Here is a 115343-nt window from a genome sequence, read left to right as displayed (position 1 = left end):
GAGCCTAATAATACCGAAATTGAATCCTCGTTATGCGGTTTATGAACGGCTGACATTGCTTTCAGAAGGCTATCTTTTTTTCTCCGAAAGAGTAAGATATAAAAATGAATTTATATAAATAAAACAGGGATTAAATTGTAAAAACGAACAGGTGTGAATATTTCATAATAAAATTTGGAGTATAGAAAGTGGCCGAACATAAACCGTTGCGTTTAACTCGATTTGTTGTGCGAAAATTATTTGATGAATTTGACCATGATATAACTTTTAGCGATGAAGGTCATGTTACTGCATTAATAGGACCGAATGGTATTGGCAAGACTGTATGTCTGAAGTTGATAAATTCGCTTTTTTCTAACAATTGGTCTTTTTTTCATGCAACAACATTTCTTGATGTGAAATTTTATTTTAATGATGGAAGTGTTGTCGTAGTAGATAAACTAATAAACTCTGATTCCGATGCGACAGATGTTAGTGATGCGCTTGGAATAAGATTTATTACTTCTTTTAAGAAAGATGATGGGGAAGAGATATGGACACCGCGTTCATACGATAATGTAAGTGTTGGTAGTCGATCAATCGAGAATTTTTTACCATTTTTAACTCGCATGAGTCCGAAAACATGGATTCACGATAGATCCAGGGAAGTTTTGACTCTGCAGGATATTTTAGAAAATTATAGCGATAGAATTCCTGAAAGTGTAAAGCGTTCATTAGTCGATCGACCGACAGGACGACTTTTAAAAATATGTGAATCAATAGATTGTCATTTAATAGAAACTCAAAGGTTGTTAGTTCTATCAGAGGACGATTACAGAGGCTTGTATGCGGGATCTACTTTAACTATTTCAAAAAAGGCGGTCATACTAAAAAATATCATTGCAAGAGAATTGGCTTCTTATGCTTCGATATCTCAATCTCTTGATCGATCATTTCCAAAGCGTGTTCTTGAGCAGGGAGATATTACCCCATCTCAAGAGCTAACTGACAATTTGGCAAAATTAGATGCTTTAAGAAAAGAGTTAATGGATGTTGGTATTCTAGATCCAGAATCTGACGATGCATTGCCGCGTTTTGACAAAATTAATGAATCTATAGCGGCTGTTTTGAATGTATATGTAAGAGATACAAGGGATAAATTAAATGTATTGGATAAAATAAAAAATAGAATTAAGTTATTTAAAGAATTAATGGATAATAGACTTAATCCTAAATGTATTGTTGTTGACAAGAAGAATGGATTTGTGGTCTCAAGGTCGGGGACATCAGATATTCCACTGGAAAAACTTTCTTCTGGTGAGCAGCACCAGCTAGTTATGTTTTTCGAGCTTCTATTTGAATTAAAGAAAAACGCACTTATCCTTATCGATGAGCCTGAGTTGTCTCTTCATGTGGCTTGGCAAAAGAAATTTATTCCTGATCTCTGTAAAATAATTGAATTAAATCAGTTTGATGTGCTTCTTGCGACTCATTCGCCGCAACTTATTGGGGAATGGGAAGATGTTGTGGTCGAACTGGGTGATGTAGATTAGCTATGAACTCAATTACTAAATATATCACACCGAAAGATATTTGCGCACAGATCCGAATGGAGCGCCAAAGTCATAAGGGAGCTTTCTTTCTAATGGAGGGAGGGACAGATATAAAAAGATATCGCAAATTTATAGACCGTTCAAAAGTTGAGTTGATCCCATGTAATGGGAAAGACAATGTTATAAGCGTTTTGAGCATAATGCGGGAGTCTGGGTTTGAGGATTGTCTGGGTTTTGTAGATGCAGATTTTAATCACATAGATGAAATGCTGGATGAATGTGTAGATTTAATTTACTCAATAAATCATGATTTTGATATGGATGTTTGTCGAACGTCTGTGATCGACCGCTACTTGGAGGAAGTAGCTTCTGAGAAAAAATTGGTAATAGAAGGTGGCTGTGTTGCGCTATTGTCTTCTCTTTTAGAAGGCCTCAAACCTTTATCTGCAATGAGGTATGCAAACGAAAAGCATAAATTGGGATATTGCTTGAAGAATATTGAAATATATAAATTTTTTGATGGATCATCAATTGATGTTTCTCTGATGATAGAATGTGTATCTCAAGGTAAATTCCGAACAAAAGAATATAAGCAAAAGCTTTCTGCGTATATTGATAAGTACAAAATTATGGATTTCGATTTATGGCAGTTTACAAATGGTCACGATTTTATTGCAGGATTAGGGATTATTTTACAAGAAAGGGCAGGGGAAAGAACGGTTTCTCAAACGAAAAAAGCTGAGGTGGAGCGTCATGTAAGATTGAGCTTCGATTATAAAGATTTTCACGCTAGCGGTTTGCCCCAAAAAATTCTACGTTGGGAAGAAACTTCTGGGTATAAATTAACTTTGGTGAGTTAAATTCTCTAATGCTTGGACACGTAACTCAAGGCAAAAATGGTGAGTAATAATATCCACATCTCCTATGATTTAAAGGAGTCACATAGGAATTATGATGCTGTTATTGATAAAATTAAAAAATTAGGGAGTTGGGCCCGTATTAATCAGTCCTTCTGGTATGTAGACTCTCTATATACTGCATCTCAAGCTAGGGATCTCATATTGCCTGCATTATTGGCTGGGGATAGTTTATTTGTTGTAAATGCATCAAATGGACAGGCAGCTTGGCATGGATTGTCTGAAAATGTCTCGTCTTTTGTAAGGGAGCATTGGCAAAAATAAATTGAATATACGAAGAATTATTTTATCTCACAAGGTTCAATGTGAACTTTTGGCATTGATTTTCTTAAGTATATTTGTAGATATCATGTTTGCTGTTTTAGAAATTTGATCTGTTTGAAGATGCGCATACCGCGCCGTAGTTTGCACTTGGGCATGTCCCAGCAACCGCCCGATCATGGTCAGGTCCGCGCCAAGCTGGAGCGCGTCTGAGGCGAAGGAATGGCGTAAATCGTGGATGCGTAGCGTGTGCAGCCCGGCCCGCGCGCGCAGCCGCCGCCACGGTTTCTGGATGTCGGTCAGATACTGGCCCTTCACCTTCCCTGTGACGACATAGGGATTGCCGTCGATCCGGGGAATGTCTGCCAACACGTTCAGGGCCGCCTTGCCGATGGGCGCGACCTTGGCCCCGGTCTTGGAATCCGGCAGGCGCAGGACACCCGCATGGAAGTCCACATAGTCCCATTTCAGCGTTTGAATTTCCCCAAGGCGGCATCCGGTCAGCAGGAGCAAGCGGATGCAGGTCGCGGCTTCCGGCTCGCCATCCGCCTCGCGGAGCACTTTGCCCAGCCGGGCCAGTTCGTCCGGTGTCAGGTAACGCTCTCGCTTCACTTCCTTGTAACGCCTCACCTTCCAGCACGGATTGATCCCATCCGATCGCACACCCCAGGTGTCAGCCAGAGTGAACATGATCGACAGCACGCCCAGTATTCGGTTGGCCTGATAGGGTGTCTCTTTCAGCCCCTGGTGCAGTTCGACGATATCGGCGCGGGTCACGTCGATGACTTTGAGCATTCCGAGCTTGGGGGTAATGAACAGGTTCACGCAGCGGCCATATTCGTATTGGGTTGAGGGCTTGCAATGAGAGGCAACATGCTCGTTGAGGAACCGCCTGCCGAACTCTTTCATGGTCATGGCGGCACGCAGCCGGTCGCGCTGCGCGCCGGGATCGCTGCCGAGCCGGACGTCGGATAGATGCTTCATTGCCTCGGTGCGGGCCTGATCCGGTGTGATCGGACCATGCGGACCGATATTGACGCGGCGGATGCGCCCGCCCGCGCGGAACTGGGCGAGGTAGATTTTCCGACCCGAGGGATGAACCCTCAGACCAAAGCCCCGCAGTTCGTCATCCCAGAGGAAATACTCCTTGCCGGTCCTGACGGCGGCCTCGACGGAACGTTTCGTGATCTTGACCATATTCTTGTCCCCAGCGCCGGAATCACTGGAATCAAATAGGAATCATTTGGGAGCGAAATCAGGCGATCCCGGTCTAGGAAGAGTGTATCGTAATCTGATATAAAACATCAATAAAACAGTATCTTATCGCATTAAAATCGGTGTGATGCGGCTTTGGCGAAGCTTGAAAAATGGAACTCATAACCTGAAGGTCACAGGTTCAAATCCTGTCCCCGCAACCACTGATACCGACACTCCCGTGAGCATCGCTCCGGGAGTATTCGTGTTTCTAGCCTTTCCAATGACTTGCCGTTCGATCCAGGTCAGGATCGTGCCCAGTTCTCCATACAGCATCGCGTCGATCTCGCCCCGGTTCGGGCCGGGAGTGAGCACGACCTTCTCGATCAGCGCCCGCAATGCCTCGGCGGCTTCCAGCCGTTCCTCGGGGCGGTTGAGAGCGTCGGTCAGGCGGCCGACCTTGCGGGCGTAGACCGCTGAGGCACTCGGCAGCAGGTCAGGCACATCGTCGGGGACGTCGGACAGCAGTGTCACCAACTCGGCCTTGCGCGCTTCGAGCGTATCCATCTCCGCCTTCATGCTGGGATGGAACATCCCTTCCTTGATGGCCTCGATGATGCCCCGGATTTGTTTCTCGACCTTCACCTGTTCCACCTGCCAGACATCGGCATTGGACCGGCGCTCGCGGTTGAGCCGATTGGTCTCCTCGGCATAGGCGCTCATCGCCTCGGCCGCGATCTCCGGCGCCATCATCCGGTCCTTGAGACCGGAGAGCACCCGACGTTCCAGGTCGGGGCGAGGGATGGTGCGGCTGTTGGTGCAGGAACCGTTGGTGACATGGGATGAGCAGGCGAAACGGTCGGAACCCCGCAAGGTGTAGGGACCGCCGCACAGCCCACAAAACAGCAGACCTGAGAGCAGGGATTTCGGCCGGCGCGTGCCGTTGAGCCGGTTCCGTTTGTGATGCGCCCGCACGGCCTCGGTGACGTTGACGTATTTCTCGGCGATGACGCTCTGACGGGCTTTGGTCGCGTGCCACAATGCGTCGTCGACGATCCGCAGATCGGGCACGTCTGTGATGACCCATTCTGATTCCGGGTTCAGGCGTGAGACGCGCTTGCCGGTGGACGGGTCTTTGACCTACCGCTGGCGGTTCCAGACCAGCCGACCGATATACAATTCGTTGTTGATGATGCCGGTGCCGCGCTTCACATGGCCCCGGATGGTGGTGTCGCTCCACAGCTTGCCCTCGGGGCCGGCGACGCCCTGATCGTTCAGGGTTTTTGCGATGGCGCGCGGACCGATGCCGGCGGCGAAGTCACGGAAGATGCGACGGATGATCTCCGCCTGATGCGCGTCGACCTCGCGATCGCCCCGGATATGTTCGCCTTTGGCGTCGAACTGTCGGACGACGCGATAGCCGTAGCACAGTCCGCCGCCGGATTTGCCGTCCTCGACCCGGCCGCGCAGGCCGCGATGGGTCTTGGCCGCGAGGTCTTTCAGGAACAGGGCGTTCATCGTGCCCTTGAGGCCGACATGCAGTTCGCTGATCTCGCCTTCGGCCAGAGTGACGATCGGCACGCCGGCGAATTTCAGGTGCTTGAACAGGGTGGCGACGTCAGCCTGGTCGCGGGAGATGCGGTCGAGTGCCTCAGCAAGCACGATGTCGAACCGTCCGGCCTGGGCATCCTGCAATAAGGTCTGGATACCGGGACGCAGGATCATGCTGGCGCCGGAAATGCCCGCGTCCTTGTAGGCTCCGATGACCTTCCATTGCTCGCGCTTGGCGTGTTCGCGGCAGATGCGGAACTGGTCCTCGATCGAGGCGTCGCGCTGGTTGTCGGACGAGTAGCGGGTATACAGGGCGACGCGGGTCATGGGGATGTTCCTTATCAGGCGACCTTGTCCATCCGGCTCGGCCGGATCAGCACCTCGGCCGAGATGCCGAGGCCGTCATGCAACTGGCGGATCATGTCGATCGACAGGCCGCGCTTGCGGTTCAGCACATCGGCCACCCGGTTGCGGGGGCCGATCATCGGCTCCAGATCCTTGCGGGTGAGGCCCTGCTGTTCCATGCGGAAGCGGATCGCCTCCACCGGATCGGGCGGATCGATCGGATGGTACTTGGCTTCATAGGCATCGATCAGGGTCGCCAGTACGTCGAGCTTGTCGCCGTCCGGCGTGCCGCTCTTTGCTCCCCACAGCCGCCCGACCTCGTCGAGGGCCGCGTCATAATCCGCCTCGTTGCGGATGGGCTTCAGATCAGCCGTCATGTTCAACCTCCGTCACGTCGATCCTGTCATACGCCCTGTGTGTGCCGATCCATTTTATCCAGACGATGCTTTTCTCGAAATCGACCGCCACGACCAGGCGATAGGCATTGCCCTTGATGTTGAAGACGATCCGCTCCGCGCTGACGATACTGGCCGTCGCATAGAGCCGCTTCACATCGGCGGTGCTCGACCAGGCGGCCTTGCCGACTTCGGCGAACCAGGCGTCCAGCGCCGCCTTCACGGCCGGCTGGTCCTTCTGGCCCGTCAGGCTGTCGACGAACTCTCTCAGCGTGCGTCGGGCGATGATCCTCATTGACTGACCTTATATCACGGGACCATAATGGTCACAAGAAAAATGCACGACAGCCCGGCGAGAGGTTGTTCGCCGGGGGCAACGCTGCCGGGGAGGGGAAGCTACCGCATAGGACGGGATCGGTTTTGCCGGACCTGTTTCCGCTCCAGCGCGCGGGCACGCTCGAACTGCTCGCGGGCCATCTGGCGGCCGAGGGAAAGGATGGCCTCATTGGAGGGGCGTAACGCCTCTTCGGCCGCCTCCGCCGCCTCGGCGGGGGCGAACACCTCGATCCTGATCCTGTCGGGTTTGCGTGCCATTCTGTCCACCTTCCCGGTCATGGGGAGACAGGAACGATGAAGGACAGGACAAGGGGATTTGAGAAGACCCTACGACCGCCCATGCGGTAATCGGCGGTGATCGCGCAGAAAAGGGAGGCTTATCGGCCGTGGAAAAGGTGATCATTCTTCTGGCGATCGGATATGCCATTGGATTCTATATTCGGGGGCGCCGCGCGAAAGGGGCCCTGGCGCAGCAGGCCGCTGTTCGGCAGCAGGAAGACGAACGGCGTCGGCAATACCGACAGGAAAATGACCTGTCCAATCCGCAGAACCAGTTACGCTTCATTGGTGAATGCAGCCTGAAGGCGGTCCCTCCCGTCAATCGGGAAGCCGTGCGCGTGCTCTATGCGATCGACGAGTGGATCAAAAATATGCAGCCCGACTGGCGTTTCGCCTTCGAGGTTGCGATGGGTGGCTTCATTAAAACGCCTTATGCCCCGGATGATCCGCGTCAGAAGCGGGCCTTTAATTCTTACAGCGGCAAGCGCGTCGATTTCCTTCTGATCAATCGTCGTGGGCAGCCGGTATTGGTGGTCGAGTATAATGGTTCGGGCCACGACCTGTCCGGCGACGCGGACGCTCGTATGGAAGTAAAACGCCTGGCCTTGCAGAAGGCAGGTATCCCGCTGCTCGAAATTCCCGAGAGGATGGGCAAGCCCGACATCTTCGCCGCGCTTTCGGAGAAAGTTGGAGTGCTGGAAACAGAAAAAAGAACAGGCTAATGGCTCCGCCCTCGCGCTGGCAACGGTGCGCGTCAGCGGGCTGACGCCGCCCGATGGGGTGTCCCCGATCTTCCTGCGCTGCGCTCCGTGCAGACCGGGCGATACCCCTCCCCATCGGTCGCCCTTGCCGTTGCTACCCCGCTGCTCGCCGCGAGGCAGAGGAACAGCGGGGGCTGTTCCTCGCGGAACAAAGGGCAGGGACCATGACCGGTAACACGAATACGGCAACCGATTTCCGCAATATCATCCTCAATGGCGACAGCGTGGAGCTGATGCGGACAATGCCGCGCAATTCAGTGGATTTCATTCTGACCGATCCGCCTTACCTGGTGAACTATCAGGGCCGGGACGGACGGAAGGTTCGTAATGACGATAATGCACGCTGGCTCCGTCCGGCGGTCAACCAGATGCACCGTGTCCTGAAATGGGGCGGTCTTGTCGTCAGTTTTTACGGCTGGAACAAGATCGACCTGTTTGCCGATGCCTGGAAAGCGGCGGGGTTTCGCATGGTCGGGCATATCGTTTTCCGCAAGTCCTATGCTTCGTCTTCGGGCTTTCTGCGCTACGAGCATGAAAGCGCCTGCCTTCTGGCGAAAGGGAACGTGAAGCGGCCCGATCAGCCAGTGTCGGACGTGATCGACATGCCGTATTCGGGCAATAAACTGCACCCGACGCAAAAGCCCGTCGCGGCGCTGCTGCCTCTGGTGGGTGCGTTCTGCCCGATTGGTGGCCTGGTGCTGGACCCGTTTTGCGGTTCGGGTTCGTCGTTGGTGGCGGCGCAGCATCTTGGCCGGGACTGGTTGGGGATGGAACTGGACGCGGACCATGCGACAACGGCGACTCGGCGACTGGCCTGGCACGCGGCGAAGAAAATAGCGGCATAGGGAGTGAACGCCGCAGGACCGACAATTCGGTTCTGCGGTGCCCGCTTCCTTGGCCTGTCTGTCCACACAAATTTGCGCCGATCCGACTTCGCGGATCGGCGGCAGGGAATGGAAAATAAGGGGATTTATATACCTGCTTGACCTCGATCTGATTTGAGATTAGATTTCTCCGCATAGTGGGGGAACGGAATATGATTCCAGAGGTCGGCAGCCTTTTCGAGCTTACGGAGCTATTTCCGGACGAGCAGTCGTGCCTTGATCACCTGCGTAGCATCCGGTGGCGGGATGGTGAATTCTGCCCTCATTGTGGGGGTAATAAGATCTATCATTTCAGCGATCGCAAGACTTTCAAGTGTGGCGACTGCAAGAAGAGATTCTCCATTAAAGTCGGAACGGTCTTTGAGGACACGAAGCTCCCTTTGCGTAAGTGGTTCATGGCAATCTGGCTGATTACCAACCATCCGAAGGGAATTGCCTCCACTACGCTCGCCAAAGATGTTGATATCACTCAAAAAAGCGCGTGGTTTGTTCTCCAGAGGCTGCGCTATGCAACAGTCACAAAGTCTTTCAATGCCCCTTTGAAGGGAACGGTCGAGGCCGACACGACCTATATTGGCGGCAAGGAAAAGAACAAGCACAGCAAGGACCGCAAGGGCGGAACGCAGGGCGGCGCGGGAAAGGATGTCGTCCTCGGCATTCTTGAACGCGACGGCGAATTGCGTGCCGGGCATGTCGAAGACACCAAGGGACCGACCATGAGAGAGGCCATCCGGGAAAATGTGGAGCCCGGTTCGGCGCTCATGACCGATGAGGATCGGTCATTCAAAGGGCTCGGTAAGGACTACCGTCATCAGGCAGTCAACCACTCGGCGGGCGAGTATGTCCGGGAGCAGGCGCACACCAACGGGATTGAGAGTGTCTGGGCGCTCCTGAAGCGTCAGATCGTCGGCGTGCATCATTGGGTGTCTTCGAAGCATCTGGATCGGTATGTCCAGGAAATGTCGTGGCGTTTCAATCGCCGCGATATGAGGGCTGGTGCCCGAATGAACGATATGTTCGCCTGCGTCGAGGGAAGACTCCGCTATCGGGAACTTATCGCGTGAGCCCGAAATCTTCGTCAGGAAAAGATCTTTCCGAGTTTTCGTTCGCGGAAGCGTTGGAACGACTTGTCCGTACTGATCTGAAAGAGCTTGCCACCGTTGAATCAGCATCCATGAAAGATTCTGAAATTGACGAAATGGTTGTTGCTTTCGAAAAGGCGTTTCACAGGAGCAACGAAGGAGACGAATACTGGTTCGCACGCGACCTGCAAGGTCTTCTGGGATATGGAAGCTGGGGGGCATTCAGAAAGGCTCTTGCCCGTGCGGCAGAAGACTGTCGAAAGTCGGATCAGCCAATCGAAAATCACTTCGAAGGCATTGTGTCAGAAGTTGCGACATCGGCGGCAAAGCGCAGCGTGCCAGACATCCGGCTGTCCCGGTATGCCTGCCATCTTGTCGCAAGAAACAGCGATATCAGAAAGAAGGGTGTGGCATTTGCCCAGGGGTATTTCACCGCTCAGGTGGATGCGCCGCAGGACACCGGCGTTACGCACAATGTCCTGTCAGCGGAAGAAGACGACAGGCGCGTCCTGATCCGCAACCTGGTCAGAAAACACAACAGGCAGCTTGTGAATGCCGCCAGGGGTGCAGGCGTCACCAGTCGGGACGATCTCGCTCTTTTCGAGAGCAATGGGTATTCCGGCCTCTACGGCAATCGAACCGTCGCAGAAATCCGGCAGATACGTGGGCTACCCCAAAACACCAACCTGCTTGACCGTATGGGCAGCGCCGAACTTGCCGCGAATTTTTTCCGGGTAACGCAGACCGAAGAGAAGCTGCGGCGGGAGGATCTCAAGGGCAAACGGAAGGCTTACCAGACACATTATGAGGTTGGGCGGCAGGTGCGCGAAGCCATGCTGAAGATCAGCGGCATCCCGCCAGAGAAGCTGCCGCTTGCAAGCCCTATCCGAAGCGCGGCCAAACGGAAGGCACAGAAAACAGACGGAACGACCGATCAGCCGGAGGATGAAAGTCCACAGGAAATCGATCTGAAGGCCGATCTCTGGAAATATGCCTTGCTTGTCATGGCGACACGGGACGATGGCTTTATCACGACAACGGAGCTTATTGCTGAACTTCCGAAATATATCGCGGTTCCCGATGAGCATGGCGATATGTTGAGGGGACGCCGCGATAGTAAGTTTTCCCAACTTGTGCGCAACCTGAAGTCACATAGGAAATCGTATTCCAACTTCATCTTTCGCGGATACGCAGAAAGTATCCCTGGCGGCTTTCTGATTACAGAACGCGGTCGGGAATTCCTTCAGTCCTATTTCATAGAGGGCAATAGAGATGACTTGTCCTGATGCGAAAGGCACAACGGACCTTACCCACAGTCCGCTATTTTTGTAGAATCTGTCCATCGGAATAGCGCGAATCAACAACGTGTCTTTTTGAGAAAAGTTGTCGAAAGGAATGGTCCGGTAACGGTCCGGCAAAGCATATGAGTATGATAGAGATTGAAGAGGCCGTATCAGCCCTCGCCGAACAGCCATTCGATGCCAGTGAATTCCCTTACCTTTTCCTGCAAGCATTTGGGAACAAGGAAACAACGCTCAAGCGGCTCCGTAAGGGCGATACCAACAAGTCTGATCTCATTGCTACTGAAGGCAGTCCGTATCGCGGCGTCCTTCAGACTAACAACATCCATATCGCCGTTGCTCCGCCCGGAGAGGTGACGAAGACTCTTTCAATACTGAAAGAGAGTCCGGCGACGGCAAAAGCCAAGGCCAAATTCATTCTCGCAACGGACGGCGAGACGCTCGAAGCCGAAAATCTTGCGTCAGGAGAAGTCATTGCCTGCAATTATGCAGATTTTCCAAATCATTTCGGCTTCTTTCTTGAACTCGCGGGCATCACGACCACCAAAGCAATCCGTGATGAAACCTTCGATATTCGGGCTACCAGCCGCCTGAATCGCCTGTATGTAGAACTTCTGAAAGATAATCCTGACTGGGCTAAATCTGAACGTGACCATGACATGAACCATTTCATGGCACGGTTGATTTTCTGTTTCTTTGCTCAGGATACTGATATTTTCGGCGGCGAAAAGAGTTTTACCGTCACCGTTGAACAGATGAGTGCAAAGGATTCCTCAGATACCAATACAGTCATCTCAACGCTATTTCGCGCTATGAACACTAAAACTGCCGACCGGAAAGCCGAAGACCTGCCCCGTTGGGCTGACAAATTCCCCTATGTGAATGGCGGCCTGTTTTCCGGTAGCGCAGACGTACCCAGTTTCAGTCGGATTTCCCGATCCTATCTTCTGCATATCGGCAACCTCGACTGGACAAAGATCAATCCCGACATTTTTGGGTCGATGATACAGGCCATCGCTGACGATGACGAGCGTGGATCGCTCGGTATGCACTATACAAGTGTCCCCAATATACTGAAGGTCTTGAACCCACTCTTTCTCAACGATCTGCGTGCTCAACTCGACAAAGCTGGGGACAATACCCGCGTCCTGCTTAATCTCCGCAAGCGTATGGCGCGCATTAGAGTTTTCGATCCAGCCTGCGGTTCAGGCAATTTCCTTGTGATTGCTTATAAGCAGATGCGCGAAATTGAAGCGGAGATCAACCGCAGACGTGGCGAGAAAGATCGAAAGACCGACATTTCGCTCAAAAATTTTCGTGGGATTGAACTCCGCGAATTTCCGGCCGAAATCGCGCGCCTTGCTCTTATTATCGCCGAATATCAATGCGACGTGCTATATCGCGGCCAACAAGAGGCGCTCCAGGCTCTCCTGCCGCTCGATGGTCAGAACTGGATCACTTGCGGCAACGCGCTTCGGCTGGATTGGCTGAATCTCTGCCCACCGACCGGAACCGGCGTGAAGCTGGTAGGCGATGACCTGTTTCAGGTGCTGTTGGATCAAGCCCAGATCGACTTCGAGAATGAGGGTGGCGAGACATACATTTGCGGCAACCCTCCCTACCTTGGGAATAAGCTCCAATCAGATGAGCAGAAGGATGACCTTCGTGCCGTCTTTGAAGGTCGAGTAGAGGGATGGAAATCGCTCGATTATGTCGCCGCATGGTTGATGAAAGCCGCCGACTACGGCACACGCACTAAGGCCGTTTCTGCCTTCGTGACAACAAACTCGCTGTGTCAGGGCCAGCAGGTTCCCATTCTCTGGCCCGCCATTTTCAAGACTACGCATGAGATCGAGTTTGCCTACACCTCGTTCAAGTGGGCAAACTTGGCCAGCCATAACGCAGGTGTCATCGTAATCGTTGTTGGTATATCCAACACGGGTGCCAACCGTAAACGCCTCTATACACTTGATGCCGACGGGTCGGTTCTCGAAAGGGTTTGTTCCAACATCAACCCCTATTTGGTGGATGGGCTAAACCTAGTCGTGGAAAGCAGGCGCGTTCCACCTAGAGATTCCGCGCCCATGCTATTCGGCAATATGCCCCGTGATGGTGGTCACCTAATTGTTTCCCGTGAACAGATGATCTCAGAGGGTCAAGCCGATCCCATCTTTCGGCATCATCTAAGGCCGTTCTTCGGGTCTGAAGATTTTATACAAGGCAAAATGCGTTATTGCCTATGGATTGAGAGCGACCAATACGAGGATTCCTTGCAATCGCCATTGATCGCTCGGCGATTGGAGGCAGTGCGGCAGATGCGGCTTGAGAGCAAAGCTGGCTCGACCCGCGACTTTGCCAAACTCCCGTATCGGTTTGTACAGATTCAAGGAACCGCCGAGCAATCCACCCTCATTGTTCCGCGCGTCAGTTCGGAGCGTCGCCCCTACCTTCCCGTCGGCCTTCTGGATAGGAGCGCCGTTATCGCTGATAGCGCCTTCGCGCTCTACGATGCTCCGCTCTGGAACATGGCTGTGATCGCATCGCGCCTACACTTGGTGTGGGTCGCTGCGGTCTGCGGTAAGCTCAAGACCGATTATCGTTATTCCAACACGCTCGGATGGAACACTTTCCCATCACCAATACTGACCGAAAAGAACAAAGTCGACTTGGGTGATGCGGCCAGCCAAATCCTTATGGCAAGGGAGCATTATTACCCCGCCACGCTTGGGGATATGTATGACCCTGAATATTTCTATAGAGACTATGCCTTGTTGCGCGAAGCGCATGACTACAATGATGAGATCATAGAGCGCATCTACATCGGCAGAAGATTCAAGAACGATACTGAACGGTTAGAAAAGTTATTCGCTCTCTACGCTCAGGAGCAAAAAGGGGGATTTCTTGTGGCGAACGCTCCTGCGGGTGAGAGGAGGCGCGGATGAGCGAAGTCAGTTTTATCGCCCAGCCAGCCGGACGGACGACCTTGGACGCTATCGAGGCAATCGCTAAAAGCAGCGACTTGACCAAGCTCGACATAGCGGCGGCTTATGTCACTTCCAGCGGCACCTACGATTTACTCAAACGAATTGACGCAACGCTTGGTGCTGATTGGGCAGGTGTAGAAAAGCGGTGGATTACTTCTTTCGATTACTGCCGCACGCAGCCGATTGCACTGGAAACTCTGTTGTCGCTCCCCGCGTCGTCTGTACGCGTTTACGACGCGTCTTTCTGTCTCGCCAACAGTGGAATGCCAAAGGTGCCTTTTCATCCCAAAGCATTCCTATTCCGGGGCAAGGAGAAGGATTTTGCTCTCGCAGGTTCGGGCAACCTTTCACGGTCTGGATTATCCAAAGGCGTTGAGGTAGGTCTCACCCTTGCCGTCAATAGAAAGAACCCAGCCGAGCCAACTTCCGCCGCGTCCATCAAGGGATTGCGCTGTTGGTATAACAAGGCTTGGAACGTTGCTACCCCCTTGGACGCGGCCTTGCTCAAACGATACATCAAGCTGTTTGAGAGTATACCGAATCTTGCCCATCCAGTCGCTACGGAAGACGACCTTGCCAGTGGTGAAACTTCCACAGGCGCACTCACCAACAAGGACCTACAGAAGCTAAGAGTGTGTTCCCATTTTTGGATTGAGGCGGGGAACATCACGAAGAACCGAGGCCCGCAATCGCCCGGAAATCAGCTTATGATGAAACGCCTCTCCCGTGTGTTCTTTGGATATGACCCGATAGCTGTTCCTGAGAACACCACTATAGGAAGCGTGGACACATCCTATAATGGCGGCCCCGTCGCCCCCTACACACTATCATACAGTGACAATAAGATGGATAAACTTAATCTCCCGATCCCTGGCACCGTCGGCCCAGCAGCATACGATAAAAAGCTTTTGCTATTCCGCGAGATCGCGCCTCATTTATTCAATCTAACGATTGGCACCCAAGCTAATAAAGCAGCTTGGGTGAAGAATAGCAAAGCCATTGACGCTTACTTCAAGATGTCGAGTGGCCGCGAATGGGGGGTTTTCTAATGGGCGTGCCAGAATCTACCGTTCGACCGAAACTTACAGTTCCCAGCGTCTCGGTTTCCTATGCCCGCAACGGTAGCTCCAACAAGGCCAATGCTTTGGGCATGCGGCCCATGCAGGAGCGTGCTTACGAGAAACGGGGCGAACAATATCTTTTGATCAAATCTCCCCCAGCTTCGGGTAAGAGCCGGGCACTGATGTTCATTGCGCTGGACAAACTGGCTAATCAGGGACTGAAGCAGGTGATCATCGTCGTGCCGGAGAAATCCATCGGCGCGAGTTTTCATGACGAGCCTCTGAGCAAGTTCGGTTTCTGGGCTGACTGGCATGTCGAGCCCAAATGGAATCTCTGTGATTCACCAGGAACCGATGGCGGTAAGGTCAACGCCGTCGGTACATTCCTGGAAAGCAGCGACCAGACGCTGGTCTGCACCCACGCGACGTTCCGCTTTGCCGTAGAGAAATTCGGCATTACCGCTTTTGATCAGCGGCTGGTCGCCATCGACGAATTCCATCATGTCTCGGCAAACCCGAACAACAAACTCGGCCAGCAGCTTGCTCAACTCATTGAGCATGGAAGTGCCCATATCGTCGCCATGACCGGCTCTTATTTCCGTGGGGATGCGGCAGCAGTTCTATCTGAAGAAGATGAACGCAAATTCGAGCGTGTCACCTACACCTATTACGAGCAGCTAAACGGTTACAAATATCTGAAACAACTGGATATCGGATACTTCTTCTACGCCAATTCCTATGCCGACGACATTCTGAAAGTTCTCGATCCTGCCCAGAAGACGATCATTCATATACCGAGTGTGAACTCGCGTGAAAGCACGAAGCAGAAGGTCAAGGAAGTCGAGCACATCATCGAAGCCCTGGGCGAATGGCAGGGCCGTGATGAAAAAACCGGCTTTCATCTTGTCAAAACGCCAGAAGGGCGGGTTCTGCGGATTGCTGACCTTGTCGATGACAACAGTGACCGGGATCGGGTTTCGGCTGCATTGCGGGACCCGACCCAGAAGCATAATCGTGACTACGTTGATATCATCATTGCCCTTGGCATGGCGAAAGAAGGCTTTGACTGGATCTGGTGCGAACACGCACTGACAGTCGGCTATCGTGCCAGCCTCACTGAGGTCGTGCAGATCATCGGGCGTGCAACCCGTGATGCTCCAGGCAAGACCCGTGCGCGCTTTTCCAATCTCATAGCCGAGCCCGATGCCACCAGCGAAGTCGTCAACGAAGCGGTGAATGACACGCTGAAAGCCATTGCTGCGAGCCTTTTGATGGAACAGGTTCTGACTCCCAGGTTCGAGTTCCGACCGAAGTCACCACAGAACAACGAGGAGCCTGGTTTCGATTATGGCCCAGAAGGTTACGACCCGGAAAAAACCAATGTTGGTTTCAGTGAGGAGCAAGGCGTCTATCATATCGAGGTCAAGGGTCTGACCACTCCGAAGAGCGAGGAAGCCATCCGTATTTGCCGTGAAGATCTCAATGAGATCACGGCCACATTCGTTCAGGACAAGCCAACTATTGAGCAAGGACTGTTCAATGAAGAACTGATCCCGGAGGAGATTACCCAGGTCCGCCTTGGTAAAATCATCAAGGAGAAATATCCTAATCTTGATGCGGAAGATCAGGAGGCCGTGCGCCAGCATGCGATCGCTGCACTGAACTTCACACAACAGGGCAAACAATACGCTCTTGAAGGAGTCAGTCAGGAAGAGGCCGGGACTTCTGGCGGAACAGGATTGGCAAGTGATGACCAGCACCCCCGGAACAACGCTCTGATCAACGGGGTGCGCCAGTTTGCGCTCAGTGTGCGTGAACTCGATATTGACCTGATCGACCGTATCAATCCGTTCGGCGAGGCCTATGCCATCCTTGCAAGCGCCATGACGGAAGAAAGCCTGAAACAGGTCGCTGCTGTCATCGCGGCGAAACGCACCACGCTTACGCCGGAAGAGGCAAAGGAACTGGCCCTGCGGGCTGTCAGATTCAAGAAAGAGCGCAACAGGCTTCCCTCTGTCACCTCAACAGATCCATGGGAGCAGCGAATGGCCGAAGGCGCAGCAGCCTTTGTCCGCTTCAAAGATGAGGGCCGTTATGAGTGATATTGATCTTGACGCACTTCGCTCTGAACTTGATGACTTCGCCAAGCCGGAGAAAAAGAGTGGTCGTTCCCCACGCGAAGAGCGGATAATTGCCGGATTTGAAGAAATTCAGCGCTTTGTTGAGCAGAACGGTCATGCTCCGCAACACGGAGAAGATCGTGACATCTTCGAGCGCCTGTATGCCGTTCGTCTTGACCGATTGCGAGGTCTTGAGGAGTGTCGAGAACTTCTTGCGCCTCTCGACCATCAGGGCCTGCTTGAAGACGTAGGCAGCCACATCGCGGATCAGTCAGATATAGACGACGATGAACTGCTGGCAGAGCTAACCGACGGCAAGGAAACAGCGGACATCACCAAGCTCCGGCATGTTCGCACGACGGCAGAGAAACGTGCCGCTGAGGAAATCGCCAATCGTGAGCAGTGTAAGGACTTCGAGCGTTTCAAGCCCGTATTCGATGCGGTGCAAAGCGACCTCGATAGTGGGGTGAGGATTACTCAACCGATCCGCAAGGATGCCGGGTTCCTGAAGACTGACATCAAAGCCGGGCAGTTTTTCATCGTCGGCGGCCAGATTGCCTATGTTGCTAAAGTCGGCAGTCCGATCAAAGCTCCGAACGGCCAAAACGATGCTCGTCTTCGCGTCATCTATTCCAATGGCACTGAGAGCAGTCTTCTGCTCCGCTCCATGCAGCGCGCTCTTTATAAAGACGAGATAAGCCGCGCAGTATCGGAACCTAAAGCCGGACCTCTCTTTTCTGCTGAGAACGAAGACGGAGATCATGCCAGCGGCACGATCTATGTCCTTCGCAGCCAATCTGACGATCCGGTGATAGCGTCCAAATGTGATCTTCTGCACAAGATCGGCGTCACTGGCGGCGATGTCGCCAAGCGTGTGGCAAATGCGAAACTGGACCCGACATTCCTTATGGCTGACGTTGAAATCGTCGCCACGTACAAGCTGTTCAACATCAATCGTACCAGACTGGAAAAGCTGATCCATCGTGTATTCGGACCGGCTCGCCTGGATGTCACGATCAAAGATCGCTTCGGCAACCCCATTGTTCCGCGTGAGTGGTTTCTTGTGCCGGTGTTCATTGTTGATGAGGTCGTGGAACGGATCAAAGATGGTTCCATCACCGACTACATCTATGATCCCAAGACAGCCTCTCTCGTGAAGCACGAATAGCTTCGGAGACCTTCTCCTCGGCCTCAAAATCCACGCATTTGACCGCGCGCAGTCAACGAAAATGCCTGAGACTGACGAAAATCAGGCGAAGTGTCGTGATCCATTTTTATCATTATGAATCATGTGGTTAGATAATGATTTCAGATTTAGGTCACGCAGGTATATAAATCCCTTTTTTATTCATCACCACGCCAGCTTCCTCTATGGGATTGCCCTTTTCGATCCGATCCAGCGCAAATGGGCGCATAATCTCATCCACCTGTCCCTTTGCAATGGCTTTTGCCATAAGCAGTCCCGCCCCTGGCGCACCGGCAAAGCCGTAGGACCAACCCGCACTAAACCACAGATCCCGGACCCGTGGGTGTGGTCCCAGAAGGGGGGCAAGGTCGGATGAGATATGTAATAACCCAGCCCATTGTCGCAGGATTCGTATATCCGCAAGTTGGGGAAACAGGCGGGTATAGACATGGGCCATGGCCGCCATGGCTGGTACATCGGCACGCAGGTTTTTCTGCGGTGTTTCGTGTACTTCCGTCCCACCCACCACTTCGCCGCGTGCCGTCTGGTGAAAATAGGCCAGACTGTCGATCAGTGCCAGCGCTGGACCAATAAGTGGCCGCATCGGTTCCAGTGCCATCGCCTCGATGCGCATCATGTAACCATCAATTTCGACCCCAGCGTACCGGGCCAATTCGGGCGACTGAGGTCCGGCCGCGATAACGACCGTACCGCTGCGGATCAGATGGTCATTGACATAAACCCCGCGTACACTGCGATCATGCATGTCAAACCCCGTTATGGCGGTCCGATAGCGCACATCAATGCCTTTTTCCCTGCACGCATGGAGGTATCCCTTCATCACGCTATGATGGGGGGCCATGCCTCCACGGGGCTGGTGCAGGGCGGCCGTTACGTATTCCTGATTTATGGCGGGCAACAGCCTTGAGATTTGCCGATGGGTCAGGATTTTCGATGTGATGCCATACTGCCGGTGCAACTGGCTGGCATTTCTCAGCATCTCGGCACTCTGGCCTGTTTCCGCGATCATGGTGTACCCACGTTCGGTAAACATGACATTATGGCCGAGTTTTCGGGACAGTGTCGTCCATTCCCGCCATGACAGTTCAAACAGGCGGGTCCAGTCATGCCCCCCGAAACCGGGACGGATCAGACAGCCATTTCTGCCCGAGGTACCCCCCTGCCAGTAACCGGCGTCCAGCACGACAATATCACGAATACCCAGTAGTGCGAGGTTGATGGCACAGCTTAATCCTTGCATGCCACCGCCCACGATCACAACCGATGCAGATTTCGGAAGGGCAGAGCTCATTATAATGGTTCCACGACATCATACAGGCCCGCCGCCTGCGCAACCGTAAGAGCGCGACGGGGAGGCCTGTGACTGGGTCGAACAAGACTATTCATAGGCTGACCTGTCCGTTTCGCCAGCAGGGCAAGCATGCTTTCCCAACAAGGGAAACCTTGGCACGGCCCCATACCGCACGATGTCAGCCGTTTGAGGATTTCCGGGTCCCTGATCTTACGGTCGATCAGGTTCGTTAATTCACCCGCAGTCACATCCATACACGGACAGATACGCAACGCGGGATCCATCTTGTCGGGTACATGAATATCTTGGTCCGTTTCCTGGCAGAACCCGACACGGCTTATGTCAATATCTGCAGACATGACATCAGAAACCTGCAAGACTCCTTCGGCTTGGGCCTGAAACGCCAGACTGGGATCACTACGCCACGCGCCCGCATGTACGACTGCGTCGCACCGAATACGCCTGTTCCCGATATCAATACCCGTCACCTGTGAATGACCGTGGATGCGGATCAGTTTGCTGACATTGCCGCAATAGGCAACGCTCGAGCCCAGATACGTCAGGCGCTGTGCCACCATGGTTTCGGCACCAGTACCGACAACGGCAATCGCCTTTCCGACCGGGATGGCATGGAAATGTCCCAGTAACAGGGCTGTGTGCGCGTCCATAACACCGGGACGGTGACTGTTGCGCACCATCGGGGGCATGGATGACTTGCCGGTGGCCAGTACAAGACTTCCGGTTTCAATCGCCACGGCGCCACGGTCATATTCCACTGGCGCGGCAATCAAGAGCCTGCCACGACGATAACTGCCGCACAGTTCCATACCCGAAAGAACAATGACATCCTTATGCAACGCAGGGGATGGCCCCCCCATGGCCTGTGCGTAACGGCCTAAGGTCGTGCCACGGGAAACAAGGGCAACCGTCCGCCCGGTGCGGGCAATGTCATTTGCGGCCTTCTGCCCTGCAGGGCCACCACCTGCAACCAGCACGTCTACACTCAGTTTTCTGGCCGGACGTTCACTAACGGCCTGGGCGCGCGGTGGTGGTTGGCTAACCCCGGCCAGATACGCCAGCAGTCTTTCCCAAAGTAGATAGGCCCTGCCGTGCCGGGGAGTAAAACGACCATGTTCGAACCCGCCATAGACCCATTGGGGCGGTAGGAAACGGGCAAGAGATAGAAGGTCACACGATGCACTAGGCCAACGGTTCTGGCTTTCCACCCGCATGCCATCGCGAACGGGTTGCTGGTCAAGACGGATGTTGGGTCGCCCATCGACGCGCGCCAAGACACCGCCTACGTAACTGCCGGAATATCCCATCGGTTCATGCAGTTTGCGTGTGCTGGCGATGGACATGATGCCATGCCGGTACAGCGCGGCAGCGACGGTATCACCGGGGTTGGCATGCAATGTTGTGTTGTTCCAAGCAATTTTTACCATTAATACGATCCATGCCCTATATAAAAATTGCCAACTTATTTTGTTATTAGGTTGTAATGATATTTATCTGGAGCAAAACATCAACCCGGAATTGAGCGAAGGCTGCGTGATCAGCCGGTCCCGGTTTTGGGCATGCCATATACCCACCGATATGGTGAAAAAATGGATATCGACCAACAGAAGTAAAGGGGGACCATACTCGTGGAGTAAGTCGGTATCGCCGGGACTTTGCTGAGAAATTTTCCGCTTAAGTCGTCAGTATGGATTTGCACCCAGATACAAATATCTATTGATATTTTATTTTCAATCTCAGTGCTTAATGATAGAGGTGATGAAGCGAGAAAACAGCATGCTTTGGCTTGATATGCCGAGCTTTGCGTAAATATTCTTGCGATGTATTTTAACCGTCCCCTCGGCAATCCCAAGATTTTTCGCGGCTGATAATGAACTATGCCCACGTAATAGGAGAGCGACGACATCCTGCTCCCGCGGCGATAATCTCTCACGTTCAAAATTACGGAAAGATAGGTTCAGTGCTTCACTATTGAAGTCTGGTGTGGAGCATTCTTGCACTTTTTTGTCTATTCGGTTCTGCCAATAGCGTATCATTGCCGCATTTATGATGGGAGAAAATGGTTTGAGTGCTGAAAACTCTTTGTCAGAAAAAACCTTCGTTCCTTTGGAACGCATGAGAGAATAAACCAAGGCCGTGCCATCTGGGGCATGGGTACAGAACGCAATCTCTTCAACCAGACTCCCACTTTCCATTGAGATGCAGGGATGAACGAGAGGAGAGAGAAAATAATCGCTCTCGAAGAAGGCGTCTGGTGCCAATGTGCTGAGACGATAGAGGCCGTCAGCCAAACCCTGCCTGCACGCGACATAAACGGCATCAAGAAGATATCCCCCTGCCAGATAATCGCTCATGGCATTCGGGAGCGATATTCCTTTCAGTCCATCATAAAGAACTTCAGGTTTCCCGGAACGGGGATATGAGAATGCTACGGAAATATCAAAAAAGGATACACTGCGAAGGATCGGTTCAATTTCAGAGAAGAGAGTGATTTCGTCTATCCGGCTAATAGCCAGGGTCGCTACTTCTACAAGCGCATCGATCTGGTTAACCACCGAGATCTCCTTCCTCTCAGTTTCGGGCGACCCAGCTGGGTATCCCTTTGGGGATATATCCTAATCTCTGCCTCCTCCATATTATTACGATATAGCAACCATAGGGGTTGATGGGAACTTCCCGAGAACGGAGAGGACTATGTCAGGCAACGACCCCGTCATCCAATCCGATGACAGCAACCTTGAACAGTTTGGCTACAAACCAGAATTTCACAGGGTGCTAGGCTTTTTTGCCGATTTCTCTATAGGATATTCCTATATGAGCCCGCTCGCGGGCTTTTATGCGTTGTTTTCCTACGCTCTCACGACTGCGGGTCCGTCATTTTTCTGGACAATGCCTCTGGTCCTCCTGGGCCACACGATCAATGCTCTGATCTTTGCCGAAATATCTTCTCAGTATCCAATCGCAGGCGGCGTTTATCAGTGGGGACGACGTCTTGTCGGTGATCGGTGGGGATTCCTCACGGGCTGGATGTATTTTCTTGCATTAGTGGGGGTGGCTGCTGGTCTCGCTGCAGGTGTGGCACCCTATCTGGCTGCGCTGATCGGAATGGAAGCCACCAATACCTTCGATACCTGTGTGGCTCTAGCTATCATCGTCCTGTCTGCCTCCCTCAATCTCATAGGCACCAAAGTTCTGGGCAAAATGACCGAACTTGGCGTGTGGGCAGGTCTTATCGGACTGGCGGTTTGCGGTGTCTATATGCTGCTTTTTGCCCGCATCCAGCCTTTCCATGTTCTGTTCGAAAATTTTGGTGCAGGTGAAGGACATCGAACGGGTGCCATGCTTGCGGCCAGCCTTCTGGGAATATGGATATTCTTTGGTCATGAAGCGTGCGGTGATCTGGCCGAAGAGGTGCACGATGCTTCTCGGGAAGTGCCGCGTGCCATGCTGACCACCATGCTCGCTGGTGGTGGATCGGCTCTTCTGATCGCGCTTGGCATGATCCTGGCTGTCCCCGATATGGCGGGTGCTGTTTCAGGAGCTGTTGCCAATCCAGCGGACGCGGCTTTGCGGGCTGCAATCGGCCCGGTAGGGGCAACCGCTATGTTCGGGTGCCTTATGTTGGTAGCGTTCAGCGCCACCATTTCTGTCATAGCGTCCACAAGTCGTCTTCTGTTTTCTATGGGACGTGACCGGATGATTCCGTTTTCTGTATCGATGTCGCACGTCAATACACGAACCGGCCTGCCAACTGCAGCCGTTCTGGCGGCTACAGTGCTTCCCTGTATCGTTCTTCTGGTAGGTGGGTTTGCTCCTCATATTGCTGAAGCGGTTATCAATTTCGCCACGGCCGGGATTTACACGACATTTACGATGGTACTGATCGCCGCTGTGGTTGCCCGTCTGGCCGGTTGGAAACCATCGGGGCCCTTTCATTTGGGACGATTTGGCTGGCCGCTTACTGTGGTGGCACTCTGTTTCGAGATCGGTGCGTTGTTTAATCTTGTGTGGCCTCGGCCGTCCTCGCCAGATCAAAGTCTTATCTCGGTAATGCTTATCCCAATCGTTCTGGTCTCTGTCTTCTGTATCGGCGTCGTGTTTGCCGCACGGCGGTCCTGAGGATATCGGATCATTGATAAGGAAATAAACAATGGAACGGAAATTTGCCGGAAAAGTAGTCCTTGTCTCGGGCGGCGCTACGGGCGTGGGAGCGGCAAGCGTCGTGCGTTTTGCTGAAGAAGGGGCAAAGGTTGCAATATTTGATCGAAACGTTGCTGCTGGCGAAGAACTTGCAAAACGGCTTTCAGAGTCTGGCCATAAAGTCACTTTCTTTCATGTCGATGTCTCAAACGCCCAAATGGTCCGTGAGGGGATGCGGGCCTGTATAGAAGCTTTTGATCGAATTGATGTTCTTTTCAATCACGCCGGAACCATTCTTATTAAACCATTTCTGGACATAGAGACCGAGGAATGGGATGACTTGTTCGCAGTCAATGTAAGAAGTATGTTTCTTGTTACGAAAGCGGCGTTACCTCACATGATAGCAGGCGGAGGAGGGGCGATTGTCTGCACATCCTCAATTTCCGCGACGGCCGCGACCCCAACTGAAGTAGCATACAATGCTACCAAAGGAGCGTGTCACATGTTCGCTCGCGCCATTGCCGTGGAGTTCCGTGACCGCAACATACGCTGTAACGCTGTATGCCCAGGTTTTATTGACACTCCTCACGGCCAAAAGGAAATTGCGGCACTGAAATCCTATGGAGTGGGAGCATCCGAAGAGGAGTTGACCGCCCGTCAGGGGCGTGCGGCGACACCGCAGGAAATCGCTGATGCTGTTGTGTTTCTTGCTAGTGATGACGCCCGTTTTATTAACGGAACTCATCTGTATGTGGATAACGGATTTACCGCTTGGTAGAGATAGAAATTAAAGGCTCGATTTTAGTGAAACTCTATTCGACGACCTTCGGGAGATATGCAGGAGCGTGTTGCTCGGTCGTTCTTCCGCGATCAGGCAAGGTGGATTGAAGGGCGAAGGCGTCGAAGAAGAATGTAGTCTCAGACATGAGGTGTTGCCACATATATTGGCCATTTTACGAGACTATATCTGAGATGTTATGCCTATGACAGAGATTTCAATAAAGTATGTAGCCCTGTGTTTTGGTATAGTCACTCTGTTGTGCAGTAAAGCGAGGTATTTTTCAGCTGGTCAAGTGCGGTTATTGTTGGTTGTTTATTCCTTGTGTTATAAATATTTAATAATATCATGGCATTGGGCAAAAATAGAGGGTAATTTTTTGCGTTTGGGAGAGCCGCACAGATGCAAATGTGCGTGCTCACTTTGTCCCAAACCTGTGCTCAGTTCTGAATTGCGGGCTGTGGGTTACTGTCTACCGCGCGTTCGATACCTCCACCCGCTATATTTCGATCGTCACGTGTAGAAGGTCGTATCGCTGATCCCAAGCCTGTATCACGGACAACATCCGGGCGGCGGCTGCCGTGCTACCATTTTCATAGACGGCAAGACAGACGTTCAGTGAGGAAAGATCAAAGGAGGATCGCTGAAAGTCAGGGTCTATTATAAGAAAAAATTATCATGTCTCACGCAGGATCGTTTTCTACACGATATGAAAACAAAGCGTGGAAAGATCATGCAGATCAACCGTTACTTCCTGTTTTCCCTTCTTTGGGACGTTTGTGGCGACGTCTGTACGCTGACATTTCAAAGCGACAGCCACGCTATCCTGAAACTGTCCGGTCCAAATGTCCGAAAGACAGTGTCACAACTTGTGCTGGTTGATCTGCACCCGAGGGTATTTCGGCAACGATCATATCGCCTCCACGCTAATCCAGCATATTCCGGTCATTATGTGGCGGACAGATGACGCGTCGACTTACCTTCATTTCTTATCTTTCGGAGTCTTGCTGCAAGCCTGCTCTATGACCCCTCTGTCACCATGGACGGTTTTTCAACTTCAGAAAGGGATCTCTGTGTATGACAACGCTCTCTCCTGACGCCAAAGGCTATATTCTGACGCTGAGCTGTCCGAACCGTCCGGGCATCGTGGCCGCCCTGAGTCAAGCCCTGTTCGAGGCTGGCGCGAACATCACCGAAGCGCAGCAGTTCGACGATACGGGTAGCGGTAGCTTCTTCATGCGGATCATGTTCGACATCGTGAAAGGGGGCCGCACAGAGGCTGACCTTCGCGGGATTGTGGAAACGCTGACAAGTCAGTTCCAGATGAAATACCGTCTGAACTGCCAGTCATATCGTCCCAAGGTCATGATCCTTGTGTCAAAATTCGATCATTGCCTTGTGGACCTCCTGTACCGCTGGCGAATTGATGAGCTTCAGATCAATCCTGTAGGGATCATTGCCAATCATCCTGAAGAGACTTACAGGGATGTCGATTTCTATGATATTCCCTTTCATTATTTGCCGATCAAGAAAGACACGAAGGCGGAGCAGGAAGCCCGTATCCTCTCGCTTGTCAAAGAGAGCGAGACGGAACTCGTTGTGCTGGCGCGTTACATGCAAATACTGTCCAATGACATGGCGACTGCTTTTTCCGGACGCTGTATCAATATTCATCATTCCTTCCTGCCGGGGTTCAAGGGCGCGCGGCCCTATCATCAGGCATGGAACCGCGGTGTAAAACTGATTGGTGCGACAGCGCATTACGTGACCAGTGATCTTGATGAAGGGCCGATCATTGAACAGGATGTGGAACGTATCTCGCATGCAGACAGCCCGGAGGATCTGATCCGCAAGGGACGTGACATTGAACGCCGGGTTCTATCGCGGGCTGTGCGGTATCATATCGAGATGCGGACGATCCTAAATGGAAACAAAACCATCGTGTTCACCTCCTGATGCATACGGAGAGAGGCCTGATTATGGCGTCAGATGCTAAGTTGATTGATGGCAAAGCCTTTGCTCGCAGATTGCGTCACGACATTCGTGATCAAGCACAGGGATTGCATGCGAGACATGGCGTGCTACCCACATTGGCGGTTGTGATGGTAGGGGAAGACCCTGCCAGCGCCGTTTATGTTCGCAACAAAATCAGGGCGACGGAAGAGGCCGGAATGCGTTCGGTGTCTCATCATCTGCCGAAAAGCACGATGCAGGATGAACTTCTGAATCTGATCGCAGGCCTGAATGCCGATCAGTCGGTACACGGCATTCTGGTTCAGCTTCCGCTTCCTGAACAGATCAATCGGGATGCGGTTCTGGATGCGATAAATCCCGATAAGGATGTTGACGGCTTTCATATTGTCAATGCAGGTCGTTTGGCGGTTGGTCGACAGGATGGGTTTATTCCCTGCACACCGATGGGGTGTATGATGCTGCTACGCTCCGTCGTGCCCAACTTGGCTAGTTTACATGCGGTAGTCATTGGTTGTTCTAATATTGTGGGGCGTCCGATGGCGCGCCTGCTTCAGCAAGCGGGCTGTACTGTGACAGTTACGCACCTGAAAACACGTGATGTCGCCACGGAAACGCGGCGGGCGGACATCATTGTCGCTGCGGCTGGTCACGCGGGGTTGGTTCGGGGTGACTGGGTGAAGGACGGTGCCATTGTCATTGATGTTGGCATCAACCGCGTGGAAACTGGATCGGGATCACGGCTGGTAGGCGATGTGGCGTTCGACGAAGTGAGTTCGCGTGCGGCGGCGATCACACCAGTGCCTGGTGGTGTTGGTCCAATGACAATTGCTTGTCTTTTGCAAAATACGCTCCAGGCAGCCATGCAGTTCGCGAAATAAATGGTTCTAATTGACTGAGGTTAGCTCAATTGAAAAGCAGTATCATGTAATGGAGGGCTGGGAAGCGAATTGACTTTGAAAAATGGCATATGTTTTCAAAAATTCCTGTTTTTAAATAAAAGACGAATTTAGCTCCTTCAGCCGTTTATGGAACGGGAAAGATTGATAAGAGCTCGCTCGGATGTCACGCCAGTTTTGCGATACAGGCGAAGCCGGTGGTTTTTGACGGTTCCCTTACTGACTCCCATATGCTGGGCGATTTCCCCTGTACAACGACCCTGCAAGATTAGTTGTAGGAGTTCACGTTCACGCGGTGTCAGATTCAGAGCCTTATGAGGTAGATCATCGGATGCTGCGGGAAAGTGGATTGAATTGAAAACAAGTAATCGCCCTCCCGGTGCAAGCATGCAGTCTTCCGGAAGCACTACAAGACGCAGTACAAACCGTTGTGGTTCCGTATGACAGGTCTGGCCAGACGTGCCTAGTAGTTTGTAAATGGCATGAAGCAGGATGGGACCATGAAGTTTCTCGGCTTCGTGCCAGGCGGCATTACCGTACAGACGGTTGCCGTGCCGGTCGAGCACTAGCGAGCCCCCTGTTGAACTGCTGTTTTCATGAATATCGATGGTGCTGAAGCGATGAAGAGTCTGAGCGACATGAGCACGGTGTAGACCGTTGAAGAGCGGCTGGATTAGATGCGTGAGACGCAATTCCTCGTTTGTGAAAAGATTTTCTCCTTTCTGAAGAAAAAGCATCACACAAGCATTGTTATGAATCGGAAGAAGCAGCCCGAGTTCATCAGAAAATTCATGTTTTTTCTGAAATATTCGTGTGTATTCATCAGGCTTTACGGATGAATCGAGTGTGGAAAGAGTGACGGCGGGCGCTTGTGTCCGGCGGCGCCATAAATGCCAGAAAGGGTCAAAACACCGGAAAGTGGAATTATAATCGGTAGTCACACTGGATGCGACATCATTTGTGTGGAGGACGTTCGGCAGTACGCCGGGGGCATAGGCAATGATCCATGCGGCCTGGTTGGGAATGAGAGAAGCCAGCAGGCCGAGCATCTGTGTATGAAAGTCTGGTTGTCCGATCTGAGCCGCGACATTGCCGGTGGCAGCGAGCCAGCTTTCAGGAAGCGTTACACATTCTTCTGAATTTTTCAAAGGTGTGGCCATAACGCTTCCTCCTTTTGTCGGCCAGTATAGGACCGATCACGCTTTAGACAGGACGGATTCGCATGATGCTGCAGCCTTGATTTTTCCAGATGATTACCGACAGCGCAAGTCAAGGAAAGACGCGCTTGTGCGGTCATCGCCCGACTGGTGTCGAACCGAAATCGGAGCCAGCAAGAAGGACTGGCTTCCAGCCAAGGTTATGCTCTGGCCCTTGCTCCTATCAGTGGTGAAAACACTAGAATCGTCATTGTCACTATGCAATGAAAATCATAGAAATAGCCATGATAGTTATAATAGGCAGACTGTTTTCGATGCTTTTCGTATTCATGTAACTGAGTAAAGGGAGGATAAGAAGTAAATGTCTTTTTCAGAAGGGCTTACGAGCCGGTCAGCTTGATCGATTGTCTGATGAAACGGTCGGAAATCATGCCGATAAAGGCCACGCACAGACCAGCCACGATACCCTGTCCGACATCCGCCTTGGAAAGGGCGGCGTAAGTGACCTGTCCAAGATCGCGTGTGCCGACAAGCGCGGTGATGACCAGCATCGAAAGCGCCAGAAGGATCGTCTGATTGAGGCCCAGAAGCATGTCAGGAAGAGCATAGGGGAGGCGGATGCGTCTGAGAATCTGTCCGCGTGTGCAGCCGGTCATGATGCCGGCTTCGATAAGGGGCTCCGGCACCTGACTGATTCCGTGCGCCGTGTAACGGATGGCGGGAGCGATGGCATAGAGCACGATACCGATCATCGCCGTAAAATCGCCGACACGAAACAGCATGACGATGGGGATGAGATAGACGAAGGCCGGGAGTGTCTGGAGCGTGTCGATAAACACTTCCACGCTTTTCATCAGCCAAGGGCGCTGTGTGGCCAAGATGCCCAGCGGCACTCCGAGCAGCATGGCGATCACGACTGATACGCCGCAGAGATAGAGTGTGATCATTGCCGGCTGCCACAGACCCACGATAGCCATGAAGCCGCACATGAGGCCCACAGTCAGGGCGAGACGGATGCCTCCCGTCCATAGTCCGGCCAGCATCACGACAGCCACGACCCATGGCCAGGGCAGGGCAAGCATGAAGCGCTTTACCGGCATGAGGACATGCAACAGCATGAAGGTCTTGATCACATCGAGCGGATCGTGAAAGTGGATATTGATCCAGGAGACCAGATCATTCCAGAATGGGCCGGTCGAGAGGCGTGCGTTGTCGGGATAATGGGCGATGGCGGGCCAGATGGCGGCGGCAATCCACAGCAGTCCCGCCAATACGAGAGTTCCCGCGACCAGCCGATGGGACCGTGAAGTGCTTGGACTGTTGCGGCCTGCGTCCGACACGAGCGCCTGCGCGAAGCGGTCGAGCATGACGGCCAGAACCGTGATCGCCAGCCCGGCTTCCAGCCCACCACCAATATCGAGACGTCGAAGGGCGCCAAGCACGTCCCAGCCGAGACCACCCGCACCGATCATCGAGGCAATGATCACGACGTTGAGTGAAAGCATGATCACCTGATTGACGCCCACCATCAGTCCGGGAAGAGCTGTTGGCAGCAGGATCCGCCATGTCATCTGCCGACGGGTGCAACCTGTCATGCTGCCGAGCGAACGCAACTCGTCAGGGACGCCTTGAATGGCGACCACCGTGACACGGACCATCGGTGGGATGGCATAGATGACGGTAGCGATCATGGCGGAGACGGGACCGAAACCGAAAAGGATCAGCATCGGCAAGAGGTAGGCGAAGACGGGCATCGTCTGCGCCACGTCAAGTAACGGGGAAAGAAGACGATCAAAGGTGACGGAGCGGACGCACAGAAGCCCGAGCCCGAGCCCACCCGCAGCACTGAGCAGGGTCGCGACAAGCACGGAGGCGAGTGTGACCATGGCACTGGTCCATTGTCCGAAAACCGCGAGATAGAGAAAACCGATCGTCATGCCGACAGCAAGGCGCCATCCGCGCAGTGTCCATGAGAGGGCCGCGACAGCTATGATCAGGGCGAACCATGGCATGGGAGGAAACAGCATTACGGCTTCGGATCCCTGACCTTTCAGGACACCGGTCGCGAGTACCATGGAGGCCAGTTGCAGCGGCAGATCGAGCAGAAACGAGAGCGCTCGGGTGAAGCCGGACACGGTTAGTGGTCCAATATGAGCATCCACTGTCAGCCAGTGCATGAAAGCAGAAATCCAGTCCGCTAGCGGCAGATGCCATCCGGGAGGGTATTTCTGCACCCACCTTGGAAACATGGAGCGCGGCAGTTCGGCCAGAATGACGCTCAGAATGACAATGATCAGCCACGGCAGGTGACGCAGAGTGGCCTGTTTGCCGAAAACGATGCCGGCAGGGAGGGCAGACGCTTTCTTCATGCGCAGACAGCCTGCGCAGCAGGGCCAATGAGAATGTCGAGCAGCATGGTTCGATCAATGGCGCCAATGATTTCATTGCCTTCGATGACGGCAAGCGGCAGGGAAGAGGCATCCAGTTGACGGGCAAAGGAAATGACCCTGTCTGTCGCGTTGACCTCGCCGCCAAAGGGGCCGACAGGAGGAGGCGCTATCATGATGGATCTGGCAGTTAGAATATGGGCGCGTGGCGCATCCCGCGTAAAGGCGCGCACATAATCTGTTGCAGGGTTGACGAGCAGTTCCTCCGCTGTTCCGATCTGCTCGACCTGGCCGTCTTTCATGATGGCAATGCGGTCCGCAATCCGCACGGCCTCTTCGAAATCATGCGTGATGAAGACGATCGTTTTTTTCAGCATACCCTGAAGACGCATGACTTCATCCTGCATTTCGCGGCGGATCAGCGGATCGAGGGCGGAAAAAGGTTCATCAAGGAACCACACGTCGGGATCGCCCGCGAGAGAACGGGCGATCCCGACACGCTGCTGCTGTCCGCCGGAAAGCTGGGCGGGAAATCGGTGTTCGCGGCCTTCGAGTCCCACTAGACGGATCATCCGCTGTGCGATTTCCTCACGTTCCGCACGTGGGCGCCCCTGAATTTCCAGAGGAAAAGCGACGTTTCCGAGCACCGTAAGATGCGGCAACAAAGCGAAATGCTGGAAGACCATGCCCATCTGATGACGATGAATCTGGATCATATCAGCTTCGGGAAATGCGAAAAGATCCTTGCTTTCAAAGAGGATCTGTCCGGCTGATGGAGGAGTGAGACCGGCCAGACAACGCAAAAGCGTTGATTTCCCGGAGCCGGAAAGACCCATGATGACAAAGGTCTTGCCTCGTTCAATGTCGAGATCGACATTGAAGATCGCAGGCGTAATTCCGGCTTCCTGAAGCATCTGCACGTTGTCGGTGGTCAGGTGGCCGTCTGTCACGAATTCGGATGCACGTGCGCCATAGAGGCGACTGACTTTCCGGCAGGCCAGTACGGGGTGCTGCATCAGGTCTCTCTTCTGCGGAAAGGAAATGTCTCTGGCAGTCCCGGTGGGACTGCCAGAGGAAAGGCGTTACTTGCTGAGCCAGGCTTTCCACACGTCTTCGTGCTTGTTTACCCAGTCCTGAGCTACGTCCTCGACTTTTTCGCCATCAAGATCCACGCGGGCATCAAGTTCACCCATGGTTTTATTGTCGAACTTGTAATTCTTGATAATGGTGTAGGCGCCCGGCCATTTGTCCTTCATGCCGGACCAGACAGCTTTCCAGATAGGGCCATAGGGCTTGCCGCAGTCATATTTGGCATCCTTATTGATGCCCCAGCTCGGGTCTTCGTAACAGCCCGGTTCGTAGCGGGGAAATTCAACAAATTCCCCTTTGTATTTGATGGGAACCCAATGCGGTGTGTAGATCCACAGAATGATGGGCGCCTTGCGTTCGTAGGCGCTTTTAAGCTCGGCGAACAGCGCGGCGTCCGTGCCAGCATGTACGACTTCAAATGGCAAATCCAGCGCTTCAATGCGTTCCTCGTCATGTCCGCCCCAGGTCGAAGGACCACCGAGATAACGTCCCTTGGGGGCGGTTTCAGGAGTGCTGAAAATCTCACCACACTTTTTAAGAGCTTCCCAGTTGGGCAGGCCTGGGCATTTTTCCTTCATGTATTCCGGAAACCACCACTCTTCACGGGCCTGCATGCCAGAGGAGCCCAGATCTTCCACTTTGCCGGTTTTTACCGCAGCTTGAAGAGCTTCCTGCGCGGTCGTGGCCCAGACTTCGGGAGCGACAGTGAGGTCACCATTTTCCATGCCACTGAACTGAGCCAGGTAATCGGCTGGTATATAATCAATGTTGTAGCCAGCTTTTTTCAGGATATCGCCCATGATATGGGCGGTTATCAGTTCACCTGTCCAGTCATTGAGGGTGATCTTGATCGGATCGTGTGATTCTGGTGCAGCGATGGCAGTGTGGCCCATGAGGCAAAGACCGCCAAGCAGTGAGATGCAAAGCAGATTCTTGATCATCATTCCGCTTCCATAATGATAAGGGATGACCCTAGTAGCTGCAAAACAGAATCAGCAACAAAAATATCTTATATATAAGATATATTTATATATAGGCTTAGATAATTCTTTAGGTCGCAAAGAGTGATACAGTATTTTTTTATTATAAAGCAATGATGTAGGGAGATTTTGAGAAATATGAAACCTGAGATTTGTGTTTTGATGTAGCAATGGATTCGGCCGTATGCCTAGGTAAGATCTTTGTCTGTTATAGGAAAATCTCTTTTCAGTAGAACGAAAGATGGAATTTGTTGGTTGAATTTACATAAGAAGCAGATGCCTTCTCTGTTCAGGATGAATGGTGCCAAATGGCACTATTGCTATGGACCCAGTCACATGCTTCCTTTTGTTTCGGATCGGAAACGTATCGAGGGCGACGATCATGGCCACGTTTCTTGTAAAAGCTCCACAAAGATATTCTCATCAAATCAACGGTGGGGATAGTGCTCGGAAATTTTCGGTAGCCGCAGGCGAGCGTCTCGAAGTTTTGGGCGTTGATGGAGGGCAGGTCGCTGTCGTGTTTGCTCCGCGGGGTATGCTGGCCTGCTCTTTGGGAGAAGAAACCGCACATACCTTTTCCAGTGAGGCCCTGTCGGAGTTTTTGGAGGGAGACGAGGTTTCTTTTATCGTGTTGGGTGCGGATGCTGTGCCAGGTGAGACTGTCAGTTTCACGGTGCTGCAGGATGGAAACATCGTGGTCGATGTTCCTGCGGACGATATGTTGCCTGAAACTTCTGATGCCCCCGGTCGCGTGGATGTAGTGATTTATGCGGCTCACGGCACGTCGCGGCTGTCGGCCCCACTTGGACCTGTTCTGCGGGAGATCCGCGTGCCGGCAGCCTCGGCTGTGAGTTACCGTGTCCGCAAGGGGGACTACATCCAGATCATCGATGTCGAAGGTCGGCAATGCTCCGATTTTCTTGCGTTCGATGCGCGGGCTCTGGAAGAGGGCAGGGAGTGCGGGCTGGACGCGACCGCCACTCGGACCGTGCAGGGAAACGCCATGCCGACACCGGGACTGCATGCCAAGTTTCTCGATGAACATATGCAGCCGATGGTCGAGATCGTACAGGACACGGTAGGCCGTCACGATGCCTTTCTTCTCGCGTGTACGGCTAAATATTATGATGATAGCGGCTACCCCGGTCATGACAACTGCACTGAAAATTTCAATAATGTTTTGAAAATGGAGGGAATTTCTCCCCGCAGTGGCTGGCCCGCTATCAACTTCTTCTTCAACACGAAGGTTCTCGAATGCGGTACGATCGTGGGCGAGGAGCCTTGGTCGCGGCCCGGCGACTATGTGCTGCTCAGAGCGGAGGAGGATCTCATCTGCGCCTCTTCATCGTGCGCTGATGATGTGACGTCCGCAAATGGCTGGACGCCCACCGACATTCACATCCGCATTTACGACCGGAGCAACCGTTTTCCCAAGGGGGTGACGCATCGTATGACACCCGAATCTCCACCTGTCATGACGCGGCAAAGTGGTTTTCACGACCGCCTTGAAGCATTGGGCGCGAAGTTTGTCGAATATAAAGGTTTCTGGCTGCCATCCTATTTCGAAGGCTATGGTCCGGTTTCAGAATACTGGGCCTGCCGGACAAAAGCCTGCGTGATGGACCTGTCGGCTCTGCGTAAATTCGAAATCACAGGTCCGGATGCCGAGTTTCTGCTTCAGACAGCGGCAACACGCGATATCCGTAAGCTGGCCGTAGGGCAGGTGGTTTATACAGCGCTATGTTATCCGCACGGAGGCATGCTGGATGACGCAACCGTGTTTCGTCTGGCGCCGCAGGCGTTCCGGCTTGTCTGTGGCGATGACTATTGCGGTGAATGGCTCCGTAATCTCGCGGATGAGCGTGGGCTGCATGTCCGTATTCGTTCATCCACGGACCAGTTGCATAATCTTTCAGTGCAGGGACCGGAAAGCCGGAAGATTTTGGCTCCATTGATCTGGACCTGTCCGACACAGCCAGACATCGAGTCTCTGAAATGGTTCCGCTTTACCATCGGACGCATCGGTGGACCGGAAGGCATTCCGGTTGTGGTTTCACGAACCGGCTACACAGGAGAGCTTGGTTACGAAATCTGGTGTCATCCCCGTCAGGCTTCTGCTGTGTGGGATGCGATCTGGGAGGCTGGAAAGCCGAAAGGGATGGTGCCTCTCGGTCTGGACGCTCTCGACTGGCTGCGTATCGAAGCCGGACTGGCTTTTGCCAATTACGAGTTCTGTCCGGAGACGGATCCATTCGAGGCGGGTATTGGCTTTGCGGTGCCTGCGTCCAAGGTCGAGGATTATGTCGGTCGCGAAGCGTTGCTGCGGAGACGTGAAAATCCAAGAAATTGTTTGATTGGATTGGAAAGCAGACTGAATGACAGGCTTGAGCACGGAGATGCTGTCTATTCAGGTCGGGCCAAGGTCGGTGTCGTAACAAGCGCGTGCAACTCACCCGTTCTGGGGAAAAACATTGCGCTCGCACGTGTCGATGTATCAGTGGCGGAAATTGGAAAGGATCTGGAAATCGGAAAACTTGACGGGTTTCAAAAGAGAATACCCGTGAAGGTTACATTGTTTCCGGCATATGACTCGAAAAAAACACGGGTCAGATCCTGAAATATGGTCAGAAACAGGTTTGTAAACCTGATCGTCCAGTAAGGAGCATCTACGAACATGACAAAAAAGCGGGTAGCAGTCATTGGCGCGGGTCCGAGTGGGCTTGCTGCGTTGAGAGCGTTCAGCACGGCTCGCAAGCAAGGATTTGATGTTCCTGACATCGTCTGCTTCGAGAAGCAGTCATCAGCGGGCGGTATCTGGAACTATACCTGGCGTACGGGACTCGATGAATATGGAGAGCCTGTGCATGGGAGCATGTACCGCTTTTTGTGGTCAAATGGTCCGAAAGAAGGGCTTGAATTTTCCGATTATTCCTTTGAGGAGCATTTTGGTCGTCCAATTCCGTCCTATCCGCCTCGTGCCGTGCTTCTGGATTACATTCTCGGCCGTATGAAGCGTGATGACCTACAGGGCGATATGCGTTACAGCACGCCGGTAAGGGAAGTCCAGTGGGATGCAGATGCGGAGCACTTCATCGTAACAGTTGAAGACCTTGCGAACAGTCACGTTTATTCAGAATCTTTTGATTACGTCATTTGTGCTTCCGGTCACTTCTCCACCCCCAATGTTCCGAGCTTTCCGGGTTTTGATCTCTTTCCCGGTCGCATTCTGCATGCCCATGATTTCCGGGATGCGAATGAATTTGCTGGCAAAGACATTCTTCTAATTGGCAGTTCTTATTCTGCGGAAGATATCGCTTCCCAGTGCTACAAATACGGTGCGAAATCGATCATCTTCTCCTACCGTTCCCGCCCGTTGGGTTTTAACTGGCCGGAGAATTTTTCGGAGCATCCACTTCTTGAGAAAGTGGAAGGAAACATAGCTCATTTTAGTGATGGAGAGACCCGTAAGGTGGATGCCATCATTCTGTGCACCGGATACAAGCATCATTTCCCCTTCCTGCCTGATACTTTGAGGTTGAAAACAAATAACCGCCTGTATCCTCTAGATTTGTACAAAGGTGTCTGCTGGATCGACAATCCGAAGTTGCTTTATCTCGGGATGCAGGATCAATACTACACATTTAATATGTTTGATGCTCAGGCATGGTTCGCTCGTGACGTAATTATGGGACGTCTGGAACTGCCGACGGCGGCGGACATGACAGCGGACACGCATGTGTGGCGCAAGCGCGAAGAAGCGCTTGAAGACGCCTATCAGGAGATTGATTTCCAGACCGACTACGTCCGTGACTTGATGAAATACACTGACTATCCACCCTTTGATCTCGATAAAGTGGCAGAGATCTTCAAGGAGTGGAAGCATGATAAAGTCGATGGAATCATGACTTTCAGGGACCGCAGCTATCCGTCTGTCCTGACCGGTACAATGGCGCCTCCGCATCATACGGTATGGATGGAAGCGCTTGATGATTCTCTGGAGGCTTTTCTTGCCCCTGTGGGCGAACCCCAACGTAAGGCTAGCGTGGGTTAACACAACTCAGGGCATCAGTTACAATTGGGGCGGTGCCCTGAAGGGTCTTTGGAAAATGATTGTTTATATCAAAAGGTTTCTTTGCTAAGGAAAACTTATATATCCGATAATGCAATCAAGGTGCAGGGTTTTTCTTACATTATTTGTTGCGATTTCAATTCGAGGTGAAGGCTCGGTGAGCCGGGAGAAGCTGCAAACATGACCATAAGCTGGCGTTCAAGCACCCTTGCCGATCGTCACCGTGCCCTTGGTTCGAGTCTTGAAGATTGGAACGGCATGGCGACGGCCTGGAGTTATTCCACCGATGTGCGGGATCATCACGCCGCCGTTCGTACGAAGGCAGGCCTGATGGATGTATCTGGTCTGAAGAAAATCCATCTTGTTGGGCCGCATGCGACAGCCATCCTTGATTATGCAACCAGCAGGAATCTCCAGAAAGTTACTCCGGGACGTTCGGTTTACGCCACTGCTCTCAATGATTCGGGAAAGTTCATTGATGACTGTGTTCTCTACCGCACCGGGCCCAATAGCTGGATGGTGGTGCACGGAGCCGGGTCTTTGCACGAAATGCTGTCGCAGGCGGTTGTAGGGCGCAATGCCGCCATGCTGTTTGATGATGATCTGCATGATCTTTCCCTTCAGGGCCCGGTAGCAGTGGATTTTCTTGAGCGTCATGTCCCCGGAATCCGTCAACTCAACTATTTTCACCATATGCAGACGACGCTTTTCGGTGCCCCGGTCATGATCTCCCGTACGGGTTATACCGGAGAGCGCGGATATGAGATTTTCTGCAAGGGCGTAGATGCGCCGCTGATCTGGGATAGCATTCTGGAAGATGGAAAAAGCGATGGGATCGTTCCGGTCTGTTTTACCGCACTCGATCTGCTGCGAGTGGAAAGCTATCTCCTCTTCTATCCTTATGATAATTCGGAAATGTATCCATTTGAACAGGATATGGCTGGTGACACGTTGTGGGAGCTGGGCCTGAACTTTACCGTCAGTCCTGGCAAGACGCATTTCCGTGGTGCGCCAGCGCACTTCGCGCTCAAGGGAAAAGAGCGCTTCAAGATTTTTGGTTTGCTGCTGGATGGTGATGTGACGGCTAAGGAAGGTTCGGCAGTTTATGATGGCGAGCGCAAGGTTGGTGTTGTTACCTGCGCCATGGTTTCGAAACTAACGGGAAAATCGATGGCGCTTGCGCGGATGGATATGCCGTACGCCATACCAGGAAAACGTATTGTGGTGCATTCCGCAAATACTGAGTTACCGGGTGTGACGCACACGCTGCCGTTCGATGATCCTGAGAAAAAGAAGCGGACGGCAAAGGGATAACGTCCTGTCCCGCTATGATCTGTTGGAAAGGAAAAGGTCTTATGGGGACAAGCGAGCTTCCGTACCGGCCTCTGACCTTTGATCCCGATGGACGGCGCCACCTGTTTGTCCGTGAAAACGTGACATTGGCGTTTCCGAAAGGTGAACGGCCTGCTGTGTTTGAAGTCTGGACCGTAGAGCGTAGCAGTCTGGTAAAGGCCGAGCCAAACGCATTTGATGTGCAGATGCGTTCTGCCGCCGATCTTCTTGAAAGGCTTGCATATCGCCTAGCGCATGAAAGGGTAGGGCTTCGATTGTATGCGGCTGGGCGGCCAGCTTTTCTCGCCCAAGTGGCGAAAGTCGCGGATGATGCAGGTCTGTGCAGTGGGGAAATCCTTCTTGATGAACCCGCTGGTTCCGAACGACGGGTATTCTGCGTGTATTGCGACACGCTTCATGACGGGGTGAGTGGCGACACGCTGGTGTGTCGGGGATGTGCTACGGAACTGTCCGTCCGGGACCATTATTCCCGTGTTCTCGGTGCCTATATGGGAGCGGGTGAACCGACAGTTGTGATTGAGGCGCTGGAGGCGATAACTCATGGTTGAACGAATGGGCTTCCCGGCGTTCATTGAGCGCGCTGAAAGCCTGACACCGACATTGCGACGATTTGTGCTCCGTGCGCAGGAGTCTACATTCCCGCCTGTGTCACCGGGAAGTTATGCCGCTCTTGAGTTCGGGGATGGAGAGAAGGTCTACAAGAACGCCTATTCTATTGTAGAGCGTTCAGAAGACGGACGGGAACTGACGGTGATTGTCCGTCTCGCACCGCAGTCACGGGGAGGTTCGCGGTTCCTGCATGAAAAAGGTCAGCCCGGACTGCCCGTGTGGATTGGAAGTGTGGCGAATCTTTTTCCGATTGTAAAAACGGCACGACGTCACCTGCTTCTTTCTGCTGGTATAGGAATCACTCCTTTTCTTTCCTATCTGAGAAAACTGCGTTCCATTGGGGCGGATTACACACTGCATCATTTCTGCCGGGCGGAAGAACGTTCAGCCTTCGAGGTATTGCTGGCAGATCAGGATCAGGTACGGGTTTCCGTTCACACCGAACTGCCTTCTGAAGTGGGCCTTGCTGACTGGCTGCAGGAGGAGGCAATTGCGACGCATGTCTATTTCTGCGGGCCTGAAGGATTCATGAAATGGGTGGAGGAAACCACACACTGGTGTGGTTTTGCTCCGGAGAAAGTGCATTCTGAACATTTCTTCGTGCCGGAGGGCGGACGGGCGTTTGAAGTCATTCTTGCTCGTAGTGGCCGTAGGGTGCCGGTCAGAGCGGATGAGACGCTGCTGGAAGCCTTGGAGCAGGCGGGTGTGAATGCTCCCTGCATGTGCCGTGGTGGTGCCTGTGGTGCCTGTGCCGTGACTGTGTTCGACGGACAGATAGACCATCGTGACCACGTGCTTACAGGGGCGGAGCGCGCTTCGGGCAATGTTATTCTTACCTGTGTGTCCCGTGCGAAAACGGACACGCTCACTCTTGATCTTTAAGGAGGCCAGTCATGAGTGACGAAATGCATGTCCAGGATAGCTACCGTCCTCCCTTCCATGTCGAAAATAGTGAGGAAACAATTCTCCGATTTCCTTTTCCATTTCCTGACGATGATTACATGTATTCGATGAATGTCGAACCGCATGTGCGTGGTGGTCCAGTGGAAGCCATGAGTCACACATTCGATGTCGATGAGCATTATATTGGTGAATGTGCAGAGAAAGCTCGTATTCTTGCGGAAGATCCCAAGCGCTGCATGGTTTTGCCGCATATGCGCGATGCAGAATGGGACTTCCTCGAACTTGGCATGGAGAGTCTGTCATCAGATTATCCCGAGCATTTCACTCTGAAAAAAAAGGGCAACGACTGGCACTGGGAAAATCATCTTTTGAACATCAGCCAATCTTTTGTGTTTGGCGACGAAACCACGCTTCCGCAAGCGCCTTTCGAATATATGGCAAGGCAGATGCAGGGAGATTTTACGCTTCATGACCAGCGTGAGAATGATCTGTGGATGGACGGCGGCATGGTTACATCGCAGGCGGATTGGTCTCTGAAATTCGATATGGGTATGTCTTTTCGCCAGTGGCATGCTCCGGTTCCCAAGGCCTCTGAAATGGGAATCTTTGATCGTGCTCTTAGGTTTCTATTGATGCTTCAGTACGGGCGTCCGGTCAGGCGTCTGAACTGGACGATGACGATTAATCCCCGGCTTGATACTTCTCCGGAAAATTATATGATTTGGGGAGAAGATCGTGCATCGGTCACACCTGTAAATGTCGCGGAGAAGGTACATCTGCGCGTAGAGCTTCAGACGCTCTATCGTTTGCCACGCTCAAATGCAGTCCTTTTCGCAATTCGCTGCTACCTGCTGCCGATAAAAGACATCATGACAGTGCCAAAGTGGCGGAAACGTCTGCATCGCGTCCTGCGCGATCTTGATCCAGCTTTGGCCTCCTATAAAGGACTGGATCTTTATCGCCCCACGGTTGTCGAGTTTTTACGTCCATATGATGATGGTGCGCCGTTATCAGTTGGTATCCAGCCTGTATAAAAAACCCGCCGTCTCCGGATGAAAGCTAAGCCTTGGAACTGGCAGGAATGATTTGAGGTCCAATTAATACTTAAGTATCTGGATCAAAATCAGCTAAAAATATGCAATATTTTATTGTTTATAATAAAAATCATTTGCATGTGGGAATTTCTCTCATTCTGCATGCAACCTTTCGACATCCTGACGTTACAAATATATCCGCTCAATCAAGAGGAAACTTAATATGCCAACCGATACTGCCAACGCCTTTCTGTCGGATGTGAAAACACTGCGCGAGCGGGCGAAAAAATCCCTCGACGATGGTGCGGTGATGCCCTCTTACAAGGGTGATGTGAAGAAGACAGTCGAATTACTACAAGCTGTTGTGGCGACTGAACTTGTCTGTGTCCTGCGTTATACGATGCATTCGATTTCCGTTGAGGGCCTGACAAGCGAAAGTGTTGGAGCAGAGTTTGCGGAGCACGCCGCATCCGAGCGCAAACATATGTTGGCGGCGGCTCAGCGCATTGATCAGCTTGGCGGCGTACCGAATTTCAACCCGGAAGGGCTGGCTACACGTTCGGCCACCGAATACGGAGATGGCGGAAATCTTGTCGAAATGGTCAAGCAGGATCTGATTGCCGAACGCATCGTTATCGAACATTATCAGGAACTGATCCGTTATTTCGGTGACAACGATCCGACAACACGTATCATGTTGGAAGGCTTTCTTGCCGATGAGGAAGACCATGCGACCGATCTGCACGATCTTCTGGTGGCGCATGAAGGAAAGCCGTTTCTATCATGATGGTATAAGCCATTTTTATGACTTGAGCTTGACGGCTCCGGTCACTTCTCCTCAAATATCGTCACGCAACAAATGCCTCAATCCCAGACGTTGACACATGTCGCGTGCGAGCATCGGAGTGTCGTCCAGCGGCGTAACGTCCCAGTGTTCCAAATCGTTTTCAAAGTAACGAATACGTCCGCATTCGCGTAGTGTTTCGAGAAACAGACCGATCCTGCGGGACTTTCCCTCAAGCGTCTGTACATACACAGGTGCGGGTCCGGCGACGGCTTCCGAGACCATCGACACGCTGTCTGCCGTCACCACCAACCAGTCAGCGCAGGCAATCAGTCCGCGATAGGGGTTGTTCTCGCCCGCGCTCCAGAGAGTACCTCCTGAATGTTCCACGGCTTTACGCAATACATTTGTCTGGACTGTGCCTGTTCGACGTGAGGTAGTGACAAACAGATCGGCATCTACCTTGCGTGCAGCCCGTACGAGATGTTGCGCAAAACGGGAAGCGTCCTCTGGATCGAACCGAAAGCGTCCGTTCGCTCCCCCAATAAGAGCGGCGAGTAGCGGTCGACCGAAAGTCGAACGCAACTTTCCACTCCATTCCTGATGAGCCTGCGCGAGCTTTTGTGGAGTCAGGCCGTGCAGGGCCGTCCGGCCAAGCAGCACATTGGGCCCGCTAATCTCGTCATGATAGTTGGCGATCACGAGATCAAAGCGGTTCAAGGGCATGCGGGGGTTCTGGATTTGCACCACTCTGTGCTGCTGCCGACGGAGTGCTGCTCCGACCGCACCGCCTTTTCCCGCCACGCTGAACACAAGCTCGGACGGCTCCAGCCGTGGTGTTTCAGAAAGAGCGCGCAAAGGGGCGGTCCACAGACGTGAGGGCAGGTATCGCATCAGTCCGCTTGGCTGCACAGCATGAAACCGGGAAGGGAGCGCCAGGTACTCTGCCAGTCCGAACGCCTGCGAGCGCATCCCCGCCAGATCCTCGGCCACCACGGCCACACGCGATGGCGACATTGTCATGATGGATGGGGATCCTTTCGGTGAAGCCTGAAAGTCCTTTCTTGGCCTTTTTCCGCTTTAAAAGGAACAGGCCGTTCTCAGTGCTCCAGTATCTCGAACAGGCGCGCATGAAACACCGCCGGATCCTGTATCTGCGGCGCATGGCCAAGAGTAGGAAACTCCACCAGTCGCGCTCTGGGAATGGCGGCAACAGCTGCGCGTCCCAACTCGGGGTAGTGCCCGAGTTGCGCCCGTACGTCCGGCGGCGCTCCCTCGGCGCCAATCGCGGTGATGTCGCGATCACCGATCATCAGCACTGTCGGCACATGCAGGTTGGGAAACTCCTGCACCACAGGTTGCGTGAAAATCATGTCGTAGAGGCGCGCAGAGTTCCATGCCACGGCGTCCCCCTCAGGACTACGATACATGCCCGCCAGCATTTGCACCCATCTCTCCCATGCCGGATTCCATTTCCCGTCGTAATAGACGCGGCGCTCATAGGCGCGGATGGCGTCGGCTGTTTTGCCTCGCTCACCGGCATACCACTCATCAATCGTGCGATAAGGCACACCCTTCGCCTGCCAGTTCTCCAGCCCGACCGGATCGACCAGTACAAGCTGCTGCACGTCTCGCGGGAACATCAGTGCATATCGGACAGCCAGCATCCCGCCTGTCGAATGACCGATCAGAACAGGATGCTCGACGTCCAGTGAGAGCAGAAGGTCATGTGTGTTGGTGGCAAGCTGCGCGAAGGAAAACTGATAGTTGTCGGGTTTGGATGATGTGCAGAAGCCAATCTGATCGGGTGCGATCACGCGCCAGCCTGCCCGCACGAGCGCGCGGATGGTCGTCTCCCAAGTCGCTGCGCAGAAATTCTTGCCGTGTAGCAGCATAGCCACTCGACCATTTGGATGCGCCGGACGCACATCCATGTAGTTCATCTCCACCATCTGGCGCTGGGACGAAAAGCGATAGGTTTTCAGTGGCCATGGAGAGGCAAAGCCTTCCAGACGCGGGCCATAAACCGGCGCTTCGGTGGCAAGGGCGCGTCCACCCAGAACAAGCGCCGTGATGCACAGAAAGCGTGAAACCCACTTCATCCTTCCACGGCTCCTCCAAGTGCAATGCGGCCCTGTTGCGTGGGCAGATGCATTTTCAGCACGAGAAATGGTGCTTCGGTCGCGTCATGCCCTTCATTGAACATGGCCAGCCGCTCGATCTGCGAGCAGGGCACATACAGCGTGCGATTGCGGTCGATGAAGAGCGCATCCGGTGAAATCAGGCGCGGGTCCGTGACCAGAATTTCCTCATGACCATCGGGGGCGAGGACGGTGATACGACCATGCTCGGCATCGGAAAGATAGATATTGTCGTGCGTGTCGATGCAGGTGCCCCCGATGCTCGGGATGTCCTTCACCACGCGCACATCGCGGACGACACTGGCGTCGCTCCGGCGTGTATCCAGCAGCGCATTGACCGCAATCCGTTTCAGCGGTCCGGCGGGCACGGAAAACCAGAACCATTTTCCGGCCGCGTCCACCTCAAGCATATCGCTTTGCACCTGTGGCCGCTTCCCGGTGTCATCGCGCAGGATACGGCCGCCAAGACCACGGTGCAGATACTTCTCATCATTGCGCATCACCGCCTGTCCTGACAGCCGACGAAGCATTCCGCCTGTCATGAAATCGTAGATGATCACGCCTCCCAGACCGCTGTCGGTCACAAACAGAAAATTGCCGTGGATACGCAGATCATTGAACTGGGCGCCGGGGGGCATGATGCGCGGAGGAAAACGGAGGATGTTCCGAACAGTGCCGGTGCGCGGGTCGATCTGCACCAGCTTCTGCGCGCCCGGTTGCGGTGTCTGGCCGGGTGGGGCGCCCTGATCCACGACCCATAATGTGCCGTCACGGAAAATGTGAATGGTGTTGACCATGACAAAGGCATGGGTGCCATCGTCTCCCGGCTTCCAGTCGTTCCAGCCCTTGCCGGGAAAGGGGCGCAGCGTGCCGTCGCTGAGCACCTGCGCCACCGACATGGACGATTCCATGCCGGGAAAGCGGGGAAGGCCGAGAAACAGAACGCCCTCCGGCGTCACGGCGGCAGCGCTGCACAGGGTGGGCGCGCGCGCCGCTACGGTCAGGCAGCGCGAATCTGTGGCCATGGCCGTGCGAGCACCCATGGCGAGGCCGATGACGCCTCCCATGATCTCCCGGCGACCCAGACGAGGCGACATGACGTTTCTCCCTCTCTTGATGGCCGACAGAGCAAGCGGCGTGCGTCTTCAACGGGAAAGAGTTCGTGTGGTTCGAAAACGCGCGGGGATTTCCGGTTGACAACCTCTTGTGGCGGTCCCTCTAAGGGACGGGCGCCGTTCGCTCGGGCGAAGGGCGTCCAACAAGAAGAATGCAACCAGTCAGGGGCACATCCATGAGCGCCATCGTTGACATCATCGCCCGCGAGATTCTCGACAGTCGCGGCAATCCCACGGTCGAGGTCGAGGTCGAACTGGCTTCCGGCGCGCGAGGACGCGCAGCCGTTCCTTCCGGCGCCTCCACCGGCGCGCATGAGGCCGTCGAACTGCGCGATGGCGACAAGTCCCGCTTTGGCGGCAAGGGCGTGCTTCAGGCCTGCGAGAATGTCGAGAACGAAATCTTCCCTACTCTTGAGGGCGCGGATTCGCAGGACCAGATCGACATCGATAACGCGATGATCGATCTTGATGGCACACCCAACAAAAGCCGCATGGGCGCGAATGCCATTCTTGGTGTGTCGCTGGCTGTGGCCAAGGCGTCCGCCATCGAACTGAACCTGCCGCTGTATCGCTATATCGGTGGTCCTTTCGCGCACACCCTGCCCGTGCCGATGATGAACATCATCAACGGCGGGGAGCACGCAGACAATCCGATCGACATTCAGGAGTTCATGATCCAGCCCGTCGGCGCGCCGACCGTGGCGGACGCAGTGCGCTGGGGCTCGGAGATTTTCCAGCAGCTCAAGAAGGCGCTCTCGGAAGCCGGTCTCTCCACCAATGTGGGCGATGAGGGTGGCTTTGCCCCCAACCTTGGCTCTGCTGACGAAGCTCTGTCCTACATCACCCGCGCTGTGGAAGCAGCGGGCTATCGTCCCGGAGAGGATGTGACCTTCGCACTCGATTGCGCCGCGACCGAGTATTACAAGGACGGCAAGTATGTGCTGGCGGGCGAGGGCAAGACGCTCGATGCCGGTGGCGTCGTGGCCTATCTGGAAGACCTGACCAAGCGTTATCCCATCGTCTCGATCGAAGACGGTCTGGCCGAGGATGACTGGGAGGGCTGGTCCCTGCTCACGGCCGCTCTCGGCAAGAAGATCCAGCTCGTGGGTGACGATCTGTTCGTGACCAATCCCGAGCGTCTGGCGCGCGGGATCGAGGCGGGGATTGCCAACTCGCTGCTGGTGAAGGCCAACCAGATTGGCACGTTGACCGAGACGCTGGCGGCCATCGAGATGGCGCATCGTGCGGGCTACACCTGCGTGATGAGCCACCGTTCGGGCGAGACCGAAGACACCACCATCGCCGATCTCGCGGTTGCCACGAACTGCGGTCAGATCAAGACCGGTTCGCTGTGTCGCTCCGACCGCACGGCGAAATATAACCAGCTCATCCGTATTGAGCAGGAACTGGCGACAGCGGCGGCCTATGCCGGGCGCACCATCCTCAAAAAGTAAGATTTCCCGCTCTGTCCTCTCTCATTGGGAGGACAGCGTCTGTTGCCGCGATCCATCACGATGACGGAAAGTTCCGTTGATTGTTCGTTGTGCCTTTTTTAAGCCACATCTTGCGATACGTTTGGAGACAGGCTTCAACACCTGTTTAGTCTTGTCCCCTGGAGGTTTCGAATCGCAATGCAGCTGGGCCGCATGTTCCGACGCGCCGCAAACGCGGTTCTTCCTCCTTCTCTTTTTCTCGCTCTTACCGGGTATTTTGGGTGGCAGGTCACGCAGGGTGATCATGGCATGCGCGCCTATACCCAGCAGCTGGCACTTCTGGACGAGGCCCGGCAGTCTCAGTCCAATGCCGTGCAGGAACAGGCGGCGTGGCGCCGGCGTGTGGCGGGGCTGAGTGAAAGCTCCCTGAACGGGGATATTCTCGATGAACGGGCACGGGCGATGCTCAATCTTGCCAACCCCAACGACATTGTCGTGCCGTACGACAAGCACGACCAGCTTTACTGAAGACGTTCCGTTCGCTGGATACGAAAAAGGCGCTGTCCCATCGGGACAGCGCCTTTTTCTTGGCTTACGCGGAACCGCGCAGCTTATTTGATCTTCGCCTCACGAAAGACGACGTGCTTGCGCGCGACGGGGTCGTACTTCTTGAGTTCCATCTTGCCCGTGTGCGCACGTGCGTTCTTCTTGGTGACGTAGAAATATCCGGTGTCCGCGGAGGAGACGAGCCGGATCTGGATGACGTTGGTCTTTGCCATGAGATCCTCGGAATCGTGCCTGACCGCAGGTCCGGATTTGCACCCCTGATCGCGGCCGTGGTTCAAGTTCGGCGCAAATTGCGCATCTGGGGCCGTCTGGTCAAGCTTTCCCTTGCCGGAAAGGGCGACAGACCCCGAAATTAATGTCGAAAGGCCGCTTATGATCGAGGTTTCGGAAGCCCTCACGCGAATCCTGTCCACTATCGCGCCCCTTGGCATTGAAACGGTCTCGCTCATGGACGCGACGGGACGTATCTGCGCGGCACCTGTCCTTGCGTGCCTTTCCAATCCGCCCGTCGCTGTCTCCGCCATGGATGGCTATGCCGTGCGCACCGCCGATGCCACGACTGGTGCAACGCTGCGGGTAATCGGGGAGGCGCCGGCGGGCCATCCCTCCGGTCTGAGCGTGACAGACGGCACCTGCCTGCGGATTTTTACCGGCAGTGCGATCCCCGCCGGGGCAGACAGTGTGCTCATTCAGGAAAACACCATCCGCGCGGGCGAGCGGATCACGGTCACGGAAGGCGTGACGGCCGGACGCTTCATCCGCCCGCAGGGGCTGGATTTCGTGAAGGGACAGATCCTGGTGCCAGCGGGCAGACGGTTGAGCGCTCGTGACATAGGACTGGCGGCGGCGGGAAATTGCCCGTGGCTTACGGTGCGCCGTCGTCCGCGCGTGGCCATTCTCAGCACGGGCGATGAGATTGTGCTGCCCGGCGAGACGCCGCCGCCCGGCTCCATCGTTGGGTCCGCCGCATTCATGCTCGCCGCCCTCCTGCGGCGCGCGGGCGCTGAGCCTGTGATTCTGCCCGTGGCTCGCGACACACCCGTGTCGCTGCGCGAGGCTACGTCGGGTCTGGGCGCCATCGATCTGCTGCTCACCATCGGTGGGGCCAGTGTGGGCGACTACGATCTGGTGAAATCGGCCTTGGGCGAAGAAGGGCTGGTGACGGATTTCTGGAAGATCGCCATGCGTCCGGGCAAGCCGCTGATGTTCGGGCATCTTGGTGCCACCCCCGTCATCGGTCTGCCCGGTAATCCGGTGGCGGCCTTTGTGTGCAGCGTGGTCTTTGTGCTTCCGGCCCTGCGTGCCATGACGGGTGAAATCGTGTCCGATGATGGTACCGAACCGGCCGTTCTGGGCTGTGACGTTCCTGCCAACGATCGCCGTTTAGACCATCTGCGTGCGACGCTAGTGCGCCAGCCGGACGGCACACTGCTGGCCACGCCGTTCGCACGTCAGGACTCGTCCATGATGGCGCCGCTCGCCGCCTGTGATGCGCTGGTGCTGCGTGAACCGCATGCCGCTGCCGCCCAAAAGGGAGAGGTCTGTCGGATCATCCGTTTCGGGACTTTCGCGGATTGAGCCACTCCTCCTTTGTGTAAAAAGGATGCGGCACCCATCTCTCACATTGACCTGAAACCGGAACCAACATAGAACAAACGAACGTTTTTCCTCATCCCCAACCGAGACAGGGGGCCGGTCGATGCTCACCCGCAAACAGCATGAACTGCTGCTGTTCATCGATTCCCATCTGCGACAGACGGGTTTCTCACCTTCTTTCGATGAGATGAAGGACGCCCTCGGCCTGAAGTCGAAATCCGGCATTCACCGTCTGATTTCGGCCCTTGAGGAACGCGGCTTCATCCAGCGCCGTCACAATCGTGCTCGTGCGCTGGAAGTGCTGCGGTTGCCGGAGGTCGAGAACGAGACGGTGCCCACGCGCTCGCTCAACGTGATTCGGGGGGACTTCTCCAAGCGCCTGACCGGTGTGCGTACGGGAGAGGCTGCGGCTTCCGTTCATCTGCCGCTCTATGGCCGCATCGCGGCCGGCCTGCCCATCGAAGCGCTGCGTGATGACGGGGCGCAGGTGGAGGTGCCCGTGGCTCTGCTGGGCTCGGGCGATCACTACGCGCTGGAGGTGGCGGGTGACTCCATGATCGACGCGGGGATTCTCAATGGTGACACCGTCATCATCCGCCGAACGGACACAGCCGAGAGTGGAAAGATCGTCGTGGCCCTGATCGACGAGGCCGAGGTTACGCTCAAGCGTCTGCGCCGCCGTGGCAACACCATAGCGCTCGAGGCGGCCAATCCGGCCTATGAGACCCGTATCGTCCCGGCGGAGCGGCTCAAGATTCAGGGCCAGCTTGTGGGTCTTCTGCGCCGTTATCACTAAGAGAGCAGGCCGATGCCGATGAAAATCATCATCGACACCGATCCCGGTCAGGACGACGCCCTGACCATTCTGCTTGCCCTGGCCAGCCCCGAAATCGACCTGCTGGGCGTGACCACCGTTTCGGGCAATGTCGGGGTGGAACAGGCCACCACCAATGCTCTCAAGACAGTGGAATTGGCGGGACGACCGGATATTCCCGTTCATGCGGGAGCCGACAGACCGTTGTTGCGCGCGCCCGTCAATGCCACCCATGTGCATGGGCGCACCGGGTTCGAAGGCGCGGATCTTCCTGCTCCTGCTGTAAAACCCAGCCCTGAACATGCGGTCGATTTCCTGATTCGCACCGTGATGGCGCACGAGCCGGGGGCGATCACCGTCTGCGCCATCGGCCCCATGACCAATCTGGCGCTTGCCCTGTCCCGCGAGCCCGCTCTGCGGTCTCGTCTGGGACGGATCGTCACCATGTCGGGCGCGTTCTCGGAGGTGGGGAATATCACCCCCTGTGCCGAATTCAACATATATGTGGACCCGCAGGCCGCGGCCATCGTGCTGGAATCAGGTGTGCCGATCACCATGCTGCCGCTGGACGTGACGCACACTCTGCACACCTCCGCCGCCCGGCTTGCGCGCATTCGTGCTATTCCCAATCGCATCGGGCCGGTGGTGGCGGACTGGCTGGCGTTCGAGAAGCGGTTCGAAGCCACGAAATACGGCACCGATGGTGGACCGTTACATGATCCCAACACGGTGCTGTGGCTGTTGCGCCCCGACCTTTATCGTGGACGCGAGGTCAATGTGCGTGTGGAAACAGGCAGTGAACTGACCATGGGCATGACGGTGGTGGACTGGTGGCAGATCACCGATCTGCCGCGCAATGTGCTGTTCCTGCGTCATTGCGAGGTTGAGGCGGCTTACGAGGTCATCATCGATCGTCTCGGCCGTCTGTAAGGATTGCTCTTGTCCCGCCAAAGGCCGATGCCTTTGGAAACCAATGATTACTAAAATAGCAGGGCGAAGGGATCATTGATCACTTCCGGGTCCGGGCAGAACCCGGTCCCTTCCCAACTGCGGATGGAAAACGGAAGCGTCAGACGCTTTCCGCAACCCAGTTCTTGCGCTTGGTCGCCTTGCCGATGCCCGGATTCATGCAATTGCACGGGTCCAGTTCACGGTAATGCGCGAGCATGTTGTCGGGCGCTTGATAGAGATGGCCCACATTGTGTTCCGCCGGATAGCGCGCACCGCGCGCGTCCAGACCGGGCAGCATTTCGTGCTCCACGGCCATGGCGTTGTAGCCCTTCTTCACCACGTAGTCCTGATGCATTACATGGCACAGGAAATGCCCGTAATAGAGCTTCACGATCAGCTTGTTCTCGATTTCGGCGGGAAGTTTCTCGAACCAGTTGCGATCGTTGCGGCGCAGTGCGACGTCCAGCGCCACGATGTCTTCCGCTTCCTTGTGATGCACCGCGCGGTAGCGCACGGCCGCACCTGCGGCGGCGAAGCGGTGCAGGAAGGCGCGTGTGCCTTCATCGGGCGTGCATTCAAAAAACTCGCCGGTCGCTTTGCCGAAATACGTCTTGAGATAGTCTCGCATCGGTCCGGCCAGTTCGGCTGAGACCTTGAGCATCAGATGGTGCTCGAAGCGGTCACGGTAGTCCAGCATCCGCTTGGGAAGTTGCTGTGGCAGCACGGTGCTGATCGCCTGCATGATCCGGTCACTCAGATGATCGGGCAGGAAGCTGAACTTTTGCGCGAAGATGTCGAAGCGCGACTTCATGGCGAACATCTTCGGCAGGAACTTGGTGCCGAAATAACGGATGACCGCAAACGTGTCCTTGCCGTATTTCTCGGCAATGTTGAACGCATCGCGGTGGATGTATTCACCCGCGATGGGCAGTTCCTCGAACCCCGTCAGCACATGGCGACGCAGGTCTTCCAGTTCATCCGTGCTGTTGGAGCCGATATAGAACACGGAGGTGTTCTTGTGCGCCTCGAAGGTGTCGAGGCGTACGGCGAAAACCACCAACTTGCCCGCGCAGCCTGCCGCGTCATGCCAGCGGGCCGGGTCGGCGTTGAAGCGGGCGGGTGTGTCGGCGTCGATTTCACGCACATGGGTGATGTAGTTGTCATCATGACCGCGTCCGGCATGCCAGTCGATGTCAGCAGCCGGGAAATCGCCCGCTTCCAACCGTGTGAGAATGGTTTCGGGATCATTGCCAAGCTGGATGCCCAGATGGTTGACCAGCCGCAGCTTGCCGTCCGCGCCCACCTGCCCGAACACGGCCATTTCCGTGTAAGCGGGTCCACGTTGCACCAGCGCACCGCCCGAGTTGTTGCTCACGCCGCCCAGCACGGACGCGCCGATACAGGATGAGCCGATGACTGAATGCGGCTCGCGCCCGATAGCCGCCAGCTTTTCTTCCAGTTCATACAGCCGCGCGCCGGGCAGGCAGACGACCTGCTTGCCGTCACCGATCAGGAAGGACTTGTCGATCCGCACCGTGCTGACCAGCACGATATCGCGGTCGTAATTATTGCCGTCAGGTGTGGAGCCGCCGGTCAGGCCGGTGTTGGCCGCCTGCATGATGAGAATCTTGTCAGCATCCACGCAGGCCTGCGCGATTTTCCACAGTTCGATCAGCGAGCCGGGCTGCACCACGGCCAGCACCTTGCCTGCGCCGAAGCGGAAACCGTGCGTGAAGCGGTAAGTCGATTCCTCGCTCGTGAAGATGTGCGCGTGGCCCACCACGCTGCGCAGTTGGGAGAGAAGGGCATCATTGCCCGCCGTCTGGGTCGTCATCGGTCAAATCTTCCTCATGCGGACAGGCATCTGGGGATGCGGTGTGGACCTGCCTGTCTTGGTCCGGGCGGCATGGGACCGCTCGTGTTGCCGCACTGGCCTCTGAGGCCTGTATGTGGGCATTTTCTTGGGATTTTCCCAATATCGCCACGCGCATGGGTGGGAGTGAGCCATGCACGCGCGGCACTTACTCCTGTGAGGGGAAGGCGTCCAGCCGCTGGGCCGCGCACGCATGCGCCAGAAAATCCACCAGCGCGCGCACCGACGGCAGAAGACCACGCCGGGAAGGAAACACGGCATGAACCAGCCCCACCGGCGGCCGCCAGTCCGGCAGCACGGAGACAAGCCGCCCATGGGCGAGGTCATCATGCACCATCAGGGTGGGCAGTTGCGCCATGCCCACCCCTGCAAGAGCCGCGTCACGCAGCACCGCCAGATCGTCCGTGGTCAGGCGTGGACGATAGGGCACCCGTGCGTGTTCGCCGCCCGCATGGTGCAAATCCCACGCATGATCGTCCAGCAATGAGGTCCAGCCGATGGCGGGCAGCGCCCCCAGATCGGCGGGGGAGGCCAGGGGCGCTGACAGCAGATGGGGGCTGGCGACGAGGCACTGGGTGCTGTCATCAAGTTTGCGCATCACAAGATCGGATGGGGCGAGCGGAGGAAAGCGCACGCGGATGGCGAGGTCGAAACCCTCTGCGATCACGTCCACCCGGCGGTTGGTGGCTTCCAGCCGGATATCCACCGCCGGGTTTTCCACCATAAAGCGGCTGATGAGCGCGCCAAACTGAAAGCTCAGCAGCGTGACCGGGCAACTCATGCGGATCAGACCGCGCGGCTCATCCCGGGCTTCCGCCACGACAAGCTCGGCGCTTTCGGCTTCCACCAGCATCGCGAGGCAGCGGTCGTAATAGGCGCGACCGATGTCGGTGACGGAAAAATGGCGTGAGGAACGGTTGAGCAGGCGCACGCCCAGCCGGTCTTCCAGAAGGGCCATGCGGCGACTCAGCTTGGACTTCTGTTGGCCCAGAGCGCGTCCGGCGGCTGCGAAACCGCCGTGATCCACCACGGCGACAAACAGCGCCATGTCGTTGAGGTCAATCATCGTTGCGAAAATAGGACGCTGCGTCGGGAATGACAAACTTCTGGCATGATCGTTGCGTTCCTATGTTGTTTGTCAGGCGGTCTCAGCAAAGAGGTGGGCCACATCGGAGGACAGGATCATGAGCACGACCAAAACGGTTCTCGGCCGCTACGGCAATGATCGCGGCCATTGGGTGGGGGACGGTTTCCCCGTCCGTTCGCTTTTCTCCTATGGTAGCCTCGGTGAGCACATCAGCCCGTTCCTGCTTCTGGACTACGCGGGACCGCATCACTTCGAGCCGACCACGGCGCGGCGCGGCGTGGGCCAGCATCCCCATCGCGGTTTCGAGACGGTGACCATCGTCTATGACGGCCAGGTGAAGCACCGGGACTCGGCGGGACATGGCGGCGTCATCGGGCCGGGCGATGTGCAGTGGATGACGGCGGGTGGCGGTATCCTGCATGAGGAATACCACTCCCCGGCGTTCGCCAAGACGGGTGGTCCGTTCCGCATGGTGCAGCTGTGGGTCAATCTGCCCGCGAAGGACAAGATGACCCCCGGCGGCTATCAGGCCATCACGTCCGACACCATTCCTGTGGTGGATCTTCCGGACGGGGCGGGCACGGCGCGGGTGATTGCGGGTGAGTTCATGGGCCACAAGGGGCCTGCGCGCACCTTCTCGCCCGTCAATGTCTGGGACATACGCCTCAAGCGCGGAGCAGACGTGATACTGGATCTGCCGGAAGGTCACACCTCCATGGTGGTGGATCTCAGTGGCCGGATCACCGTGGCGGGCAGTGAGAGCGCCCACGACGCGGAGGTGCTGCTGCTCAGCCGTGAGGGCGAGAGCGTCTCGCTCCATGCGCAGGACGACGCCACGCTGCTGATCCTCACCGGACAGCCGTTGAACGAACCGATCGCGGGATACGGCCCCTTTGTGATGAACACGGAGGCCGAAATCCAGCAGGCCATCGCGGATGTCCGCAATGGCACCTTCGCGAAGGCGACGACCTGAGACGCGGGCCTCTCTCCCATCGTGGAGAGAGGCCCGTTTTCTTTTCACTTCAGGAGACCCGTTCCATGACTCAATCCTACAATCGTCTGAATAGGGAAGACGCCGCCGTCCTTCTGGTCGATCACCAGACTGGTCTGCTCTCGCTCGTGCGTGATATCGAGCCCGATCGTTTTCGCAACAATGTGCTCGCGACCGCGGGACTCGCCCGTTACTTTGGGCTGCCCACCATTCTGACGATCAGTTTCGAGGATGGACCCAACGGCCCGCTCGTGTCGGAACTCAAGGAGATGTTTCCCGATGCGCCCTATATCGCCCGTCCGGGGCAGATCAACGCATGGGATAACGAAGATTTCGTCAGGGCGGTGAAGGCGACGGGCAAGAAGCAGTTGATCATCGCTGGGGTAGTGACGGAAGTGTGCGTGGCGTTTCCGACCCTGTCCGCACTGGCCGAAGGATTTGACGTGTTCGTGGTGACGGACGCGTCAGGCACTTTCAACGATATCACCCGTAACGCCGCATGGAGCCGGATGCAGGCGGCTGGGGCGCAGCTCATGAGCTGGTTTGCCGTGGCGGGCGAACTGCACCGGGACTGGCGTAACGATATCGAGGGGCTGGGCAAGCTGTTTGCAGCTCATATCCCGGACTACAGCAACCTGATGACCTCTTTTGCTGCGCAGGCAGCGTCTCGCTGAACAGGAGAGATTTGTTCCCATGACGAAAGTGCTCGTTCTCTATTATTCGACCTATGGTCACATCGAGACCATGGCGCAGGCCGTGGTCGAAGGCGCGCGCAGCGCGGGCGCGGATGTGGACATCCGTCGCGTACCGGAATTGGTGCCCGAAGACGTGGCGCGTGCCAGTCATTTCAAGCTGGATCAGACCGCCCCCATCGCCGACCCAGCGGAGCTTCCGAATTACGACGCCATCATTGTCGGAGCGCCGACGCGTTTCGGGCGCATGCCCTCGCAGATGGCGCAGTTCTGGGATCGCACTGGTGGCCTGTGGGCTAAGGGCGCGCTGGAAGGCAAGGTCGGCGCGGCCTTTACCTCCACTGCCAGTCAGCACGGTGGACAGGAGACGACGCTGTTTTCCATCCTGACCAACCTGCTGCACCATGGCCTCATCATCTGCGGCCTACCTTACAGCTTCAGTGAGCAGGCACGTGTCGATGAAGTCACGGGCGGCTCGCCCTATGGCGCGACCACCATTGCGAACGGGGACGGCTCCCGCCAGCCAAGCCAGACCGAGCTGGACGGTGCGAAATATCTCGGTGCCCATGTGGCGAAGATTGCTGCCAAGCTGGCCTGAACGAGCGGGGCGGGGCTCGGGCCTTGTCCCTCAGTCGTGATTGCGGGCCACCACCGCGTTGGCCTCGCGGATGGCACGGGCTTCATCGCCCGTATGCTCCAGCCGCTCGTTGGCGACCTTGACCCACAGTTCCCGCAGATGCGGTGTGTCGGCCTTATGCGTGTGCTTTTCGGCATCGTCGACGGTCCACGGCATGGCGTGATCCTTTTGGTATGTGGAAACCTTTTCCCTTCAACATCCCTGCCGCCCGCAGGTTGCGGCAAGTCCTGTCCCGGCAGGGCAGACATCCGCGCTCTTTTCCCCGTGCCCCGCGCGTGCTTGCCTGCGCTCCGGTTCATGAACGGATTCGGGTGATGTGATGGTCAACGCCGCTGCTCCAGCTACCTTGCGCGTCGGGCTCGTGGGATGCGGACATTTCGGCCGTTTTCATGCCCTGAAATCAGCCGCCAGCCCGCGTGAGACGCTGGTGGGCGTGTTCGATCCCGATCCGGTTCGGGCCGCTGCGCTGGCAAAAGAATCGCGTTCGCAGGTGTTCGACGATCTCGACGCGCTGTTTGCGGCCGTGGACGCCGTCATCATCGCCGCTCCCGCCGAGATGCATTTCCGGCTGGCTGAACTGGCGTTGCGGGCGGGGCGGCACGTGCTGGTGGAAAAGCCGATGGCGGCCACGCTGGCGGAGGTGGACGAACTCATCACGTTGGCGGCCAATGCGGGCCGTGTGCTTCAGGTCGGGCATCTGCTGCGCTACTCGGCGGAATATGAAGCCATTACGCATCGTATCCGTCGCCCTCTCTATATCGAGGCGACCCGCATCGCGCCGTTCAAGCCGCGTGGAACGGATGTGTCGGTCATTCTCGATCTGATGATCCACGATCTGGACCTCATTCTCGCCATCGTGGACAGCGATATCGAGCAGGTAGACGCCATCGGGGCCGCCGTCAGTTCCGAGCATGAGGATATTGCCAATGCGCGGGTACGATTCGCCAATGGATGCGTTGCCACCATCACGGCTAGCCGGATTTCGCTCAAGACCGAGCGCAAGATGCGGCTGTTTTCCGAGGAAGGGTATCTTTCCGCCGATTTCGGCAAACGGGAACTGGTGCTGATCGGGCGTGAGGCCGGGATGCCACTTCCCGGCACGGGCGGATTTCGACGAGAAGCGGCGTCTTGGAAAGAGCATGATTCGCTGGAGGCCGAGCACGCCGGGTTTGTGGCGTCGTGCCTCGACGGGGTGCCGGTGGGTGTGGATGGCGCGGCCGGTCGGCGCGCTCTGGCGGCGGCGCTGGCGGTGGGGGAAGGGATTGCTGAGTCACGGCGTCGGATGGAGATTTCGGGGCTTATTGGAGCGGCGAAAAAATAACGTTCCAAGGATTTTCGCAGTCGCCTGCGGGCGACGCGGACGGAGACGGTGCGTCAAGCATTTTTTAAACTCGACCCCTATATCTTGTGCTGGTAAACGTCGGCCAACCGACATGTTGTGTCGGTTGGCCGTTTTGATGCCTCTGCGTCCGGCTCGTCACAGACCGTTCATTGCCGCACGAATGGAGCCGTTTTAAGGTGAGCCTGATCATGGACAAGTCCGAGATTTCCGCCGCTCATCTGGATGACGAGGGCAGCCTGTTCGAGGCGGATATGCTCGACGATATTGTCCAGCTTCCCGGCCACCACCCCGTGCGCGTGGACCGTTCGCGCGATGCGCTGCTGACCGATTTCGGCAAGGCCACGCTCAACAACCGCTACCTCCTGCCTGATGAAGGGTTTCAGGATCTGTTCGCCCGTGTCGCGTCCTATTACGGGGCAGACGCCGCGCATGCCCAGCGCCTGTACGATTACATCTCGCGCCACTGGTTCATGCCCGCGACGCCGGTTCTCTCCAATGGCGGCACTTCGCGCGGCCTGCCCATTTCCTGCTTCCTCAACGAAGCGTCCGACAGTCTTGATGGTATTGTGGGGCTGTGGAACGAAAACGTCTGGCTGGCTTCGCGTGGCGGCGGCATCGGGTCCTATTGGGGCAATCTGCGCTCCATCGGTGAGAATGTGGGCCGCAACGGCAAGACCTCGGGCGTGATCCCCTTCATCCGCGTGATGGACAGCCTGACGCTGGCCATCTCGCAGGGATCGCTGCGGCGTGGTTCGGCGGCGGTGTATCTGCCGGTCTGGCATCCCGAGATCGAGGAATTCATCGAGATGCGTCGCCCCACCGGCGGCGACCCGAACCGCAAGGCGCTGAACCTGCACCACGGCGTGCTGGTGCCTGACGAATTCATGCGCGCGGTCGAGACGGATGACGAATGGGCGTTGCGCTCCCCCAAGAGCGGCGAGGTGATCCGCAAGATTTCCGCGCGCGCGCTGTGGATCCGTATCCTCACGGCTCGCATGGAGCAGGGCGAACCCTACATCATCTATTCCGATCACGTGAACAACGCGCGGCCCCAGCACCACAAGCTGGCGGGACTTGAGGTCAAGACTTCCAATCTCTGCGCCGAGATCACGCTGCCCACCGGCATCGATCATCACGGCAAGGAACGCACGGCTGTCTGCTGTCTCTCTTCCCTCAATCTTGAGACATGGGACGAGTGGAAAGACAATCCTCAGTTCATTGAGGACGTCATGTTGTTCCTCGACAATGTGTTGCAGGACTTCATCGACAAGGCCCCGAAAGAGATGCACCGCGCGGCCTATGCCGCCATGCGCGAGCGTTCGGTCGGCATGGGCGTGATGGGCTTCCATTCTTTTCTACAGGCCCGCAACATCCCGTTCGAGAGCGTGATGGCCAAGGTCTGGAATCGCAAGATTTTCAAGCATATTCGCGAGCAGGCGGATACGGCGTCGAAGCATCTGGCCGAGACGCGCGGCGCGTGTCCCGATGCAGCCGAGTATGGTGTGATGGAGCGTTTCTCCAACAAGATGGCGATCGCGCCGACGGCGTCGATTTCCATCATCGCGGGCAACGCAAGCCCCGGCATCGAGCCGATCGCGGCCAATGTGTTCCTGCAGAAGACGCTCTCGGGTTCCTTCTCGGTGCGAAACCGTCACCTGAAGAAGCTTCTGGCCGAAAAAGGGCAAGACAATGAGGAAATCTGGTCCTCCATCACCCTGAACAAGGGCAGCGTGCAGCATCTGGATTTCCTCAGTCAGGACGAGAAGGACGTCTTCAAGACGGCTTTCGAACTGGATCAGCGCTGGGTGGTCGAGCACGCGGCGGATCGTGCGCCGTTTATCTGTCAGGCGCAGTCGGTCAATCTGTTCCTGCCGGCCAATGTTCACAAGCGTGATCTGCACCAGATCCACTATCAGGCGTGGAAGAAGGGCGTGAAATCGCTCTATTACTGCCGTTCGCTTTCCATCCAGCGTGCGGACACGGTGAGCAATCTGGACCAGCGGGTGAAAACCGAGACGCCTGCAGCGTCCGCTGGTGGGAATTACGAGGAATGCCTCGCCTGCCAGTAAGGCTTTGGGCGAAGACACGAGGCTTGGAGCGTGGGCGTGAGCCGACGCTTTTCGTGTGTACGTGAAACACGAAAATCCCTGAAAATTAGGTGCCTTTACCGCTTCATATAATGTGGAAATGGGCGCCCCTTCCCGGTATGAACCGGAGAAACACTCCCTCGTGCGACATCGGCCTCGCGCCGGATGCCGCCTGTCAGCCACGGGTGCTCCATGACCGCTGAAAAGAACTTCGATCTCCTCACACCGAGCGCGTCCTACAAGCCGTTTCGGTATCCGTGGGCATATGAAGCGTGGAAGGTTCAGCAGTCCCTGCACTGGCTGCCCGAGGAGATTCCGCTCGGCGATGATGTCAAGGACTGGAACAACAATCTGACGGAGACCGAGAAATATCTGGTCACGCAGATTTTCCGTCTCTTCACGCAGCAGGACACCGAGGTCGAGAACGCCTATATCGACCTCTACATGCCGCGCTTCAAACCGACCGAAGTTCGCATGATGCTGTCCGCCTTCACCAACATGGAAAGCATCCATCAGGCAGCCTATTCGCACCTGCTCGACACCATCGGCATGCCCGAGACGGAATACGCAGCCTTCCTCGAATACGAGGCGATGGCGGCCAAGCACGAATTCCTCAAGCGCTTCAACATGGATGACCACTACAACACGGCGCTTTCCATGGCTGTGTTCGCGGGGTTCACGGAAGGGCTTCAGCTTTTCGCGTCGTTCGCCATGCTGCTGAACTTCCCGCGCCACAACCTCATGAAGGGCATGGGGCAGGTCGTCACATGGTCTGTGCGTGACGAGACGCTGCACGTCCTGTCCATCACGCAGCTCTTCAAGACCTATATGTCCGAGTTCGGGCATCTGATCGACAAGAAGGGTGTGGCCGCCGCGATCCATACGGCGTGTGAAGAGATCGTCACCAATGAGGATCGCTTCATCGATCTGGCGTTCGCCATGGGGCCGGTGAAGGGGCTGACCGCCGATGAGGTGAAGCAGTATATCCGCTTCATCGCCAACCGACGTCTCGACGGGATGGATCTGGCGCCGATTTATGACGTGCCGAAAAATCCGCTGCCGTGGATCGACGATATGATGAATGCCGTCGAGCACACCAACTTCTTCGAGAACCGCTCCACCGAATACAGTCGCGCGTCCACGCTGGGCACGTGGGAAGAAGCCTTCGCCTGATCTTGAGGAAGTCCTCCCAAAGTTGAGGGGGTCGCATGGTTGATTATGGCCGCCGTTGCGATGATCTGGCGCAGGGACTCACCTCCGAAGAGCCGGAGGCGCCGCATCAGGGCGCGCGACGGCTTTCGCGGCGGCTGCTCGCTCTGGCCCACCAGGCGTGCGATCAGGGCGAACTGGATGTGGCGCGGATGCTTCTGGAGGCCACAGAGACGGTTTTCACTCGGCGCCGGGAATACGAAGGGGCGGTGGGACGGCGTCTGGGCGAGCAGATCGCGCTGGCCTATGAGCGCTGGTGGAAACTGAGCAACCCACCTGAGGAGAAAACCCAGAAGGAAGTAGCGTGGTCGTTTGCCAGTGTGCGCAAGATGCTGCTTTCCGGCCCCGATACGGATGTGTGTTGAGCGGCCCGATGGCGTGGCAATGGCCGTTTCTCATTCTCTGAGTGTGCCGTGGAGCGGTCTTCCTGTTGTCCTTCTCTTCATCGAAGATTCGTTTGACAGCGTAATGGCGGAGTGCAAGATCAGCCTGTCGCAGCGGGAGAGACTGGCCCTGTGCCAGCGCCGAAGGAGCAACCGCCCTGGAATCTCTCAGGCAGAAGGACCCTGCGACGGAAATTTCTGGAGAGTGGTGCATCAGGCACCCGCCGACGGGATAGCGATCTCAGGCAAACGGACAGAAGGGGCGCGCAACTGAGCCGGATCATCCGGTAGGTGAGGAGCGTTCCCATGTCGTCGAATCTGTTCGTTTTCCGTTTTGCCGAGGTGTCCGCATGAGCGAGACACTTCACCATACTCCCCTCTTTTCCCTGCACGAGACGCTTGGCGCGCGCATGGTGCCGTTCGCAGGCTATGCCATGCCGCTGCAATATGCCGACGGCATCATGGCCGAGCATCTGCATACGCGGGCGCATGCCGGTCTGTTCGACGTCTCGCATATGGGGCAGGTGATTGTCCGCCCCAGAGACGGCGATATGGCGAGTGCCGCGCGCGCACTGGAACGGATCGTTCCGGTGGATGTGCTCGGCCTGAAACGTGGCCGTCAGCGCTATGGTTTTCTTACGAATGCGCAGGGCGGGATTCTCGACGATCTCATGATTGCCAATCTGGGCGATCGGTTCCTCGTGGTGGTGAATGCTGCCTGCAAGGCGCAGGACATCGCGCTGATGGAAAAGGCGCTTGTGCCGGACTGCGCGGTTGACGTGCTGACGGATCGTGGCCTTCTGGCTCTTCAGGGACCGGAGGCGGAGAAGGTTCTCGCGCGGTTGCTGCCGGTGGTGGCCACCATGAAGTTCATGGATGTGCGCAACGAAACATTGGAAGGCGTGGACGTGATCGTCGCACGCTCGGGTTACACGGGAGAGGATGGTTTCGAGATCAGTGTGCCGGCTCTGGCGGCCGATCACATCGCCCGACTGCTGTTGGCGGAACCGGAAGTAAAACCCGTGGGTTTGGGCGCGCGTGACAGTCTGCGGCTGGAAGCGGGCCTGTGCCTCTACGGCGCCGATCTGGACACGACCACCACGCCGGTCGAGGGCGCGTTGGAGTGGGCTATCCAGAAAGCCCGTCGGCATGGCGGTGCGCGGGAGGGCGGCTTTCCCGGTGCGGAAGTGGTGTTGAAGCAGCTTGAGGAAGGCGCTGGACGCCGCCGGGTTGGCTTGCTGGCCGAAGGGCGTGCACCCATCCGTCACGGTGCAGCGCTGTTTGCCGCAGTTGAAGGCGGAGAGCCGGTTGGTCTCGTTACGTCGGGTGCGTTCGGACCGTCTCTGAAGGCGCCGGTCGCGATGGGATATGTGTCAACCGCCTTGGCCGTTCCCGGTACGCAACTGTTTGCTGAACTGCGTGGACGACGTGTGCCGGTGAAGGTAGCAGCCATGCCGTTTGTGCCGGCGGGATTCAAGCGCTGAATCTGTGTGGTTGGGAAACATCCTGACTCAATAATGATATTTCCAGCTCTGCTTATGGGGCTGCGTAAGGGGAGGTGGGGAATGACACTTTATTTCACCAAGGAACATGAATGGCTGCGCGTCGAAGGCGATGTGGCGATTGTGGGAATCACGAAGCACGCGGCAGAGGAGTTGGGGGAAATCGTGTTCTTTGAACTCAATGTTTCCGCAGAGGATGTGCAGCAGGGCGATTCCGTTGCCGTGGTGGAATCCGTGAAGGCCGCGTCGGATGTCTACGCGCCGGTGGATGGCGTGATTGTCGAAGGTAATCCGGATCTTGCGAACAATCCTGAACTCATCAGCAGCGATCCGGAAGGAAACGGCTGGATGCTCAAGCTGCGCCTTACCAATGAGAGCCAGCTTGCCGGGTTGCTCGACGCGGATGCCTATGCGGCCCTGATCGGCTGACGGTTCTGAAACGCGGCAGATACGCCGCGTTCCATCTTCATATAAAACACCCTGTCTCTGTAAGGATGAATCGTGACCGTCTGGACCAGCCTCAAGCCGTCTGCCGATGCTTTCGCTTCCCGTCATATCGGCCCGCGTGAGGCCGAGATTGTGGCCATGCTGTCTGCGCTCGATGTCGGCAGCGAGGCGGAACTGCTTGATCAGATCGTGCCCTCCACGATCCGTTCCGAGCGGCCGATGGGGATTGGTCCCGGTTGGTCGGAGGTCGAGGTTTTGGCGCGACTTCGCGAACTGGCCGGGCGCAACACGGTCATGACCTCGCTGATTGGGCAGGGTTATTACGGCACGGTCCTGCCGGGCGTGATCCAGCGCAACATTTTAGAAAATCCAGCGTGGTACACGGCCTATACGCCCTATCAGCCCGAGATCAGTCAGGGGCGTCTTGAGGCGCTTTTGAACTTCCAGACGCTGGTGTGCGAACTGACGGGGCTGGACATTGCCAACGCCTCCCTTCTGGATGAGGCGACGGCCGCAGCCGAGGCCATGGCGTTGGCCAAGCGTGTGGCAAAGTCGAAGTCGGACGTGTTCTTTGTGGACGCCGATACGCATCCGCAGACGCTCTCGGTTCTGAAAACCCGTGCCGAGCCATTCGGATTCCGCATTGTCATCGGTGATCCGGCGACGGATCTCGATCCGTCCGCCGTGTTCGGCGCGCTGTTTTCCTATCCCGGTAGCTCCGGGGCGATCCGCGACCCGCGTGCGGCCATCAAGGCTCTGCACGCGGCGGGGGCGATTGCCGTGATGGCGGCAGACCCGCTGGCGCTGACGGTGCTTGCCGCGCCGGGCGATCTGGGCGCTGATATTGCTGTTGGCTCCATGCAGCGTTTTGGCGTGCCGATGGGTTTTGGTGGCCCACATGCGGCCTATATGGCTGTGCGCGATGCTTACAAGCGCAGCATGCCGGGGCGTCTGGTGGGTGTGTCCATCGATGCATCCGGACAGCCCGCTTATCGACTGGCCCTCCAGACCCGTGAGCAGCACATCCGCCGTGAAAAGGCGACATCGAACATCTGTACAGCACAGGTGCTTCTGGCCGTTATTGCCAGCATGTATGCGGTTTATCACGGTCCTGAAGGGCTGGTGGCAATCGCAAAACGTGTGGCGGGGCTGACGGCGGCTTTGAGCACGGGCCTGCGTTCGCTTGGCGTGCATGTGGATACGGAATGTGTGTTTGACACGCTCACAGTGCATGTCGCGCCTGAGGAGGCAGAGACGATTCATGCTCGCGCCGTCGCGGCCGGGATGAACTTCCGCCGCACGGGGGCGGGTGTGATCGGTCTGTCACTGGATGAGACGACGACACCCGAAGTGGTGGAAGCCGTGTGGCGTTGCTTCGATCCGGAATGTCCGGTGGGTGCGCTAGCCGCTGCCGCGAACGGATGTCCGGAACTCTCCGCTGCGGTTCCGGCCGGACTGCGTCGTGAAAAGCCGTTCCTGTCTCAGGAGGTGTTCAACACGCACCGATCAGAGACGGACATGCTGCGCTATCTCCGTCAGCTTTCCGACAAGGATCTGGCGCTGGATCGGTCCATGATCCCTCTCGGCTCCTGCACGATGAAACTGAATGCCACAGTGGAGATGATGCCCATCACGTGGCCCGGTTTCTGCGATCTTCACCCTTTTGCGCCTGCCAGTCAGACGCAGGGATATGCCGAACTGTTCCGCGATCTGGAGAGCTGGCTCTGCGCGATCAGCGGTTATGACGCGATTTCGCTCCAGCCCAATTCCGGCGCGCAGGGTGAATATGCCGGTCTTCTGGCCATTCGTGGCTGGCAGCGTGCGCGTGGGCAGACGCAGCGCGATGTGTGCCTGATTCCAGCTTCCGCACACGGCACGAACCCGGCTTCCGCCCAGATGGCGGGAATGAAGGTGGTGGTCGTGCGGTGTGACGCCAGCGGCAATGTGGACATGGAGGATCTGAAGGCAAAGGTCGCGCAGCATGCGGACACGCTGGCGGCTATCATGATCACCTATCCCTCCACACATGGTGTGTTCGAGGAAAACGTGCGTGACATCTGCGCGCTGGTGCATGAGGCGGGTGGGCAGGTCTATCTCGACGGCGCGAACATGAACGCGCAGGTCGGACTGTCGCAGCCGGGAAAATATGGCGCAGATGTCAGCCATTTCAATCTGCACAAGACGTTCTGCATTCCTCACGGCGGCGGTGGCCCCGGTATGGGGCCGATCGGCGTGCGCGCTCATCTTGCTCCGTTTCTGCCGGGGCGCCCGGAGGAAGGAGAGGCGCTGGCTGTGTCGGCTGCCCCCTTCGGCTCCGCGTCCATTCTGCCGATTTCATGGGCCTATATCCGCCTCATGGGCGATGCCGGACTGGCAAGGGCGACCACGCTTGCGCTTCTGAACGCCAATTACATCGCAACCCGTCTGTCGGGGGCATATCCGATCCTGTATCGGGGTGTGAACGGGCGTGTGGCGCATGAGTGCATCGTGGATCTGCGGCCTATCAAGGAGACATCGGGCGTCACGGTGGATGACATTGCCAAGCGTCTGGTGGATTTCGGGTTCCATGCGCCGACGGTGAGTTTTCCGGTGGCGGGGACTTTCATGATCGAGCCCACTGAATCCGAAGGAAAGCGCGAACTGGATCGGTTCTGCGACGCCATGCTCGCGATCCGTGAGGAGATCCGGCAGATTGAGGACGGTCGTGTCGCTGTGCAGGATGCGCCGCTCCGTCATGCGCCGCATACGGCCCGCGATCTGGCGTCCGAGTGGCAGCGGGTGTATTCACGCAGTGAAGGGTGCTTCCCGCCCGGAGTGGATCCTGCGACGAAATACTGGCCAGCGGTCGGGCGTATCGACAACGCGCATGGGGATCGCAATCTGATCTGTTCCTGCCCGGAACCTTCCGTTTACGAATGAGTTTGAAGTCTCAGGAAACGCCGTCCAAACGGCGTAATCTTCGAACGGGACATGCAATGGCACGAGCGCCGTCCGCTCTGAAGGCGGAGTTGGGGAGTCATGAAACGCTGGGACAGCGTATTCGCGCGCTGCGGCAATATGCGGGCATGACGCAGGCCAAACTGGCCACGGTGCTGGGGCTTTCACGCAGCGCGATTGCACATTGGGAGACGGACCGGGACGGACGTGTGCGTCAGTATCTGCCGCGTCTGGCCGAACTTTTCGAAGTGCCGCTTGAGGTTTTTCTCAATGGCATGGCTACGCAGGAAGCCGTGGTCGAACTGACCATCGATGAGGTGGATCTTCTGCGTCTCTACCGCAGCCTTGATGTGGGAGAGCGGCTTTCCGTGCAGCGCTCGATCATGCGTCTTCTCCGGCGCAGACAGAAGGCGGCCCCGTAGGCCGCCTTTCCTGAGCTGATGTCAGCCGTCATTGGCGACTGTGCGTTCCATCACACGGATCAGACTGGAATAATCCTCATTGGGCGACAGGCGGCGCGTCAGTGAAAGCTGCTGTGTGGTGGCGGCGAGCGTCGGCACCGGCACGGCTTCGCGGGCTGCTGCGTCGAGCAGGAGGCGCATGTCTTTTTGCATCAGGCGTGCGGGGAACTGCGGTGCGAAGTCACCCTCCTTCGCCGCTTTGAGCTTGCGCTTGTGGTGGGGGGAGATCACCGCCACCTGATCGAGTGCGTCGAACAGCATGGACCGGTCGAGTCCTGCGGCCAGACCATAGCCCACGGCTTCGGCCAGAGCGGCGAGACCGGCTCCCATGATCCCGTTGATGACGAGCTTGAGGCGGGCGCCGCTACCTGAGGGACCAGCGTGAATCGTGATTTTTCCGATGGCGTCGAAGATGGGCGCGGCGTTCGTCACATCTTCTTCGCTGCCGCCGGCCAGCACGACCAGAGTGCCCGATTGCGCTTCCGGTGTGCTGCCGGACACAGGAGCATCGATGACGGTGACGCCGGCTTTCTTTCCCGCTTCAAGCAATTCCATGGTGGCTTCGGGGGAGACGGACGAGGTGTTGATGAGCACACTGCCGCGCTTCATGCCCGCGAGCGTGCCATCCGCGCCATACATGGAGGCCGCCAGCGCCTCATCGTCCGGCACGCAGGCAATAACCACATCGGCCTGTTCTGCCAAAGCCTTTGGGGAAGGAAACATGACGACGGCAGGGTCCGGGCTTTTCCCCGAGGGTGTGTAAGCGGTGATTGTATATCCGGCGGTGCGCAGATGTGCGCCCATGCGGCTGGCCATGGCGCCAAAGCCGATGAAGCCGATCCGGGGCGTATTGGCGGGCGAGAGTTGGGGCATGGGGGAGGTGTCCTCCGAAGAAGGGAAGCGGCAGGCGAGCCGGTTGCGGATCCGTTCCTGTCCGTGATGAGGAAAGACTGAAAGCTGCGTAGGAAAGGGTCAAGGGAGAGAAGGCTTCTGAAAACGCAGGCGTGATCGCGCTCTTGCCTGTTCCCGCCAGTATGAAAGACGATAGACAGGATGTTCAGGACAGAGGACAGCCTTCATGAAAGCCCGCAACCGTCGCCAGCGTTTCCTTTCGCATCCTGTGGAGGAATGTCTGGTCTGGCTGCTTTTTCTGGTGCCGGCTGCATCGGAGTGGTGGGCAGCCCGGGCGGGAGAACTGGGCGCGCATCCCGTGACGCAGGCCGAGAAAGATCTTGGCCTGTGGGCCTTTCGTTTCCTGTTGCTGACGCTGGCGATTACGCCTTTGCGTCGTTACGCCCGTATTGATCTTATGAAGTGGCGTCGTGTAGCAGGTCTGCTGGCGTTTACCTATGCTCTGATGCATGTGAGTGTTTATGTCGTGGGGGAACGCAAGGCCGATCTGGCAGGGATTGTCCATGATCTTGCCAACAGGCTCTTTCTGCCTTTTGGGCTGGCCGCTTTTCTGATTCTTCTGGCTCTTGCGGTCACATCCCAGCAGTTTTCCATGAAGCTACTGGGACGTCGCTGGCGGATCCTGCACCGAGGCATTTACGCTGCGGCCATTCTGGTGACCGTGCACGATCTTCTGGGGCATAAGCACTGGCTTGGAGCGCCGCTGGTGTATGCTTTTATCGCTTGCGGACTGGTCGCCATGCGATCCGTTCGACGCCCGCCGGTCCGGCTGCTCTGAAATCAGAAGACGGCGCTATGCGTGTCGATTTCCTGACGAATGTCGCCAATCAGCCGGCGCAGCCCCTCGCGCGTGACCAGTCCTGTGGTGAGATTGCGGGCGGAGAGATGGTGCGTGTCCGCAATTCTGAGGCCATCGGGCATCGTTGTGAGCCGGTTATGGCGGAAACTTACGCGCGAAAGAGGGATGCCACAGGCCGCCACGGTGGCGTTGTGGGCGAGTAGGCCAAGCGCCAGAACGATCCGCAGATCGGCCATGGTCTGGAGTTCCGAGCGCAGGAACTGGTTGCAGGTGGCAATTTCGGAAGGCTGGGGCAGCCCGGCTGGCGGGGCGCAGCGCATGGCCGAGACCATGCGGGCGGCGGTGGGTGTGAAGCCCTGTGCGTTTCCGCTCTGCGTTGCGCACGTTCCGAACGCGAACTCTTCCAGAATTTCGTGCAGCAACTCTTCCGCCTGAAGATCGGGAAACAGAGTGTTCGTGCCATCGGCGTGAGGTGCAGGTGCAAGTCCTACGATGAGAAGGGGAGCGTTCTGCGGTCCGCGTGGCGGAAGAGGGGCATGTCCCGGTGACAGAGCGCGACTCTGAACGATCCGCGGGCAGAGCGGGCAGTCCGCCGCAGGCTCATGAGCGAGGGCGGTATCGATGACGGGAGAGGGAAGGACGCTCATGATGAGATGGGGCTCCGGTGTCGGGAAGCGGTGCCCCTGCCTCGGCGAGCGTCAGTCGGGCCGAGGGCAGGGGCAGGCCGGATCATTCCTCTTCGCTGGCCTGATCGGCCGGGTGGCGAATCGGCGCCTGTTTCGGGCGGGGTTCGGTCTGGCGGCGGGTGATGTCTTCGGCAATGTCGGCCAGTTCGATGAACTGATCGGCCTGACGACGTAGGTCATCGCCGATCAGCGGCGGTGAGGAGCGCATGGAGGAAATGACCGATACGCGCACGCCCTGCCGTTGTACGGCCTCCACCACACGGCGGAAATCGGAGTCGCCCGTGATCAGGATGGCATGGTCGATGTGCGGAGCGGCCTCCATCATGTCCACCGCGATTTCGATGTCCATGTTGCCTTTCACACGGCGGCGACCGCTCTGATCGGTGTATTCCCGTGCCGTCTTCGTGACGAGGAAATAGCCGTTATAAGACAGCCAGTCCGTGAGCGGCTTGATGGGCGAATATTCATCGGTGTCGAGAATAGCGGCGTAATAATGGGCGCGAAGCAGATGCGTGCGTTTTGTGAAGAAATCCAGCATCTTGCGGTAATCAACGTCGAAGCCGAGGCCGCGGGATGCGGAATAAAGACTTGATCCGTCAATGAAGAGGCAGGTGCGTTCGGTATTGTGAATGATCATGCAGTTGTGTCTTCCTTGAATGCGCTGGAGTTTTTGATAAACAGGTTAAGTTTCCGTTATATCAGTCCACTAATCGTTGTTTTTTGACGTGAGGACGGTGAGGAAGAAAAGGGAGCTTCCGTGAAGGTTGTCATCGCCATCGGCGCCAACCTGGCTGGTCCAGACCCTCTGACCGGTGCCCTTGTGTCGCCGTCCGCGACATGTGACGCGGCAGTGGAAGCCCTGCGCGCCACGCCCGGTCTGGAAATCGTTTCGGTTTCTCCATGGTACGAGAGTGAACCGATCCCTCCATCCGGCCAGCCTCCCTACATAAATGGGGTGGTGGTCGGCAAGACCTCTCTCTCTCCTGTTGTCCTCCTTGATACACTTCATCACATTGAGGCACAGTTCGGACGCCAGCGCAGTGTCGTTAACGCGGCACGTACGCTCGATCTCGACCTCATCGATGCGGGTGGCCTGATTCGTACGGAGGGCCGTCCCCTGCTTCCCCATCCACGCGCGACCCAGCGCGCTTTTGTGTTGCTACCTCTGCGCGATGTATGGCCGGATTGGCGCGATCCGCTCACAAAACGCACGGTGGAGGATTTGGTTTCCGCTCTGCCGCCCCAGACAATCCGCCGTTTGACGCCGTGATCGCTTCCCTCGGGCGCTGTGGGATGCTATGAGAGGTCTCTTAATGGATTTCCTGGAGGCCACTTCATGGCGCGCGTCACGGTCGAAGATTGCGTCGACAAGGTACCGAACCGCTTCGAACTGGTTCTTCTGGCCGCTCAGCGGGCGCGTAATCTCGCTCGCGGCGAGGAGTTGACGGTCGATCGCGACCACGACAAGAACCCCGTTGTCGCCCTGCGTGAAATTGCGGACCAGACTGTTCCGCTCGAGTCGCTGCGCAACGATCTTGTCCGCTCGCTCGCCCGTGCGCCAGAACCTGAGCCTGCCGATGAAGAGGTTCTTGACCTCATTCCGACCGAGCAGAACATCTTCGGACTACAGGAAAGCTCGGCCGAAGAGGAAGTGACCGATCTTTCTCCTGAAGAAATGAAGGCCGCGTTCGAGGCCGAGATGTCAGGTCGCGGCAAGCGCTGACACTCTGAATTTGCCTCCGGGCTTTCGGGTTCGGAGCATGAATCTGGAGATGGCGTTATCCCCGTGAGTGTTCCCGTTCCGTCTCTCTTCCGCTTCTGTCTTTTGGACGGAGGGCGGTTGTGAGCGGTGATCAGGAACTCTTTCCGGGTGGACGTGGCAGCCCCCTTCTTCCGCCGGTTCTGGCGCAGGATGAAGGGATGGATATTACGCCCGATCGTCTGATCCGGCGGATACAGCGATATAATCCCACTGCCGACGTGGCGCTCGTGGAACGTGCCTTTGCCGTGGCACGGGACGCGCATGAAGGCCAGTTGCGCGATGCGGGTGATCCCTACATCACGCATCCTCTGGCGGTCGCGATGATTCTGGCGCGTTTCCATATGGACGTGCCTTCCATCGCCACCGCTCTGCTCCATGACACGATCGAAGACACGGGCATTACGGTGGAGACGCTGCGCGAGCAGTTCGGTCCCACCATTGCCGAGCTTGTGGATGGTGTCACCAAACTCACTCGTCTGGAACTCCAGTCCGACCGGACCAAGCAGGCCGAGAATTTCCGTAAGCTCGTGCTGGCGATGTCGCGTGACATTCGCGTGCTCATCGTCAAGCTGGCGGATCGTCTGCACAATATGCGCACGCTGCATTTCGTGCAGCGCGAAGACCGTCGCCGCCGTATCGCGCGCGAGACCATGGACATTTATGCGCCGCTGGCCGGACGCATCGGTATGGATCGGGTCAAGACCGAATTGCAGGGTCTTGCCTTCGCGCAATTGGAGCCGGAGGCCGATGCCACCATCCGCGCCCGCCTGAACTATCTGCGCGGGCAGGGTGCGGACATCATTGAAGACGTCCGGCGCGAACTGCTGCATCTGTGTCATGAAGCCGGGATCGGCGATGTCGAGGTAAAGGGGCGCGAAAAGTCGCCCTATTCCATCTGGGAGAAGATGCAGCGCCGCAATGTGGCGTTCGAGCAGCTCTCCGACATCATGGCGTTCCGTATCATCGTTGACACGCGTGAGGAGTGCTACGCCGCTCTCGGTGCGATCCATGGCGCGTTCCCCATGATCGCGGGGCGCTTCAAGGACTATATCTCCACGCCCAAGGCCAACGGCTATCAGAGCCTGCACACGGGTGTGACGTTGCGCCATCCGCGCAACCAGAAGATCGAAGTGCAAATCCGCACCCACGAGATGAACGACATCGCGGAAAACGGTGTCGCGGCGCACTGGGCCTACAAGCAGATGCCCGCCGGGGATGCTGCCATCGAGGCCGCGCAGGGGATGAAACGGCCCCGCTGGGTGCAGGATCTTCTCGAAATCCTTGAAGATTCGGCGGCGCCAGACGAATTCCTCGAAAACACCAAGCTGGAACTTTATCAGGATCAGGTCTTTTGCTTCACGCCCAAGGGGCAGCTCATTCCCCTGCCGCGTGGTGCCACGCCCATCGACTTTGCCTATGCTGTGCACAGTCAGGTGGGTGATGCCTGCGTCGGCGCGAAGGTGAACGGGCGGCTGGTGCCTCTGCGTCATGAACTCCAGAACGGCGATCAGGTCGAGATCATGACCGCGCGAGGTGGTGCGCCGTCGCCGTCATGGGAACGGTTCGTTGTCACTGGCAAGGCCCGCGCACGCATCCGTCGTTATGTGGCGCAGCAGCAGCGACAGGTCTCGCTCGATTCTGGTAAGGCTACGCTCGCCAAGGCTTTCCGACAGGAAGGTGTGGATGGGTCCGAGAAGGTGCTGGAGACGCTGCTCAAGGATCTCAAGCAGGCATCGGTCGAAGACCTGTATGTGGCTGTAGGCACCGGCAATATTGGTCCGCGCGACGTCGTGCATGCGGCCTATCCGGAACTCAAGCGTACCACTCGCGGCCCGCGCATGATCCCGGGACTGGCCGCCCGTCCTCCCGTCGCACGGCAGAAGGCGACGAGTGGGGGCAGCGCACCGCTGGTCGGGTTGGGATCGGGGATTGCGGTGCATTTCGCCGGGTGCTGCCATCCACTGCCGGGCGACAAGATCGTGGGTGTCGTGGCGACAGGCAAAGGCGTGACCATTCACGCGGCCAACTGTCAGACGCTTGAAGCTTTCGCTGCCACGCCTGAGCGGTTTCTGGATGTGGACTGGGATTACGCAGCGCTCGGCAAAGGGGGCGCGTCGTCCGCCGGGCCCTTCATCGGGCGGGTGACGGTGATCGCGGCCAACGAACCGTCCACGCTCGCCGCCATCACCAATGCTGTCTCCAAGCAGGACGGCTCGATCGTGAATCTCAAGATCGTGCACCGGCAGCTCGATTTCATGGAAGTGCTGGTGGATGTGGAGGTGCGCGACCTCAAGCATCTGTCCAGCGTCATTGTGGGGCTGCGGTCGTCCGAAGGAATCTCGCAGGTCGAGCGGGCGCGGTCGTGAGCCGGAGCGCGGCATGATTATCGGCACCGGCATGGATCTGTGCGACATGCGTCGCATCGAGCGGGCCATCGAGCGCTTTGGGGAGCGGTTTCTTCTGCGCGTCTTTACGGAAACGGAGCGCGCCCGGGCCGAACGGCGGCAGGGGGCGGCCCGCATCGGGGCCTATGCCAAGCGCTGGGCGGCCAAGGAAGCCTGCGCCAAAGCGTTGGGTACCGGCTTTGCCGTAGGTGTGTTCCATAGCACGATCGGCGTGAGCAACCGGCCTTCCGGGCAACCCGATCTCACCCTGACCGGAGGGGCCGCCGCCCGACTGGTGGATATGGTGCCGCCCGGTCATGAGGCGCGTCTGCATCTCAGTCTTACGGACGATACGCCCTATGCGCTGGCACAGGTCATCATCGAGGCCGTGCCGTCCGCGGGTTGACAGCGGGGCAGGCGGGCGGCTTCATCCGGCTCCCCGATGGTGCGCCCTGCCGGCATACGCGCCGACAATACCTGACGGAATGGCGGAGATAACGGACAGAATGACGCGGATGAACGACACCACTTCAACGGAAAAGCCGCAGCGGCAGGGCGAAAGCCTCTTCCAGATGGTCCGTTCTTTCGTGAGCGTGGTGCTGCTTGTGCTGGTGGTGCGGACGTTTCTCTACGAGCCGTTCAATATTCCTTCCGGCTCCATGATACCCACGCTTCAGGTGGGGGATTATCTGTGGGTGTCCAAATACAGCTACGGATATTCGCGCTATTCCTTTCCGCTTTCCCCGCATCTGTTCGACGGGCGCATCTGGGGTGCCGAACCGCACCGGGGCGACGTGGCGGTGTTCCGTTTCACCAAGGACACGTCCATCGACTACGTGAAGCGCATCATCGGCCTGCCGGGCGATCATGTGCAGGTGCGTGAGGGACAGCTTTATCTCAATGGTGCGCCGGTGCCGTGCGTCCCGCAGGGCGGTTACACGGAGGTCGATGAAAACCATCTCCAGACCGAAGGACGCGAATGTCGCGAGACGCTTCCGGGAAGTGCCGGCGCCGCGCCCGTGACGCATGGCGTGCTGCGTTTCACCAATGAGGGCATGCAGAACGACACGCCGGAATATGTCGTGCCGCCGGGCTATTTCTTCGCCATGGGCGACAACCGGGACCATAGCGCCGACAGCCGTTTCATGGGGGAAGGCAGCGAGGATCTGGGGTTCGTGCCCATGGAGAACCTCGTTGGTCGCGCGGGGATGATCTTCTTCTCGGTGGATTCGACGCATCCCTTCTGGCAGTTCTGGACGTGGCCCACGGAGATCAGGTGGGCACGTCTTTTCCATGTCGTGCATTGACCGGTCGGGAGACGGAAACGTGGAAACCCCGGAACTGGGCGCGCTTGAGCACCGCATTGGGCATCGCTTTGCGAAGCCGGATCTGTTGCGTGAGGCTCTGACACACCGCTCGGCCGCGCACCAGCAGGCCACATCGCGGCGTGGACGCCGCAGCGGTACCAAGGGCGAAGGGTCCAACGAGCGTCTGGAGTTCATTGGGGATCGTGTGCTCGGGTTGCTGATGGCCGAATGGCTGCTGGAGCGTTATCCGGGCGAGCAGGAAGGCGCGCTCGGATCGCGGCACGCGCATCTTGTCTCGCGCACGGCTCTGGCAGAGATCGCGCAGCGCATGGGGCTGCCGGAAGCCTTGAACGTGGCGGCGCACGAGGAGCGGATCGGCATCCGCGAGACGGCGAATGTTCTGGCCGATGCGCTGGAGGCCATTCTGGGTGCGCTGTATCTGGATGCGGGACTGGCTCCTGCGCGGGCGCTCGTGCGGAGATGGTGGGCGGATTTTATTCAGGCGCAGGCGAAGCCACCCAAAGACCCCAAGACGGGCTTGCAGGAATGGGTGCTGGCGCGGGGCATGGGGTTGCCGGTCTATGAAACGATCAGCGCCGATGGACCGTCCCATGCGCCGCACTTTGTCATGGCCGTGAAGGCGGCCGGACTGGTGGGCGAGGGTGAAGCAGGCAACAAGCGTGCAGCGGAAAGCGCGGCGGCGGCGGATCTGCTGGCGCGCCTGATGGCACAGCGGGGAACGGGATCGAAATGACCGAGACACGATGCGGCTTCGCGGCGCTGGTGGGTGCACCGAACGCCGGAAAATCCACGCTGCTCAACCGGATGGCGGGCGCGAAACTCTCCATCGTCAGTCCCAAGGCGCAGACGACGCGCTTTCGGGTGCTGGGGATTCTGATCCGCCATCACACGCAGATCCTGATCGTGGACACGCCGGGTATTTTCCGTCCGCGCCGCAAGCTCGATCGCGCCATGGTGGCCGCTGCTTGGACCGGCTCCGATGACGCGGATGTCACGGTTCTGCTGGTGGACGCAAAAGCCGGTCTGGATGAGGCTGCGACGGCGGTGATCGACCGTTTGGCGCAGTCGAAGCGGCGTGTGTGGCTGGCTCTCAACAAGACCGATCTGGTGACGCCGCAGGCGCTTTTGCCGCTCACAGCCGCCATTGCGGAGAAATTGCCGGTCGAGCATGTGTTCATGATCAGTGCCCGCTCGGGCAGCGGCGTGGACGATCTTCTCGATAAACTGGCCGAGAGCCTGCCTGTCGGACCATTCCTCTATCCTGAAGACGACATGACAGACCTGCCCGACCGTCTTCTGGCGGCGGAACTGGTGCGTGAGCAGATCTTTCTTCAGACGCATGAGGAGGTGCCCTACGGCGCCACGGTGGAGACCGAAAGTTTTGCCGAGCGGCCCGATGGTTCCGTGCGCGTGGATGTGACGATCTATGTCGCTCGCGCGAGCCACAAGGCCATCCTCATCGGGGAGAAAGGACGGCGGATCCGCGAGATCGGGCAGAAGGCGCGGCTCCAGTTGGCCCGGCTTCTGGATCGTCCCTGTCACCTGTTTCTCAACGTGAAGGAACGGGCTGGATGGGACGAGGAGCGAGCCCGTCTGCGCGCGCTCGGACTGGACGACAACGCCTGACAATTTCGCCAGCGGGACGGGGAAAGGCCTGTTCCGTTCTTGTGGGATGGGACGTCGGGCGATATGAGGGGGCCTCGGACCCTGTGGGTCACGGTCCGCTTGGAGCGTGGCGGATGCGGGGCATGTCCGATCGTCCGTGCATTGAGGCAAGATGAATACCACCGCTCAAGGCTCCGCCGCACCGCGCCGCGTCCTCCTGAAACTCTCCGGTGAAGCGCTGATGGGTGGCGCCCAGTATGGCGTCGATGCCCAGACGGTGGACCGCATCGCCAGCGACGTGGCCGAAGTGTTCCGCAGCGGCGTGCAGATCGGCATCGTGGTCGGCGGCGGCAACATTTTCCGTGGCCTCACCGCTGCCGCGCGCGGCATGGACCGCGCGCAGGGCGACGCCGCCGGGATGCTGGCGACTGTCATAAACGCGCTGATGGTGCAGAACGCGCTCGAACGTCAGGATGTGCCCACGCGGGTACTCTCGGCCATTGAGATGTCGTCCATTGCCGAGCCTTACATCCGTCGTCGCGCCGTGCGTCACATGGAAAAAGGGCGCGTCGTGATCTGTGCTGCCGGCACGGGCAATCCCTTCTTCACGACGGATACGGCGGCGGCGCTGCGTGCGGCTGAGCTGGATTGCGATCTACTGCTCAAGGGCACACAGGTGGATGGCGTGTACAGCGCCGATCCGCGCAAGGATCCCAATGCCGTGCGTCATGACAGACTGACCTACATGGAAGTCCTTTCGCGCGACTTGAATGTCATGGACGCGGCCGCCATCAGTCTGGCACGTGAGAATCGCCTGCCCATCGTGGTCTTCAATCTTCACGAAGATGGATCTTTTCAGCGCGTGATGCGTGGCGAAGGCCCCTATACCCGTATCGAGGAAACCGATTGATTCAGCGCAAGGACGCGCGCTGAGCGTTGTGATTGAACCGGAGCACCGGTTGCTTCCGGTCTGTTTGGGAGAACCGTCGTGGCGGAACTGAATACGCTTATCGAGGATCTGACGCGCCGCATGGATGGTGCGCTGGACAGCCTGCGCCGGGACTTCGCCGGACTGCGTTCGGGGCGTGCGAATGCCGCCCTTCTGGAGCCTGTGCGGGTCGAGGCCTATGGCGGTGAGGTGCCTCTCTCGCAGGTGGCGACTATCGCCGTGCCCGAAGCCCGTATGCTGAGCGTGCAGGTGTGGGACCGCGCGCTAGCGGCCGCCGTGGAAAAGGCCATCCGGGATTCGGGGCTCGGCCTCAATCCGGCGGGTGAGGGCCAGACGATTCGCGTGCCCATTCCGCAGTTGACCGAAGAGCGACGCAACGAACTCGCGAAAGCGGCGGCGCGTTATTCCGAAGGCGCGAAAGTGGCGGTGCGCGGCGTGCGGCGCGACGGCATGGACAAGACCAAAAGCTTCGAGAAAAAGGGCGACATCAGCCAGGACGATGTGAAGGTCTGGTCGGACGCCATTCAGAAGTTGACGGACCGCTACGTGAAGAGCATCGACGAAATGCTCGCGGAGAAAGAACGCGAAATCAAGCAGGTCTGATTCCACGATGCCCCTTCCTCTGGGAGCCGTAGCACAGGGTGCGGTCCCGGCCGGAACATCCACGGATGGTTCGGTGCCCCAGCATGTCGCCATCATCATGGACGGAAACGGTCGCTGGGCCGCGTCGCGCGGACTGCCGCGCATTGCGGGGCATCGGGCAGGGGCGGAGGCGGTGACACGTTGTCTGAGGGCGGCGCGCAGGCAGGGAGTGGAGTATCTGACGCTCTACGCCTTCTCTTCCGAGAACTGGCGACGCGGCCCCGATGAGGTTGCGGATCTCACGGGTCTGCTTCGGTTCTATGTGCGGCACAAGGTGGCGGAACTTCACCGTGAGCAGGTCCGTATCCTGTTTGTGGGAGAAGTGCACCGTTTCGGGTCGGATTTGTGCGACGAACTGGCGCGGGCCGAGCAACTGACGGCTCACAATACGGGCCTCACGCTGCTTCTGGCGTTGTCCTATGGCGGTCGCAACGACATCGTGCAGGCGACGAAAGCCATCGCGCGGGCCGTTCAGCGGGGTGAACTCGATCCCGATGCGATCGATGAGAACATGATGTCGCGGCATCTGTTGACGGCGGGTATTCCCGATCCCGATCTCGTGGTGCGCACCAGCGGCGAGCACCGTATTTCCAATTTTCTTCTGTGGCAGAGCGCTTACGCGGAGTTCGTGTTTCTCGATTCGCTGTGGCCGGATTTTGATGAAACGACCTTTGCGCAGGTGCTGGAAATCTACGGTCGTCGGGAACGTCGCTTCGGCGCGCGTCCGGCGTGAGTGAGGCGTCCCGCCCGCGTTCTTCTGGATCGAACTGGAAGGATCTGCGTCCCCGGCTGATTTCGGCTGTTGTGCTGATCCTTGTGGCCGGGAGCGCCATCTGGGCCGGTGGCCCGTTTTATGAAGCGCTCATTCTTCTGGCCATGTGTGGCCTCGCTTCCGAAATGGCGACTCTGTTTGGCCTGTCGGTGCGTTCGTGGCGTGGCGTGCTGTATCTCGGGTGGGCCGTCTGCGCGGGGCTGGCCGCCTGTGCCGGACGCTGGAGCGCCATCGCGGCCTTTCCCATGACCGCTTTCCTTTTCGGTACACCGCTTTGGCTTGGCAACGCGGCCATCGTGGCGGCGGGTTCTGCGTTGCTGTGGCTTCGACTGCACACATTGCCGGGGGCATGGTCGGTGGTCTTCCCCATTGCTGTGGTGGTGGCCAGCGACAGTTCGGCCTATCTGGTCGGGCGGCTTGTGGGTGGACCGAAGCTGGCGCCGCGCATCTCTCCGGGCAAGACGCGCTCGGGGGCTGTGGGCGGTCTGTGCGGAGCGGTTCTGGCGGGGATGCTTGTGGCATCGCTGGCGGGAGTGGACGGCATGATGGAGCGGACGTCCTTGCTTGTGCGAAGCGGTGTCTGGGCAGCCTTGCTGGGAGTGGTGGCGCAGGCGGGCGATCTGGCGGAAAGCGCGGTCAAACGTGCAAGAGGCGTGAAGGATTCCGGCACGCTGTTGCCGGGACATGGTGGCCTGCTGGATCGCTTCGACGCAATGCTGGCCGTGATGCCGCTTGCGGCCGTACTGTCATTGGCGGCGCAGCCGGGATTTGGGTTCTGGACAGTTGGACTGGCTGATCTTGTGAAGGCGATCAGTCACGTATTCGGACAATGAGAATGGGGGCGCAGGGACGCCTGAGATGAAGGCGTGCGTGCGGATGTTGGCAGTCAGGATGAAACAGGCATGAAGACGGTTACGGTTCTGGGCAGTACAGGCAGCATCGGCTGCTCGACAGTCGATCTTCTGCATCAGGCAGGCGAAGATGTTGCGGTGAAAGTGCTTGTGGGCGGGCGCAACGCGAAGCTGCTGGCCGAACAGGCCCGTGCTCTGCGTGCCGAACAGGCCGTGATTGCCGATGAAAGCCTTGTCGGGGAACTGAAGGCGCTTCTGGCGGACACGGATGTGAAGGTGAGCGGTGGCCGTTCTGCCGTGATCGAAGGAGCGGCCGTGCCGGCGGACTGGACCATGGCCGCCATCACGGGTGCTGCCGGTCTTGAGCCGACGCTTGCGGCCGTGCGCAACGGGGCGACCGTGGCGCTGGCCAACAAGGAAGCGCTGGTCTGTGCGGGTGACGTGATGCTGCGCGCCATCGCGGAGGCGAAAGCCACTCTTCTTCCGGTGGATTCCGAGCATAACGCGGTCTTTCAGGCGATGGCGGATCGTCAGGAAGCACAGGTCGAGAAGATCATCCTCACGGCGTCCGGCGGTCCGTTCCGCACCGCCACGCTGGAGGCGATGGAAGCCGCAACGCCTGCGCAGGCGCTCAAGCATCCGACATGGAGCATGGGGGCCAAGATCAGCATCGATTCCGCCTCCATGTTCAACAAGGGGCTAGAGGTGATTGAGGCGGCGCGTATTTTCGATCTGCCTGAGGAGCGCATCGACGTGCTCGTGCATCCGCAGTCGGTCGTGCATGGCATGGTGCAATACACCGATGGTAGCCTGATCGCGCAGATGGGTTCGGCGGACATGCGCATTCCCATCGCGCACTGTCTGGCATGGCCCGAGCGGATGCCCACCACGTCGCCGCGTCTGGATCTGGCGCAGTTCGGCACGCTGGTGTTCGAAAAACCCGATCCCGCGCGATTTCCGGCGCTTCGGCTGGCGCGACAGGCCCTGCGGGAAGGGGGCGCTGCGTCCACCATTCTCTCGGCGGCCAACGAGATTGCGGTCGAGGCCTTTCTGAACAATCAGATCGGATTTCTGGATATTCCGCGCATCGTCGAGAACGCGATGGACACGCTGGGCGCGCCGGTTATCGAGGATCTGGCTGCCGTGCTGCATTGGGACGCGGAGGCGCGTCGTGTGGCGCGTGAAGGGATTGTCAGGAAGGCGGCCTGACGCCGAAAGCCTGACGTGTCTATATGAAAGCGGGCGTGAAGTGAGGAGAACCCGGCCATGCATGACCTGATTCGAACGATACTGGCCTTTTGCGTGGTGCTGGGTGTGCTCGTCTTCATCCACGAACTCGGTCACTACCTCGCCGCGCGCTGGCGCGGCGTGAAGGTGGACACGTTCTCCATCGGCTTCGGTCCGCCGCTGTGGCGCTGGACGGACAAGGTGGGGACGGAGTGGCGCATTGGCCCGATTCCTCTGGGCGGTTACGTCAAGCCGCATGGGTTTGAAGGGCCGGAAGACGCCACCGAGGAACAGAAGGCCGCGTGGGAGCCCGGGCGGACGTTCCATGACAAGCCCGTCGGTTCGCGCATGATCGTCATTGCCGCTGGGCCGGTGTTCAATTTCGTGCTCGCTTTCGTGCTGTTTTTTCTGCTTTTTGCTTTCTGCGGTCAGCCGAGCGTGCGCAACACGGTTGCTGCAGTGATGCCCAATGGGGCGGCGGCGGCGGCGGGCGTGAAACCCGGCGATACAATTCTTGCTCTGGGGGAGCAGGCCACGCCTGACGCGCAGAGCGTGCAGAAGCTGGTGGCGGGTGAGCCGGGGCAGGCCACGACCCTGCACGTCAAGCGTGACGGCAAGGATATGACGCTGCCTGTCACGCTCGGGCGTATCACGCCATCGGGAAATGCCGCGCCCATCGGGCAACTTGGGATCGAGTTTGCAACGGAAACCGGTAAGCCTCAGCCACTTCCGCAGGCTGTCGTCAGTGGCGCGAAGGCCACGTGGAACACCATAACGCAGACGCTCGACGGGCTGTGGCAGATGGTGACCGGCCGGCATACGCCGCGTGATCTTGGCGGCCCGCTGCGGATTGCCCAGCTTTCCGGGCAGGTGGCGCAGTACGGTGTGGCCAGCATCCTGTCCTTCATGGCGCTTCTGTCGGTCAATCTTGGGCTGATCAACCTGTTCCCCATCCCGATCCTCGATGGCGGACGGCTGGTTTTTTATGTTCTGGAAGCGATTCGCGGACGTCCTGTGCCGAGGAAAATACAGGAGGTGGGCTTTCAGGCCGGATTCGCATTGATTGCGGGGCTTTTCCTGTTTTCCACTTTCAATGATCTTTCCAGCTTCGGCCTGTTTCACTGGATGGCCGCACTCATGGGGTGAGGCGTGCCGTCCCGGTGCCGGTTCTGACGGCACGATCTGGAGGGAGGCACGAGGAAAACCCATGAGACGACTTGCAGAATGACCGGAAGTTCGGATAGTTCCCCTCTTGAGGCGGAGTGTGTGTCCGGGGTCGTGGACCGTAAATGGAATGTGTTCCGCGTTCTTTCCCGGCGGTGTGTTCTGTCCGCGCCGCGGGGCAGGTCTGGTCGTGCAATATGGCTCCTGGACGGAAAGGGTGCTGGTGTTGAAGAGTAAACGTTCGGCTCTGCTTGCGTCGGTCTTCGTACTGCCGACGCTCGTATCCCATGCAGCCGAAGCTCAGTTCGCTCCACGTCACCAGAATCCTGTGGCTGCAAGAGCAGTGCTTGCGGGCGAAGGCGTGACGCGCGGCAGCCGTATCGAGGACATTCAGGTCCACGGCAACGACCGTATCGAAGAAAGCACCATCCAGTCCTATATGGTCTCCCGTGTGGGAGACCCGTTCAGTCAGGATGATCTCGATCGCTCTCTCAAGACGCTCTACGCCACCGGTCTGTTCAAGGACGTAACGATCAAGCGGTCCGGCACCACGCTGATCGTCAACGTGGTGGAGAATCCGGTCGTCAACCGCATCGTGTTCGAAGGCAATCATGCGGCCAAGGATGAAGACCTGACCAAGGTTATTTCCCTGCGGCCGCGTGCGGTGTTCTCGACGGACGAGGCATCGGCCGATCGGCAGAAGATTCTTGAGGTTTATGCGCAGAAGGCCCGTTACGGCGCGGATGTGACGCCCGAGATCGTCAAGCTCGCGCATAACCGCGTGGATGTCGTGTTTCGCATTTCCGAAGGGCCGCAGACGCTCGTCAAGCGTATCGCCTTCGTGGGTAACAAGTTCTACAGCGAAGCCCGTCTTGCCAGCGTTGTCTCCTCGAAGGAGACAGCGTGGTATCGCTTTTTCTCCTCGGCCGATCAGTACAATCCCGAGCGTCTGAAATACGATGGCGAACTGCTGCGTCGGTTCTATCTGGCAAACGGTTTTGTCGATTTCCAGATGGTCAACGCCACGGGTGAAATGTCGCCGGATCGCAAATCCTTCTTCGTGACGTTCACGATCAAGGAAGGACCGCGTTACCGGCTTGGCAAGATCGATATCCGCTCCAGCCTGCGCCATGCGCCAGCCGTGTCGCTGCGTAAGTATATCGAGCTGTTCCCCAATCAGTGGTACGACGGCAACGCGATCCAGCAGAACGCGACCAATATGGAGGAAAGCCTCCAGGCCGATGGCTATCCGTTCGCGGTCGTGCGTCCGTCCATTGCGCGCAATCCCGAGAAGCACATCGTCAACCTGCTCTTCGATGTGAGCGAAGGGCCGCGCATGTATGTCGAGCGTCTCGACATCAACGGCAACACCGTTACGCGGGACGACGTGATCCGTCGGCAGCTGCCGATGGCCGAGGGCGACCCGTACACGCCGGTTCTGCGTAAATATGCCAAGCAGTCGATGGAAGATCTGGGCTACTTCAAGTCCGTGAACATCTCCCAGTCGCAGGGTTCGGCGCCGGACAAGGTCAATGTGTCCACGGGTGTCGTGGAAAAGCCTACGGGTGAGTTCTCGCTCGGTGGTGGTTACTCCACGGACGTTGGCATCATCGGTAATATCGGCCTTAAGCAGCACAACCTGCTGGGAACGGGTGTCGATGCCGGTATCTCGGGCACGATGGCCTATTATGAGCGTCAGGCTGATATCTCGTTTACCGATCCGTACTTCCTGAACCGCAATCTCGTGGTCGGCGCGGATATTTTCTATATCAACAACCGTTACCAGACGTATCAGAACTATTCGGAAGGCCGGTACGGCATCACGCTCCGTATGGGTTATTCCTATACGAACCATCTGTCGCAGTCCTTCAACTACTCACTGATGGAACGTCACGTCGGCGGTGTGTGGGATCATTCGTCCCAGTACGTGTTGGACAATCAGGGGCATTCGCTGCTGTCGCAGCTCGGCACTACGATTCAGTATGACACGCGTGACCGTCGCATCATGCCGCACAAGGGATTCATCCTGCGGTTGGGTGGCGATTTTGCGGGTATCGGTGGTGACGCCAAATATGTGCGTGGCAAGTTCGATGCAGCCTATTACCTCCCGCTCGATGACCTGATGGGCAACCATGACTGGACCGTCGAGTTCAAAGGCGGCACCGGCTACATGACCGACTGGGGCGGTGGCAAGCAGTGGATCATCGATAACTTCTATCTCGGTGGTAACAATCTGCGCGGCTTCCTCGACGGTGGTGCCGGTCCGCGTGCGATCGGTCAGACGTGGCCGGAACTGGGGCCGAACGGGAAAGTCCGTGGCGGTGAAGATCTGCTCGGTGGTCGTTTTATCTATACCGCGTCCGCGACAGTTCACTTTCCTATTCCGTATGCGTCGTCGATGGGTTTGAGGGGACGTGCGTTTGTTGATAGCGGTAGTTTGGCCGGTCTGCGCGTTGCTCATCGTTGGACCAATAAAGCCAAGGACGGCGATTACTATCAGGGCGTGAGTGGCAACACGCTGACGCCGCGTGTGAGTGCCGGTGCCGGTATCTCGTGGCAGAGCCCGTTCGGCCTTCTCAATATCGATGCAGGCTTCCCGATCATGCGTAGTCGCAATGACCGCACGCAGGTTCTGCGCTTCGGCTTCGGCCAGCAATTCTGAGGTGACCATGTTTCGTTTCTCCCGGGCCACGCTGCTGGCCTCTTCTCTGCTTCTCGCGGGCAGTTCACTGCTATCCGGAGAGGCGGCCTTCGCGCAGGCGGCGGGTGGTGGCAGCGGGTGGTTCGTGCCCAAGACGGCGCATCAGGTGCCGCCGCCGGTTCATGGGCCGTCCCATGCGACACGTCCCGCGCCTGCGCCGCAGCCTGATGCGGACGAGGGTGGCGATGAGGGTGGTGGTGATGAAGGAAACGGTCGTCCGCCTCCGGTCCTTCCGCAGCCGGCCATTCCGCCCGCAGCCGATGTGGCGAAAGAAGCGGCTCCTCCGGCAGCTGTCATCGGCCTGATCAGCGTGGGTGACGTGATGCGTCAGTCCCTTGCGGGTCAGCAGGTCGAGCGCGAACTGGGTGGCCGTCGTGACGAACTGGCGCGCGATGCGCAGCACGCGCAGGCTGGCTGGCGTGAGGAGCAGCAGAAGCTGCAGGCCAATGCCAAGAGCATGACCGCCGATCAGATCCAGACGCAGGAGCGCAATCTTCAGTCCAAGGTGATGCGCGCGCAGCGGCAGTTCCGTGATCGCAACCGCATCATTCAGGAAGCGGCTCAGGTCGCGCTGGGGCAGATCGAGCGTGAACTGGTGCAGGTCATCCAGAAGGTGGCTGGCGCCCACGGCATGAATCTCGTGCTGCACAGCGAGCAGGTCGCTCTGCATGTGGATGGGCAGGACATCACCAACGAAGTGGCGTCGCAGCTCAACGCCGTGCTGCCGAAGGTCTATATCCCGGCGGCTGGTGAGGACCCTGAGGTTCTGGCGAAGTCGGGAAAAATGCCCACCACGGCTTCCCCGCCGCCGGGCCCGCAGGCGACGACCAGCCAGGCCGCGCCGCAGAAATGACGGGCGAGACGCGCTGAATGGCCCGTCGTCGCGAAACTCCGGGTGAGCGCTCCGCGTCAGGCAAGGTAGCGGACGCGCGTTTCTTCGGTCGTAGCGGGCCGTTCACGGGCGAGGCGTTGGCCGACGTCGCGGGCGGAGAATATCTTCCGCCGCGTGACGGCGGGGATGTGAACCGCCTGTATGGCGGGATCGGTCCGCTTCAGGCCGCGCAGGCCGATGAGGTCAGTTTCCTCGACAACCGGCGCTATGCGGCGCTTCTGGATGGAACACAGGCCGGACTCATCATTGTGGGACCGGCTTTTGCCAAGCGCGTGCCCGCTGGCAGTGCGGCCATTGTGTCTTCAACGCCCTATCTGGCGTGGTCGCGCGTGGCCCGGATGTTCCACCCGGCACCCTCCGCGCGTCCGGGTATCCATCCTTCTGCCGTGATCGGGGACGGGGCGGTGATCGATCCGTCCTGCGAGATCGGTCCCTTCGCCGTGATTGGCGAGAGCGCTGAAATCGGCGCGGGCACGATTATTGGCTCTCATGCGGTCATCGGAGATGGCGTGGTGGTTGGCGGCCACTGCCGGCTGGGGGCGCATGTAAGCGTTTCCCACGCGACGCTGGGCGACAGGGTGACGCTGTTTCCCGGGGCGCGGATCGGTCAGGACGGTTTCGGCTTCGCGGTCGGGCCTGAGGGTTTCGAGACGGTGCCGCAGCTTGGGCGTGTGGTGCTGGAACACGATGTCGAGGTGGGCGCCAATTCCACCATTGACCGTGGCTCGGTGCAGGATACGGTCATCGGTGCAGGGTCGCGGCTCGACAATCTGGTTCAGATTGGCCACAACACCCGGCTCGGTCGGTGCTGCATCGTGGTGTCGCAGGCTGGAATCTCCGGTTCGACGGAACTGGGGGATTTTGTGACGGTCGCGGCGCAGGCCGGTCTGATCGGGCATATTCGCATCGGCTCCAAGGCGCGTATCGGCGCGCAATGCGGCGTGATGTCGGATGTGGAGGCCGGGGCGGATGTGATCGGCAGTCCGGCCATGCCGTTCCGGGAGTTCTTCCGTAACGTGGCGACATTGCGCAAGCTGTCGAAGCGTCCGGGGAAGGATGACGAGACGTCCGGCTCGGGCGGAGAGTAGAGTTGAAGCAGCGCCGTCCGGGCGCGTGGCAAGGGTGGTTTCAGGAACGTGGATCAGAAACACGACATGCAGGAGCGCACGAGCGAAGCGACGCACATTGACGCCGTGGATATCATGCGCATCATGGAAGCGATTCCGCATCGCTACCCATTTCTGCTTATTGACCGGATGGTTGACGTCGAACTTGGTGAGTCGGCTGTCGGTGTGAAGAATGTCTCGGTCAATGAGCCGTTCTTTCAGGGACATTTCCCCGCACGGCCCGTCATGCCGGGTGTGTTGATTGTGGAGGCAATGGCCCAGACGGCGGCGACGCTCGTCGTTCTGACCCTTGGTAAGGCCTTTGAAGGCAAGCTCGTCTATTTCATGACGATCGAGAACGCCAAGTTCCGCCGGCCTGTCGGGCCGGGCGATCAACTCCGTATTCATGTGGAGAAAGAGCGCCAGCGTGGGAATGTCTGGAAGTTCAAGGGTATGGCACATGTGGATGGGGTCTCGGTCGCGGAAGCGACTTTCGGCGCCATGATCATGGACTGAGGCGGCGCATCTGGGTTTTGCGCAACCAGCAGATGCCGCAGGGAGCAGCAAAAATGCCTACAGGCGGCAATGGGGGCAGTTCTGGCTGAAGCGACGAAAGCAGGGGCATCGGCTCTTTCCATGAAAGATCAGGATGTCCCGACGGTGATCCATCCGACAGCCATCGTCGCGCCCGGCGCAAAGTTGGGTGCGGGCGTGAAGATCGGGCCGTGGTGCATGATCGGTCCTCATGTCGAGGTGGGTGACGGCGTCGAGATGATCGCCAATGTCATCGTCGATGGTCGAACGCGACTCGGTGCGGATTCGCGGTATTTTCCCTTCACGACGATCGGGCTGGCGCCTCAGGACCTCAAATACGGCGGAGAGCCAACGCGCTGCGAAATCGGAGCGCGGACGGTCGTGCGCGAGCATGTGACCATCCATCGTGGCACAGCCACGGGGACAGGGCTGACGCATGTGGGCGCGGACTGCCTCATCATGGCCAATGCCCATGTGGCTCATGATTGCACGTTGGGCGATCGCGTGATCATCGTGAACAACGTGGTCATGGGCGGTCATGTGTCCATCGACGACGATGCGCGGGTGATGGGGGCTGCGGCCATCCATCAGTTCGTGCGCATTGGGCGTGCAGCGCTTGTCGGGGGCGTGGCCGGTGTGGAAGCGGACGTCATTCCCTATGGCAGCGTTCTGGGCAATCGGGCGCGGCTTGTCGGGCTGCACTGGATCTGGCTGCGTCGCCACGGGGTGAAACTGGAAGAACGTCACCGGATGCGGCAGGCCTTCCGTCTGCTCTATCCGCGCGATGGAGAAGGCGGCGTCTTCACGCAGAGGCTTGGACTCGTGCGCGAGCAGTTCGGAGACGATCCGCGCGTGGCCGAAATCCTCGCCTTCATTGAAGGGGAAAGTCGCCGCGGGCTTGTGCGGATCGCGCAGGCGGGCTTCACCACGAGCGAGACCGAAGCGGGCTAGGGATCGCGGGATCATGACGCCCCGCGTGGAACAGGCCTCTGGCTGTGTCGGTATCCTCGCTGGAGGTGGTCCGCTGCCGGGGCAGGTGGCGGCGGCCATCGCGGCACAGGGGCGACCTGTGTTTATGATTGCCTTTCAGGATTTTGCTGAACCTTCCATTGTCGCGCCGTGGCCGCATGCTTGGGTGCGGTTGGCGGCAGCCGGTCAGATTCTGTCCGAATTGCGCGCGCATGGATGCGGGGACATCGTTCTCATAGGCCCGGTGCGGCGGCCGTCTTTTCGCGATTTGAGACCCGATGCAGAAGGTGCGCGAATCCTCGCGCGACTCGGTCGTGCGCTTTTCGCGGGGGATGATGGGCTGCTCGGGGCGCTTGTGCGCGTGCTGGGTGAGGAAGGCTTCACTGTGCGGGGCGCGCATGAGTTTCTTTCCCGGTCTCTGGGAAAAGTCGGCGCACTTGGACGTTACACACCCGATGAGGGAGCGCAGAGCGATATTGCGCGGGGTGTCGAGGTGGTGCGGGCGCTGGGGCGGCTGGACATCGGGCAGGGCTGCGTCGTGCAGAATGGCGTGGTGCTGGCGGTCGAAGCCATGGAGGGCACGGACGCGATGCTGGAACGGGCGGCAGCCTGTCGTCAGCCCGGCGCTGGTGGCGTGCTGGTCAAGCTGTGCAAGCCGGAACAGGAGCGGCGGGCGGATATGCCCACGATCGGGCCAAAAACCATCGAGGGTGCCGCAAGAGCGAAACTGTCCGGCATCGCTTTCGAGGCGGGTGGTACGTTGTTGATCGACCCACAGGCGTGCGTCGCAGCGGCGGATGCGGCAGGACTGTTTCTGTGGGGACTCGCGAAAAGCTGAGTTCAAAGGCATTGAAGGATCGTTCGATACGTGACGGTCTCACTGAATCGGAGAGAAAAATGGGCACGTTCCTGCACACGATGCTGCGCACGAAGAATCTCGACGCCAGCCTCGCGTTCTACAAGCTGCTCGGCATGCACGAACTTCGTCGTCGCGAGGTGCCAGATGGACGTTATACGCTGGTGTTCATCGGGTACGCCGATAATGCACACGGGCAGGCGGAAGTCGAACTGACGTATAATTGGGGCGAAGACGACGGTTATGACGTCGGTACCGGCTTCGGTCATCTTGCCGTAGGTGTGTCGGATGTGAAGGCCGCAGTGGAAAAGGTTCGCGCGGGGGGCGGTAAAGTCACACGCGAGGCGGGACCGGTGAAGTTCGGCACGACCGTGATTGCCTTCGTGGAAGACCCCGATGGCTACAAGATCGAGCTGATCGAGCGTCCTGAAACGGCCTGAGACTCAGCTTTTTGAGGATTTGAGGCGTTCTGTCATCCGGTCGAGAGCGGCGAGAATCTGCTCGGCGCGGGTGCGTGTGGTTTCGTCCGGGCTGAGCGCGAGTTGATCGGCTGTCAGCATGGCCGGAGCGATGAGACCACGCAGATCGTGGCGCAGGCGCGGAGAAATCTCGGGGGCGACGGCGGAAGCGGGCGCGACTGTGTCGCGCGGATCTGGCAGGGCCGGTGGCTGGGTCAGGCACATCAGCGCGCCCGTTGCAACGAAAGCTGACGCCGCGATGAGCAGCACGCGACCGAAAAGCGGAAGTGGCACGAACAGCGCAACAAGCCCGCAACCGAGCACGAGGGTGAAGACCGTAAGGGCGGGCAGGACACGGGGCACATCGGTCTCCTCGGAGCGCGGGCATGTCCCGCAGACGTTGACGCAACAAGGCCACATGACTATAAGCCCGCGATCCAGGCAAGGTCGGGAACGAATCCGGATAGCCTGCTTTCGTAATTGATTTGAGAATCATCCGAGGAGTGTCGCCGTGAAGCGCACGTATCAACCGTCCAAGCTGGTCCGTAAGCGTCGCCACGGCTTCCGCACCCGTTCCGCCACCGTTGGTGGCCGTCGCGTTCTTGCGAACCGCCGTGCGAAGGGCCGCAAGCGCCTTTCTGCCTGAGCCACGGGCTTAGACATGACAGGACGGGTCGAAACGGATGTCAGCGACTCAGAGCACCAACGCTCGATCCGCCTGAAAAAACGCAGCCAGTTTCTTGCTCTCGCGTCCAAAGGGCGCAAGGCGCCTATGCCGGGACTGGTTCTGCAGGCGCTCCGTCGCGATGATGATGGAGCGGCCCGCGTTGGTTTTACCGTGACAAAAAAAGTCGGCAACTCCGTGGTGCGTAACCGCACACGCCGTCGTTTGCGTGAAGCAATGCGAATGGTGGAGCGCGAAACCTCGCTGCAGGGCGTGGATCTTGTGCTGATCGGCCGTGACGGCACGCGGCGTCGCGTGTTCACCGATCTGGTGGACGATCTTCGTCGCGCTCTGCGCAAAACGGATGTGATTGCGTGAGCGGTTCGCTGTCGCGGCTGGTGTCCGGCGGTCTCGTTGGTTTCATGAGGATCTGGCAGGTGGCGTTTCGGCCCGTGGTCGGTCCGAACTGTCGTTATCACCCTTCCTGTAGTTGCTATGGCATCGAGGCTGTGCAGCGTCATGGCCCTTGGCGTGGTGGCTGGCTGACGTTTCGCCGCATCCTGCGCTGCAATCCGTGGGTGAAAGGCGGTTACGATCCGGTGCCGCCCGTTCGTGAGAAAGATACTACACGCACATAGTTTGCCCCGGCATCTGGCAATCGTGCGCAATTGAGGTATGAGAGAGCGCGATCATGCCGGACCCTTGCGTGGGGGCTGGCTCGGAGTGTCACGAGAAGCAGAGAAGGCCAGCCGCTCGGTATGGATATCAGACGCGTAATACTGGCGACCATCCTGTCGGCGCTGGTGCTGATCGGTTTCGACTACTTCATGCCGGAGAACAAGACCCCGGCGGCCATTCAGGGGCAGACCGCCACCCAACAGGGTGCGCCGGCGTCGCCCACGGCGGTGACGGCGGCTACGCGCCAGCCGGAAGATGAAGCGAACGCGACTCCGGCCCGTCTGCCGATCGATGCGGTGGATGTGAGTGGCTCGATCAATCTGCGTGGTGCGCGGCTCGATGATCTCGTGCTGCGCAACTATCATGAGACGGTAAAGCCACACAGTCCGCTCGTTCGCGTACTTGAAGCACATGGCGAGAAGGAGCCGACTTACGTCGAGTTCGGTTGGTATGCCTCTCCCGGCGCCACCGTGCGCCTGCCGGACGCGCATACGCTGTGGACGGCGACGGCCCCGAAGCTTGGCTCCGACGCCCCGGTTGCCCTGACCTGGGATAATGGTGCGGGCCTGACGTTCGAGATCGATCTGGCGATCGACCGTGATTACATGTTCACCGTGACGCAGAAGGTCCGCAACGCGACCGGTAGCGCCGTAGCTCTGGTGCCGTATTCGCGTGTCGTGCGGGGGTACACACCGGAAGAGACGGGCGGGATGCTGGTCCACGAAGGCCCGATCTCGGTCATCGGCGGACGTCTAGGGGAAGAATCCTACAAGTCGCTGCGGGATGGTTCCACGGCTCCGAACTATGTGTCGTGGACCAAGGCCGGCACTGGCGGTTGGGCTGGTATCACGGACAAATACTGGCTCGCGGCTGTTGTGCCCGATCAGACCAGCGAAGTGACCGGCACCTATGGTTTCGATACGCCGGATGGAGCGTATCAGGTCGGCTTTACGGCGCGGAATCCGCTGGTGGCAGCACCCAATGCCGAGGCGCAGACCGTCTCGCATGTGTTCGCGGGCGCCAAGGAAGTGCGGCTTCTGGAGCGCTATCAGCACGATCTGAACATTCCGGACTTCTGGAAGGCCGTGGATTTCGGCTGGTTCTCGTTCCTCACACGGCCCGTCTTCTTCGTGCTGGATACGCTGTATCAGTTCTTCGGCAATTTTGGTCTTGCGCTGCTGACCTTCACTCTGATCGTCAAGGCGGTGTTCTTCCCGCTTGCCTCCAAGGGTTTCCGTTCGGCAGCCGCGATGCGCGATGTCGCGCCGCGTATGAAGGAGATTCGCGAGCGGTATAAGGACGATCCGGTTCAGTTGAACCAGCGCATCATGGCGCTATACAAGGAAGAGGGCGTGAGCCCGTTCAGCGGCTGTCTGCCGCTGCTGATTCAGGCACCCGTGTTCTGGTGTCTCTATAAGGTGCTCTACGTCACCATCGAGATGCGTCACGCGCCGTTTGTGGGGTGGATTCACGATCTGTCCGCGCCGGACCCGACAAACCTGTTCAATCTGTTCGGACTGCTGCCGTTCGATCCCACGCATATCTCATCGTGGCTGTGGCTGGGCGTATGGCCGATCCTCTACGGCTTGACCATCTGGCTGATGCAGCGGGTCAATCCGGCGACGATCGATCCGGCGCAGAAGACCGTGTTCATGATGATGCCGTTCGTCTTCACGTTCTTTATGGCGCGTCAGCCGGTCGGTCTGGTGATTTACTATTGCTGGAACAACCTTCTCACGGTGGTTCAGCAGTTCGTCATCAAGCGCGCGCACGACCGCAAGAAGGGGCAGCCCGAGATCATTCCGCCGCCGAAGAAGACCGGAGGAAAAAGCTGAGCATGGGAGACGCGGACGGACGCGATTTTTCGGCCTCGCTGACGCTTTCGCCTGAGCTGATCGAGGCGGGACGTCTGCTGTTCGCGCGTCCGTGCGAGTTCTTTCACGGCGCGCAGAACATTTCCCAGTTGCCGGTGTCCGATGCACCGGAAGTGGCGTTCGCGGGTCGCTCGAATGTGGGTAAGTCCAGCCTCATCAACGCGCTGACAGGACAGAAAAGCCTAGCGCGCGCGTCGTCCGAGCCGGGGCGCACGAAGCAGCTCAACTTCTTCGAACTGGGTGGTCGTCTCGTATTGGTGGACATGCCGGGTTATGGCTACGCCAAGGCCGCGAAATCGGTGAAAGAAGACTGGCAGGGGATGATGTTCGATTATCTCCGTGGCCGACCGAACCTGCGACGTGTCGTGCTGCTGCTGGATGCGCGTGTCGAGACGAAAGCGTCCGACCGCGAGGTGATGGACCTGTTCGACAAGGCGGCCATCAACTTTCAGGTTGTGCTAACCAAATGCGATGACGTGAAGCCGAAGGCTGAAGAAGCCCGGTATCGGGAGGTTGCAGCGGAAATGAGCCGCCATCCGGCGGCGCATCCGGTGGTCCTGCCGACAAGCAGTCAGACCGGACGCGGCATTCCCGAATTGCGGGCGGAACTGGCGGCGTTTGCCGAGGAACCGGCGAATTGATTGTTTTCTCCGGGAGCATGGCTCTTCCCGGATCGAGGTGAAGGAAAGACGACATGACGCAGGAAGGTCTTCCGATGGCGGATGCCTTGCAACAGGCGACCACGCTGGCTGGAGCGTTGCCATTCCTGCGCCGCTATGCGGGCGACACGATTGTCGTGAAATATGGCGGTCATGCCATGGGCAATCCCGAACTGGCCGAGACATTCGGCAAGGACATCGCGCTGCTCAAGCTGGTGGGGATCAACCCTGTCGTCGTGCATGGTGGCGGTCCGCAGATCAATCAGATGCTGGAGCGGTTGCAGGTAAAGTCGTCCTTTGTGGACGGCCTGCGTGTGACGGACGCGTCCGCTATCGACATCATCGAGATGGTGCTGTGCGGATCGGTCAACAAACAGGTGGCGACGCTCATCAATGAGGCGGGTGCGCTGGCTGTGGGGATTTCCGGCAAGGATGGTGGTCTTGTTCGCGCCAGCAAGCTGGAGCGGAAGGTAAAAAATCCTGCCACAGGCAAGCTCGAAACGGTGGATCTGGGGTTTGTGGGCGAACCTGACGAGATCAACCCGCAGGTTTTGTATGCTCTTTCAGGTTCAGGTCTGATTCCCGTGATCGCGCCGGTTGCGGGTGGACACCACGGCGAGACGTTCAACGTTAATGCCGATACGGTTGCAGGTGCGATTGCCGGTGCCGTCCATGCGTCCCGTCTGTTGATGCTCACCGATGTGCCCGGTGTGCTGGATGAAAAGGGCAAGCTCATCCCCGAATTGACGGCGGAGGAAGCGCGCAAGGGTATCGAGTCCGGCATGATCTCGGGCGGTATGATCCCTAAGGTGGAAACCTGCCTCAAAGCTGTGCAGGCAGGGGCCAGAGCGGCGGTAATCGTCAACGGCAAGGTGCCGCATGCGTGTTTGCTGGAACTGTTCACGCAGTCGGGGTCCGGCACACTGATCCGTGGCGAAAACGCTGGCCGACGCTGACAGCGGCAATCGATTTCATGAAAAGGGCGTTCCCATACGGGAGCGCCCTTTTTTCATGGGAGAACGGATACGAGACGATGTGAAGTGGTAGGGACGGCGCCCCTGTTTGCAATGCGTCATGCCAGTCGCGAATACATGATGAGGCTGGCTATAAAAAAAGCCACGGGAACGGTCCCGTGGCTTTTCCTTGTGGCTGCCGAGGAGACCGACAGCCGATAGTTCGTAAAGCTTACTTCGCCTCGTCCACACCCGTATGGGTCTGGGGTGCGAAGCTCCAGCCGTTGCCATAAGGCTGCGGCGGGAACAGGCCCCAAGAGGAGTAGTTGGTGGAGGAGGCCGTCCATCCACGCTGCGTGCCAAGCGGCTGATTCGACGTGCGCAGCTTGGTGATACCTGCAGCGGTCACGTTAGCCGGTGCCTTGTTGCCCCACGACGTGCGGATGAAGTTCACGACATCGGCCACCTGCTGGTCGTTGAGCAGCTTGTGATAGGCCGGCATGGCGATGGCGGAAGGCGCCCAGTTGGTGGGCGGCAGCACGCCACCAGCGACGACGACATGAGCCAGCGACGTCGGATCGTCCGTTGCAACAACCGGGTTTCCTGCCAGCGGCGGGAACATACGGGCGACACCACCACCGTCGTTACGGTGACAGATGGCGCATTGTTCAATGTAGATGTCTGCGCCAGTCATGCCAGCGGTCTTGCCGGAATCCAGAGCTTCAGCCGTGGAGGCGTCGTAGGTGTAGTCACCCTTGGCCTTCGGTACGGGCGGAAGACTCTTGAGGTAACGGGCCGTGGCGCGAAGATCGTCCTCGGTCCAGTACTGCGTGCTCCATGCCACCACGTCGGCCATGCCACCGAAGACGGCGGAGTGGTCGATACGGCCAGAGCGCAGGAACTGCACAAGATCGTCTTCCGTCCAGCGTCCCAGACCCACCACCGGATCGTCACGCAGGCTCGGCGCGATCCAGTTGTCGATCACGCCACCACCGGCGAGGAATTCTGCGCCACCAGCGCCGTCATAGGCCTTTTCCTGCATGGAGAAGCCACGCGGCGTATGACATGCACCGCAGTGACCCGGACCCGTGACGAGGTATTCACCACGCGCAACGACCGGATCAGATCCCGGGGCGGGAGTGAAGGGCTTGGCGGCTGGGGCGAACATCTTGGCCCACAGGCCAAGCGGCCAGCGCATGGACAGCGGCCATGAGATGTCCACCGGCTTGTTGGGCTGTTCGACAGCCGGTACGCCCTGCATGAAGTAAGCGTACAGCGCCTTGATGTCGTCGTCCGTCATGCGCGCAAAAGACGGATACGGCATGGCCGGATACAGGTACGATCCGTCCTTGCGGAAACCGTGTCGAACCGCGTTGTCGAAATCCTGCAGCGTGTAATTGCCGATGCCATTCTGTTTGGATGGCGTGATGTTGGTCGAATAGATCGTGCCGACCGGGGTCTTGATTTCAAGACCACCAGCAAACGTCTGGCCGTGCAGGCCGGTATGACAGGCCACACAGTCACCGAGGCGCGCGATATACGCGCCCCGTGTGACAAGGTCACTGTCTGTGCTTTGAGCCGCAGCAGGAGAGGCACCGAGAGCCGTTCCCGCCAGAAGCCCGAGGGTGGCTGCACCAAGTGCAGCCTTGAGTCCCTTGATCATGGTTTCACCACCGCGTCGCTTTTGTTCGGATGAGGTCATTGCTGGAACGGCCGATCACTGCGTGATGCCGAGCGTCGGATTGACGGGAATGTTCGCGTCATTTTTCCGGGCATCGACTTCACGCTGATAGGTCTCGTTGGCGCGCTTGAGGAGATACTGGCGGATTGACTCGATCTCATCGGGCGTCATGGAGGTGTCGAAACGGTCCATGCCATAGGCCGTCAGAGCGCCGCGGCCGACCACATTATAGAACGCGTCCTTGTGACGGATGGAGCCGGACCAGCGCAGATCGGGCAGCACACCAGCGCCTTCCGCGTTGTCGCCATGACAGGTCTGGCAATAGGTCTGATACTGGAAGTAGCCGTTATCGACCTGCTTGGTGTCGTAGTCCGCCGGCGGCTTCACGGGCAGGAAGCCCATGTTGTTCATCGGCGGCAGCTTGGCCGTTCCATCAAGCGAGAACACCGCGAGGTAGGAGTGGTTGACCGTCCAGCCGGAGGTGCGGCCCACGCCACCCATCGAGATCGGGTAGATGCCACCCCAGCCCACTTCAACCGCGACATACTGCTTGCCGTTCACGCTGTAGGTGACCGGAGGCGCGATGATGCCGCTCTGTGCGTTGAAGCTGAACAGATCCTTGCCGTTCGTGGCGTCGTAGGCGTGGAACTCACCGTTGGCGAGACCCTGGAACAGAAGATCACCGCCCGTTGCAAGCAGACCGCCGTTCCACGGACCCTTGTGGTCGATCTTCCAGACGGTTTCCAGCTTCACCGGATCCCAGGCCAGCACCCACCCGTGCAGATCCTTGATGTAGGCTGTGCGGGCTTCCGGCGTGTCGGGCAGACCGTTCTTGGTCATGTCCAGACCGACGTTCCAGGAGTCCGGGTGGGCCTTGAAGCCACCAACCTGGTTCTTGTAGCCGAACGGAATCTGATGCGCTGGGATGTAGACCAGGCCCGTCTTGGGGCTGTAGGCCAGCGACATGAAGTTATGGGCGCCCAGCGGGCCGGGAATGCCGTACCACCACTTGCCGTTGAGCGTGTAAAGCGCTTCGGGGTTGAAGATCGGGCGGCCGGTCTTGGGATCGAGGCCGTAGGCCCAGTTCTCATAGACGTAGTTCTTGCCCTGAATGAACTGGCCGGTCTTCGCATCGATCACATAGAAGAAGCCGTTCTTCGGAGCGTGAATGATGACGTGGCGCTTCTCGCCATTGATCGGCAGATCAAGCGTCATGATCTGCTGGACCGAGGTGTAGTCCCACTGATCCATCGGCGTGGCCTGGAAGTGCCAGACATACTCGCCGGTGTCCGGCTTCACGGCTACGATGCTGCCAAGGAACAGATCGTTGCCCCGGCCTTCGGAGCGGTATTTGTAGTTCCATGGTGAGCCGTTGCCGACCGCGATGTAGACCAGATCGGTCACAGGATCATAGACGAGCGAATCCCAGACGGTGCCGCCACCGCCCTGCTGCGTCCAGTAGCCCTTCGGTCCCCACGTCTTGTAGGCCTTGCTCATCAGGATGCTGTCGGAGGCCGCATGGTCCGGCTCGTTCTTCGGGTTCGGGACCGTGAAGAAGCGCCAGTCCAGCTTGCCGGTCTCGGCATCGAACGCGGAGATAAAGCCACGCGCACCGAATTCCGCACCACCATTGCCGATCAGCACACGGCCCTTGGCGATACGCGGAGCGATATCGACCGTGTAGGAACGCTGCTTGCCCAGCTGGGCTTCCTTGGGGATCGTGTTGACCTGCCACACGAGCTTGCCGGTCTTCGCGTCAAGAGCGATCAGACGGCCGTCGAAGGTGCCGACATAGATCTTGCCGTTCCAGTAGGCTGCGCCACGGTTGACGCTGTCACAGCAGCCCTTGTCGGCGATGTTGCCGGGCACTTTTGGATCGTAGGCCCACAGAAGCTCACCGGTGTCGGCCTTCAGAGCCTTGACTTTGGACCAGTTGGTCGTGGCGTACATCACGCCGTCCACGATCAGGGGGGTGCCTTCCTGACCGCGATTGCTGTCGAACTCATAGGTCCAGGCGAGCTTGAGGTTGCCCACGTTGTCGCGGTTGATCTGGTCGAGCGGGCTGTAGCGCTGCTCGGAATAGGTGCGACCGTAGGTCAGCCAGTTCTCGGGATGATCGTCGGCATGGATGATGGCTTCACCGGTCGCGCCCTGAGGGTCGTCGGCGCGGGCCGGACCGGAAGGCTGGCCCATGGCTGCGGCAAGGAAGGTTCCTGCCGCGAGGAGGCCAAGGAGGGAAAACCTCTTGGCGGATGCGGGGCGGATCATATCGTCTGTCCTCGACAAGTCACTGATTGCGGCTTCAGTCGGCAAATCAATGCGGAATTACCATTGTGAGCCAGACAGCCCGCATGACCCAATGATGTCAATCGTGTCATGTGGAAGCGCCCATGCATCAAATGAGGGGCGGAAACCTGCGAATTATGCTGTTCCGGCGTTCCGAAGGGGTGTCGCAAAGATGAACCGACCCGTTTCATCCAAGGTGTATCGCGGATTCAGACGAAGCGGCGGGGAACGATGGCGTGGGTCAGTCGTCGGGCAGGGAAAAGGTCGCGGTCAGGGTTTTGGAAACGGATGTCACGAAAAGGTGATTGTATGTGAGCACTTAGGGACCGGCTGTGAGGGTGTCGGATGAATGACTCCTCTTTAACTGGCGGTCGGGCTGTGGGCCGTGTATTGGAGTCTAAAATGATACGGATGGTTGAAGCCGTCGTGGTACGTTTCCATATGGTACCTACCAGACCGCAGTTGAGACCTCTGGTGATCTAGCAGGGAGCAATACATGTCATTCAGTCGCGACTTTCAGTCGTCGCCGTTTGCCACCGGAGCCCAGTCGTCGGCCATTGATGCAGGCATGCGTGCCTACATGCTCCGGGTCTACAACTGGATGGCGTCGGGGCTGCTGCTGACGGCGCTCGTAGCGTACCTCATCGCGAACACGTCGGTGCGGGATGCTTTCTTCCATGTGCAGGGCTACAACGTGGCACCTACCGGCCTCGGCTGGCTGGCGATGATCGCGCCACTTGGCTTTGTCATGGTGATGTCTTTTGGCGTGAATCGCCTTTCCCGGCCTGCGGTGCAGGGGCTCTTCTGGGCGTTCTGCGGCGTGATGGGGGCCAGCCTGTCGAGCATTCTCCTGCTTTATACGGGCGTGTCCGTGGCGCGGGTGTTTCTGGTAACGGCCATCACATTCGGAGCCACCTCCCTCTGGGGCTACACGACCGGCGCGAATCTGATGCGATTCCAGTCCTTTCTGATGATGGGCCTGTTCGGTCTGGTCATCGCGGGACTGGTGAACATGTTCCTTGCCAGTCCGGCGGTTTACTTCATCTACAGCGTAGTGGGTGTGTTCCTGTTCATCGGACTTACCGCTTTCGATACCCAGCGTATCAAGGCCACCTATCCGCAGTTCGCGATGTATGAAGGTCCGGAAGGTGCCGCTAAGCGCGCGGTTTACGATGCACTCGGCCTGTATCTGAACTTCATCAACCTCTTTCAGTTCATGCTGCAGTTCATGGGTACGCGTAACAACAATCAGTAAGGCTTCGGCCTTGTGCCGAAGGGCGGAAGCGCCGTTTGGATGTCGAAAAACCCGTCTCTCTCACGAGAGGCGGGTTTTTTTGTTTGTGGGAGTCGGATGCTTCGTAAAGAGGCAATGAACGTAAGAAGGCACCGGACGCATGGCTGTGTCGAAAAATATGGGCATGAGGAATTGAGAGGGAGTGCGGTGTCGGAAGCGTGAGGTGGGGCTTTTCGAAAAGCCGCATCCACGCGCCGAAATTGAAAAGGCCTGTGAGTATTGAAATTAACTGAAACATTACGTGAGGTGTGGTGAGGGCGGTTTTTGACGGTCTGATAGGGAAGATCGCCCATACCGAAGGTGTTTCGTGCATTGTGGTAACAGGCTTGTGGGATTATTGATTTGTCGTAATGCAGCGTGGCCCGCAGACCGTCAGCGGTTGGTGGCTGTCATTGAGCTGTGAAGCGCGGGCCTAATGTCGAGGCTTGAACGAGTATGTCAGAATCGAGGGACGTACGATGAGAAACAAGTACCTGAAGGGAGCAGCCAGATTGGCTGGTCTTGCTTCGGTGCTTCCACTGGCGGGATGTGAGTGGGACATCCTGAACCCTAAGGGGCCGGTGGGAGACCAGCTCAAATTCCTGATCGTCGAGTCGGTGATCGCCATGCTCATTGTGGTTGTCCCGACAATCATCATGGTATGCGTCTTCGCTTGGAAGTATCGGGCCTCCAATACGTCGGCCGAGTATCTGCCGAAGTGGAGTCATTCCAACAAAGTCGAAGTGATGATCTGGGGCGTTCCCACGCTGATCATCATTTTCCTGGCGATCATCACTTACCAGACCTGCCACTCGCTGGATCCGTATCGTCCGCTTGACGCAGAGGCGAACACCAAGCCGCTGGACGTCGAGGTTGTGGCGCTGGACTGGAAGTGGCTGTTCATCTATCCGACCGAGGGTATCGCCACGGTCAACCAGCTTGCCATTCCGGTGAACACGCCGGTCCATTTCGTGATCACATCCGATGCGGTGATGAATTCCTTCTTCATTCCGCAGCTCGGTTCCATGATCTATGCGATGGCGGGCATGCAGACGCAGCTCCATCTGATGGCGACCGAAGCGGGCGACTATTTGGGTGAATCTGCGAACTACAGCGGCCGCGGCTTCTCTGACATGAAGTTCCGCACGCTGGCCATGCCGCAGGATCAGTATGCTGCATGGGTCGAGAAGGTGCGGGCTTCGTCCGATCAGCTCGACAATCCGACTTACGCCAAGCTGGCTGCGCCGAGCGAAGCTGAGCCGGTTCGTTACTTCTCTCACGTCGAGCCGAACCTCTTCGACGAGATCGTGGCGAAGTACAATAACGGCATGGTCATGGACAAGAGCACGGGCAAGATGATTCACGTCCAGTCCGCGATGTCCGACATGAACATGAAGGAGTAGGATCCAAATGCTAGGGAGATTATCATTCGCGGATATCCCGCTGGATGTGCCGATCCTAGTCGGCACGTTCATGGGTGTCGCGATCGTGGGCATCGCCGTTCTCGGCCTGATCACGTATTACGGAAAATGGGGCTACCTCTGGAAAGAGTGGCTCACCAGCGTTGACCACAAGCGTCTTGCGGTGATGTACATCGTGCTGGCGCTCGTGGCCCTGTTCCGCGGTTTCGCGGACGCCATCATGATGCGTTCCCAGCTTGCGCTGGCGTACGCGGGGAATCCCGGCTATCTGCCGCCCCATCACTACGATCAGATCTTCTCCGCTCACGGAACGATCATGATCTTCTTCCTGGCCATGGCGTTCATGACCGGACTGTTCAACTTCATCGTGCCGCTTCAGATCGGTGCGCGTGACGTGGCCTTCCCGTTCCTGAACAACCTGAGCTTCTGGATGACGGCCGTTGCGTTCATTCTGGTGAACATCTCCCTGTTCATCGGTGAGTTCTCGCAGTGCGGCTGGCTGGCGTATCCGCCTCTGTCCGAGATGCAGTTCAGCCCCGGCGTCGGCGTCGACTACTATATCTGGGCCATCCAGATTTCAGGTGTCGGCACGCTGCTTACGGGTGTGAACTTCTTCGTCACCATCGTGAAGATGCGTGCGCCCGGCATGACCTGGATGAAGATGCCCGTGTTCACCTGGACGGCCCTGTGCTCGTCCGTGCTGATCATGGTCTCGTTCCCGGTCCTGACGGTAGCTGTCGCCCTACTGGGTCTTGACCGTTACTTCGGCATGCACTTCTTCACCAATGATGGTGGCGGCAACCAGATGCTGTACCTCAACCTGATCTGGGCGTGGGGTCATCCGGAAGTCTACATTCTCATCATTCCGGCGTTCGGTGTGTTCTCGGAAGTGGTTCCTGCTTTCTCGGGCAAGCCGCTGTTCGGTTACGCGACGATGGTCTATGCGACCTGCGCCATCATGGTGCTGTCGTTCGTCGTGTGGGTGCATCACTTCTTCACCATGGGTGCGGGTGCTGACGTCAATGCCTTCTTCGGCATCATGACGATGATCATCTCCATCCCGACCGGCGTTAAGCTTTTCAACTGGCTGTTCACGATGTACAAGGGCCGCGTGCAGTTTCACGCCACCATGTACTGGGCCGTTGGCTTCATGGTTACCTTCACGATCGGTGGTATGACCGGTGTGATGATGGCTATTCCGGCCGCTGACTTCGTTCTTCACAACAGCCTCTTCCTGATTGCCCACTTCCACAACGTCATCATCGGCGGTGTGTATTTCGGCTATATCTGTGGCATGAACTTCTGGTTCCCCAAGGTGTTCGGCTTCAAGCTGAACGAAACATGGGGCAAGCGGGCGTTCTGGTTCTGGTTTGTCGGCTTCTACGTGGCCTTCATGCCGCTCTATGTTCTCGGTTTCGAGGGCATGACCCGTCGTCTGAACCACTACGACAATCCGGAATGGTATCCGTGGCTTCTGGTTGCCGAAGTCGGTGCGGTGCTGATCCTGTTCGGTATCGTTTGCCAGCTGACGCAGCTCTATGTCTCGGTTCGTGACCGTAATCTGGTTGAAAACCGTGATCTCACGGGTGATCCGTGGAATGGTCGTTCGCTCGAGTGGTCAACGTCCTCCCCGCCGCCGCCGTACAACTTCGCGATCGTGCCGCATGTGCATGAGCTCGATGCGTACTGGCACGACAAGGAGAACGGCATCGACACACGTCATGCGGGTGGGCCTTATCAGCCGATCCACATGCCGAAGAACACGGTCGCCGGTGTTGCCGTTGGCGTTCTCAGCCTTGTGCTTGGTTTCGCAGCTGTCTGGTATATCTGGTGGCTTGCGGTCATCGCGCTTGTGGGCATCTTCGCAACGGTGATTGCACGCAGTGCGAACCAGGATGTGGATTACTACATCCCCGCCGAGGAGGTTGCCCGTATCGAGAACGAGCACACCCGCAAACTCATGGCACAGGCGGCTGAGTAATGGCGCAAGACACAACTCTTAACGACGCGCACGCGGAGCACGAACACCACGAACTTCCGACGGTGTTCGGGTTCTGGGTCTACCTGATGACGGACTGCATCATCTTCGGATCGCTGTTCGCCGTCTTCGCAGTCCTCCATGACCAGTTCAATGGAGGGCCCACGGGCAAGGAACTGTTCGAGATTTCGGGGCTGGCGCTGGAAACAGCGCTCCTCCTGATCTCGAGCATCACCTATGGTTTCGGTATGATCGCGGCCCATAAGGGTCAGATCAAATCGGTCCAGATGTGGCTGGGCATCACGTTCTTGCTTGGCCTTGGGTTCGTGTTCCTCGAAGTCCGTGAATTCGCCGGTATGATTGCAGAGGGAGCTGGTCCGGATCGGAGCGCGTTCCTCTCGGCATTCTTCACGCTGGTTTCGACCCATGGTCTGCACGTTTCGTGTGGTCTGGTGTGGATCATCACGCTGATCGTGCAGCTCTCGGGCGTTTCCGCGATTTCCGAGCGCATGATGAACAAGCTCACCATGTTGAGCCTGTTCTGGCACTTCCTCGACATCGTGTGGATCTGCGTGTTCACCTATGTCTATCTGGCGAGCATGATCTGATGAGTACTGACCATTCCGCCCATGAGGGCTCAAGCCATGGCAGTGTGAGCTCGTACGTTATCGGGTTCATTCTTGCCGTTGTTCTGACTGTCGCGTCGTTCATGATCGTGATGGGTCACAGCATGTCGCCTTCCGGCACGCTGACGGCCATCTCGGTGCTGGCTGCGGTTCAGGTGGTTGTCCACCTGATCTTCTTCCTGCACATGAACACGTCGTCCGAGAACAAGTGGAACAATAACGTGTTCCTCTTCACGCTGATGTTCGTGGCGATCTTCTTTATCGGCACGATCTTCATCATGACGAACACCGCCGAACACATGATGTCTCGCTGACATCCTGCGTGGGCTGAAGCTGCTCAGGCGGTTTCAGTTAGTGCGATGATCGCGGAAAGCCCCTTGTCGGAAACGGCAAGGGGCTTTTTCGTTTGTGAGATGTGTACCGTTAAGGACAGGTGTCTCTTTTGGAACGGGCGGCGGTCAGAAATGGCTAGCCGAGCCGGACAGTCGGCTCCATGACTCGGCAACAAAAAAGACGGAAGACCGACTGTTGCCAGCGGTCCCTCCGTCCTTTGTCGTTCTGTCGGCCTCTATGCAGAGAGCCGACGGAAAGTGTCCGATCTCAGGAACCGGACGCTGTGCAATCAGTCTTTCTGAGGCTCGGGAGACAGCATTGCCGCTTTGCCCGGCTTGTCTTTCCACTCCTCGGCATCCGCCGGGGGCGTTCCCTTGCGGGTAATGTTGGGCCATGATGTCGCATATTTGGCGTTGATCTCAGCCCAGGCCGTGGAACGGTCATCACTGTCCGGGAAGATCGCTTCCGCCGGGCATTCCGGCTCACACACACCGCAGTCGATGCATTCGTCAGGGCTGATGACGAGGAAATTCTCGCCAGCGTAGAAGCAGTCCACCGGGCAGACTTCCACGCAATCCATGAACTTGCAGCGAATGCAGTTTTCAGTGACCACGTAGGCCATCGTCATCTCCGATACTGTGGGCTCGACATGATGCCAGAGCCGGGTGGGCGCAGGTTGTCTCCTTGGACTCTTCCTCACGCTTGATGTGGGGGCACGTATGGGGCGGTTTGCAGGCAGACGCAAGGCCATGTTGAGGACAGGAGAGTCGCAATCCTCAAATGCCGGTCTGTGTCGCGCGTTGTCAGGCGGATTGGCGCGCCAGCAGGGGGGCTAGAACAAAGAATGGACTGTCTTTCAGGCGCGCTGGCACCACCGGATGGGCGCGGTGCCGGGGACGGCGAGGACGAGCGCGGGTCAGCATCCACACCGGCAGCGGTCCCACCATATCTTTGGATAATGGTCGGGGTGTCGAGAGATGCAATCCCAGCGCCTTGAGAATGGGCGGCACGTCAGCAGTGCAGACGCCAAGCCATGGCGCGAAATCGGCACGTAGCGCCACATCATGACGTTGGGCGCGTTGGGCAAGATCATGGGTCAGTCGATCCGCCATGTCGATCCGCAGGCGCACACCACCGCATATCGGCCAACCAAGACGTTCCAGCAACGGAGAAGGGAAATCCCGCGCGATCACGGATACGGCAGCGGCTGGAGGGAGTTCCGGGACGTTTTCGCCAGCCAGCACGCCCAGCAGCAGGGCGCGTAGACGCAGGGGGCGGGGTTTGAGCAGGGCTGGAAGGTAAAGCTGTCCAAGGCAGGCGCGCACGCCCAGTCGGCGGAGCGGGTGCCGTCCCGTTATGGGGAAACGGGCGCTCGCCTGTCCGCCGCCTTCCATCATTTCGTGCAGGGCGCCCCGCGCTTCGGGGATGTTCGCCGCTGCTGCCTGAATGCGGAAAAGAGGAGCCAGTTCACGCGCGATGAGATGGGCCATGAAGCGCTCAAGTCGGGAGCGGATCGTGTCGCGCTGGCGTGGGGTCAGCAGATCATCACCACAGGGCACAACGGTGGGGCGCAGCACCTCCTGTCCGGAGCGCAACCTCCCGATCATCACATTGTCCCAACTGATGTCGCCGGTGCCCTCATTCAGTCTGAACGCCGTGTCGGGAGCATCGTGACAGGCTTGTACGCGGCGCGGGATCTCGGTGCGCAGGGCACGTCGCGCCGCCCGGGCGAGTGTGGTGCGATCGGAAGGAGGCAGACTTGGGTCGAGATGGAGCCGGAAGCCTTCCATGCGGCCAACGGGGTGGCCTTCCACGATCACCTCGCCATCCGTCTTTACGGCGGAGAGCAGGGGCGCGTGCGCTTCGTTTTCCAGCAGGCGAATCAGGTGAGCCGAACGACGGTCCACGAAGCGTGCGGTCAGACGCTCGTGCAGCGCGTCCGAAACCTTGTCCTCCACGGCGCGTGTGCGGTCCTGCCACATCGGCGCGTTGGCGATCCACTGGTCCCGGTTGGCGATGTAGGACCAGATGCGGATGCCGGCAAGACGTTGCATCAGCGTGTCCACATCGCCATCCACGCGGTCGAGGCGGTCGAGCTGTTCCTTGAGCCATGCTGGTGGCAGGCGGCGTTGCTCGATGAGCAGATGGAACACGCGGGCGCAGAGCTGAGCGTGGCTGCGCTCTCCGAGCTTGCGGAAATCGGGGATCTGGCACGTCTCCCACAGCAGTTTTGTGCGGGAACGGGTGGAAGCCGCAGCGAGCGTGTGGGGGTCGAGCACCAAAGCCCCAAGAATGAGGGCATCGCTGGTGGGTTCGCTCGCCTGAAGCCCGCGCAGAGGCGGCGGACGGGAAAGACTGGCAAGGAGTGCGTGGGGGGATGAGAAATCCAGCGCGTCATTGCGCCAGATCAGGCGTTCGAGCGGATCGAACTGATGGGTCTCGACCGCTTCGATGATGGGCTCTTCGATGGGAGGACATCGTCCTGTGGTGCCGAAGGTGCCGTCACGCGCGCCCCGTCCAGCGCGTCCGGCAATCTGTGCGATCTCCGCTGCGGTGAGATGGCGGCGACGCCGGCCGTCGAACTTGGACAGGCCCGCGAAGGCGACATGGGCGATGTCCATGTTCAGGCCCATGCCGATGGCGTCCGTCGCCACGAGATAATCCACCTCGCGGTTCTGATAGAGCGCCACCTGTGCGTTGCGCGTGCGGGGCGACATCTGTCCCATGACCACCGCACAGCCACCCCGGCGGGTGCGGATCAGTTCGGCGATGGCGTACAACTCGGCGGCGGAGAACGCGACAATGGCCGAACGCGCGGGAAGTTTGTCCAGCCGCATCGCCCCTGTGCAGGTGAGGGCGGACAGACGCGGGCGTGTGTCGATGGTGATGCCCGGCAGGAGGCGGCGCAGCAGGGGGGCTATGGTCTCCGCGCCAAGGAACAGGGTCTCTTCGCGGCCTCGGGCGTGCAGCAGGCGGGTGGTGAAGATATGTCCACGCTCCGGATCCGCGCAGAGCTGGATTTCATCCACGGCGAGAAATGCGACGGAGCGGTCCACGGGCATGGCCTCGACCGTGCAGGAAAACCATTGCGCGTCGGGCGGGACGATCTTTTCCTCGCCAGTGATGAGCGCCACGCGCGAAGCCCCCTTGAGGGCAACCATGCGCTCGTAGTTTTCACGCGCAAGCAGGCGCAGGGGAAAGCCGATGATGCCGGAGGGATGGGCCAGCATCCGTTCGAGTGCGAAATGCGTCTTGCCGGTGTTGGTGGGGCCGAGAATGGCGTGAAGATGATGGTCTGCGTCGTGCCGGGGCATGACGAAGGACACATCGGCGTCCGCAGGCAGGCGAGCCGGAGGCGGGCGGGCAGAGAACCCTATCATGACAATGATGGTCGGACGGTTCCATGCCAAATGCAAGGCTCTGTTGGCCTTGTCATGGCATTGCATCCGTGCGGGTTCGGACGCAGCCTTGTTTTTATACGACATGCTCACGCGCAGGAGAGACGCACATGGCACGCAAGGGACTGGACTGCATCGTCACGACAGGGCGCGTGAAGGGAACGGTTGGGGTGGTGCACGGCGTACGGGCAACGGATGATGCGACCCTCGTGGCGCTGATCGGCAAAGCCGGTGCGGCGTTCGCACGGCGCACCGGCTTTACGGCAAAGCCGGGTGAACTGGCGCTGGTGCCCGATGCGTCGGGTGCTGTGGTCGGACTGCTGGGGGTGCCCGAAGCGAAGCGGGTCGATCCGTTCGTCTTCGGTGGACTGCCTCGCGCGCTGCCGGCGGGGCTGTGGCGGTTGGAACTGCCCAAGGATGTGAAACGGACGGACGCGGTGCTTGGTTTTGCCTTGGGGGCTTACCGCTACACTCTTGGCAAGGCGCCGGCGGAGCTGGCGCGTTTGCATGAACCCAAGGCAAATGCGGCCACGCTGGAACTGGCCCAGTCCATCTGGCTGGGGCGCGATCTTATCAATATGCCCGCCAACCTGCTCGGCCCCTCGGAGTTGGCGCAGGCGGCGGTGAAGGCGCTCGATCCGTTCGGCGCGAAGATACGGGTCGTCAAGGGCAAGACGCTGGAGGCGGAATATCCTCTGGTGGCCACCGTGGGGCGCGGGTCGGATCGTGGACCGCGCGTTGTGGTGGCGTCATGGGCGGGTTCGAAAGCACCCGTTAATGCACCGCTGCTGTCGCTTGTGGGTAAGGGCGTGTGCTTCGATTCCGGTGGCTACGACATCAAACCCGCCTCTGGCATGTTGCGGATGAAGAAGGACATGGGCGGCGCTGCGACCGCACTGGCATTGGCCCGGCAGATCATGGTGCAGGATCTGCCCGTGCGGTTGGAATTGCGACTTGGCTGTGTGGAAAACGCGGTTTCGGGATGCGCCATGCGACCGCTGGATGTGGTGACGGCCCGCAACGGGCTGACCGTGGAGATCGGCAACACGGACGCGGAAGGCCGTCTGGTGCTGGCCGATCTTCTGACTGAGGCCAGCGAGGCAAAGCCGGCGCTTCTGCTGGATGTCGCCACTCTTACGGGGGCGGCCCGCGTGGCGCTGGGGCCGGATATTCCGGTGATCTTCAGTCGTGACGACGGGGTGGCGGAAACCCTTCTTGCGGCTGGAATGCAAGTCTCCGACCCCCTGTGGCGTCTGCCATTATGGGATGGATACCGAGAATGGCTGAAGAGTTCAGTGGCCGACATGAATAATGTGTCATCTAAACCGTTTGCAGGGGCAGTAACGGCGGCATTGTTTCTTGATCGTTTTGTTGAGCCTGACGTGCGTTGGGTGCATATCGACAGCTACGCTTGGAACGACGCGACACGGCCCGGACGGCCGGAAGGTGGGGAAATCCTTGGCTTGCGGGCCGTTCTCGCCTCTTTGGGGCGCCTCGTGGGCGTGAACAGTTTATTAAATTCGTGAGAATAACGATTCCTCACCGCAACTATTGGATTGTTTCGGGTTTAAATCGGCCAAGGACAGGTTATATGTCCCGGCAAGCGAAATTCGAAGAGCCGGCGTAATCCGGCGGCAGGGCACATTGCGTGCCCTGCTTTAGGGCAAGCGGGGAATCGCAACGATGGCACAGACCAGAACGCTCAAGGCCGCCAAGGCCTCGGCAGTGAAGAACACCGATGTAGCAGACCAGTTGGTCAATACGCTGCGCGAGACGATGGTGTCTCTCGTGCGGCGCGATGGACCGGATCTTTCCGCGCGTCAGCTCGCAGTGTTCTTGACCTGCTATTTGCAGGAAGAGGGGCACACCGTGCGTGGTCTGGCCTCTGAATTGAATGTGTCCAAGCCCGCCATCACCCGCGCGCTCGATCGTCTCGGTGAACTGGATCTGGCACGCCGCAAGGTGGACCCGCTGGACCGTCGCTCGGTGCTGGTGCAGCGCACGCTGAAGGGTGCTGCCTATCTGCGTGAGATCCGTTCCATCATGGGTGAGAGCGGTGCGAAGAAAGCGTCTTCCGAGACCCGGGCAGCTCGTCGCGCTGCCTGATCTTTCTTCAGAACGTCTTCTGAAAAAGCCGCGCTCTTTTGGGCGCGGCTTTTTTGTGCCGGGATAGAGCGGCAGATCATCCATGCGTGGATGAATGTAGTGGAGGACGTCATGTTGCCTCAATGTCGTGGGATGAACCGACAAGGTCATGCGACGTTAGAGACGTGACATGACACGACAAGGTGTCCGGTCCGTATTGATTAAAACGGGAGTTTCCACATGCGTTTCGCTCCGATTGCCGCTGTTGCCGCGCTGTCGTTCGCATCCTTTGCCGCAGTTCCGGCTGCCATGGCGGCTGATACAATGGGCAGGCCCAGTGGCACCGTCACCATTCGCACCAAATCGGCGGATGTGGGCGTGGGCTATACGTGGGGTGAAGCCACTCTGCGTTTTGCAGGTCACACCTATCGCTACAAGGTAACGGGCGGCCAAATCGCGGCTGTCGGGTTCTCCGAAGTCGTGAGCAAGGGTGAGGTCTACAACCTGCACCGTGCCGCTGACATGGCGGGCACATTTGCTCAGGCCAATGGTGAGGCCACGCTGGGCAGCGGTCTCGGTGGCGGCGTGTATGAGAACAAGAACGGCGTGCGTCTGAAGATCGAAAGCTCGGCCAAAGGCGCGCGTCTTTCGGCTGGAGCGGGTGGCCTGACGTTCGAACAGATCAAGTAATCATTTCGAACAGTTCTGAAAAACGGAACAACGGGTCGGAGCCTAAGGCTTCCGGCCCGTTTTTTGTTTGTGCGTGTGTCAAATAAAAGAGTGTTTACCAGCGACCGACGGGATGGTGTCGCACCCGGCGCACAACAAATGCCGTCCAGACAAGCTGCGGCAACAGCACGATCAGAATGAGTGGCAGCAAAGTGGGAAGCCTTCCCAGCAATGCATAGGCACCCGCGCCCCATGCGACGAAGCCCCAATGGAGAAGCGTCACCGTGGGCATCGGGAGGCCCGCACGGAAGGCGACCTGATAGAGATGTCCACGATGCGCCTGCAGCAGTTTTTCGCCAGCGAATGTGCGCTGCATCAGCGTGACGGTCACGTCGTAGAGCAGTCCGGCGATCAGGCAGGGCACGAGCGCCGCTGCGTGCAGATCCGGCAACGCCTGCGTCACCGGACCGCTCTGCGCCAGCATGAGTGCGGCTGTGGCGATCAGCAGGCCGCAGGGCTGGCTCCCCACATCGCCAAGGAAAATGCGGGCGTGGGGGAAATTGAGTGGCAAAAACGCCAGCAGCCCGAATGCCAGAAGGGCGCTGTTGCCGCGAAGGTCCACGCCATCCGCTGGCCAGAAAGGGAGAGCGAGGCACAGGAAGGATAGACACAGCACGCCGCCGACCAACCCATTGAGGCCGTCCATGAAATTTACGGCATTGGTGACGAACACGGTCCACGTCACGGCGCAGAGCATGGTGACCGCCAGCATGAAACCCGCGTCGCCCATTGGCAGCGTCGCAAGAGTGACGAGTACTGCGGCCACAGCTTGCGCAGCCAGTTTGATAAGGGGGGACCACTGATACACGTCGTCCAGCCATGACACCGTGGCCAGCAGCATCGCCGCACCCCATATCGCGATCCCTTCGGGCGCGAAGGCGTCCAGACCGCAGAGCATACGCAAGGGAAAGTACAGCAGCCCGAACGCTCCCATGACGCCCATGCCGCCGCCTTTGGGGGTCGGGCGCGTGTGCGAGCTGCGATGGCCCGGCGTGTCGAGCACCGCCACACGGATCATGCCGCGCGTCAGCAGGGCCGACAGCGCGTAAGCACCCAGCAGCACAAGAAGAGAGGGAGAAAACACATGGAACATGGGCAATGGCAGCGGTGATCCCGGGCGGAAGAAGGACGGAAGGAAAGAAACCTCGGCTTCGTTTCTTCTAGCCGACGCGCAGGTGGGCTATAGGGCGAGCGTGATGGTCCCGCAACGCCCGGATGTCGCGCCGAGAAGCACCCGGCTGCGGCCGTTCAATCGGATTCTGGTCAACGTCCTGCTCGATGGCAGCGTGGCCGCTCTGGCGGCGCCTGTTGCCCGCTGGCTGGCCGCCCCGCGTGACGGGCTGATTCATCCTTTGTGGTTTCTGGCCAGTGGCGCGATCACGCTGCTGGTCAGCGGCCTGCCGTTCCGCATGCCGCAGCAATACTGGCGCTTTTCCGGCACGTCCGATCTGCTGGGGATTGTGGGCGCGTCGGTCGCCAGTTCCATTCTGTTTACGCTGGGGCTGAAAGCCACCGGTTTCCCGCTGCCCAGCCCGACTTTCCCCCTCATTTACGCCATGACACTGGTGGCCATGCTCGGTGGCCTGCGCCTGTCCTATCGGCTGAGCAACACACTCGCCCGGCGGCGCTCCCTGTTGCGGCCCATCGTGCTGGTGGGCGCCGATCAGGTGGCGGATCTTTATCTCCGCGCCATCGATCGCAACCCGGAGGCGGGCGTGCGCGTGACGGGTCTGATCGGCCAGGGCACGCATCAGGCCGGACGACGTATTCACAATGTGCCGATCCTCGGTCATGTGACCGATATTGCCGCTCTGCTCGATGGGATGGCGGAGCGAAACGTCCTGCCCGAGAGCCTCGTCGTGACGGATTCGAACTTCCGGGGCGAAGCCTTGGGGCGTGTGCTGGCGGCGGCCGAGGCTCACGGAATCGAGGTCATGCGTGCGCCGGTGCTGACCGCGCTGACGCCTGCCTCGCGCATCGAACTTCGGCCGGTCATGATCGAGGATCTGCTCAACCGGCCGCAGGTGCCGTTGGACCGGGCGGGCATGGACCGGATGATCCGCGATCAGGTCGTGCTCGTCACGGGCGCGGGCGGCACCATCGGCTCAGAACTCGCCCGACAGATCGCGGGATTCGGGCCGCGCCGACTGGTGCTGCTCGATCACGGCGAGTTCGCGTTGTGGCAGATTGACGTGGAACTGGGCGAACTTGCGCCAAAGGTGCCTCGCAGCGTCGTGGTGGCGGATGTGCGCGACGCCGGGCGCATCGACGAGGTGTTCGCGGAGTTTCGTCCAGCGCTCGTGTTCCATGCCGCGGCCCTCAAGCATGTGCCCATTGTGGAAGCCAATGCCTGTGAGGGGCTGCTGACCAATGTGGTGGGCACGCGCATTGTGGCGGACGCTGCGGGACAACATGGCGCCCGCGCGCTTGTGATGATTTCCACCGACAAGGCGGTCAATCCCTCCAGCCTGATGGGGGCGAGCAAGCGCGCGGCGGAGATGTACTGTCAGGCGCTCGATATTGCGGCCCGCACGTCCGGCGATCCCGCCGCCCTGCGCTGCGTGACGGTGAGGTTTGGCAATGTGCTGGGCTCGACCGGCTCCGTGGTGCCGCTTTTCCGTCGGCAGCTTGAGCGCGGCGGCCCGCTGACGGTGACGCATCCTGACATGCAGCGCTATTTCATGACTGTGCCGGAGGCTGTGGGGCTGGTACTTCAGGCCAGCGTGCGCGGAACGGACGGGCGTGGCTTCGATGCGGACATGATGCCCGTTCTTGAACCGGCGCGGGTGGCGGGCACCGACCGCCTGCTGCGCGATGGTGGGATTTTTGTGCTCGATATGGGCGAGCCGGTGAAGATCGTGGATCTTGCCCGCCAGATGATCCGGCTTGCGGGCCTGCGCCCCGATGAGGATGTGGCCATTCGTTTCACGGGGCTACGGCCGGGTGAGAAGTTGTTCGAGGAGCTGTTTCACGGGCGTGAAGCGCCTGTGCCGACGGATGCGCCCGGTCTGCTGATGGCCGCTCCCCGTGTGGTGGATCTGGCCGGAATGGAGCGGGCTGTGGACCGCATTGCGGAACTGGCGCATGCCGGAGATGCGGCGGCGGCGATTGCGGTGCTCAAGACACTCGTGCCCGAATTCGATCATAATGCGACCGGCGAGATGGACCTACGCGTGCGGGCGGAGCCGGAGCGCGCTACAACCGCCACCATCGGTGAGGGAGAGGAACGGACGTCATGAGTGCGACATCAGGGGAAAAGCCCATCGCGTTTCTCGATCTGCCAGCTCAGCAGAAGCGGCTTGGACCGGCCCTGAAAAAGAGGATCGACACGGTGCTGGAGCATTGCCGTTTCGTGCTTGGCCCCGAGGTGACGGAGCTTGAGGAACGACTGGCCGCATGGTCCGGTGTGGGGCATTGCGTGGGCGTCTCGTCCGGCACGGACGCGCTCCAGATCGTCATGATGGCCGAGAATATCGGGCAAGGAGACGCGGTGTTTCTACCCGCTTTCACGTACACCGCTACGGCGGAAGTACCGCTGGTGCTGGGAGCGACGCCTGTTTTCGTGGATGTGGATCCGCAGACGTTTCAGATCGATCCCGTCAGTCTGCGCGCGCGGATCGCCGCTGTGAAAGTGGCTGGCAAGCTGACGCCACGCGCCATCGTCGGTGTGGATCTGTTCGGCCAGCCTGCGCCGTGGGAAGAGTTGCGGGCGATTGCCGCGGAAGAGGGCCTGTTTCTTCTGGACGACTGCGCGCAGGCTTTCGGCGGTGTGTATCGGGGGCGTCCTCTGGGCGGAGAAGCCGTCGCCACGACGTTGTCTTTCTTTCCGTCCAAACCGCTGGGTGGTTACGGCGACGGAGGAGCGATCCTGACGGACGACGCGGAACGGGCCGAGCTGTACCGTTCCCTGCGCACGCATGGCGAAGGCAAGACCCGCTACGAGGTGCTGCGCACCGGCATGAACGGGCGTCTGGACACGTTGCAGGCGGCGGTGCTGCTGGCCAAGCTGGATGGTTTTCGTGAAGAACTGGCGCGACGTGAGGCCATTGCCTGCACTTATGACGCTGGTCTTGCAGGTGTGGCGCAGATGCCGGTCCGCGTGCCGGAGAGCGCCAGCGCATGGGCGATCTATTCCATTCTGCTGAAGGACGAGGCACAGCGCGCGGCGACGCAGGCCCGCATGCGGGACGCCGGCGTGCCCTCGGCCATCTATTACCCGTTGCCGCTGCATCATCAGCCGGCCTATCGGGATCACCATGACGGGGTGGCGCTGCCGGTATCGGAAGCGCTGTCGAAGCGCATCCTTGCGCTGCCCATCCACCCGGAATTGACGGATGCGGAGGTCGCGCGCGTGATCTCCGTTGTCCGAGGCTGAAGGACTGACAAGACGATGAGGAAGGAAACGGTGTTCATCATCACCTTTCTGGTGTTCACGATGGGCACGGCGCTGGTGATCTGGCTGTTCGCGCTGCCGAATTTCGTGTCGATGACTTTTCCACAGGTGACGGCGGGCAAGGTGGTGTCTGGCCCGATGCGCGACACGCGCGATCTGACGCAGGCGGAAGTGGCGACACTCAATGACTGGCTCCAGCATCATACGGGGGGCTGGGGGCCGCTGAGTCAGACACCGCCCTCCAGCGGTGACGCCCGGCTGGAACTTCAGGCCACACGCGACGGCAAGCCCGATCCGATCGTGCTGACGCTGTGGACCGGCATCAGCGCGGCCGACTGGAACAATACGGTGTTCGTGGAAACGCCTGATGGCTCGAAGGTCCGCACCGAGAGTTTCAAGGACAAGGACTTTCAGCCTCTGCGCAAAATGGGAGATGGCGCGGCGTTTCCGCGTTCGGCTTTCCCCTGATGGGAGAGCTTCCGGCTGGGACGCAGGCCCTGATCTTCGATTGTGACGGCACGCTGGTGGACAGTCTGCCGCTCTATCTCGAAGCATGGCTGGACGCATTGAAGACGAAAGGCGGGATTGAGGTCGCTCCTGAGTGGTTCTTCAGCCGCCGTGGCTATTCGGAAGAAATGGTGCTGGCGGCGCTGGAGAAAGAGTACGGAGTCACCCTTGATCACGCCATCATCAAGACCGCCACCCGTGCGGGCGTCCTGGCGCGTCTGTCGCAGGTGAAGGCGAATGTGCCGGTCGTGGAGATCGTGCGGGAATGGGCGGGGCGGTTGCCCATGGCTGTAGCCTCAAGTGGTTCCCGCGCGGTGGTGGAGGCTTCCCTCGTCGCGGTCGGGATTCGCGATGTGTTCGAGACGGTCGTTACGATTGACGATGTGGAACGACCCAAGCCCGCTCCGGACCTCTATCTTCTGGCAGCCCAGCGGCTGGGCGTGGAACCGGCCCATTGCGTGGTGTTCGAGGACAGCGCGGAGGGGTTGGACGCCGCGCGGGCGGCTGGAATGGACGCGCGGGACGTGCGCCCGTGGTCGGTGTTTCGGCATCTCTCATGAAGACGGTGACGCGGTGCGCACAGTGTGGCGCGTCACTGGAATGTCTGGCTTCCGAAGCCTGCTGGTGCATGAAGCAGCCTGCTGTATTGCCGGTGCCGGCGGCGGGCGAGACCGTGGGATGCCTGTGCCCCGCCTGTCTGGATGCCGCTGCGAAGGGTGATCTCAGTTCTTCCGGATCGTGAGAGTGTGCCGATTGTCAGGGCCGTTTTCGGTAGCAAGCACGGTATGACCGAGCGCCTGCGCCGAGCGGGTGACGTTGCGCAGGGGTTCCTCGCCTTTGAGTGTGACACGCAACAGATGCCCTTTTGCCAGCACGTCGAGTGCGAGACGGGTTCGCACGAACGTCATGGGGCAGGTCTCGTTGGTGATATCGAGGGCTGTGGCTTCGGTCGAATCGGACATGGGCACAAAGTGGAGCCGGGCGATCCGTTCTTCAAGAGACGGCGATCTGTGTGCATTTTCATCACTCTCTGACGTGACATCCCGGTAACGAGTGGACAAGATGCGTGAGAATCAGCTAGGCGATGGCGTATGGTGGTGAACATGCAGCCTGCAGGAAATAATCCGTGAGTCCGGTGCGGACCTCCTCTCCCTCCCGTTCCGCGTCGGCGGCGAAGTCGGCTGACCTCTCCGATTCCCGAATCGCGCGGATGTGCATCGACCGCGGTCTGAAAATGACCGGTCAGCGCCGCGTGATTGCGCGCGTTCTGT

Annotated in this window: 108 protein-coding genes and 1 riboswitch (1 of these 109 cut by a window edge); of the genes, 78 read left to right on the top strand and 30 right to left on the bottom strand. The window is 58.3% G+C overall.

Features of this window, described 5'->3' with window-relative positions:
• The first annotated feature begins 188 nt into the window (after positions 1–188).
• Together KUA11_RS07600 and KUA11_RS07595 are read left to right on the top strand one after the other, a co-directional pair.
• Entirely contained in the window at positions 189–1532 is a 1344-nt protein-coding gene (locus tag KUA11_RS07600) for an AAA family ATPase (RefSeq protein WP_217409709.1), read from the top strand.
• Between the two features lie 2 nt (positions 1533–1534).
• Entirely contained in the window at positions 1535–2392 is an 858-nt protein-coding gene (locus tag KUA11_RS07595) for a DUF4435 domain-containing protein (RefSeq protein WP_217409708.1), read from the top strand.
• A 357-nt stretch (positions 2393–2749) separates the two neighbouring features.
• Here KUA11_RS07595 and KUA11_RS07590 read toward each other — a convergent pair whose 3' ends face one another.
• From KUA11_RS07590 to KUA11_RS07570, 6 genes are all read right to left on the bottom strand, one after another.
• Entirely contained in the window at positions 2750–3907 is a 1158-nt protein-coding gene (locus KUA11_RS07590; protein WP_217409707.1) for a site-specific integrase, read from the bottom strand.
• Between the two features lie 177 nt (positions 3908–4084).
• A complete protein-coding gene (locus KUA11_RS17495) occupies positions 4085–4975 on the bottom strand; it encodes a recombinase zinc ribbon domain-containing protein (RefSeq protein WP_368040959.1) in 891 nt (296 codons plus the stop codon).
• A 69-nt stretch (positions 4976–5044) separates the two neighbouring features.
• Positions 5045–5782: a recombinase family protein gene (locus tag KUA11_RS17490; protein WP_254454743.1), complete on the bottom strand. Its 738-nt coding sequence runs from the start codon at positions 5780–5782 to the stop codon at positions 5045–5047.
• Between the two features lie 14 nt (positions 5783–5796).
• Positions 5797–6177, bottom strand: a complete 381-nt coding sequence (locus KUA11_RS07580) for a helix-turn-helix domain-containing protein (RefSeq protein WP_217409706.1) — start codon at positions 6175–6177, stop codon at positions 5797–5799.
• Positions 6167–6490, bottom strand: a complete 324-nt coding sequence (locus KUA11_RS07575) for a type II toxin-antitoxin system HigB family toxin (RefSeq protein ID WP_217409705.1) — start codon at positions 6488–6490, stop codon at positions 6167–6169. The genes KUA11_RS07580 and KUA11_RS07575 overlap by 11 nt, the downstream gene beginning before the upstream one ends.
• A gap of 101 nt (positions 6491–6591) precedes the next feature.
• Positions 6592–6789, bottom strand: a complete 198-nt coding sequence (locus KUA11_RS07570) for a hypothetical protein (RefSeq protein ID WP_254454764.1) — start codon at positions 6787–6789, stop codon at positions 6592–6594.
• 128 nt (positions 6790–6917) lie between these two features.
• Here KUA11_RS07570 and KUA11_RS07565 point away from each other — a divergent pair, with 128 nt between their 5' ends.
• From KUA11_RS07565 to KUA11_RS07530, 8 genes are all read left to right on the top strand, one after another.
• Positions 6918–7532 carry a DUF2726 domain-containing protein gene (locus tag KUA11_RS07565; RefSeq protein ID WP_217409703.1) on the top strand — a complete coding sequence of 205 codons (615 nt, stop codon included), beginning with the start codon at positions 6918–6920 and terminating at the stop codon, positions 7530–7532.
• A gap of 203 nt (positions 7533–7735) precedes the next feature.
• A complete protein-coding gene (locus KUA11_RS07560) occupies positions 7736–8416 on the top strand; it encodes a DNA methyltransferase (RefSeq protein ID WP_217409702.1) in 681 nt (226 codons plus the stop codon).
• 191 nt (positions 8417–8607) lie between these two features.
• Positions 8608–9519, top strand: a complete 912-nt coding sequence (locus KUA11_RS07555) for an IS1595 family transposase (RefSeq protein WP_217409701.1) — start codon at positions 8608–8610, stop codon at positions 9517–9519.
• Complete coding sequence (dinD, locus tag KUA11_RS07550; protein ID WP_368040958.1) at positions 9420–10823, top strand: DNA damage-inducible protein D; 1404 nt, start codon at positions 9420–9422, stop codon at positions 10821–10823. Before KUA11_RS07555 ends, dinD begins: the two co-directional genes overlap by 100 nt.
• A 137-nt stretch (positions 10824–10960) precedes the next feature.
• Entirely contained in the window at positions 10961–13780 is a 2820-nt protein-coding gene (locus tag KUA11_RS07545) for a class I SAM-dependent DNA methyltransferase (RefSeq protein ID WP_217409700.1), read from the top strand.
• Positions 13777–14871 (top strand): phospholipase D-like domain-containing protein, encoded by a 1095-nt coding sequence (locus KUA11_RS07540; RefSeq protein WP_217409699.1) that lies wholly within the window; start codon positions 13777–13779, stop codon positions 14869–14871. The genes KUA11_RS07545 and KUA11_RS07540 overlap by 4 nt, the downstream gene beginning before the upstream one ends.
• Positions 14871–16985, top strand: coding sequence for a DEAD/DEAH box helicase (locus KUA11_RS07535; protein ID WP_217409698.1), 2115 nt, complete (start codon positions 14871–14873; stop codon positions 16983–16985). Before KUA11_RS07540 ends, KUA11_RS07535 begins: the two co-directional genes overlap by 1 nt.
• A complete protein-coding gene (locus tag KUA11_RS07530; RefSeq protein ID WP_217409697.1) occupies positions 16978–18171 on the top strand; it encodes a GIY-YIG nuclease family protein in 1194 nt (397 codons plus the stop codon). The genes KUA11_RS07535 and KUA11_RS07530 overlap by 8 nt, the downstream gene beginning before the upstream one ends.
• A gap of 151 nt (positions 18172–18322) precedes the next feature.
• On the opposite strand, the gene KUA11_RS07525 is transcribed toward KUA11_RS07530, so the two are convergent.
• The 3 genes from KUA11_RS07525 to KUA11_RS17845 all read right to left on the bottom strand — a co-directional run bounded on the left by KUA11_RS07525 (position 18323) and on the right by KUA11_RS17845 (position 22074).
• Entirely contained in the window at positions 18323–19501 is a 1179-nt protein-coding gene (locus KUA11_RS07525; protein WP_217409696.1) for an NAD(P)/FAD-dependent oxidoreductase, read from the bottom strand.
• Positions 19501–20946 (bottom strand): 2Fe-2S iron-sulfur cluster-binding protein, encoded by a 1446-nt coding sequence (locus KUA11_RS07520; RefSeq protein ID WP_217409695.1) that lies wholly within the window; start codon positions 20944–20946, stop codon positions 19501–19503. Before KUA11_RS07520 ends, KUA11_RS07525 begins: the two co-directional genes overlap by 1 nt.
• Positions 20947–21255: 309 nt before the next feature.
• The gene (locus KUA11_RS17845; protein WP_217409694.1) at positions 21256–22074 is read right to left on the bottom strand and encodes a helix-turn-helix transcriptional regulator; all 819 of its coding nucleotides are present in this window, start codon (positions 22072–22074) and stop codon (positions 21256–21258) included.
• Positions 22075–22213: 139 nt separating this feature from the next.
• Here KUA11_RS17845 and KUA11_RS07510 point away from each other — a divergent pair, with 139 nt between their 5' ends.
• From KUA11_RS07510 to folD, 4 genes are all read left to right on the top strand, one after another.
• A complete protein-coding gene (locus tag KUA11_RS07510) occupies positions 22214–23638 on the top strand; it encodes an amino acid permease (protein ID WP_217409693.1) in 1425 nt (474 codons plus the stop codon).
• Between the two features lie 31 nt (positions 23639–23669).
• Positions 23670–24437, top strand: a complete 768-nt coding sequence (locus tag KUA11_RS07505) for an SDR family NAD(P)-dependent oxidoreductase (RefSeq protein ID WP_217409692.1) — start codon at positions 23670–23672, stop codon at positions 24435–24437.
• A 1077-nt stretch (positions 24438–25514) separates the two neighbouring features.
• A complete protein-coding gene (purU, locus tag KUA11_RS07500; RefSeq protein WP_217409691.1) occupies positions 25515–26393 on the top strand; it encodes a formyltetrahydrofolate deformylase in 879 nt (292 codons plus the stop codon).
• 23 nt (positions 26394–26416) lie between these two features.
• On the top strand, positions 26417–27289 hold the full coding sequence (gene folD, locus KUA11_RS07495; protein ID WP_217409690.1) for a bifunctional methylenetetrahydrofolate dehydrogenase/methenyltetrahydrofolate cyclohydrolase FolD: 873 nt from the start codon (positions 26417–26419) through the stop codon (positions 27287–27289).
• Positions 27290–27426: 137 nt separating this feature from the next.
• Here folD and KUA11_RS07490 read toward each other — a convergent pair whose 3' ends face one another.
• The 4 genes from KUA11_RS07490 to KUA11_RS07475 form a co-directional block, all read right to left on the bottom strand.
• On the bottom strand, positions 27427–28467 hold the full coding sequence (locus KUA11_RS07490) for a helix-turn-helix transcriptional regulator (RefSeq protein ID WP_217409689.1): 1041 nt from the start codon (positions 28465–28467) through the stop codon (positions 27427–27429).
• A gap of 377 nt (positions 28468–28844) precedes the next feature.
• Entirely contained in the window at positions 28845–30833 is a 1989-nt protein-coding gene (locus tag KUA11_RS07485; protein ID WP_217409688.1) for an ABC transporter permease, read from the bottom strand.
• Entirely contained in the window at positions 30830–31867 is a 1038-nt protein-coding gene (locus KUA11_RS07480) for a quaternary amine ABC transporter ATP-binding protein (protein ID WP_217409687.1), read from the bottom strand. The genes KUA11_RS07485 and KUA11_RS07480 overlap by 4 nt, the downstream gene beginning before the upstream one ends.
• Positions 31868–31933: 66 nt before the next feature.
• Positions 31934–32884 carry an ABC transporter substrate-binding protein gene (locus tag KUA11_RS07475; RefSeq protein ID WP_217409686.1) on the bottom strand — a complete coding sequence of 317 codons (951 nt, stop codon included), beginning with the start codon at positions 32882–32884 and terminating at the stop codon, positions 31934–31936.
• Between the two features lie 418 nt (positions 32885–33302).
• Here KUA11_RS07475 and KUA11_RS07470 point away from each other — a divergent pair, with 418 nt between their 5' ends.
• The 7 genes from KUA11_RS07470 (at position 33303) to KUA11_RS07440 (ending at position 41675) form a co-directional block, all read left to right on the top strand.
• On the top strand, positions 33303–35537 hold the full coding sequence (locus tag KUA11_RS07470; RefSeq protein WP_217409685.1) for a trimethylamine N-oxide demethylase: 2235 nt from the start codon (positions 33303–33305) through the stop codon (positions 35535–35537).
• Positions 35538–35594: 57 nt separating this feature from the next.
• Positions 35595–36971 (top strand): NAD(P)-binding domain-containing protein, encoded by a 1377-nt coding sequence (locus KUA11_RS07465; RefSeq protein WP_217409684.1) that lies wholly within the window; start codon positions 35595–35597, stop codon positions 36969–36971.
• 198 nt (positions 36972–37169) lie between these two features.
• Positions 37170–38303, top strand: coding sequence for an aminomethyl transferase family protein (locus KUA11_RS07460; protein ID WP_217409683.1), 1134 nt, complete (start codon positions 37170–37172; stop codon positions 38301–38303).
• A gap of 41 nt (positions 38304–38344) precedes the next feature.
• Positions 38345–38890 carry a dimethylamine monooxygenase subunit DmmA family protein gene (locus KUA11_RS07455; protein ID WP_217409682.1) on the top strand — a complete coding sequence of 182 codons (546 nt, stop codon included), beginning with the start codon at positions 38345–38347 and terminating at the stop codon, positions 38888–38890.
• A complete protein-coding gene (locus tag KUA11_RS07450) occupies positions 38883–39833 on the top strand; it encodes a PDR/VanB family oxidoreductase (protein WP_217409681.1) in 951 nt (316 codons plus the stop codon). The genes KUA11_RS07455 and KUA11_RS07450 overlap by 8 nt, the downstream gene beginning before the upstream one ends.
• A gap of 11 nt (positions 39834–39844) precedes the next feature.
• A complete protein-coding gene (locus KUA11_RS07445; RefSeq protein ID WP_302480873.1) occupies positions 39845–40888 on the top strand; it encodes a heme-dependent oxidative N-demethylase family protein in 1044 nt (347 codons plus the stop codon).
• A 223-nt stretch (positions 40889–41111) separates the two neighbouring features.
• A complete protein-coding gene (locus KUA11_RS07440) occupies positions 41112–41675 on the top strand; it encodes a ferritin-like domain-containing protein (RefSeq protein ID WP_217409680.1) in 564 nt (187 codons plus the stop codon).
• 51 nt (positions 41676–41726) lie between these two features.
• Here the strand turns inward: KUA11_RS07440 and KUA11_RS07435 are convergent, their stop codons facing one another.
• The 3 genes from KUA11_RS07435 to KUA11_RS07425 all read right to left on the bottom strand — a co-directional run bounded on the left by KUA11_RS07435 (position 41727) and on the right by KUA11_RS07425 (position 44910).
• Positions 41727–42695, bottom strand: a complete 969-nt coding sequence (locus KUA11_RS07435) for a mitochondrial fission ELM1 family protein (protein WP_217409679.1) — start codon at positions 42693–42695, stop codon at positions 41727–41729.
• Between the two features lie 77 nt (positions 42696–42772).
• The gene (locus KUA11_RS07430) at positions 42773–43774 is read right to left on the bottom strand and encodes an alpha/beta fold hydrolase (protein ID WP_217409678.1); all 1002 of its coding nucleotides are present in this window, start codon (positions 43772–43774) and stop codon (positions 42773–42775) included.
• On the bottom strand, positions 43771–44910 hold the full coding sequence (locus tag KUA11_RS07425; protein ID WP_254454742.1) for an SMP-30/gluconolactonase/LRE family protein: 1140 nt from the start codon (positions 44908–44910) through the stop codon (positions 43771–43773). Before KUA11_RS07425 ends, KUA11_RS07430 begins: the two co-directional genes overlap by 4 nt.
• Positions 44911–45104: 194 nt before the next feature.
• Here KUA11_RS07425 and eno point away from each other — a divergent pair, with 194 nt between their 5' ends.
• Positions 45105–46382, top strand: coding sequence for a phosphopyruvate hydratase (gene eno, locus KUA11_RS07420; protein WP_217409677.1), 1278 nt, complete (start codon positions 45105–45107; stop codon positions 46380–46382).
• Between the two features lie 177 nt (positions 46383–46559).
• The gene (locus KUA11_RS07415) at positions 46560–46889 is read left to right on the top strand and encodes an FtsB family cell division protein (RefSeq protein ID WP_217409676.1); all 330 of its coding nucleotides are present in this window, start codon (positions 46560–46562) and stop codon (positions 46887–46889) included.
• An 83-nt stretch (positions 46890–46972) separates the two neighbouring features.
• Here KUA11_RS07415 and rpmG read toward each other — a convergent pair whose 3' ends face one another.
• Positions 46973–47140, bottom strand: a complete 168-nt coding sequence (gene rpmG / locus KUA11_RS07410) for a 50S ribosomal protein L33 (protein ID WP_166317178.1) — start codon at positions 47138–47140, stop codon at positions 46973–46975.
• 160 nt (positions 47141–47300) lie between these two features.
• Between rpmG and KUA11_RS07405 the strand changes: the two genes are divergently transcribed.
• The 3 genes from KUA11_RS07405 (at position 47301) to KUA11_RS07395 (ending at position 50268) form a co-directional block, all read left to right on the top strand.
• Complete coding sequence (locus KUA11_RS07405; RefSeq protein WP_217409675.1) at positions 47301–48506, top strand: molybdopterin molybdotransferase MoeA; 1206 nt, start codon at positions 47301–47303, stop codon at positions 48504–48506.
• A 121-nt stretch (positions 48507–48627) separates the two neighbouring features.
• Complete coding sequence (gene lexA, locus KUA11_RS07400) at positions 48628–49320, top strand: transcriptional repressor LexA (protein ID WP_217409674.1); 693 nt, start codon at positions 48628–48630, stop codon at positions 49318–49320.
• Between the two features lie 18 nt (positions 49321–49338).
• On the top strand, positions 49339–50268 hold the full coding sequence (locus tag KUA11_RS07395; RefSeq protein ID WP_217409747.1) for a nucleoside hydrolase: 930 nt from the start codon (positions 49339–49341) through the stop codon (positions 50266–50268).
• Positions 50269–50407: 139 nt separating this feature from the next.
• Here KUA11_RS07395 and dld read toward each other — a convergent pair whose 3' ends face one another.
• Positions 50408–52123, bottom strand: a complete 1716-nt coding sequence (gene dld, locus KUA11_RS07390) for a D-lactate dehydrogenase (protein ID WP_217409673.1) — start codon at positions 52121–52123, stop codon at positions 50408–50410.
• A 187-nt stretch (positions 52124–52310) separates the two neighbouring features.
• Positions 52311–53210, bottom strand: a complete 900-nt coding sequence (locus KUA11_RS07385; protein ID WP_254454741.1) for a LysR substrate-binding domain-containing protein — start codon at positions 53208–53210, stop codon at positions 52311–52313.
• A 136-nt stretch (positions 53211–53346) separates the two neighbouring features.
• On the opposite strand from KUA11_RS07385, the gene KUA11_RS07380 reads away from it, so the two are divergent.
• From KUA11_RS07380 to wrbA, 3 genes are all read left to right on the top strand, one after another.
• Positions 53347–54222, top strand: a complete 876-nt coding sequence (locus KUA11_RS07380) for a pirin family protein (protein WP_217409671.1) — start codon at positions 53347–53349, stop codon at positions 54220–54222.
• A gap of 65 nt (positions 54223–54287) precedes the next feature.
• Positions 54288–54914 carry an isochorismate family cysteine hydrolase YcaC gene (ycaC, locus tag KUA11_RS07375; protein ID WP_217409670.1) on the top strand — a complete coding sequence of 209 codons (627 nt, stop codon included), beginning with the start codon at positions 54288–54290 and terminating at the stop codon, positions 54912–54914.
• 19 nt (positions 54915–54933) lie between these two features.
• Positions 54934–55530, top strand: coding sequence for an NAD(P)H:quinone oxidoreductase (gene wrbA / locus KUA11_RS07370; RefSeq protein WP_217409669.1), 597 nt, complete (start codon positions 54934–54936; stop codon positions 55528–55530).
• A 30-nt stretch (positions 55531–55560) separates the two neighbouring features.
• On the opposite strand, the gene KUA11_RS07365 is transcribed toward wrbA, so the two are convergent.
• A complete protein-coding gene (locus KUA11_RS07365; protein ID WP_166317205.1) occupies positions 55561–55725 on the bottom strand; it encodes a hypothetical protein in 165 nt (54 codons plus the stop codon).
• Between the two features lie 163 nt (positions 55726–55888).
• Here KUA11_RS07365 and KUA11_RS07360 point away from each other — a divergent pair, with 163 nt between their 5' ends.
• The 8 genes from KUA11_RS07360 to KUA11_RS07325 all read left to right on the top strand — a co-directional run bounded on the left by KUA11_RS07360 (position 55889) and on the right by KUA11_RS07325 (position 65898).
• Entirely contained in the window at positions 55889–56890 is a 1002-nt protein-coding gene (locus KUA11_RS07360) for a Gfo/Idh/MocA family protein (RefSeq protein WP_217409746.1), read from the top strand.
• Positions 56891–57099: 209 nt separating this feature from the next.
• Entirely contained in the window at positions 57100–58980 is a 1881-nt protein-coding gene (locus KUA11_RS07355; protein ID WP_217409745.1) for a ribonucleoside-diphosphate reductase subunit alpha, read from the top strand.
• A gap of 210 nt (positions 58981–59190) precedes the next feature.
• Positions 59191–60171, top strand: coding sequence for a ribonucleotide-diphosphate reductase subunit beta (locus KUA11_RS07350; protein WP_217409668.1), 981 nt, complete (start codon positions 59191–59193; stop codon positions 60169–60171).
• A 35-nt stretch (positions 60172–60206) separates the two neighbouring features.
• Positions 60207–60572, top strand: a complete 366-nt coding sequence (locus KUA11_RS07345) for a hypothetical protein (protein ID WP_217409667.1) — start codon at positions 60207–60209, stop codon at positions 60570–60572.
• Between the two features lie 123 nt (positions 60573–60695).
• Positions 60696–60783: riboswitch (glycine riboswitch) on the top strand.
• Positions 60784–60940: 157 nt separating this feature from the next.
• Positions 60941–62074, top strand: a complete 1134-nt coding sequence (gene gcvT, locus KUA11_RS07340) for a glycine cleavage system aminomethyltransferase GcvT (protein WP_217409666.1) — start codon at positions 60941–60943, stop codon at positions 62072–62074.
• 81 nt (positions 62075–62155) lie between these two features.
• A complete protein-coding gene (gcvH, locus tag KUA11_RS07335; protein ID WP_166313063.1) occupies positions 62156–62521 on the top strand; it encodes a glycine cleavage system protein GcvH in 366 nt (121 codons plus the stop codon).
• Between the two features lie 72 nt (positions 62522–62593).
• Positions 62594–65458: an aminomethyl-transferring glycine dehydrogenase gene (gene gcvP / locus KUA11_RS07330; RefSeq protein ID WP_217409665.1), complete on the top strand. Its 2865-nt coding sequence runs from the start codon at positions 62594–62596 to the stop codon at positions 65456–65458.
• Between the two features lie 56 nt (positions 65459–65514).
• On the top strand, positions 65515–65898 hold the full coding sequence (locus KUA11_RS07325; protein WP_166313065.1) for a helix-turn-helix transcriptional regulator: 384 nt from the start codon (positions 65515–65517) through the stop codon (positions 65896–65898).
• A gap of 21 nt (positions 65899–65919) precedes the next feature.
• Here the strand turns inward: KUA11_RS07325 and KUA11_RS07320 are convergent, their stop codons facing one another.
• Entirely contained in the window at positions 65920–66810 is an 891-nt protein-coding gene (locus KUA11_RS07320; RefSeq protein ID WP_217409664.1) for an NAD(P)-dependent oxidoreductase, read from the bottom strand.
• 205 nt (positions 66811–67015) lie between these two features.
• Between KUA11_RS07320 and KUA11_RS07315 the strand changes: the two genes are divergently transcribed.
• A complete protein-coding gene (locus KUA11_RS07315; protein WP_217409663.1) occupies positions 67016–67627 on the top strand; it encodes a protein-methionine-sulfoxide reductase heme-binding subunit MsrQ in 612 nt (203 codons plus the stop codon).
• Positions 67628–67629: 2 nt separating this feature from the next.
• On the opposite strand, the gene KUA11_RS07310 is transcribed toward KUA11_RS07315, so the two are convergent.
• Positions 67630–68295, bottom strand: coding sequence for a uracil-DNA glycosylase family protein (locus KUA11_RS07310; protein WP_217409662.1), 666 nt, complete (start codon positions 68293–68295; stop codon positions 67630–67632).
• 82 nt (positions 68296–68377) lie between these two features.
• The gene (locus tag KUA11_RS07305) at positions 68378–68971 is read right to left on the bottom strand and encodes a LabA-like NYN domain-containing protein (protein WP_166313069.1); all 594 of its coding nucleotides are present in this window, start codon (positions 68969–68971) and stop codon (positions 68378–68380) included.
• 120 nt (positions 68972–69091) lie between these two features.
• Here KUA11_RS07305 and folK point away from each other — a divergent pair, with 120 nt between their 5' ends.
• The 20 genes from folK (at position 69092) to gloA (ending at position 88516) form a co-directional block, all read left to right on the top strand.
• A complete protein-coding gene (gene folK, locus KUA11_RS07300) occupies positions 69092–69604 on the top strand; it encodes a 2-amino-4-hydroxy-6-hydroxymethyldihydropteridine diphosphokinase (protein WP_217409661.1) in 513 nt (170 codons plus the stop codon).
• A gap of 66 nt (positions 69605–69670) precedes the next feature.
• Positions 69671–70057, top strand: coding sequence for a DNA-directed RNA polymerase subunit omega (rpoZ, locus tag KUA11_RS07295; RefSeq protein WP_166313071.1), 387 nt, complete (start codon positions 69671–69673; stop codon positions 70055–70057).
• A 197-nt stretch (positions 70058–70254) separates the two neighbouring features.
• A complete protein-coding gene (locus KUA11_RS07290; RefSeq protein WP_217409744.1) occupies positions 70255–72462 on the top strand; it encodes a RelA/SpoT family protein in 2208 nt (735 codons plus the stop codon).
• A gap of 13 nt (positions 72463–72475) precedes the next feature.
• Positions 72476–72886 (top strand): holo-ACP synthase, encoded by a 411-nt coding sequence (gene acpS / locus KUA11_RS07285; RefSeq protein WP_217409660.1) that lies wholly within the window; start codon positions 72476–72478, stop codon positions 72884–72886.
• 109 nt (positions 72887–72995) lie between these two features.
• Positions 72996–73787 (top strand): signal peptidase I, encoded by a 792-nt coding sequence (gene lepB, locus KUA11_RS07280; protein WP_217409659.1) that lies wholly within the window; start codon positions 72996–72998, stop codon positions 73785–73787.
• 19 nt (positions 73788–73806) lie between these two features.
• Positions 73807–74541, top strand: a complete 735-nt coding sequence (gene rnc / locus KUA11_RS07275; protein WP_264805612.1) for a ribonuclease III — start codon at positions 73807–73809, stop codon at positions 74539–74541.
• Positions 74538–75434 (top strand): GTPase Era, encoded by an 897-nt coding sequence (gene era / locus KUA11_RS07270; protein ID WP_217409658.1) that lies wholly within the window; start codon positions 74538–74540, stop codon positions 75432–75434. The genes rnc and era overlap by 4 nt, the downstream gene beginning before the upstream one ends.
• Positions 75435–75585: 151 nt before the next feature.
• Positions 75586–76323, top strand: a complete 738-nt coding sequence (pyrH, locus tag KUA11_RS07265; RefSeq protein WP_217409657.1) for a UMP kinase — start codon at positions 75586–75588, stop codon at positions 76321–76323.
• Positions 76324–76443: 120 nt separating this feature from the next.
• Complete coding sequence (frr, locus tag KUA11_RS07260) at positions 76444–76965, top strand: ribosome recycling factor (RefSeq protein ID WP_194303189.1); 522 nt, start codon at positions 76444–76446, stop codon at positions 76963–76965.
• Positions 76966–77062: 97 nt separating this feature from the next.
• The gene (uppS, locus tag KUA11_RS07255) at positions 77063–77737 is read left to right on the top strand and encodes a polyprenyl diphosphate synthase (RefSeq protein WP_254454759.1); all 675 of its coding nucleotides are present in this window, start codon (positions 77063–77065) and stop codon (positions 77735–77737) included.
• Positions 77734–78609 (top strand): phosphatidate cytidylyltransferase, encoded by an 876-nt coding sequence (locus KUA11_RS07250; protein WP_217409655.1) that lies wholly within the window; start codon positions 77734–77736, stop codon positions 78607–78609. The genes uppS and KUA11_RS07250 overlap by 4 nt, the downstream gene beginning before the upstream one ends.
• A gap of 69 nt (positions 78610–78678) precedes the next feature.
• A complete protein-coding gene (gene dxr / locus KUA11_RS07245) occupies positions 78679–79836 on the top strand; it encodes a 1-deoxy-D-xylulose-5-phosphate reductoisomerase (protein WP_217409654.1) in 1158 nt (385 codons plus the stop codon).
• 57 nt (positions 79837–79893) lie between these two features.
• Entirely contained in the window at positions 79894–81000 is a 1107-nt protein-coding gene (gene rseP, locus KUA11_RS07240) for an RIP metalloprotease RseP (protein ID WP_217409653.1), read from the top strand.
• A 244-nt stretch (positions 81001–81244) separates the two neighbouring features.
• Positions 81245–83680, top strand: coding sequence for an outer membrane protein assembly factor BamA (gene bamA / locus KUA11_RS07235; protein WP_254454757.1), 2436 nt, complete (start codon positions 81245–81247; stop codon positions 83678–83680).
• 7 nt (positions 83681–83687) lie between these two features.
• Entirely contained in the window at positions 83688–84572 is an 885-nt protein-coding gene (locus tag KUA11_RS07230) for an OmpH/Skp family outer membrane protein (protein ID WP_217409651.1), read from the top strand.
• Positions 84573–84589: 17 nt separating this feature from the next.
• Positions 84590–85699: a UDP-3-O-(3-hydroxymyristoyl)glucosamine N-acyltransferase gene (gene lpxD, locus KUA11_RS07225; RefSeq protein ID WP_217409650.1), complete on the top strand. Its 1110-nt coding sequence runs from the start codon at positions 84590–84592 to the stop codon at positions 85697–85699.
• Positions 85700–85765: 66 nt separating this feature from the next.
• Positions 85766–86233 (top strand): 3-hydroxyacyl-ACP dehydratase FabZ, encoded by a 468-nt coding sequence (gene fabZ, locus KUA11_RS07220; RefSeq protein ID WP_166313084.1) that lies wholly within the window; start codon positions 85766–85768, stop codon positions 86231–86233.
• A 120-nt stretch (positions 86234–86353) separates the two neighbouring features.
• Positions 86354–87202, top strand: coding sequence for an acyl-ACP--UDP-N-acetylglucosamine O-acyltransferase (gene lpxA / locus KUA11_RS07215; protein ID WP_254454756.1), 849 nt, complete (start codon positions 86354–86356; stop codon positions 87200–87202).
• Positions 87203–87215: 13 nt separating this feature from the next.
• A complete protein-coding gene (locus KUA11_RS07210) occupies positions 87216–88058 on the top strand; it encodes an LpxI family protein (protein ID WP_217409648.1) in 843 nt (280 codons plus the stop codon).
• Positions 88059–88117: 59 nt separating this feature from the next.
• Positions 88118–88516, top strand: a complete 399-nt coding sequence (gene gloA / locus KUA11_RS07205; RefSeq protein WP_217409647.1) for a lactoylglutathione lyase — start codon at positions 88118–88120, stop codon at positions 88514–88516.
• A 3-nt stretch (positions 88517–88519) separates the two neighbouring features.
• On the opposite strand, the gene KUA11_RS07200 is transcribed toward gloA, so the two are convergent.
• Positions 88520–88897, bottom strand: coding sequence for a hypothetical protein (locus KUA11_RS07200; RefSeq protein WP_217409646.1), 378 nt, complete (start codon positions 88895–88897; stop codon positions 88520–88522).
• 148 nt (positions 88898–89045) lie between these two features.
• Between KUA11_RS07200 and rpmH the strand changes: the two genes are divergently transcribed.
• The 6 genes from rpmH (at position 89046) to argB (ending at position 93365) form a co-directional block, all read left to right on the top strand.
• Positions 89046–89180: a 50S ribosomal protein L34 gene (gene rpmH / locus KUA11_RS07195; protein ID WP_217409645.1), complete on the top strand. Its 135-nt coding sequence runs from the start codon at positions 89046–89048 to the stop codon at positions 89178–89180.
• A 15-nt stretch (positions 89181–89195) separates the two neighbouring features.
• On the top strand, positions 89196–89576 hold the full coding sequence (gene rnpA, locus KUA11_RS07190) for a ribonuclease P protein component (protein WP_217409644.1): 381 nt from the start codon (positions 89196–89198) through the stop codon (positions 89574–89576).
• Positions 89573–89836 carry a membrane protein insertion efficiency factor YidD gene (gene yidD / locus KUA11_RS07185; protein WP_368040954.1) on the top strand — a complete coding sequence of 88 codons (264 nt, stop codon included), beginning with the start codon at positions 89573–89575 and terminating at the stop codon, positions 89834–89836. Before rnpA ends, yidD begins: the two co-directional genes overlap by 4 nt.
• A 120-nt stretch (positions 89837–89956) precedes the next feature.
• Positions 89957–91711 (top strand): membrane protein insertase YidC, encoded by a 1755-nt coding sequence (gene yidC / locus KUA11_RS07180; protein ID WP_217409643.1) that lies wholly within the window; start codon positions 89957–89959, stop codon positions 91709–91711.
• A 2-nt stretch (positions 91712–91713) separates the two neighbouring features.
• Entirely contained in the window at positions 91714–92391 is a 678-nt protein-coding gene (gene yihA, locus KUA11_RS07175; protein ID WP_217409642.1) for a ribosome biogenesis GTP-binding protein YihA/YsxC, read from the top strand.
• A 53-nt stretch (positions 92392–92444) separates the two neighbouring features.
• On the top strand, positions 92445–93365 hold the full coding sequence (argB, locus tag KUA11_RS07170) for an acetylglutamate kinase (protein ID WP_217409641.1): 921 nt from the start codon (positions 92445–92447) through the stop codon (positions 93363–93365).
• A gap of 229 nt (positions 93366–93594) precedes the next feature.
• Here argB and KUA11_RS07165 read toward each other — a convergent pair whose 3' ends face one another.
• Both KUA11_RS07165 and KUA11_RS07160 read right to left on the bottom strand, forming a co-directional pair.
• On the bottom strand, positions 93595–95025 hold the full coding sequence (locus tag KUA11_RS07165; RefSeq protein ID WP_254454739.1) for a c-type cytochrome: 1431 nt from the start codon (positions 95023–95025) through the stop codon (positions 93595–93597).
• Between the two features lie 54 nt (positions 95026–95079).
• Positions 95080–97311 (bottom strand): PQQ-dependent dehydrogenase, methanol/ethanol family, encoded by a 2232-nt coding sequence (locus KUA11_RS07160; protein WP_166313205.1) that lies wholly within the window; start codon positions 97309–97311, stop codon positions 95080–95082.
• Positions 97312–97825: 514 nt separating this feature from the next.
• On the opposite strand from KUA11_RS07160, the gene KUA11_RS07155 reads away from it, so the two are divergent.
• The 5 genes from KUA11_RS07155 (at position 97826) to cyoD (ending at position 102941) form a co-directional block, all read left to right on the top strand.
• Positions 97826–98584 carry a Bax inhibitor-1/YccA family protein gene (locus KUA11_RS07155; protein WP_217409639.1) on the top strand — a complete coding sequence of 253 codons (759 nt, stop codon included), beginning with the start codon at positions 97826–97828 and terminating at the stop codon, positions 98582–98584.
• A 497-nt stretch (positions 98585–99081) separates the two neighbouring features.
• Positions 99082–100005 (top strand): ubiquinol oxidase subunit II, encoded by a 924-nt coding sequence (gene cyoA, locus KUA11_RS07150; RefSeq protein ID WP_217409638.1) that lies wholly within the window; start codon positions 99082–99084, stop codon positions 100003–100005.
• A gap of 7 nt (positions 100006–100012) precedes the next feature.
• Positions 100013–102004, top strand: a complete 1992-nt coding sequence (cyoB, locus tag KUA11_RS07145) for a cytochrome o ubiquinol oxidase subunit I (RefSeq protein WP_217409637.1) — start codon at positions 100013–100015, stop codon at positions 102002–102004.
• Positions 102004–102609, top strand: coding sequence for a cytochrome o ubiquinol oxidase subunit III (gene cyoC / locus KUA11_RS07140; RefSeq protein WP_217409636.1), 606 nt, complete (start codon positions 102004–102006; stop codon positions 102607–102609). Before cyoB ends, cyoC begins: the two co-directional genes overlap by 1 nt.
• Positions 102609–102941: a cytochrome o ubiquinol oxidase subunit IV gene (cyoD, locus tag KUA11_RS07135; RefSeq protein ID WP_217409635.1), complete on the top strand. Its 333-nt coding sequence runs from the start codon at positions 102609–102611 to the stop codon at positions 102939–102941. Before cyoC ends, cyoD begins: the two co-directional genes overlap by 1 nt.
• A 308-nt stretch (positions 102942–103249) precedes the next feature.
• Here cyoD and fdxA read toward each other — a convergent pair whose 3' ends face one another.
• Entirely contained in the window at positions 103250–103582 is a 333-nt protein-coding gene (gene fdxA, locus KUA11_RS07130; protein WP_217409634.1) for a ferredoxin FdxA, read from the bottom strand.
• 181 nt (positions 103583–103763) lie between these two features.
• On the bottom strand, positions 103764–106445 hold the full coding sequence (locus tag KUA11_RS07125) for a helicase-related protein (RefSeq protein ID WP_254454738.1): 2682 nt from the start codon (positions 106443–106445) through the stop codon (positions 103764–103766).
• 23 nt (positions 106446–106468) lie between these two features.
• Here KUA11_RS07125 and KUA11_RS07120 point away from each other — a divergent pair, with 23 nt between their 5' ends.
• From KUA11_RS07120 to KUA11_RS07110, 3 genes are all read left to right on the top strand, one after another.
• Positions 106469–107884 (top strand): leucyl aminopeptidase family protein, encoded by a 1416-nt coding sequence (locus tag KUA11_RS07120; protein ID WP_217409633.1) that lies wholly within the window; start codon positions 106469–106471, stop codon positions 107882–107884.
• A gap of 157 nt (positions 107885–108041) precedes the next feature.
• Positions 108042–108464: a MarR family transcriptional regulator gene (locus KUA11_RS07115; RefSeq protein ID WP_166313103.1), complete on the top strand. Its 423-nt coding sequence runs from the start codon at positions 108042–108044 to the stop codon at positions 108462–108464.
• Between the two features lie 219 nt (positions 108465–108683).
• Positions 108684–109133, top strand: coding sequence for a hypothetical protein (locus tag KUA11_RS07110; protein ID WP_217409632.1), 450 nt, complete (start codon positions 108684–108686; stop codon positions 109131–109133).
• A gap of 94 nt (positions 109134–109227) precedes the next feature.
• On the opposite strand, the gene KUA11_RS07105 is transcribed toward KUA11_RS07110, so the two are convergent.
• Positions 109228–110265 carry an MraY family glycosyltransferase gene (locus tag KUA11_RS07105; RefSeq protein ID WP_217409741.1) on the bottom strand — a complete coding sequence of 346 codons (1038 nt, stop codon included), beginning with the start codon at positions 110263–110265 and terminating at the stop codon, positions 109228–109230.
• A gap of 103 nt (positions 110266–110368) precedes the next feature.
• Between KUA11_RS07105 and KUA11_RS07100 the strand changes: the two genes are divergently transcribed.
• Genes KUA11_RS07100 through KUA11_RS07080 form a run of 5 tightly spaced genes read left to right on the top strand, consistent with a single transcriptional unit; the run spans position 110369 to position 114814 of the window.
• Positions 110369–112411, top strand: coding sequence for a polysaccharide biosynthesis protein (locus KUA11_RS07100; protein ID WP_217409740.1), 2043 nt, complete (start codon positions 110369–110371; stop codon positions 112409–112411).
• Positions 112408–113547 (top strand): DegT/DnrJ/EryC1/StrS family aminotransferase, encoded by a 1140-nt coding sequence (locus KUA11_RS07095; RefSeq protein ID WP_217409631.1) that lies wholly within the window; start codon positions 112408–112410, stop codon positions 113545–113547. The genes KUA11_RS07100 and KUA11_RS07095 overlap by 4 nt, the downstream gene beginning before the upstream one ends.
• A gap of 15 nt (positions 113548–113562) precedes the next feature.
• On the top strand, positions 113563–114033 hold the full coding sequence (locus KUA11_RS07090; RefSeq protein ID WP_217409630.1) for a hypothetical protein: 471 nt from the start codon (positions 113563–113565) through the stop codon (positions 114031–114033).
• Entirely contained in the window at positions 114033–114632 is a 600-nt protein-coding gene (locus KUA11_RS07085) for an HAD family hydrolase (RefSeq protein WP_217409629.1), read from the top strand. The genes KUA11_RS07090 and KUA11_RS07085 overlap by 1 nt, the downstream gene beginning before the upstream one ends.
• Positions 114629–114814 (top strand): hypothetical protein, encoded by a 186-nt coding sequence (locus tag KUA11_RS07080; RefSeq protein ID WP_217409628.1) that lies wholly within the window; start codon positions 114629–114631, stop codon positions 114812–114814. Before KUA11_RS07085 ends, KUA11_RS07080 begins: the two co-directional genes overlap by 4 nt.
• Here KUA11_RS07080 and KUA11_RS07075 read toward each other — a convergent pair.
• On the bottom strand, positions 114795–115034 hold the full coding sequence (locus KUA11_RS07075) for a sulfurtransferase TusA family protein (protein WP_217409627.1): 240 nt from the start codon (positions 115032–115034) through the stop codon (positions 114795–114797). The genes KUA11_RS07080 and KUA11_RS07075 overlap by 20 nt on opposite strands.
• Positions 115035–115282: 248 nt before the next feature.
• Between KUA11_RS07075 and KUA11_RS07070 the strand changes: the two genes are divergently transcribed.
• On the top strand, positions 115283–115343 hold the 5' portion of the coding sequence (locus KUA11_RS07070; protein WP_217409739.1) for a Fur family transcriptional regulator. 380 nt of this gene lie beyond the right edge of the window; the window shows 61 of its 441 coding nt (coding positions 1–61); it begins with the start codon at positions 115283–115285; its stop codon lies beyond the right edge, outside the window.

The organism is Acetobacter estunensis, assembly GCF_019083805.1.
GTDB lineage: Bacteria > Pseudomonadota > Alphaproteobacteria > Acetobacterales > Acetobacteraceae > Acetobacter > Acetobacter estunensis_A.
Note: the sequence above shows the minus strand (reverse complement) of the source record. Positions and strands in the feature narration are given on the sequence as shown.

Excerpts from the sequence above, each read along its gene's own strand:
- KUA11_RS07595 (WP_217409708.1), top strand. The coding sequence starts at position 1,535 with ATGAACTCAATTACTAAATATATCACACCGAAAGATATTTGCGCACAG.
- KUA11_RS07590 (WP_217409707.1), bottom strand. The coding sequence starts at position 3,907 with ATGGTCAAGATCACGAAACGTTCCGTCGAGGCCGCCGTCAGGACCGGC.
- KUA11_RS17490 (WP_254454743.1), bottom strand. The coding sequence starts at position 5,782 with ATGACCCGCGTCGCCCTGTATACCCGCTACTCGTCCGACAACCAGCGC.
- KUA11_RS07580 (WP_217409706.1), bottom strand. The coding sequence starts at position 6,177 with ATGACGGCTGATCTGAAGCCCATCCGCAACGAGGCGGATTATGACGCG.
- KUA11_RS07575 (WP_217409705.1), bottom strand. The coding sequence starts at position 6,490 with ATGAGGATCATCGCCCGACGCACGCTGAGAGAGTTCGTCGACAGCCTG.
- KUA11_RS07570 (WP_254454764.1), bottom strand. The coding sequence starts at position 6,789 with ATGGCACGCAAACCCGACAGGATCAGGATCGAGGTGTTCGCCCCCGCC.
- KUA11_RS07560 (WP_217409702.1), top strand. The coding sequence starts at position 7,736 with ATGACCGGTAACACGAATACGGCAACCGATTTCCGCAATATCATCCTC.
- KUA11_RS07555 (WP_217409701.1), top strand. The coding sequence starts at position 8,608 with ATGATTCCAGAGGTCGGCAGCCTTTTCGAGCTTACGGAGCTATTTCCG.
- KUA11_RS07545 (WP_217409700.1), top strand. The coding sequence starts at position 10,961 with ATGAGTATGATAGAGATTGAAGAGGCCGTATCAGCCCTCGCCGAACAG.
- KUA11_RS07540 (WP_217409699.1), top strand. The coding sequence starts at position 13,777 with ATGAGCGAAGTCAGTTTTATCGCCCAGCCAGCCGGACGGACGACCTTG.
- KUA11_RS07535 (WP_217409698.1), top strand. The coding sequence starts at position 14,871 with ATGGGCGTGCCAGAATCTACCGTTCGACCGAAACTTACAGTTCCCAGC.
- KUA11_RS07530 (WP_217409697.1), top strand. The coding sequence starts at position 16,978 with ATGAGTGATATTGATCTTGACGCACTTCGCTCTGAACTTGATGACTTC.
- KUA11_RS07525 (WP_217409696.1), bottom strand. The coding sequence starts at position 19,501 with ATGAGCTCTGCCCTTCCGAAATCTGCATCGGTTGTGATCGTGGGCGGT.
- KUA11_RS07520 (WP_217409695.1), bottom strand. The coding sequence starts at position 20,946 with ATGGTAAAAATTGCTTGGAACAACACAACATTGCATGCCAACCCCGGT.
- KUA11_RS07510 (WP_217409693.1), top strand. The coding sequence starts at position 22,214 with ATGTCAGGCAACGACCCCGTCATCCAATCCGATGACAGCAACCTTGAA.
- KUA11_RS07505 (WP_217409692.1), top strand. The coding sequence starts at position 23,670 with ATGGAACGGAAATTTGCCGGAAAAGTAGTCCTTGTCTCGGGCGGCGCT.
- purU (WP_217409691.1), top strand. The coding sequence starts at position 25,515 with ATGACAACGCTCTCTCCTGACGCCAAAGGCTATATTCTGACGCTGAGC.
- folD (WP_217409690.1), top strand. The coding sequence starts at position 26,417 with ATGGCGTCAGATGCTAAGTTGATTGATGGCAAAGCCTTTGCTCGCAGA.
- KUA11_RS07490 (WP_217409689.1), bottom strand. The coding sequence starts at position 28,467 with ATGGCCACACCTTTGAAAAATTCAGAAGAATGTGTAACGCTTCCTGAA.
- KUA11_RS07485 (WP_217409688.1), bottom strand. The coding sequence starts at position 30,833 with ATGAAGAAAGCGTCTGCCCTCCCTGCCGGCATCGTTTTCGGCAAACAG.
- KUA11_RS07480 (WP_217409687.1), bottom strand. The coding sequence starts at position 31,867 with ATGCAGCACCCCGTACTGGCCTGCCGGAAAGTCAGTCGCCTCTATGGC.
- KUA11_RS07475 (WP_217409686.1), bottom strand. The coding sequence starts at position 32,884 with ATGATGATCAAGAATCTGCTTTGCATCTCACTGCTTGGCGGTCTTTGC.
- KUA11_RS07470 (WP_217409685.1), top strand. The coding sequence starts at position 33,303 with ATGGCCACGTTTCTTGTAAAAGCTCCACAAAGATATTCTCATCAAATC.
- KUA11_RS07465 (WP_217409684.1), top strand. The coding sequence starts at position 35,595 with ATGACAAAAAAGCGGGTAGCAGTCATTGGCGCGGGTCCGAGTGGGCTT.
- KUA11_RS07460 (WP_217409683.1), top strand. The coding sequence starts at position 37,170 with ATGACCATAAGCTGGCGTTCAAGCACCCTTGCCGATCGTCACCGTGCC.
- KUA11_RS07455 (WP_217409682.1), top strand. The coding sequence starts at position 38,345 with ATGGGGACAAGCGAGCTTCCGTACCGGCCTCTGACCTTTGATCCCGAT.
- KUA11_RS07450 (WP_217409681.1), top strand. The coding sequence starts at position 38,883 with ATGGTTGAACGAATGGGCTTCCCGGCGTTCATTGAGCGCGCTGAAAGC.
- KUA11_RS07445 (WP_302480873.1), top strand. The coding sequence starts at position 39,845 with ATGAGTGACGAAATGCATGTCCAGGATAGCTACCGTCCTCCCTTCCAT.
- KUA11_RS07440 (WP_217409680.1), top strand. The coding sequence starts at position 41,112 with ATGCCAACCGATACTGCCAACGCCTTTCTGTCGGATGTGAAAACACTG.
- KUA11_RS07435 (WP_217409679.1), bottom strand. The coding sequence starts at position 42,695 with ATGACAATGTCGCCATCGCGTGTGGCCGTGGTGGCCGAGGATCTGGCG.
- KUA11_RS07430 (WP_217409678.1), bottom strand. The coding sequence starts at position 43,774 with ATGAAGTGGGTTTCACGCTTTCTGTGCATCACGGCGCTTGTTCTGGGT.
- KUA11_RS07425 (WP_254454742.1), bottom strand. The coding sequence starts at position 44,910 with ATGTCGCCTCGTCTGGGTCGCCGGGAGATCATGGGAGGCGTCATCGGC.
- eno (WP_217409677.1), top strand. The coding sequence starts at position 45,105 with ATGAGCGCCATCGTTGACATCATCGCCCGCGAGATTCTCGACAGTCGC.
- KUA11_RS07415 (WP_217409676.1), top strand. The coding sequence starts at position 46,560 with ATGCAGCTGGGCCGCATGTTCCGACGCGCCGCAAACGCGGTTCTTCCT.
- rpmG (WP_166317178.1), bottom strand. The coding sequence starts at position 47,140 with ATGGCAAAGACCAACGTCATCCAGATCCGGCTCGTCTCCTCCGCGGAC.
- KUA11_RS07405 (WP_217409675.1), top strand. The coding sequence starts at position 47,301 with ATGATCGAGGTTTCGGAAGCCCTCACGCGAATCCTGTCCACTATCGCG.
- lexA (WP_217409674.1), top strand. The coding sequence starts at position 48,628 with ATGCTCACCCGCAAACAGCATGAACTGCTGCTGTTCATCGATTCCCAT.
- KUA11_RS07395 (WP_217409747.1), top strand. The coding sequence starts at position 49,339 with ATGAAAATCATCATCGACACCGATCCCGGTCAGGACGACGCCCTGACC.
- dld (WP_217409673.1), bottom strand. The coding sequence starts at position 52,123 with ATGACGACCCAGACGGCGGGCAATGATGCCCTTCTCTCCCAACTGCGC.
- KUA11_RS07385 (WP_254454741.1), bottom strand. The coding sequence starts at position 53,210 with ATGGCGCTGTTTGTCGCCGTGGTGGATCACGGCGGTTTCGCAGCCGCC.
- KUA11_RS07380 (WP_217409671.1), top strand. The coding sequence starts at position 53,347 with ATGAGCACGACCAAAACGGTTCTCGGCCGCTACGGCAATGATCGCGGC.
- ycaC (WP_217409670.1), top strand. The coding sequence starts at position 54,288 with ATGACTCAATCCTACAATCGTCTGAATAGGGAAGACGCCGCCGTCCTT.
- wrbA (WP_217409669.1), top strand. The coding sequence starts at position 54,934 with ATGACGAAAGTGCTCGTTCTCTATTATTCGACCTATGGTCACATCGAG.
- KUA11_RS07365 (WP_166317205.1), bottom strand. The coding sequence starts at position 55,725 with ATGCCGTGGACCGTCGACGATGCCGAAAAGCACACGCATAAGGCCGAC.
- KUA11_RS07360 (WP_217409746.1), top strand. The coding sequence starts at position 55,889 with ATGGTCAACGCCGCTGCTCCAGCTACCTTGCGCGTCGGGCTCGTGGGA.
- KUA11_RS07355 (WP_217409745.1), top strand. The coding sequence starts at position 57,100 with ATGGACAAGTCCGAGATTTCCGCCGCTCATCTGGATGACGAGGGCAGC.
- KUA11_RS07350 (WP_217409668.1), top strand. The coding sequence starts at position 59,191 with ATGACCGCTGAAAAGAACTTCGATCTCCTCACACCGAGCGCGTCCTAC.
- KUA11_RS07345 (WP_217409667.1), top strand. The coding sequence starts at position 60,207 with ATGGTTGATTATGGCCGCCGTTGCGATGATCTGGCGCAGGGACTCACC.
- gcvT (WP_217409666.1), top strand. The coding sequence starts at position 60,941 with ATGAGCGAGACACTTCACCATACTCCCCTCTTTTCCCTGCACGAGACG.
- gcvH (WP_166313063.1), top strand. The coding sequence starts at position 62,156 with ATGACACTTTATTTCACCAAGGAACATGAATGGCTGCGCGTCGAAGGC.
- KUA11_RS07325 (WP_166313065.1), top strand. The coding sequence starts at position 65,515 with ATGGCACGAGCGCCGTCCGCTCTGAAGGCGGAGTTGGGGAGTCATGAA.
- KUA11_RS07320 (WP_217409664.1), bottom strand. The coding sequence starts at position 66,810 with ATGCCCCAACTCTCGCCCGCCAATACGCCCCGGATCGGCTTCATCGGC.
- KUA11_RS07315 (WP_217409663.1), top strand. The coding sequence starts at position 67,016 with ATGAAAGCCCGCAACCGTCGCCAGCGTTTCCTTTCGCATCCTGTGGAG.
- KUA11_RS07310 (WP_217409662.1), bottom strand. The coding sequence starts at position 68,295 with ATGAGCGTCCTTCCCTCTCCCGTCATCGATACCGCCCTCGCTCATGAG.
- KUA11_RS07305 (WP_166313069.1), bottom strand. The coding sequence starts at position 68,971 with ATGATCATTCACAATACCGAACGCACCTGCCTCTTCATTGACGGATCA.
- rpoZ (WP_166313071.1), top strand. The coding sequence starts at position 69,671 with ATGGCGCGCGTCACGGTCGAAGATTGCGTCGACAAGGTACCGAACCGC.
- KUA11_RS07290 (WP_217409744.1), top strand. The coding sequence starts at position 70,255 with ATGGATATTACGCCCGATCGTCTGATCCGGCGGATACAGCGATATAAT.
- acpS (WP_217409660.1), top strand. The coding sequence starts at position 72,476 with ATGATTATCGGCACCGGCATGGATCTGTGCGACATGCGTCGCATCGAG.
- lepB (WP_217409659.1), top strand. The coding sequence starts at position 72,996 with ATGAACGACACCACTTCAACGGAAAAGCCGCAGCGGCAGGGCGAAAGC.
- era (WP_217409658.1), top strand. The coding sequence starts at position 74,538 with ATGACCGAGACACGATGCGGCTTCGCGGCGCTGGTGGGTGCACCGAAC.
- pyrH (WP_217409657.1), top strand. The coding sequence starts at position 75,586 with ATGAATACCACCGCTCAAGGCTCCGCCGCACCGCGCCGCGTCCTCCTG.
- frr (WP_194303189.1), top strand. The coding sequence starts at position 76,444 with ATGGATGGTGCGCTGGACAGCCTGCGCCGGGACTTCGCCGGACTGCGT.
- uppS (WP_254454759.1), top strand. The coding sequence starts at position 77,063 with ATGGACGGAAACGGTCGCTGGGCCGCGTCGCGCGGACTGCCGCGCATT.
- dxr (WP_217409654.1), top strand. The coding sequence starts at position 78,679 with ATGAAGACGGTTACGGTTCTGGGCAGTACAGGCAGCATCGGCTGCTCG.
- rseP (WP_217409653.1), top strand. The coding sequence starts at position 79,894 with ATGCATGACCTGATTCGAACGATACTGGCCTTTTGCGTGGTGCTGGGT.
- KUA11_RS07230 (WP_217409651.1), top strand. The coding sequence starts at position 83,688 with ATGTTTCGTTTCTCCCGGGCCACGCTGCTGGCCTCTTCTCTGCTTCTC.
- lpxD (WP_217409650.1), top strand. The coding sequence starts at position 84,590 with ATGGCCCGTCGTCGCGAAACTCCGGGTGAGCGCTCCGCGTCAGGCAAG.
- fabZ (WP_166313084.1), top strand. The coding sequence starts at position 85,766 with ATGCAGGAGCGCACGAGCGAAGCGACGCACATTGACGCCGTGGATATC.
- lpxA (WP_254454756.1), top strand. The coding sequence starts at position 86,354 with ATGAAAGATCAGGATGTCCCGACGGTGATCCATCCGACAGCCATCGTC.
- KUA11_RS07210 (WP_217409648.1), top strand. The coding sequence starts at position 87,216 with ATGACGCCCCGCGTGGAACAGGCCTCTGGCTGTGTCGGTATCCTCGCT.
- gloA (WP_217409647.1), top strand. The coding sequence starts at position 88,118 with ATGGGCACGTTCCTGCACACGATGCTGCGCACGAAGAATCTCGACGCC.
- rnpA (WP_217409644.1), top strand. The coding sequence starts at position 89,196 with ATGACAGGACGGGTCGAAACGGATGTCAGCGACTCAGAGCACCAACGC.
- yidC (WP_217409643.1), top strand. The coding sequence starts at position 89,957 with ATGGATATCAGACGCGTAATACTGGCGACCATCCTGTCGGCGCTGGTG.
- yihA (WP_217409642.1), top strand. The coding sequence starts at position 91,714 with ATGGGAGACGCGGACGGACGCGATTTTTCGGCCTCGCTGACGCTTTCG.
- argB (WP_217409641.1), top strand. The coding sequence starts at position 92,445 with ATGACGCAGGAAGGTCTTCCGATGGCGGATGCCTTGCAACAGGCGACC.
- KUA11_RS07165 (WP_254454739.1), bottom strand. The coding sequence starts at position 95,025 with ATGATCAAGGGACTCAAGGCTGCACTTGGTGCAGCCACCCTCGGGCTT.
- KUA11_RS07160 (WP_166313205.1), bottom strand. The coding sequence starts at position 97,311 with ATGATCCGCCCCGCATCCGCCAAGAGGTTTTCCCTCCTTGGCCTCCTC.
- KUA11_RS07155 (WP_217409639.1), top strand. The coding sequence starts at position 97,826 with ATGTCATTCAGTCGCGACTTTCAGTCGTCGCCGTTTGCCACCGGAGCC.
- cyoA (WP_217409638.1), top strand. The coding sequence starts at position 99,082 with ATGAGAAACAAGTACCTGAAGGGAGCAGCCAGATTGGCTGGTCTTGCT.
- cyoB (WP_217409637.1), top strand. The coding sequence starts at position 100,013 with ATGCTAGGGAGATTATCATTCGCGGATATCCCGCTGGATGTGCCGATC.
- cyoC (WP_217409636.1), top strand. The coding sequence starts at position 102,004 with ATGGCGCAAGACACAACTCTTAACGACGCGCACGCGGAGCACGAACAC.
- cyoD (WP_217409635.1), top strand. The coding sequence starts at position 102,609 with ATGAGTACTGACCATTCCGCCCATGAGGGCTCAAGCCATGGCAGTGTG.
- fdxA (WP_217409634.1), bottom strand. The coding sequence starts at position 103,582 with ATGGCCTACGTGGTCACTGAAAACTGCATTCGCTGCAAGTTCATGGAT.
- KUA11_RS07125 (WP_254454738.1), bottom strand. The coding sequence starts at position 106,445 with ATGTCGTATAAAAACAAGGCTGCGTCCGAACCCGCACGGATGCAATGC.
- KUA11_RS07120 (WP_217409633.1), top strand. The coding sequence starts at position 106,469 with ATGGCACGCAAGGGACTGGACTGCATCGTCACGACAGGGCGCGTGAAG.
- KUA11_RS07115 (WP_166313103.1), top strand. The coding sequence starts at position 108,042 with ATGGCACAGACCAGAACGCTCAAGGCCGCCAAGGCCTCGGCAGTGAAG.
- KUA11_RS07110 (WP_217409632.1), top strand. The coding sequence starts at position 108,684 with ATGCGTTTCGCTCCGATTGCCGCTGTTGCCGCGCTGTCGTTCGCATCC.
- KUA11_RS07105 (WP_217409741.1), bottom strand. The coding sequence starts at position 110,265 with ATGTTCCATGTGTTTTCTCCCTCTCTTCTTGTGCTGCTGGGTGCTTAC.
- KUA11_RS07100 (WP_217409740.1), top strand. The coding sequence starts at position 110,369 with ATGGTCCCGCAACGCCCGGATGTCGCGCCGAGAAGCACCCGGCTGCGG.
- KUA11_RS07095 (WP_217409631.1), top strand. The coding sequence starts at position 112,408 with ATGAGTGCGACATCAGGGGAAAAGCCCATCGCGTTTCTCGATCTGCCA.
- KUA11_RS07090 (WP_217409630.1), top strand. The coding sequence starts at position 113,563 with ATGAGGAAGGAAACGGTGTTCATCATCACCTTTCTGGTGTTCACGATG.
- KUA11_RS07085 (WP_217409629.1), top strand. The coding sequence starts at position 114,033 with ATGGGAGAGCTTCCGGCTGGGACGCAGGCCCTGATCTTCGATTGTGAC.
- KUA11_RS07080 (WP_217409628.1), top strand. The coding sequence starts at position 114,629 with ATGAAGACGGTGACGCGGTGCGCACAGTGTGGCGCGTCACTGGAATGT.
- KUA11_RS07075 (WP_217409627.1), bottom strand. The coding sequence starts at position 115,034 with ATGTCCGATTCGACCGAAGCCACAGCCCTCGATATCACCAACGAGACC.